Raw genomic sequence first — 115,343 nt, forward strand, 5'->3', positions numbered from 1 at the left:
ATTGCCTGCTACTAACGACCCTTCCAAGAATAAAGTTATTTCCGGCGTTGATACCTTGCTGACGATTTCCAAAAACAGCAAGCATGCGGAAGAAGCTAAGAAGTTTATTGAATTTATGCTGAAACCTGAGAATGTTCAAACTTACATTGACGAGCAAAAAGCGTTCTCAGCTGTTAAAAACGTGAATCAAACCGATGCAAGCGTACAGGATCTGAATGCTTCGTTCGCCAGCGGCAACATTGATGACTTCTCCGATCACTACATTCCTGGTGCTGTTAAAGCCGATACGATTATCCAAAGCTACCTGCAGAAAAAAGATGTCAATGCTTATGTGAAACAATTTGATACCGAGTGGGATAAAGTTGCTAACCGCAAGTAAACGCCGAAGCACATAGAAGAAGGGCGCCGTAAGGCGCTCTCTCCCTATTTATTAAAGGAGGATCATCATGGTTTCAAAAAAAGCGGCGTATTACAGTATGGTCATACCAGCATTGCTCTTATTTTTCGCATTTCATACCTTTCCTGCCTTGCAAGGCATTTATTACGCTTTTACGAATTGGGACGGGTATAGTGAAGCGTACGACTTTGTTGGCTTTAAGAATTTTATTGGCCTCTTTCAAGATAACAATGTGATGAACTCATATTTGTTTACTTTTAAATACGCGATTGTCGTCACCATATTCATTAATGTGATAAGTTTGCTTATTGCATTGGGTTTAAACTCACGGATCAAATACCGTAATTTCTTCCGAGGGGTTTATTTCCTCCCTAATGTGCTTGGGGTACTTATTGTCAGTTATATTTTCAACTATTTATTTTCCAACATTGTTCCGACGTGGGGAGAGAAATTAGGCATCGAGTTCCTGTCTACTAACATTCTCGGCAATGAGCAATGGGCCTGGATCGGTATCGTTATCGTTGCTGTATGGCAAGGGATTGCGTTTAACACGATTCTTTATCTGTCCGGACTTCAAACGATTCCACAAGATATCTATGAAGCATCCAGTTTGGACGGAGCGGGTAAATGGCAGACGTTTTGGAAAATCACATTTCCGATGATTTCTTCCTTCTTCACGATCAATATGGTTTTGGCTATGAAGGGTTCCCTGATGGTATTTGACCAGATTGTCGCATTGACAGGAGGCGGACCTGGTCGCGCGACACAGTCCATTGCCTACTTGATTTATCAAGGCGGCTTCCAAGGCGGAGAGTTTGCGTATCAAGCCGCGAATGCTGTTATTTACTTTATCGTGATTGTCGTCATCTCCGTCGTACAGCTTAAATTTTTGCAGAATCGGGAGATGGATGCGTAATGACAAAACATTCCACGAACTGGATCGTCACGAGTTTGATCGCTCTGGGATCATTGCTGGTTTTGTTCCCTTTATATATGGCAGTTGCTATCGCTCTCAAAAATCCGGAGGAAATGGCGAAATCGGTGTTTTCGCTCCCAACGGGATTGCACTTCGAGAACTTCAAGAATGCCATTGAGGCGACCAACTTTTTCTCGGCTTTAGGGAACAGCTTTGTTATCACAGTATGTTCTGTTGGTTTCATTCTGTTGACCAATTCGCTTGTTTCCTATGCGATTGCGCGGAATATGAACAAGAAGTTTTTTAAAGGCTTGTACTTCTATTTCATTAGTGCGATGTTTATTCCTTTTCAAATTATTATGCTTCCGATTGTAAAGCTGACAACGGATTTGCATATGAACAACATGCCAGGGTTAATTATTCTTTACATTGTGTATGGACTCGCTTTCAACATATTTGTGTATGTTGGCTATATTCGCACCATACCGGTTGAATTGGAAGAAGCTGCAACGGTTGACGGAGCCTCCACCTATGGAACCTTCTGGCGTATTATTTTCCCGCTGCTGGCACCGATTAATGCGACGATTGCCATTTTAAGCTGCTTGTCGACGTGGAATGATTTTATGCTGCCGCTTATTATTCTAGGTAAACCGGAATCGTATACACTTCCTCTCGTGCAGTATGTATTTCAAGGCCAATTCAGTACGGATTTTAACTTGGCATTTGCCTCGTATCTGCTTGCACTCGCCCCGATGGTTATCGTCTATCTGATTGCGCAAAAGTGGATTATTAATGGCATTACGCAAGGTGCTGTGAAGTAAACAAGTGGATAGGAGTGTCAATATGAACAACTTGAATAGAACTTGGTGGAAAGAAAGCGTTGTGTATCAGATCTACCCCCGCAGCTTCCAAGACAGCAACGGTGACGGCATCGGGGATATTCCCGGCATTATTTCGAGATTGGATTACTTAAAGAACCTTGGGGTGGACATCATTTGGCTGTCTCCCGTCTACGAATCTCCCAACGATGATAACGGCTACGACATTAGCAACTACCAAAGCATTATGGATGACTTCGGCACGATTGGCGATTGGGAGCAGCTGCTCTACGGACTGCACAGCCGCGGCATGAAGCTGATCATGGATCTTGTTGTCAATCACAGTTCGGATGAGCATGTATGGTTTGCTGAGTCTCGCAAGTCCTTAGAGAATCCTTATCGGGATTACTACATTTGGAGGGACGGCCAAGGCGGGCAGGAGCCAAACAACTGGTCTTCCTTTTTCAGTGGATCGGCCTGGGAGTTAGATGATGCGACGGGACAGTATTTTCTTCATCTATTTTCCAAGAAGCAGCCAGACTTGAATTGGGAAAATGAAAAAGTGCGCCGTGAGGTGTACGACATGATGACTTGGTGGCTCGACAAAGGAATTGATGGCTTCCGGATGGATGTCATTAACCTGATCAGCAAGGTACAAGGCTTACCGGACGCGGCGGGCGAGGGAACCTACAATTTCGGCGGAGAACACTTCATGAACGGTCCGCGAATTCATGAATTTCTACAGGAAATGAACCGTGAGGTCTTGTCCAAATACGATGTAATGACCGTGGGTGAAACGATAGGCGTGACTCCGGAAGAAGCAATCAAGTACGTTGGCGAGGATCGGAACGAACTGAATATGGTGTTCCAGTTCGAGCTGATGGATATTGATTCCGGGCCTGGTGGAAAGTGGAATGTCCAGCCATGGACACTTCCTGCGTTTAAGCGCATTATGAGCAAGTGGCAGAACGAGATGTATGGCAAAGGCTGGAATAGCTTGTATTTGAACAATCATGACCAACCGCGAATGGTTTCACGTTTTGGGAATGATGGCGAACTTCGCAAGGAATCCGCCAAAATGCTGGCTACGCTGCTTCACACGCTGCAAGGGACACCTTATATTTATCAAGGTGAAGAGCTTGGTATGACGAACGTCAAATTCGATTCGATCGATCACTACCAAGACATCGAGACGCTTAATATGTTCAAGGAATACCGCGAAGCGGGACATAGCGCTCAGGACATTATGGCTTCCATTTACAGCAAGGGAAGAGATAATGCCCGCACCCCAATGCAGTGGGACACTACTTTGCATAGCGGTTTTACAACCGGGTCGCCGTGGCTTACTGTAAATCCGAATTATACGCAGATCAATGCCGAAGAAGCACTGAATGATCCAGATTCCATTTTTCATTACTACCGCCGTTTAATTGAGCTTCGCAAGCAGCATGATGTGATCGTATACGGAAAGTATGACTTGCTTCTGGAACAGGATGAACGCATTTATGCGTATACTCGGACTTTGGGAGAGGAGCGCTTGCTGGTTGTTTTGAATTTCTATGAGACGCCTGTAACCTTCGAGCTTCCGAATACGGTTGCCTGTACATCAAGTGAGCAGCTCATAGGCAACTATGAGATAAATAAAGATTTGGATTTGCAGCGTTTGGAGCTTCGTCCTTATGAAGCTCAGGTATTCAAGCTAAACTAAACGTTGATTATGAGGCCTCTCGGCGCATTTTGAGAGGCCTCTTAGTTGTTATCAAATTTATATGAAAAGCACCGCCATTCGTGATTCACGATTGCGGTGCTTTTTATGATTTCAAAGGGAAGAAAAAACAATTTAGGGAAGAAATGAGGTTGATGGAAATTCAAGCGTTTTGATAATGACTAGCAAGGAGGACACTGCTCGTTTCCTAATTCGCGAGATAGATAAAGGAAGAGTTAGCAAGGATAAGACTGCTATATATGTATACGCTTTTTTGACTATATTTCTACTTGATAGTCATGTAGTAATCAACTAGTATGTGTTATGTAATATGACATATTAAAACTTGAATATTAATTTATTGAAGGGGGAGTTAAGGGGGAGGTTGGGTTTTATATCTAAAACCTAACATATATATTTACTTTTTAGTGTTTACTGAAGATTTCATGATAATCCATAATCAAAATGTCACATTTACTTACACGGGAGGGAACCATGAATAAATCATTGAATAGAAGCTTTTATAGAATTGCAATTTTGTTGCTCCTCAGCATCTCGATGAATGCCCTGCTCTTGCTCAATCCGTTTGGGGTCTCTACGGCCAGCGCTTCATCAGTCACCAGTCCCTCTACACCGACAGTTCAACTGTCCGGTCCAGCCTCCATCAGTGTAAATGAACAAGTGTATGTGAATGTTTCACTGATTGGAGCACCAAATGATTCAACCGTAGGTAAATTTGTGTTTGCCTATAATCAGGAAGCCTTTGAATACATAAAAACGACGTCGTCCAAATCCAGCTTAAACATCGTAAGTGAAAATAGCGCGCCTGGCCAAATCAGCATCGTCGTGACCGATTCTGCGGGAGGACTGACTCAAACGGGTCCAGTACTTGCGTTAGCCTTCAAAGCCAAGACGGCGACAGACCTTAACGGAATCACGGGTTCCGTAGAGCTGGGGCTCTCTGATGGCAGCATCATACAGACGCAGGCTTCCTCCATGCCACTCCAAATATCCAGCATGGTTCAGGGCGATCTTAACGGCAACCATGTTTGGGATGTCGGAGATCTTGCTTTATTAATGAAATACTTCGGTATCGATGCCCAGAATCCGAACTGGGGATTCGTTTCATCCGCAGACTTCAACAATGACGGCATCATCAATATCGCGGATCTTGCGTATCTTGGCAAAAAAATTGTTTACGACAACGGACAGCCGTTTCAACTCATGGAAGCTGATATTATGGGCATTCAGAATGAGATGGCAGCCGGCAAGTTGACGTCGGTGCAACTCGTTCAGATGTATTTGGATCGGATTGCTGCTTATGACAAACAGGGTCCAACGATTAAATCACTGATTACGATTAATTCAAATGCTGCAGCAATTGCCGCAAGTCTGGATCAAGAACGCAAGGATACAGGTCCGCGTGGCCTGCTGCATGGAATCCCAATCATTGTGAAAGACAATTATGACACCGTCGACATGCCTACAAGTGCTGGGTGTACCTGTCTGAAAGATAACCAGACCGTGAGCGATTCTTATATGGTCAAGAAGTTAAAGGATGCCGGAGCCATCATATTGGCCAAAGCCAATTTGAGTGAATTTGCCATCAATACAGACACGAATAGCTCACTAGGCGGCCAAACGAAAAATCCTTACGTATTGACCCAAAATCCAGGTGGTTCCAGCGGTGGAACAGGAGCATCCATCGCTTCTAATTTCGGGGTTGCTGGGCTGGGTACGGATACAGGCGGTTCTATTCGAATTCCTTCCTCCTACAACAGCATCGTTGGGATTAGACCTACAATCGGCTTGACGAGCCGAGATGGCATCATTCCGTTGGCACTTTCCCAGGATGTTGGCGGTCCAATGACGAGGACAGTAGCAGATGCAGCTATCATGCTTGATGCGGTGAGCGGTTACGATCCTAATGACATTGTAACAGCAGGCAGCATTGGCAAAAAGCCGACAAGCTATACGAATTATTTGGTTAAAGACGGGCTTAAAGGCGCGCGTATCGGGCTTGTCACCAATACGTCTGTGATCGGCAGCAATCAAGAAGTGCTTAGCCTGCTGAACAAAGCGGCTGACAGCATGCGGGCTCAAGGCGCGGTTGTCACGAATGTCTATATCCCTAATGCAGACACCATTGTGGGCTATTCGAGCTTAAGCGCCTATGAATTCAAATACAATTTAAATGATTATTTGTCCAACCCGCGCTTGGTCAATCCTAGTTCCGTTCGCTATCATTCACTAACGGATATTGTCAATTCCCAAACGGATTTCTTGTCTTCTCTGAAATCTACATTAACCACGAGAAACAATGTGGCGTCACTGGATACCAATCAAGATTACAAAGATATTTTGTTATTCAGAACGCGTTTGACGCAGCAATCGCTGCTTCGTCTAATGGCCGACAATAATCTCGATGTCCTGCTTTATCCAGCTACTACGACACCGACCAGCGGCGGCAACGCCAACCGTCTAAGCCCGTTCTCCGGCTTCCCAGCAATCAGCGTACCGGCAGGTTACGTAACTAACGGAACACCGATTGCCATTGAGCTTCTTGCTCGACCTTATGAGGAAGGCCAGTTAATCAAAATTGGTTATTCCTATGAGCAAGCAACACATAACCGGGTAGCACCGAAAAGTGTACCAGCGCTGCCTTAATACGAATCCGACTCGATAGACATCATGCGATCCAAATAAATGGATGATAGGGATTCCTAATGAGGGGAGATCCTATCATCCGATTCTTTAAATGAGAAGGGACGAACCTGGCTATGGCGCGTAAAAAACAGGCTCTATTTATGATGGTATTGCTATTCATCCTGCTACTGCCGCAACAAATCATGGCGGCACCCTATTCACCATCGATTTCTTTAGAAGCTTCCAAGAATGTCCTGAACATGGGTAAAGAATTCACAGTTACTGTAAAAGGTAGCAATCTGGAAGATGTCTATGCGTATCAGCTAAATCTGTATTTCAATCCGAATCAATTGAAGTTCAAGCTGGGTAGCGAATCGACGTCTATCGTCGGTTTCAGTACACCCGTTGCATTTTCTGAGGAGGGCGGAACCCATCTTGTGTTTGCCCATACCAAGTCAGGGAAAGCAGCTGGCGACAGTGGAGCGCAAGATCTTGCTACCTTTACCTTCACAACGACAGGTTATGGTTCAGCTAGCGTTGCTTTGAAAGATACTTTGCTTATCGACTCCAAAGAGTCTCAATCTACAACATCTGTCGCATTGGTCAGCACTTCGATTGTTACCACAGGCGATGAAGGAAGCAGCAGCGGAGGAGGCAGAGGAGGAGTGCCATCCAAAGAAGATATCATTGCCGCTGAGGGTGGATCGTTGACTTTACATGGCGCTACAATTGATGTGCCCGCCGGAGCTCTTGATAATGATATTAAGGTGACCGTAGATAAAGTAAGCGATATTTCTATGCTGCCCGTTGACTCATCGCTCAAATTAATAAGTGATGTCTATGAAATTAAAAAAGATAAAGAAGGCGAGTTTAAAAAACTTGTTGTCATTACCTTGCCTTTCGACAAATCGGTAGTGGACTTTACAAAGTCTTTTGTAGGTGTATATTGGTTGAATGAACAAACGCATACATGGGTTCTACTGGATGATCTGCACGTGGACCAAGTTAATGGGACGGCTTCAGGATCTGTTAAGCATTTCACCAAATTTGCGGTTTTGATTTCCGCTAAAAAAGATTCTGATCTTGCTGGAACTTCTTTTGCCGATATCAAGGGACATTGGGCTGAAGCTAGCATCCGTGAGTTAATCAAGTTAGGTGCAATCAACGGATATCCAGACAATTCTTTTAAACCAGACAACCAAATCACGCGAGCTGAATTCGTTGCCGTTATCGTCAAGGCTTTGAATCTGAAAGCGCAGGCTGCCTTGAATTTCGATGACACGTCGGCACATTGGGCAAAAAATGAGATTGCAATTGCCGCTGCACTTGGTGTGGTGAACGGCTATACGGAACAGGCTTTTGGTCCTGACGATGTCATAACAAGAGAGCAAATGGCAGCGATCGTCATTCGTGCCGCTCAGATAGAGCCGGTTAGTAAGAACATTGATGTTACCGATAGCCCGGCGATATCGGATTGGGCACGTACTGCTCTTGCGACCGCTATGGCCAAAGGATTGGTTGATGGTTATGAAGACCATACAGTGAAGCCGCAGGCGAACACATCTCGCGCCGAAGCTGCAACTGTCATTCTAAGAGCGCTGAAATTAACGAAGTAAACGCAGTCTGAAAGAAAGCTGATGACCCAGGGGATCGGTACACAATGAAAAAAAGTTAAAGGACTTATCTAAAAGGTCCTTTAACTTTTTTTGAATTAATTTACTTTAAAATGGTTGACCGATTGTCTCAAGTTCTGGGAAATGCTGCTTAACGAATGGGCGGAACCTGCCATGCCGCTCAGAGAGTCAAGCTGCCTTCCGGTCGTTGCGGCAACTGCTGTTGCCGAAGAAGCCGAGCGATGAGCGATGGTGTTCATCTCCTCGATGGTCACGGACACCTGTATAGAGCTTGCCGCCAACACTTGAGCGGCAGTTGCCGCTCCCTGGATGCTGCGATTGACATCCTCCGCGGAAGAAACAATGTTCGCAAAGGATACTTCCACTTGCCCAATGCTCTCCAGTCCCTTATCTACCTCGCCTAGTCCCTGCTTCATCGTAATGGCTACTTGGTGCGTATCTGTTTGGATCTGCTTGATCATTGCGCCGATATGCTTAACCGCATTAGCTGATTGCTCAGATAGTTTCTTGACTTCTTGAGCGACAACAGCGAAACCTCGTCCGTATTCTCCTGCCCGTGCCGATTCAATCGCTGCATTCAGGGCTAGCAAGTTAGTTTGCTGCGATAAATCTCCAATCAGATTGACAATGTTGCCGATATCGCGGGAATGTTCTTCGAGTTTCCGAATCCCTTTTTCGCCATGGACGACGGCTTCGCTAATGTTATGCATCACATGAACGACGGTTTGTACAGAGGAGTCGCCTTTCCTTGCTTGCAGTGAAGCTTCCGCAGCCATCGACGAAACTTCTACGGTAGAGTCTGCAATCTTTCTGAGGCCATCTATAATTTGATCAATGGCCACGCTGGTTTGTTCAGCGCCTAACATCTGATCACTTGCTCCTGCAGCTACGCTCTCTATGGATTGCTTCACCTCGCCAGCGGCCTCAACATTGCGTTCGCAATGTTCGAGGAGCTGATTGGACGACCCTGCGACGGTATCGGATGTGTCGCGTATTTGCTTAATCGTGTCTCGGAGATTCAGGGTCATACGATTTAGTGAATGAACCAAAAGCCCGATTTCATCGCGGTTTTTGACGTTAATGGCTGAGGAAGAAAGGTCTCCCTCGGCGATTTTTTGCAGGGTGGCGGATACTTGTCTCACTGGCTCGGCAATATTGGCTGAGAGGAGGAGCGCCAGACCAATGGAGAGAATAACCGCAAGAGATACCGCAATTCCGGTGTTGCGAACAGCGCTGTAGTAGAGGCCTTCGCTGCTGTTGGATAAAGTTACAGCACCGTCGAAATTCAGTTTGCCTAGGGCATCGATCTCTTGCTGCATCGATTCATAGGCTTCTTTGGACTTCTTCAGCATCTTGGAAATCTGGTCAGCATAGGCACCAGCACCTTCCACGAAATTGACCCTTGTTGCCATAATGAATGAATCCGAGTATACGTCTTTATAGGCAGACCATTTGGCCTTCAATTGTCCAACATGCATGCGTTCCTCGTCACTTTGCACTTTTTGGCTATAAAGCACCAAATTATCGTCGATTTGCTTGAAAATCGCGCCAGACTGCGGGATGAACTGCTTTTTATTATCCTCATTCGGTTCCATAATCATCGTAGCCTGCAAGGCTAGCATTTGTTGCGCAAGCAAATTAATTTTGTTGATGGTATTGATTCCCTGCAAGGAAGAGTTAGTAATTTCTCCTGTCAGTTTTTGCATGGATGACATATTAATTAGCCCGGTAAAGCCAACGATTGCTGACAAAACGATCGTAATCAGAAAAGAGCCGAGCAATTTTTTGCGCACCGTAAAGGGCTTTGCCTTTGCTATTACACGACCAGCGTTTCCTCTGAATACGGCTTTGCAGAAGCCTAGCCATTCCTTATTGCGTTGTTGAATCCAGTTCCTCCGCTTGGAGAATTTGATGTTGTGCATGCTTGCCCTCCGTTTTGTAGAATATATAATAGAGTTAGTTTAACGTACATTAATTCGGAGAAGGTAAGCGGTGTTCAAAGAATTTGTTAAATTTATCAATAAAAACTATGTCTGATTATAGATTTTATCTATATCAAAATTAATTAATGACATTAATTAGTTGTATTGATTGTACCAACTATAGTATATTTTAATCATCATTCGGAGGTCTTGGGTACCTGTCGGTGGTAAAGGAGGTACATCATGGACACACATACATTCGTTCAAATTTTGAAAAGCGAACTCGTTGTCGCTCTTGGCTGCACAGAGCCGGTGGCAATAGCTCTTGCTGCGGCAAAGGCAAGAACTTATATGCCAGGGCACATTGACAAAATTACGGTGAAAGCCAGCGCTGGAATTATCAAAAATGCACTTGCTGTCGGCATACCTGGAACGAAGCTGACCGGGATCGATTTAGCTGCAGCATTAGGAGCTATTGCCGGGCAAGCGGAGAAACAGCTTGAAGTCCTCGCAGATATTAAATCAGAAGATATATCTATGGCTCAGTATATGGTTGAGCAAGGCCTATCTGTTTTCCAGCTTGCGGACACAACAAAGAAGCTATACATTGAGGTCATTGTCGAATCCGAACAAAGATATGCCAAGGTTGTTATTACAGATAATCATACGAATATTACGCTGATCGAAGTCGACGGGCAAGTTGTGGACACAGGGGGCTGCGCAAATGCCAGCTTCAAGAGTTCCAAAGAGGATCGGAACGAGCTAACGATAGACACTATTGTGGATTTCGTGAATATTGTTAATCTTGAAGACCTCCACTTGGTCAAACAAAGTATTGAACTGAACCGTAAAGCAGGTTTAGACGGTTTGGCGCATGCCTATGGGCTTGAAGTTGGGAAGACGATTAAGGAAAATGTGGCAATAGGAATATTGTCCGACGACCTGACTTCGCATGCCATGGCTCTAGCAGCCGCTGGATCGGATGCCCGTATGGCTGGATCCAGCATGCCAGTCATGGCGAATTCCGGCAGCGGCAATCAGGGCATTGCAGCGACGAACCCTGTTATCGCGGCAGCTGAGAAGCTAGGTTCATCGGAGGAACAACTCATTCGTGCCGTTGCTTTAAGCCATTTGGTCACGATTCATATCAAATCCAAGTTCGGCCGATTATCCGCCTTATGCGGAGTTACGGTATCCGCTACGGGAGCAAGCTGCGGCATTGCCTATTTGCTTGGCGGCGGAAAAAAGGAGATTAAAGCAGCTATTCAGAACATGCTTGGCAATGTGACGGGCATGATGTGTGATGGAGCCAAAGGCGGCTGCGCGATGAAAGTAGCGACCTGCACGAGTGCAGCAGTGCAATCTGCGCTTCTCGCTTCCAAAGGTATGTCCATTTCATCGACGAATGGCTTTATCGAAGAAGATGCCGAGAAGACCATTGATAACTTTTGCCGGATTGGGAATGAAGCAACTTCGGAAATTGACAAGCTTGTTCTCGAAATGATGATGAATAAAAATAGGTAGTATAGAAGACATTCTTGTGCTGAACAAAAAGACCGGAATTCCATGGATATGGGCTTCTGGTCTTTTTTAAGTTCTGGATCGTGGCTTGTCGGGAGTACGCAGAGCATACGGGAAACCGTGCTTTCGCAGCGGAAATGCTGGAACCTGCTCGACTGGGCGCCGATGGATCAATCGGATGATGGCATTGTTACACATCAGAATGTGATGCTGGCGTTCGAACATATTCAGCATGCAGACGCAAGTGATGGCGCTTCTAGCAGGCGTTGCGGAAGGGGAGCGGTATGCAACGCTTAATACCTACTTGACTGACACTCCGGAAGGATTTGTACCGATCGGCGAAGGATAAGGATTTTGCCTCATAGACCGCATGCGAGCGTATTGCTCGGTGCGGTTATTTTTGTCATTGGACGCTCTCAATTCCTCAAAAAAGAGTAAATTTGTTACTGACGATAAATAAATCTATTCCTTACTTTATAGGGACTTCGTAGGTAATAATGAATTAACAAGCAAGGAGGAAGCTGAGTGAGAACGTTTCGATGCTTGATAGCAGACGGGGAAGGTTTGGAAAGAGGGTTTTTTGAGCGCCTTTTTTTCTGGGGCAGGGTTAATTATTGATACGGAGCTGTAAGAATATTATTGTCACCAAATTATACGGGGGAACGGTATCAAACTACACAGGTTCTCAGATCAGCCTTGTTCCCGCAAATTCGCGGTTTTGTGTGTAATTTTTTGTAAAACGAAAAAATTTGAAATACATGCGAAAATAAATGAAAATATGAGTTTTTTGAAGATGCTATACTTTCTTCGATCAGTAATGATGGAGTTTTAGGGGGAGTAAAATAAATGAGTAATGCAAAAGCACATTGGCGCCTCTGGTATGATCGTCCGGCTGAGGAATGGACAGAGGCGCTTCCGGTTGGAAACGGCAAAATCGGCGGCATGATTTACGGAGGCATTCACGAGGAACGAATCGGACTGAACGAAGAAACGGTGTGGTCGGGCAAACCGCATTATGACGCGAGTTCTAGAGTTCTGGAATCGATCAACCAAGTTCGAAGCTTGTTGTTTGAAGGGGATTACCGCACGGCGCATGAGTTGGCGGAGCAATCTATGCAAACACCGCTTAACCCATACTACGGCAATTATCAGCCATTGGGAGATCTCTATATCAAATTTGACTTGCCGCCTGGAGATATAACGAAGTATCACAGAGAATTGGATATCGAACAAGCCGTTTGTAAAACCAGCTTCTATGTTGGCGAAACTTGCTATACGCGGGAAGTTATTTGCAGCAACCCTGATCTCGTTATGGTAATTCGCTTGGAAGCCAGCGGTAAGCCTACTTTGAGCGGTTGTATTCGTATGGATCGTGAATCCGGCGCAAGCGTATATCAGAATGGTGCAAGCGGACTGGCTCTCCGCGGCGAATGTGAGTATGAAGGCGTAAAGTTCGATGCATCTATTGAAGTGCATTCCGAAGGGGGAAATTGCTTTTCAACAAATGATTCCGTCATATTCAGGGAATGCAAGGCAATTACGGTGTATGTTACCGCGAATACGACATACCGTCATAAGGATCCGCAAGGTGCGAACCAATCGCTGCTTCACATGGCGAGAATGAAATCGTGGGAACAATTGAGAGCGGATCATATTAACGACTACCAAATCTTGTTTCAACGCATGGATATCGATTTGGGTGAGGATAGGTATCAAGAGCTTACTACGGATGAACGCCTTTCTCAATTGAAATTTGTGCAGGACGATCTCTACTTAACAGCATTGTATGTTCAGTATGGTCGTTATCTGTTAATTGCTAGTTCTCGGCAAGGGACGATGCCAGCTAATTTGCAAGGCATTTGGAATGATAGTTTTACGCCTCCCTGGTTCTCGGATTACACGATTAACATTAACACGCAAATGAATTATTGGCACGCCGAAACATGCAACTTATCCGAGCTGCACGAACCTTTATTTGACCTCATGGATTCACTCGTTGAACCGGGACGCAAGGCAGCTCAAGAGCGCTACGGCTGCAATGGAGTGGTGCTCAGCACACGGACGAATCCTTGGCTGAACACTTCGCTGCGGGCAACGTCTTCGCTGCTGTGGCAGGAAGGTGCGGCATGGCTCAGCCGGCATTATTGGGATCATTATCTGTTTACAGGGGATAGGGAGTTGCTGGAGAAGAGGGCGTATCCGTTCATGAAGGAAGCAGCCCTGTTTTATCTTGATTTTATGGTCGAGCATCCATATTACGGATGGCTCGTCACCGGTCCGACGACGTCGCCCGAGAATAAATTTTTAGCCGCAGATGGGATGGAAACTGCACTCGATATGAGTCCAACAATGGCGGTTCAAATCATTGACGACTTGTTCGAAAACTGTATCCGGGCAAGCGAGGAGCTTGGGCAGGATCAAGTATTCAGGGAACTACTCATTCAGAAACGTGCACAATTGCCTCCGATGCAGGTTGGGAAATTCGGTCAACTGCAAGAATGGCTTGAGGATCATGAGGAGACAGAACTGGGGCATCGGCATATCTCGCATTTGTTCGGTTTGTTTCCAGGGCACAGTATTAGCCGTAAAACTCCGGATCTGCTAGCTGCCGCCCGAACAACGCTCTACAGAAGACTTAGCCATGGAGGCGGACATACGGGGTGGAGCTGCGCTTGGATCATTAACTTATGGGCGCATTTGGGAGAAGGCGAACTGGCTAATCAGTATATCAAGACGCTGTTTACTCACTCTACGCATAATAACCTTTTTGACAACCATCCGCCTTTTCAAATCGATGGGAATTTCGGAGCGGCTGCAGGCATTGTAGAAATGCTTATGCAGAGCGATGAAGACGAAATCCGGCTGCTGCCGGCGCTGCCTGCTGGCTGGGCGACTGGAAGCATTCGCGGCATTTGCGCCAGGAACGGATTCGAGTTGGAACTCCGCTGGAGTGAAGGTGTTCTGGATAAAGCGATAATCCGTTCCAAGCTGGGGCGGCGCTGCCGTCTAAGGTATAATTTTAAAGCGGGAATTGAAGTTCAAAGTGTGAAAGAGTCAATTTCAACGAGTATCGTTAATGGCACATTGGAGTTTGACACACAACCTGGAGAACAGTATCACCTTATGTTTTAATATGGAGAACCTCTGCCTAAAAAAGGCGGAGGTTCTTTTATATCTAATCGTTATTATCTCTCTTGGACAGCAAAAAATAAGTAAATATGTTACTGACGATGTGTAAATCTATTCCTTATTTCAAGGGGGCTTTTAAGTGATAATGAAGTTACAACCAAGAAATGAAGGGGGTCTTGCAAATTGGCGGCATTATGGAAGAATAGAGTGCTTTACGTTATGCTCTTGCCACTGGTGGCATGGTATATCATTTTCAAGTACGTGCCGATGTATGGCGTTATCATCTCATTTAAGGATTACAATATTATGTCGGGAATCGGCGGCTCGGATTGGGCAAATCCATGGTATAAGTACTTCGAGATGTTTTTCAATTCGCCATATTTCTCTCAACTACTAACCAATACGTTATTGATTAGCTGTTATAAGCTGATCTTCAGCACAATACCGCCCATTATATTAGCCGTTCTTTTAAATGAGAGCCGAGGAGTACACCTGAAAAGGTGGGTCCAAACGTTAAGTTACATGCCTCATTTTCTCTCATGGGTTATCGTTTACGGTATCGCTGTTGCGTTCTTCTCTGAGACTAATGGGCTGGTAAACCGATGGATCAGCGATTTAGGATATGATGCCATCTCATTTATGAGCGCACCAGAGTGGTTCCGTTCGATGCTGGTTGGAACGGATATTTGGAAGGATCTCGGATGGGGAGCGATTATCTATATAGCTGCAATCGCAGGAATTGATCCTTCGCTTTATGAAGCAGCCATGATGGATGGCGCTGGACGACTCCGAAGAATCTGGAGCATAACACTGCCCGGAATTGCTAACGTTATCGTTCTACTCTTGATATTAAGACTAGGATACATCTTAGACGCTGGGTTTGATCAGGTTTTTATTTTCTATAACGTTCGGGTCTATTCTGTAGGTGATATTATTGATACCTGGGTCTATCGCACAGGTCTTGAACAATTGAACTTCAGTTTGGCAGCTGCAGTAGGTTTGTTTAAATCGGTCATTGGCATGGCGCTTGTTCTTGCCGCTAATAAGATTGCTAGGAGATGGGGGGGCGGCATATGGTAATCAATCGCGGAGATCGCATTTCGGGAGCAGCCATCAACTTGATTTTAGTGCTTGTAGGTGTCGTGAGTCTATTCCCGCTGTTGTTCGTTGTATCGATGTCCCTGACACCATACAGTGAAGTTATTAAAAACGGGGGATTTGTGGTCATCCCGAAATCAGTCACATTTGAAGCCTATAAGTATCTCTTTCAAACCAAAGAGTTACCGCAATCGATGCTAGTTTCTCTATTCACGGCTACGGTAGGGACAGCGATAAACTTGATTCTCACGATGCTTGGTGCTTATTCGCTTAGCAGAAGAACGCTTCATGGACGGAAAGTTATCCTTCTTATGATCGTATTTACGATGCTGTTTAATGGTGGTTTAGTGCCAACGTATTTGCTTATTCAATCTTTGGGTATGCTGAATACGGTATGGGCCTTAATCATTCCAAGTGCGGTTGCTACCTACAATCTTTTGATAATGAAAACCTTTTTCGAAGGTCTTCCAGAGGAGTTGTTTGAGTCCGCTCGCATAGATGGAGCAGGTGAATTGACGGTATTGATTCGTATTGTCGTCCCGCTGTCTATCCCTTCTTTGATGACAGTAGGATTGTTCTATGCTGTCGCAAACTGGAACAGCTTTTTCTCGGCCGTTCTTTACATTTCAGACCCCAATTTAAATCCGCTGCAAATTGTTGTTCGCAAACTATTGCTCTTGAGCAACTCTGTAGACAACGCGACAGATGATGTCGTACCGACACCGACCCTGCAAATGGCATCTGTTATCATCGCTAGTTTGCCCGTTTTAGTGGTGTACCCGTTTATCCAAAAGTATTTTACCAAAGGCGTATTGATTGGGGCTATTAAGGGTTGATTTGTGTGTACCGCACTTTCTCCTATCCTAAAGGGACGAGCTGTGCTTTCACTTATAAAAATGATTATGGAAGAAGGGGTAAAAATGAAAAAAAATCTACCAATTGCTTTTCTTCTCACTGCTAGTTTGCTTGCCGCATGTTCAAACAATAATCCCCCAGCGAGCTCTTCACCAACTGGGGAGGCAACGAATAAACCCTCTGCTGCTCCTATGAAGCTGGAAGTCATGCAAGAAGGGACTATCACATCTGCGGATGGTCCTGGTTTTCCCAAAGATGATTTTGTGAAAAACGAGCTAAATAAGAAGTTGAACATCGATTTGACGATGACGCTGGAAGCAACTGATTTTCCTACCAAAATTAGCGCACGTATGGCGGGGGGCAATGCTCCGGATGTTATGCTGCTTCTGAAAGATCAGGTTCAGAAATATGCTCAAAGCGGCGTATTGTTAGATATGGGACCTTATATGGATAAACTGACTGATTATAAGAAATTCGTAGGCGCAGATGAACTGAAGAAAGGGGTCGTGAGCGGCAAGCAAGTTGCTCTGCCTAAGGCGCCTCCACTTTTGACCGGTACGTATTGGATTCGCAAGGACTGGTTGGACAAATTAAAATTGGCCGCACCGACCACGGTAGATGAGCTATATAATGTGGCCAAAGCGTTTACAGAGAACGATCCTGATGGCAATGGTAAGAAGGATACACTCGGCATTTCGGGGACTGGTATGGATACGTTTGCACCTGTGTTTGGAGCCTATGGCGTTAGCCAAAGTACGCAATCGCTTTCGGTAAGTACATTAAGAGATGGCAAGATTGTTAATGGACTTTATGATCCTGCGATGAAGGATGCTTTAACGGCAGTGAAGAAATTCGTTGACGCTGGCGTCGTCGATCCAGAGTTTTTGAGTAATAAAGGAAATACTTCCAAAGATAAGGCATTCCAAGGAAAAGTCGGCATTATTTATGACGGTTGGTCAGGCGTAATTAAAGATGCGGCGGTTAAGATTTGGAAGGACGCTAATCCAAACGCTGATTGGGTTCAGCTTCCGGCTCCAAAGGGACCGAATGGCTTGCAGTTTGCGAGCATTAATGATTTAGGCGCTTCCGGCTACTTGATCGCGCTTCCCAAGTCACTAGAGAAACAACCAGAAAAACTGAATAAAATTATCGAGATGCTTAATTATGTCTCGACGACAGAAGGCAATCGCTTAGTTGAATACGGGCTCAAGGACGTTCACTACAAGGCAGAAGGCGATAAAATTACCATTACGGATCAAGGTAAGAAGGAAAATGGGTATACATTCGTTTATCAATTCACTGGCCGTCCGGAGCTTTCGTACTTACAAACCAAATTCCCGGGACAAGCTTCATACATCGACTTTGAAGCTAAATTGCCGCGGTTGCCTGTCGTGGACAAATTAATCGATTTGCCGAGTAGCTACAATAAGGCTGATGCGGACAGATTCGTACAAGAGGAAGTAACGAAATTCATTTATGGCAAAACGCCGATTGCGGATTATAGTAAATTCATTGCTACTTTAGATGGTACATTTAACTATAAGCTTTATAGCGATGCAGTTACGAAGCAAGCGAAGGATCTTGGGCTTACGAAATAAAAATGAAATCCCCCATTGTGTAGGTTGCGATGGGGGATTTTTATTATTATAAGGAATTTTGTTACTGACGATGCATAAATCTATTCCTTACTTTGCATGCACTTCATAGGTGATAATGGGAGTGTTTCACTCGAACAATGATAACTTCACGACAACAGGAGAACATGTTAAGATAGCCCCAATGGGCTCGTTTCAAATGAGGCTTATGCTTGGGAAGGGGAACCACATGTTTCAACGAGTTCGCAGACTATGGCCAGCCAAATTGCAAAATCGTATTTTCCTTAGCTTCCTACTAGTCATATTCTTTCCTTTCTCAATTATGCAAATTCACAATTACAATCAGATTGAAACGATTATTGGGGCAAAAATCAGTGAGCAGAACGTCACTCAGCTAAACCAAATGAAATTCCAACTTGAAGAGGTGCGACAGACCGCCCTGAATTCGGTCTTACAGATGGAGCGAGATACCAGCATTCGAGAGTTGATGGTACAAGCTCATAACTCACCTGGAGCAGAATCAACCCGTATGGTGGAGGAAAAACTGGACGCAATGAAAAGCACATTTTTACCGAACAGTGTATTTATTCAATATGCGCTGGTCCAAGAGAACGGTGAGGCGTTTACATCTTTGCCCCATGCTGAAAACTACGAAGGCCCACTGCATGCTCAGTTGGCTGGCGAGTTAACGGCTAAACTTCCGTTTGGAAGTCCGCTGTTAAAGTGGGAGTTCGAACAAGCACGCAATGGACTTCAGCCGGAGCCCGCGACCAAAAACGTTCTCTCCTTATATTCGCTTTCGCAGGCTGCCGACGGAGATTGGCTGCGCGCACGAGCGAGCATAGATATCGATGGGTGGTTGCGAAATTCGGCAAACAGCATACAGATCAAGCAAAACTATTATGTATTAGATCAGCAGGGCGCCATCATTTCTCAATCGAACCCAGGGTTCGTCATGAATCCACTTATTAAGTCAAAAATTCTCAATCAGGCGAAAGAATCGCCGAATGATTATATCCTAGATAAGTCTGGAACATTCGTTTACAATGCCATCTTCCTTCCTTCCATTTCAAGTTATGTGGTTAGTCAGTTTCCGCTCGATTTTTTCTTTGGGGATATTCAAGCACTCAAGCAGCGGGTGTTTAGTACTTACCTGCTATTTATCGCTTTTTTCATAGGCATCTCCTTCTTGACGCTAACGACTTTAACTCGTCCGCTCAGACTCTTGGAGGTTCGGATGAAGGAAGCTGCGGAGAAAAGGATGAATATCAAATTGTCCGAGGAACCGCATCGGGGAGAAATTTTGTCTTTCGTTCGCGCATTTAATGGGATGGTTGATGATGTCACAGGCTTGATCGGGCAGCTCAAATTAGAAGAGAGGCAGAAAGAAGCGATTCGGTTTCAGATGCTATTGAACCAGATGAACCCGCACTTTTTGCTCAACACCATCAATATGATCAAATGGAATGCTAGTAATTCCGGCGATGACACGACGGCGGAGATGTGCAAAGCGCTTGCTAAGCTGCTGGAAAGCAGTCTGAACACAGATAAGGATCTGGTTTTTCTGCACGAAGAATTAAAATTGCTGCATTCTTATGTCTATATTCAATCGTTTCGATACGACCACCGTTTTGAGGTGCAATATGAAGTGCAGACTGGTCTGGACTATGCGCTAGTCCCTAAGCTAAGCTTGCAACCGCTTGTTGAGAATGCTATCCAGCATGGGCTTGTATACCGCAAGCAGGGGGGCATTATTAGGGTGAATGTGGCCAGCGAGGGTCATTTACTCATTATCGATGTTCAAGACAATGGTGTAGGTATGCAGAAGCAGCAACCTGAAGTGCACCGAGTGCGTAAAGGGATCGGTTTAAGTAATTTACGTGAGCGTTTATCACTCCTCTACAAGCAGGATGGCAAGCTTCATTTGATCCCGCTAGAGGAGGGGGCGCATGTTCGAATCACAATACCTTTATTGTTGTCGAATCCATATCAGCCCGAACAAAATGTTGATCGATAAGAAAAAAAGGAGGGCATGCTATGTGGAACCTGCTGCTGCTGGAAGATGAACCTTTCGTACGCCGGTCTATTCGCCAAGCCATCAATTGGGAGGCATTAGGTTTCAGGGTGGTGGCAGAAGCTGAGGATGGAAGCGAGGCATGGGAATTCATGCAAGCCCACCAAGTGGATGTGGTGTTGTCCGATATTATGATGCCTATCATGAACGGAATTGAGTTGATCCGAACGGCCAAACATAACGGACATGAGGCAGAGTTCATCATGCTTACCTGCGTGAATGAGTTTGAATATGCGAGACTGGCACTCCAGTATGGAGCTGTAGGGTATCTGCTCAAAGCCTCTATGGATATGGAAGAGTTGAAAGCACTCTTGCTAAAAATAAAACAAAGTTTAATCAAGAAGCGCGATCACCGAACGAAAGCGCCTATGTTTAACTTGTATCAACAAATTTGGAGATCCATACATGGCATAGAGGAGTTGGAGCAAAGGGAAAATGAAGAAGGATCGCCTCCGCTTCCCGCCTATGTGCGCCTATTTGTTGGTTCGGCAAATAGTGTCTCATTAGAGAACGAACAGATTATCGATTTGTTCGACTCGAACTGCGAAGACAAATTACTCGTACATCGATTTGTTAATTGGGGAATTGCGACCGTTTTTGTTTGGTCGGATGAACGCTGTATGCCCACAACATCGGTTCCCGCAGAACTAAGCTCCACGCCCTGGCAGACATCCGATGCGCTAAAAGAGGGATGGGTGTCGCTGCTGCAAGGGATTGGGCGAACCTGGTACGAATTGGATCCCTCCCTTTGGGCTAAGGGCGGATTGCAAGTTGAGAACATAACTTGGAAAAAGGAGTCTCTCATTCTTACGCAATTCGAGGCATCCCATTGGGCGGAATGCGAGAAATCGCTGCGCTCGCTATGGGATTACTTCAAAGAACAACAACTGGCTGTGGTGATGGTAAAGAAAGCCGCTGACCGGCTGGACAAGTCGTTTGCCAGCTTATCCAATCAAGCTCCAGCTGGGAAGGAGGTCTGGGCGGCAGTCGAAAGTCATAGGCAAGCGTTGGAACAACTCATAAATCGAGTTCACTATTATTCCAAGCATAGGATGAAGGAGACCATTACGGATCATCCAGAGGTCAATAAAATCATTGAATATGTGAACAGACATTATGATAAAGAACTGACGCTTAAGGGGATGGCTAAATACGTAAACATGGGCGAGCAGTATTTGAGCGGTTTGTTTAAGAAGAAGACCGGTGAGCAATTTATCCAATATGTACAGCGTATTCGAATCGAGCGGGCTTGCTATTGCTTGGCGGAGACAGATTTGCGTGTAGCGGAAATATGTGAGCAAGTAGGTTTTGTTCATCTTAATTATTTCCTGAAGCAGTTTAAGAAATGGACAGGGTTCACCCCGTCGGAATTCCGTGAAAGTAAAAAAGCTGAACGGAAGAAGCCGTTGGACGAAGGAATATAGAGAGGACACGTGTGTTAAGTGTAAATGCTGAAATTCAAGACCCATCTGCTGCTACTGCGGTTGTTTACGATCCCTTTACTGGAGAAATGAGATTTGTACCATCTGTGTTTACGGTGAAGAATGGTAAAACTGATGTTACTGTCACCCGAAACACGAACAGTATGTATGCCATTGTTCAGAACAAGAAAACCTTTGATGATATGAGTGAACACTGGGCGAAAAAGGATGTAGAAAGCCTGGCTGCCAAAATGATTATCCAGGGCATAACAGATCGCGCATTTACGCCGGATTTGCAAGTCACACGGGCACAGTTCGCAGCACTGCTCGTAAGAGGGCTTGGGCTTGGGCTTGAGCTTGAGCTTGAGCTTGAGGCAGCCACTGAATCTCAAATATTTACAGATGTCGCTGACACGGAGTGGTATGCGCTGGAAGTGGCCACAGCTGCCAAATATGGCTTAGTTCAAGGAGTTGGCGAAAACAAATTCGAGCCTGATCGCCTTATTACCAGGGAACAAATGGTCGTCATGATAATGAATGCCGTAAGACTCGTTAAGGGTACTACGCCAACAGAAGTATCCAACTATATGATGCCATTCTCAGACCATAACCAGTTCTCGGACTATGCCCGTAGTGCAGTGGCGGAAGCAGCTAAGGATGGATTGGTCCATGGAAAGACGGAAGCCACATTTGCTCCTCAAGAAGCAGCGACTCGCGCTGAAGCAGCGGTTCTGATTAAACAAGCTATGCAACATTTGAAGTTGTTAAACTAGTAGAGTTAGTTAGACAGACCCCGATGTTACTTGGCATCGGGGATTTTTATTACATAAGACAGTAACTCTGTTACTGTCGAAAGATAAATCTGTTCCTTATATTGAATGCGCTTTCCAACTATGATTGGAGTGTACGAGCCATTCTTCATTTCCTTTGATATGCATAAGTGTGAAAGCGATTACAATTTTTGGAAATGAAGTTTGATGGATAAATGAGAAAGGAGTTGAGGAGAAGAATCCCGTAAGATGAGTCTTTAAAAATGAAACACGAGTAGGAAAAAATCTAGTAAATGACAGTAGAGGAGTCGATATTTAGTATGAGTATGATAAAAAAAGTAATCTTCCAATGTGTGATGTTTGCTTGCTTATATTTTTCTTTTGCTGCGGTTAGTTTTGCAGCTGATATCATTATTGATAATGGAGACCCCGGTTATACAGAAACAGGTACCTGGAATAGCAGTAGCGCAACAGGATATAACAGTAGTCCAACGAGGTATTCCAATGTAAGCAATAGCATGGTCAGATGGAGCCCTAATATTTCAGTAGCAGGAGACTACAAAGTATTTATTTATAAGGTTACTAATAGCACAGGTGACAATGACGTCGATATTAACGTCACATATAATGGTGGAACCAGTTTAACCGAACAAGATTGGACAACAGGTGCTTCTGGCTGGGTAAATTTAGGTACGTACCCCTTCGCAGCCGGATCGACAGGAAATGTACAAATCACGAAAGAAAATACTTCTTATACCCGTGCCGATGCTGTGAAATTTGTATATGTACCTGTAGTGACTTACGCACCGGTCGGCACTTACTATGTCGATTCCATCAATGGAAATGACGCAAATAGCGGAACGAGTGAAGGATCAGCTTGGAAATCACTTGATAAAGTTAACATTTACACCTATCAACCAGGTACAACGATCTTGCTCAAATCCGGAAGTTATTGGACAGGTCAACTTAAGCCCCTGGGATCAGGCAGCGCCGGAAATCCGATTATTATCAATAAGTATGGGACTGGTAATAAGCCTATTATCGATGGCAATGGCATAACAAATGCAGGCGCGGTTCAACTGTATAATCAACAGTATTGGGAAATTAACAATTTGGAAGTAATGAATGACGCAGCAGCACCTGCTACGAGATTCGGCATTTATATACAGCTTGAAGACTATGGAACTGCAAATCATATTTATGTGAAAGATTGTTATGTTCATAATGTGAAAGGTGACAATTCAAATCCACATAAAGGGGTAGGTATCTTTTACTTTGTTACTAGTGCTGACACTTCCATATTCAACGACATTCTGATTGAAAATAATACCGTCAAGTCCGTTGACAGATCCGGAATTATACTTAGAAACCCAAATGGCACCTATAGCACAGGTTTAGTGATTAGAAACAATTTTGTCGAAGATATCGGTGGAGACGGAATTGTAGCCAAAACGAGCAAGGCGCCACTGGTCGAATACAATATTGCTAAAGACACCTCAGCAAGGGCTAATAATGCTAACGCTGCTATATGGACTTATTATACGGACGATTCGGTTGTTCAATACAATGAATCTTATAACACGGTGCGTCTCCCGAATAACTTGGACGCAAATGGTTTTGACAGCGATTTCAATAATAATCGGAATATCTTTCAATACAATTACAGCCATGATAATGGCGGTGGGTTTATCCTGGTTATCGATCCGGGTACCGCATCTTATAATGATGCTACGATTGTTAGATACAATATCAGTCAAAATGATAAAGAAAAAGTCATTAATTTGCTGGGAGACTTAACGAATACGCAATTTTATAATAATACGTTTTATTTGGACAGTTCCTCGACGGCCAAAATGATTGAAGTCAGAAACTTCTACGGCATTCCCAAGTCAGCAAGCTTTCAAAATAACATCTTCTATAATTTGGGGAGTGGCGGTTTCGATCTCCAAAAAATACAAACATCCTTGTTTGATACTAATATTTTTTATGGCATGGCGGCGCCGGTCCCAACCGTGGATGCGGACATTACGGTTGTAAATGCCATGACATCAGACCCCAAACTGGTTAGCCCAGGTACTGGTGGAACGAATATTAATTTTGGTGATCCTAACAAACTTAGCGGCTATAAGCTGCAATCCACTTCACCAGCTATTAACGCCGGTTTAATCATTGCGAACAATGGAGGCAAAGATTTCTGGGGGACTCCGTTGTACACCGGACAACCTGATATTGGCGCTTATGAATCGAGCAACGCAGCAGACATTATTATCGATAATGGTGATGCGAGTTATTCGGAAAGCGGAAGCAACTGGATGAGCAGTGCTCTAACCGGCTACAAAGGTACAGGAACAAGGTACAATTGGCAGAACTCCGGTGCATATGCCAAATGGACACCTACGATCCCGCAAGCTGGAAATTACAGAGTATTGATCTACAAAGTTGTAGAGGCAACCAGCGATACGAATGCCAAGATCGATGTTGTCTATAACGGAGGGACTTCCACTCAGTATGTCAACTATACGTTGGGCACATCCGGATGGGTAGACCTTGGCGTATTTAATTTCAATGCTGGTTCTAGCGGTTATGTCAAAAATACGAGATCGAATAATTCATCCAGAGCAGATGCTGTGAAATTTGTAAGGCAGTACTAGAGGTTAGGGAGAGGTTGACTAGCAATCAACCTCTCATTTTAATCTACCTAGAAGGGTCATAGGGGAGTGATCACTTTGAATAAGAAACGAATCGTACTAGGTTTCATAATTGTCGTTGTTCTGTTATGTTGCACGGCATTTTTTTTCAGAAATCAAGTCGAAGATGATCAAACGGTAGCAACCGTTAATGGAGAACCGATTCGAGCTTCCGAATTTATGCTCATTATGAACAATAACTATGTGGCTAAAACCTATAACTATTTTTCAAACAAGTATGGTGTGAAAGATTATAAAGACTTCTGGAATACGGTTTATGGCAATGAAAAACCAATCGATTATGCCAAAAGTTTGGCATTAAAGGAATGGATACGAATAAAATCAGAGCAAATTCTGATGAAACAATATGGCGTGGTTAGTGATATGACCTATGCATCATTTTTGAATGAGCTAGAAAAAGAAAATAATAGGAGAAAGACGGCTGTTGCGAATAATCAAGTCATATACGGTCCAGTCGAATATAGCGAATATCAGTATTTTTCTCATGAGTTCACTAATCAGGTGATAGAACTTAAAAAAAATCTTGCGAAAGAAAAGTTTAAGCTAACAGAAAACGAGTTGAAAGCTGCTTATGAGCAGTTAAAAGAAGAGTATTTCAGGGAGTCATATGATATTAAAGTAGAGAAAATTAGTATGAAGAAGAGTGAGCGTTCAGACGAGGTCATGAGGGACTTGCACAAAAATTTACAGAAGGCGGATTCCATTGAAAAGCTAAAGAGCGTTGATAAGGATATTGCGGTTGAAACACAAACTTTAAATGAAACCACAGCCAAAACGGATTACGATGTAAATCCGCAATTACTCACGGAAGCTCAAAAATTAAAAGTCGGTGAGATTAGTGACATTATTGATGAGAACAATAGGTTAACGATTATAAAAACTATAGAAAATAAAGAAAGAGGTATTCAATCGTATGATAAAGTTAAGGAGCAAGTTCAAAGCCGCATCTTAGATGAAAAGTATGAAGATTTGGTTCAACATATCATCAAGGATGCGAAAGTGAAAGTCGTTGATCAGGTTTTTAATCGATTGAGCGTTAAGCAATGAGGGAAGATCTATTCTAATAATTGCACATCAAGGCTGGAAAGCGATTTTCCAATGAAAATATCCATAATAGGCCTCCTGGACTTGACATTAATCGGATCTAAATCCATTCTATAGTCAACAGCAAATGTATAACATTCATATTTATTCAATTAAACTTATATGTTACTTGAATTGCTAACCTAAGGGGAGTTGCCCATGCATCAGCCGCTACAAATCAGGAGTTTTATCGGGACACATGACAAGGATTGGGAAGATCCGTCCTTCTTTCGTCACGATAGCTTGGAGATAACGGTTATTTTGGAAGGCCGAGGCTTGTTCCGCTATAACGATCGCCAGTTTGACATCGAAACGGGACAAGTGGTGCTTATTCCCTCCGACTTTCCACATTCATTTCATGCGGTAACAGCTATTCGTTTCGGTGTTTTGCTGATGGATGGGCTGCCTATGGGAACAAGGGCTTGGTTTGATAAGCTGATTACGGGCAATGTCCCGCGAATCATTTCATTGTCACGCTTGGACGGGGAACAGTACGAGCTGCTCTTTCGCCAGTGGTTGCGGATTTATTCCGGCCCCTTGAAGGAACGGGAAGAAAATTATTTGACGTGGATTCAAGTATTGTCGCTATTTATTTATGAGCATTCGCAGCCGGAGCAGCAAGCTCTTTCCATTACGCATGCAGCCGATTACATTCGGCAAAACTTGCAAAGAGGCATACAGATTTCCGATCTGGCTCAAATAGCAGGTCTTTCGGAAGAAGGATTTCGCAAACAATTCCATAAAGTATACGGAATGACGCCCAAACGGTACCAACAGATGTGCAAGATGACTGAAGCCAAATGGCTGCTAAGCTCGTCGGACAAAGACATGCAGACGATTTCAGAACTTATTGGTTTCTCAGGACTGCATGCTTTTTCCGGATGGTTTAAAAAACTCCAGGGACAATCCCCTACAGATTGGAAAAAATCACAGCGTTTGTATCATCATTAATTTGCTTCAAGCCTGTTTTTGAGTAAATTCTGTTTGTTTTTGGCTAACGACTTCCAGGTTCCCTTCCATTATGCTTTAAGTATGCAGTGACTATTGATAAGGGTAGGGGACATGAAATATGAATGTACAAATTGGACAACGATCTTTGGAAATGGGAGGGTCTTACCTGACCGAGCTAAGGAGCTCCAACGATATTATGAATGATACGGAAGCGTTAAGGGAACGGCTTGCGGAAGACGGATATTTGCTGATCCGCGGTTTACACGATAGAAATCAAGTGCTTTCCGCGAGAACGGAATTTCTGCAAAGTATGCAGGAGATGGGACGGCTTGACCCTGCTTCCCCGCTGGAGCAAGGTGTAATCGGCAGTGAGAATAAGGGTGCAATGTGGGGGAAGAGCGCTGACGAACTGAAGGATTCGTTTCCGCAGTTCCTTAACGTAGTAAACAGCTCCTCCGTCATGGATTTCTTCGAACGTCTTTTAGGGGGGGCTGCCCTGACCTATGATTATAAATGGCCACGGGCTGTCGGCCATGGTGGAAATACTGGGGCACATTATGATATCGTTTACATGGGGAGGGGAACCAAAAACGTATATACGATGTGGACGCCATTTGGGGACACTTCGCTTGAATTGGGAACGTTAGCTTTATGTCTCGGTTCGCAGCATTTCGACAAAATTAAGCAAACCTATGGAGAGATGGACGTAGACCGCGATAACGTGGCAACCGGCTGGTTTTCCGAAGATCCGGTCGAAATCGTCGATACCTTCGGCGGCCAATGGGCGACTACAACCTTCGAGGCTGGAGATGCGATCATATTCGGCATGTATATGATGCACGCTTCATTAAACAATACGACTAACCGTTACCGACTTAGCGCGGATACGCGTTATCAGCTTGCCGCGGAGCCTGCGGACGAAAGATGGATGGGCAGCAAGCCAAAAGGGCATTACGCTTGGGGCAAGACGCCGCTAAAAACAGTTGATCAAGCACGCAAAGAATGGGGCGTGTAACAAATTGGAGGAATGGCGAACATGCAATTGAAAATGATTAAGGCTTTGTGGGGCATGGAAGGATCTTTGGAGGCACAGTTCGAGCGGATACACAAAGCCGGTTACAAAGGCGTAGAATCTCCCTTGCCAGCACCTGAACATGCCAAAAGATTTCAGGAATTGCTGGACGAGTATCAATTGGATTACATTGCAATGGTATTCTCAAATGCAGATAACCATGCGGGTTCTTTTGAGCGAAGTGTAGAACAAGCCGCCCAGTTCAAGCCGATCCTGATCAACTCGCACAGCGCGAAGGACTCGATGCCTTGGAAGGAGCAAGTCGATTATTTCACAAAAGCGATAGCTATCGAACAGCAGATTGGGCTTCCGATTGGACACGAGACACACCGGGGGCGCGCTATGTTTACCCCTTGGGGGACAGCTGAGCTGTTGAAGGAACTGCCCGATTTGCGCGTGACGGCAGATTTCAGCCATTGGTGCTGTGTGTGCGAATCACTCCTTGAGGATCAAGCCGCGAATCTTGCCGTTGTCATGGAACGGGTCATTCATATCCACGGCCGCATCGGTTATGCGCAGGGACCTCAGGTGCCACACCCCGCCGCCCCGGAATACGCTCAAGAGCTTCAAGTCCATGAGGGCTGGTGGCGGCAAATCGCCCAGCAGCATAGGGCTAAAGGTCATTCCCAAATCACCTTTACACCGGAATTCGGCCCGCCGGGCTATATGCATACGCTGCCTTTTACAAACCAACCAGTCGCTGATCTGTGGGATGTTTGTCTGTGGATGGCGAACCATATGAGCAAGAGGCAGGAAGAATGGTTCTCAAATTGAGGGTTTAGCAATGTATTGAAGGGGAAAAGCGCTCTATATCGGGTTGTTGCTCGATATGGAGCGCTTTTTGTCATTCAACAAAAACGGGGCGCCTAGTAGTCAGTTTTCACTGACTTTCTAGACGCCCCGTGGCGTTATTAATGAGCAATAATCCAGCGCTGATTGGCGTCGCCAGTATAATCCCACTGGACAGCCTGCCCGCCGTCAGATGTCGACCATCCCGACATATCCAAGTACTTGCCGCTGCCTCGGTTAATAATGTACGACGAATGACCTCTATCAACACCGGTTGGGACAATCTTCCACTCTTGGTTCAGCCCGCCATTATCCGGCCATTGAATCACATTGGCTCCATTTGATGTAGACGCTCCGCTGACATCCAATAAGTCTGCGCTATTCGCGTTTCTGATGTGATAGTATCCATTTCCCAAACTTTCCAAATACCACAATTGATCATTGGCCTCGGAACCCCAGGTAAAGGACCATTGTATAATATTCGCACCGTCCGCTTGTTTATCCCATCCACTGACTCCTAATATTTTACCGCTATTTATATTTGAAATGTGCTGAGGTAACGGATTAGCATGCGTCGTCTGAGTAAATGCAGCAGGCGCTGCGGATCCAATAAATACAAGTGCTAGAATCGCTATCAACCATTTCCTCATGAGTAACCGTTTCATAAGATAAGTTCACTCCTATCATTTTATTTTGCTAAATTGCCGACCTAACTCGTTCAAAAAATAGATTTAATGTGCTAGAAGACAGTTCATGGCTACTATCGCGCTTTTTGCGTAGGTAGGGTTTGCGATGATGATGTCACCTCCTTTTGTTTAGAAGTAATTAAAACCAGTTTCATAAATTCTCGTGATGGGGTTCTATTCCTATAGTTTGAAGGTACGCGCTCGCATGAATTTCATAGAAATAGATCTTGAAGGGGAATGATATACAAAAAAAGTAAAAAATTACTTTTAAAGTATATATTCTTTTTGATGGAAACGTCAAGGGTGTAGATTTTTTGTGCGCTTGACAGCAAATCGTTCTTCTGATGATGCAAACTGTTGCTAAAGGAATAGATTTGAAGATCATCGTATGGTTTACCACAATAACATGTTAGGTTTGTTTACCTATATCCCCAAATCCATGAACATTTTTGTCATGCGAGCAAGCAATACCCCAAAAATATCAATGAAAAGTGTAATCCCACTAGTGTAAGATAAAATAGAAATTAATACCAAATAAAGGATTTAAAGAGAAATGCGGAAATCCCCGAACCAAAATGTTTCATGATTTTTGTAGTCTGTTTCTAGTCGCCTGTTTATTTTCTTGCGGTCAATTTTCAATTTTAAGTATTGAAATTTAGTATCAAGAAATTGGAGGAAGATGATTATGAAGCATTCAATCGTTGTTCCGGTCAATCAGGATTTTAACATTCTGACTTTATTCACAGAATCCCTTATGAAGAGCATTGGTCCTTCGTCCCAAATTATTTTCATCAACGACGGTTCCGGTCAAAAGGTTCAAGAACTGTTGGAGCGGCTTCAGCGGGAAGCGCCTGCTGAGGTGAAAATCGAAATTATTCGCCATGACTATCCAAGAGGATGTGCGGTTTCAATTAACGAAGCATTGTCCACCGTAGAAGGTGACTACATTCATTTGCTTGATTCCGATATTATTCTTAATCCGAGATGGCAAGAACAGATGGAGGCAACGCTTAACAGCAGTCCTACGATAGGGATGGCTGGCGGGGTGCTGCTCTACCCGCAGACGGGAGGCATCCAGCACTGTGGCATTACTTTTGCGGATACGATTGGACGGCATTTGTTTCTGAATGCGACGCTGGAAGATATTCCCCAGGAAATATTTAATGTGCAGATGGTTGTATTTGCGATGTTCGCGATGAAGCGAGAAGTGTTTGAGAAAGTCGGTTATCTAGACGAGAAATTTTTCAACGGCTATGAAGATTTCGACTATCAGATGAGAGCGAAGGCGGCTGGTTATTCAACCGTTATTAATCCGGAGATTCGCGCTTATCACTGGGAAAGAAGCAGCGGCATTCATCGCAGCTTCAATCGGAAAAACAACTTGGCGAGGTTTTGGAAAAAGTGGGGAAATGATATATATAGCGACATTTGGGACTTTACGTTTTCAAATTTGAAAAGTCGGCTTTCGTCCAACAATTTAAAACACGGATTGTCCTTTACTGGTATTGACTTGGCTGAGGTGCGCAGCGATGCGGAGACGTTCTGGGATCAACTGCGAACATCAGGGTTAGTGTCATTGACGGATGTACACGATTACTCGAGCCGCTTTCAGTCCAATGGCTCGATCTGGCTCCCGCAAGTGCTCGGCAAGGAGCTGATTCATACTTCGTCAAGACTACTGTTTCTCGTTGACAATTTCACTCGGTTACTCGATAACCGGTATTGGATTGAGATTCGGCGCAATGCCTCGTCTGAGGATTTGATCGTTGATCTATATGGAAATGTCGTTATGATCAACCAAATCTATGAAAGCTGCTGGCCAGGAACGAAGGTTCGATAGTCAGGGGGGTGTAAGGATGAAAGAGACCATAGAGCAAATGAATTTTACTAGGAGCTTGGAGTGGCTGGAGCAAGCTTCTGTAATTATTCCCGGCGGCTGCAGCACGCTTGCCAAGAGTCCTGATCGGTTGTTTCCAGGTTATACGGCATTATGCTGCGCGGAAGCACAGGGTTCGCAATTTACGGATTTGGATGGACATGTGTGGCTAGATTGCGAAATGGCCATGGGGACAGTGCCCTGGGGGCATGCCCGAACAGAAGTGAATGACGCCATAATTAGGCAGCTGGCCAAAGGAACGAGCTTCTCGACTGCTTCAGACTTGGAGCTGGAAGCGGCTAAGTTGCTATTGAAGCGATTTGGAGGACGCTACAAGTCATTGAAGTTTGCGAAGGGCGGAGCAGATGTCGTTAGTGCCGCAGTACGTGCAGCCAGAGCCTATAGCGGCAAGTCGAAGGTTATTGCAACGGCTTATCATGGTTGGCATGATTGGTCCTCTTATGGGTATTACGGTCAAGAGGCCGCAGCTCTGGGAATACCTTCTAATATCCGTGACACGACAAGCTGGGTGAATAGCGGCGCAAATGCCATTATGGATTTGTTGGCCTCGGAAGCGGGCGATATGGCCTGTATCGTGTTATGTCCGAATGAGTGGGAGAAGGAAGAACTGAGAAAGGTTGTAACGGACTGCAACCATCGGAAGGTAACTGTCATTTTTGATGAAGTCACTTCAGGCATAAGAATGGGCAAGCAGGCAACGGCAGGTGAATTCGATATTTGGCCTGACATACTTTGCCTGTCCAAAGGAATGGCGAACGGACTGCCTTTGGCTGTCATTATGGGCGGCGATCCGTGGATGTCCTTGCTTGCAGACATCAAGTTCAGTTCTGCCCATGCCAGTGAAACGATTGCCTTCGCGGCACTTATTGCCTGCGAGAGATTGATGGAGCAGGCGCCGGTCTGGCCGAGCTGGCGAGACCATACCTCTTCCATGATGAAGCAGTTGAAAGAACTCATGGGGTCGCTCGAACTGCATGATCTCGAGCTGCAAGGGACATACGCAAGTTTTTGTATACGTCAGCCAAGCAATTCTCATTTTTATCTTGATCCGTTTCGTGAGTTTTTGGTCAAACATCTGGCGGCAGATGGGATTTTTAGCAAAGGTTATTTCGTATTCTCCGATTCCCATACGAAGGATGATCTTGATTTTGTCCAGAAGTCGATTGAGTCAGCATTGCGATTATGGAGCGAGGCTAATGAGTTTCTTGTGAATGATTAAAGGAGGAATGGATGATGAAGGCACTCGTATATACAGCTCCCAAAACTGTAGAGCTGATGGAGATGGATCAGCCGGAAATTCAATCAGCGACACAGGTGAAAGTGAAGATATATGGATCAGGCATTTGCGGTACGGACTTAAACGTAATTAAAGGGAAAATATTTGCCAATGCAGGAACGGTTATCGGACATGAAGGGGTGGGCACGGTGGTTGAGGTAGGCGAGCGGGTCAGGAGCGTTCGCGTAGGCGACCGCGTTATTGTTGATCCGACACAGGCTTGCGGCGTGTGCCACTTTTGCCGAATGAGTCAATTTTGCTACTGTGAGAATTTTGAAGAGCATCAGGTCGGAATGACGATTCATGGCACTTTTGCCGAATATTACGTCGGAGAAGAGAAGTATATGTACAAAATACCGGATACGATGAGCTGGGAAACGGCTATGCTGATCGAACCGCTCGGTTGTGTGCTGAATACGTTTCTTAAAGCAAATATTAAGCCTAGTGATGCGGTGCTAGTTCTAGGCTCCGGAGCAATCGGATCCTTGTGCCAACTTGTCAGTAAGCGTCTAGGCCGTTTGACGGTCGGGACTGAGCCGGACGATTACCGTCGCAGCTTTGCAAGCAAGATAGCCGACCATGTGTTCCATCCTGCGGAGATGTCGGTTGACTCGGTCTTGGCAGTGAACAATCACCGCAAGTTTGATATCGTCGTTGATGCGGTAGGCAATCAATTGCATATGGCGCTTGAATACATCGGTAAAGGCGGACGGATTATCCCAATGGGCTACAACGAGCAATATGAGGTCTCCATTCGCCCAACAGATTTCATTAACAACGGGGTGAACATCATCGGCCAGGTTGCCGTTCATCAAATCGTAGGCATGGCACTCCAATTCGCCCAAAGCATGCCTGAGCTTGAGCGGATGATCACGTCCAGAGTGGCGTTGGAGCACTATGAACAGGCATTCAACGAAACGATGGGTTACCACATGCGTACAGGCGAACCACGTCCCATGAGCTCTGTTAAAACCATTTTAGTATGTTAGGGTGAATGTATGAACTTTGCAAAGTTTCGGCAGCTGCCCGACAACCCTCGGTATTCCATCTGGCTGGAGCCGTTGTGGGCGATTCCTGGCACGATTGTTTTATTTTATGCCCCCTTGTATATGAAGGGGGCAGGCTTGAGCGACATTCAGATCGGTATCCTCAACTCGGTTAATTTGTACTTCTCCTTCATGTTTCAGATGTTTGCGGGAGCTGTTACGAATAAATGGGGCAGAAAACGAACAACACTTCTGTTCGACCTCATCTCTTGGAGTATCCCGATGTTTATTTGGGCATTTTCAAACAATTTTTGGCTGTTTCTCATTGCCTACTTATTGAACGCGAGTTCCAAAATCGTCACCGTTGCGTTCAACTTGCTGATCATAGAGGATGTAGATGAGAAGCAGCGATCTCTTGTATTTGCCATTATGAATATGATTATTATTTCAGCTGGCGTGCTGGCCCCTCTTGCAGGAGGGGTTATTCACAAATATGGGATTATGCCGACGATAAGCGTCGTTTATTTCATCGGCGGCATCAGTATGACCGTGCTGTTTGTCGTACGGAATTACTTGACCAAAGAGACTGAGGCAGGGAAAGTGATGATTCAGACGCATAGCGATACCCATATTGTTCGTGGAGTTATGCAAAGTTTTCGTTTATTTGGCCAATCGCTGCGCAATCGTCAGATGCTGCCGATTATATTAATAACGGTTATTTCCAATATCATCCTGCAGCTGAACTTTTTTCAGGTTATTTATTTGAAAGAGCAGCTTGGCTTTGGTGACAGGATGATCTCGTGGATTCCTTTCATTACGGCTGTAACGACAATACTCGTGTACAGTGCAGTCATGCCTCGATTGAAAGAACGAAATGAAGCGTCGTATGTGAAACTCTCGTTAGCTGTATGTGCGGTAGGGTCGTTGTTGTTTTTATTTATTCCTGTAGGCAGCGTACTCATGCTCATTATCGTCACAACCGTTCTTGCGGCAGGAACTTTTTTGCTCTTAACTTTCAGGGATTCCCTTCTCATGAACAAGCTTGGGCATTATGACAAAGCGGATTTATATTCATCCATCCAAGTCGTCATGTCGATTGTAGCGATTCCTTGGGGGTATATTTCCGGGCTCGTTTATAACTTTAAGCCTTCCTTGCTGTTCATTATCATATTTATCAGCTATGCTAGCTTACTTCTATTGGCTTACCCCATTGGCAAAGTGACCGGCAAGCGTGTAGAACAATCAGTAACGATGGGAGAATAACGATGATTTCAAATTTATTTGCAGAAGAAACAAGAAAGAAACTTGAATGGCTCAATACGCCAGAGCAATATAAGTTTACAGAGGATGGCAGACTGACTGTTGAAGCTCCGTCCAAATCTGATTTTTTTCAAGATCCGGCAGGTAGGCACTTTGCCGATTCTGCGCCGTTCTTGTATTGGCCTGCTGGAGATTCTTTTGAAATGACGACAAGGCTTCGTGTTGATATGCGGCATATCTATGATTCCGGTTGTTTAATGGTTATGCTGAACGAACGAAACTGGGCCAAGTTGTGCTTTGAATTCAATGGTCAACATGCGATCATCGTGTCTGTCGTTACGAAGGATGGCGTATCCGATGATTGCAATTCGGAGCGTGTAGTGGTGGAGAATCCTTACTTGCGCATTATTAAACAAAACGAATGTGTTGCTTTCTCGTATTCGCCAGATGGCGCCAATTGGACGCTCATTCGATACTTTGGCATGCAGAACTCCGAGGAATGCCTGGCGGGAGTAGTGGCGCAATCCCCGCAAGGCGCAGGCTGCTCGGTGGAATTCGAATATTTGGCATTTAAGGAAGCGCATAACGAGAGCCGATTTTAAGCTCTGCCTGAACGGGGGGATATGAAATGTTGAAAGCCGCTATTTTTGATTTTGATGGCTTGCTGCTAGATACAGAAACGCCGTGGTATCACGTCTTCAAAGAGGTGTATGTCTTGTGTGGCTTGGACTTGCCAATGGAGCTATGGGCGCGCCATGTCGGCTCTTCCTTAGATGCCTTTAATCCCTACGAATATTTGAAAGAGCATGTAGATGAGCCGATTGACCTTGTACAGATACAGTCTCATTTGGAAATGAGATATGAGCAGCGTATGGAAAATGCCCAGTTGAGACCAGGGGTATTGAAGCTTCTATATAAGGCGCGTGAGGTCGGTATGAAAATAGCCGTTGCATCAAGCTCGACTCATGACTGGGTGAGCGGTTATTTAAAATCGTTTGGGTTGATGTCGCTCTTCGACGAGGTAGTTACATCGGACGACGTGAAGAGAGTGAAGCCGGATCCCGAGTTGTACAAACTGGCGATGCACAAATTAGGGGTCAGCTCATTTGAAACGATTGCTTTTGAAGATTCCCCGAATGGCTTGAAGGCTGCCAATGCGGCAGGTATCCGATGCATTATCGTACCCAATGAGGTCACCAAAGAATTGGAATTCCCGCCTTATGAGAGACGGTTGAATTCCCTTCTGGAATTTGACCTCGATCAGTTCTTGTTCGAAAGCGGGCTGTCTGATCCGGCTTAAACACATTTCTCCGACGTTGTCGGAGATTGCTGGTATTGCGGTTATAAATGCGATTACAGCCGATCTCAAGCTGGTTAACCCGGGTAGGGGACGCCTTCAAATTTGTAAAGCGATTTTAGCGTCTCTACAGGAGGCTGTCCCCAAAGTTTCAATCTTGAAGCAGCCTTCCCCTATTCTGCAAATAAGAGTCTTTAGGAGCTCCTGATTGCGCGGAAAGTGGTGGTTTTCCATGAATAGAAGTCTTTTGCAACTCTTATCACCGGTAAAACACGCAAAACTCCTCTCACACGAAGCAATAAGAGCCTTTGGGAGCTCCTATTTGTGCAAAAAATGGCAGTTTTCCACGAATAGAAGTCCTTGGAGACTCTTATTAGGAGGAAAATCAGTCACAATCCCAAGATGTGAAAACAGAACAAGTTGAACGTTAAGTTGTAAGCAAAAAAGATCGCCAACCACCTATATCAGGAGGGATGGTGATCTTTTTGATGCCTTAGCTTCCAAAGTAAGCATTTTGATAAACGTAGGGACTTGATGGTTCCTTTTGCGTATCTATCGTTTTGGCTACGATTGTTAATACGTCTTTACCGTCAATATTGCGTTTTTCGATGGTGCCCAGAGCGACAGCGTACATATCGTTTTTCCATTGTTCGGGGCTATCGGTCTCTACCAGAATAGCAAGCGGCACAGAGTCTGCGACACAGCAGCGCATCGAGAATCTGCCCAAAGCGAATTGGTTTTTGTTCATGGTGTCGAGGCGGTAAACATAACCTGCAATTTGCACCTTTTTGCCGATAAATTGATCCTGATACAAGTCCATGGATGTCAGTGATTCAATGTAAAAATCGTCGTTAATTAGAATGAGGGGCTGGTTGATCATTCCCGCAGCCTGCTTGGCATAGGGTTTGGTGTATGCATTGAATGGAAAGGCCTGTCCAGCTGCCAGTTGTAACGCATCATTCGGAGCTTGGTTCTGAATGGCATCGACGTTATTAACGAGAATGCTCGAAGGAGTCAAATTCAGCCCTTTTTTAGCGGCCATTTGACTTCCCAGCACTGCATTGGGAAATGAAAACGCAAGCACAAGCGGAACGATCAAGGCCATATACATCATTATAATGCCTGGTTTCCAGTGATGGTGGCTGTGTGATGAGCAAGTACAAGCGAATGCCGCCGCTTTCTTTTTGGACGAGACATCACGTACCGCCAAATAAAGCTGATGCATAGCCAGCACGTACATGCCGACGGCAAGGCTTTTCACCCAGAGATTCATACTCGGTGCCACATAATAAATCAGTGCATCCGACCGGCTAATCTGGACAATAAAAATAACGAATGCAATTAAGACGGCAGCTCGAATCGTGCGATGCGCAAACACGGACCAAATATGCATAATTCCCTTGCCTCCATTCTATAAGTACGTATACAGTCGATCGAATGCGACCGATCCTAGCAGAACGACAACGGCTGAAATGATCATCACCGTCACGACGGTTTTGAGTCGGAATACTTTGAGCAGCATCAATGTGCTTTTGATATCCAGCATGGCGCCAAATACGAGAAAAGCAAGCACGGAGCCCAAGCTGAAGTCGGGAATGAACGTAGCGCCAACGAATGCATCTGCAGTGGAACAAATGGAAAGCACATAGGCAAGTCCCATCATAAACAAATGCGGAGTCCAATCCCCGTCGCTTAATGTAAGAAGCCATTTTTTGCTGACGATCGTTTGCAGCAAAGCTGTTACGGTAGCGCCTAGGACTAAAAATTTGCCTACATCAAACATTTCAATAGCAGCATGCTCCAACGTTTCATGCCATTTGTTGGTCCAAGCTGCTTTCGGTACCTTAGTGGGAAGTGGACGCTTGATGGTTTTCTTGCTTGAAACGACAGGTTCAAGACTGTTGTTCACCGGACTGCGGAGCGCAGAATCGCGAACTCCCCGAGCCGCCCACAACCCAATAAGAGCTGCTGCAGCGAAAGCCAGTACCATGCGGGAGACCGCCATCTGAGGCTGAGCCCGAAAAGCCACGAAAGTGGACGTAAACACGACTGGATTGATGATGGGTCCAGCCATCATAAACACGAGGCCGATATAAGGCGGCATGCCTTTGCGGATCAACCGGTGCACCACGGGGATGATTCCGCATTCGCAAAGCGGGAAGATGATGCCGAGCAAACAGCCGAAAAGGATGCCGGGAATCGTTTTCTTCGGTATCCATCGCTGTAGTGCCTGATCGCTTATGAATGTTTGCAGCAGGGCGGAAATGACGACGCCAAGCAATATAAAAGGAAACGACTCCAGTAAAATGCCGATAACCATGGTGCGAAAGTCGCTTAGAAAACTCATAAAGCCGCCCTCCTTTAGAAAATGTAACATTCCACGAAAGTGTCTTTCGTTTGTTTGTTGTGTGTTTGGTTTGATGTTACCATTGAAATGTTAGTCCTACAACAACTAATCATTAAGAAATTGTAAATATTATTGAAAAATTTAATGAATTGTAATGTTTATGTAAACTTACATAACAAAATTTAAGGGGTAAAGTCTTATTTTTTTAAAAAAATTAAAATAATCTATGAAAAACCCGAATTATGTCATGAATTATGACATTTAGATCATTGACACACCACCAAACACAACTTATAATTTGAGTATAAAAACAACCAAAAGAAACTAAAAACAATTTAAATTGTTTAAAAAATGTTGTTTTTATGTTTGTTTCTGTGCTAAAACGATGCGGGGGGGATCTTTGATCGAAGGTCGATCAGTGAAACAGCAATTAGCACCCAGAGAATGCAAAATGAACGTAGAGAGAAGAGCGTGTGATGTATCGGAAGGGACAAATTCTAACCAGGAGAGGAAGCGGAACAATGAAAAAATTAACTGGAAGTCTAATCGTTATTGCTACATTGGTATCTTTATTAACGGCATGCGGCCAATCTACAACCAGCAATGAGACAACATCCGGAGTTGCCGCAAGTCCAGCAGGAACTGGGAGTTTGGATACAACCAGTAAGGAATTGACCGTGTATACGGCGCTGGAAGACGATATTATCAAGAACTATCTGACTAGTTACAAAGCGAAGTATCCGGACATCAAACTTAACATTGTCCGAGATTCGACAGGTGTCATCACAGCCAAGCTGCTGGCCGAGAAAGATAATCCGCAAGCAGACGTTGTTTGGGGGGTAGCCGCAACAAGCCTGCTGGTGCTTGATCAGAATAATCAATTGGAGCCATATGCTCCGCAGGGGGTGGAACGTATACTTCCTGAATTTAAAGATAAAAATGTACCCGCGCATTGGGTAGGCATTGATGCTTGGGAAACAGCTTTCATTGTTAACAAAACAGAGATGGATAAACGTAAATTGCCTATTCCTGAATCTTATGCAGATTTAATTAAACCGGAATATAAAGGTCTCATTACGATGCCGAACCCATCTTCCTCAGGAACAGGCTTCCTGACCGTATCCGGACTCATTCAATTGGATGGCAAAGACAAAGCTTGGGACTACATGAACAAACTGCACGATAATATCGGCATGTATGTTCACTCCGGATCGAAACCTGCTAAATTGGCTGGCACCGGCGAGTACCCGATTGGTATTTCTTTCGGATATCGCGGGTTGCAAGAGAAAAAGAACGGTTCCCCGGTTGAAGTCGTATTTCCCAAAGAAGGCTCTGGATGGGACGTAGAAGCCAATGCACTCATCAAGAAGAAAACAATGAAACAAGCGTCACAGCAGTTCCTGGATTGGGCTATTACGGACGAAGCCATGCTGGAATACAACAAAAACTATGCGATCTTGGCTATCAAAACAGACGCTTCCAAACTTCCGGAAGGTTACAAAGTGGACCCGCTTAAACAATTAATCAAAAACGATTTGAATGAAACTGCAAAAAATCGTGAAAGTATTTTGGCTGAATGGGATAAACGTTACAACACGAAGAGCGAGCCAAAAAAATAGTCAAGCGAGTATCCGGAAGCGGCTGATTCCTGGCCCTGTCGCGGTTAGCAGCCGCTTCCTTCTTATTCTAAGTTCAAGGAGGCATCTTATGCCAGAAGCCTATTTATCCATTCAAGGTGTGAACAAAACATTTGATTCCTTTACAGCGCTTAGAGAAATAAATGTCGATATTCAAAAAAATGAGTTCATTTGCTTGCTTGGTCCAAGCGGCTGCGGCAAAACAACATTGCTGCGCATTATCGCGGGTCTTGAGAAACCGACGCGCGGGCGAGTAATGGTTGGAGGCAAGGACATTACGGCTTTGCCGCCATCCAAACGAAACTTCGGGATGGTCTTTCAATCCTACGCCTTATTTCCGAATTTAACCGCTAATCAGAATGTGGCCTACGGACTGCAAGGAAGAAAATTGTCGCAGAAGGAAATCGCCGATAAGGTAAGCGAAGCGCTGTCGCTGGTCGATCTGCTGCACTTGAAAGACCGCTTTCCTGCACAGCTTTCGGGCGGACAGCAGCAGCGGATTGCACTTGCCAGAGCATTCGTCTTATCACCAGATTTCCTTTTGCTTGATGAACCGCTATCGGCGCTGGATGCCAAAGTGAGGGCTAAGCTGCGCGAAGAAATTTGTAATTTGCAAAAGAAGCTGGGTATTACAACGATTATGGTTACCCATGATCAAGAAGAGGCTTTAACCATGGCCGATCGGATTGTTGTTATGAATAATGCTGAAATTATGCAAGTTGGATCTCCCCAGCAAGTGTATGATCAACCGGAGTCGCCATTTGTGGCTGATTTTATAGGGTCCATTAATTTCTTGGCTTATGGGACCCATAAAGGGAATGTTCCTCTTACCCATTTAGCTGTCAGGCCCGAGCACATTCGAATATCTTCTCCAGGTTCAGGCTTTCAAGCTGTCGTCAAGCATATGGAGTTCAGAGGTCCGTTCTATAGATTGCTTTTGCAGCCAATTCGCGAACTGAAGGAGATGATTGGCAATCAACTGCTCTCCGTGGATATATCCTCTGGGCATGCTCACAAACTTAACTTGATCAAGTTTGCCGAAGTTTCCGTTGAGTTTCCGCAAGATAAGGTGATTTCATTTAAGCCGGATGACGTGGTGACTGCGTGATGGAGAAGCAAACTTCTGGCTGGACACCGCCTGTTCACCGAAACTGGGGAGAACTCATCAATCTGCAAAATTTCCTTATCGCCGCGCTTGTTATTACGTTGTCCACAACGACATTAGTGCCGCTCTGCTTATTATTCAGTAAAGCTTTTTTCGACAAGAATGCTGAATTCATCGGGATATATAACTTCATCAAATATTTCACTACGCCTTCCTTGGCTCAATCGTTATGGAATACGATATGGGTTTCTCTGCTCTCGACCGTTATTGCCGTCACGCTGGCCTTCCTGTATGCGTATGGGATTAGCCGGACAACTATTCGCGGCAAAGCCTATTTGCACTATGTTGCGATGCTGCCGCTTTTTGAACCAACGATGATGCATGGCATCGCCCTGACGTATCTTTTTGGCAATCAAGGCATCGTGACAAAGGGATTTTTCGGATTATTGCCAAGCGGTATCAGCATACCGATTTACGGTCCTGTAGGCATCGTCATTTCCGAGGTGATTTATTTGTTTCCGCAAGCATTTCTCATTTTCATTACTGCGTTGTCCATCACAGATCAGCGCTTGTATGAAGCGGCGGAAACATTAGGCGCGAGCAAGACGAAAATGTTTCTCACAGTTACCCTGCCATCGGTCAAATATGGATTAATAAGCGCGATTTTCGTTTGCTTCACGGCCTGTTTTACAGATTTCGGGGCGCCGCAAGCGATCGGAGGCAAATTCAACGTATTGGCGACAGATATTTATAAGCAAGTCATCGGACAGCAAAATATGTCGATGGGCGCTACCGTTGGCATTTTGTTAACGATTCCCGCGATTATCGCCTTTGTGGTGGATCGAATGGTGGAACGAAAACAGCGGTCTATGCTTTCTTCCAAATCGACTCCCTATCGGATTAATGCAGGGAAAACCCGTGATACATTTTATCAACTATTCGGCTGGATCATTTCTATCGCAATTCTCATTCCATTAGTTACGATTGTCTGTGCTTCCTTGATCAAAGTTTGGCCTTATAATTTAAGTTTCAGTTTCAAACATTATGATTTCTCCCATGTAGCAGGTTCCGGACTTGACCCGTTCTGGACTAGTTTACAGGTATCGTTCTTTACAGCAATAATCGGAACATTCATCACCTTCTTATTCGCATATTTGATCGAGAAATCGCGTCATTTGAACGGCCTTAGGCAGATTGGCTATTTCCTGTCGGTACTGCCGCTTGCCCTGCCTGGTATGGTCATAGGTCTGGCCTACATTTTCTTCTTTAACAATCCGAACAATCCCTTGAATTGGATCTACGGAACGATGATCATCCTTGTGCTGGCTAATATTACTCACTTCTATGGCGTGCCTTTCATCACAGCAACGACGGCGCTGAAGAAACTGGATAAAGAATTCGAACTCGTTGCAGAGTCGATGCGCGTACCCTTCTACAAGACATTGCTGAAAGTTACGGTTCCGATGTGTTTGCCGGCAATTATTGAAATTGCCATGTACTTCTTCGTCAACTCGATGGTTACCGTTTCTGCCGTTGTGTTTCTGCGGTCTGCGGATTTGAACTTAGCTGCCGTAGCCTTGGTGAGCATGGAAGATGCAGGCGATGTCGCAGCGGCAGCAGCCATGGCGGTGCTCATTGTGATTACGAACATTATCGTAAGACTGCTGTACACCCTCCTTTCGAAGAATGTAAGAAAGAAAACAGATGCTTGGCAAGTTCGCAAATAGCCTTTGCTTTACTACTCATTTTGAAAGATGCACAAGGGGGTTGCCGTTCGTGTCATTAATCGGCGAAGAGCGTAAAGAGTATATCCTTAATCAGATCAATTCGGAAGGCAAAGTTACGACCAATGAGCTTGTGGAAGTACTCAGAGTATCTGCCGAGACCATACGCAGATATCTGGAGGATCTGGAAGAGGATAACAAGCTGAAGCGGGTCTACGGAGGTGCGGTGAAAATCAACCGTTCCCGGGAAGAGCCCTCGCATATGAACAGGGAAGTGCTGAATGCGGACGAAAAACGCAAAATAGGCAAAGCGGCTGCTGCACTCGTAGAGGATAATGAAGTGATTTTCATCGATGACGGCTCGACGACATTGCAGATGGTCGAACATTTGCTGGATAAGGAATATCTTACGATTTTGACCAACTCCATTCCTGCGCTTTTTGCACTCATTGATTATAAAAACAGAGATCTCTACTCTGGAGAAATAATTTTCATCGGGGGCAAAGTGAGTTCGCTGCAATCCCGAGTTGTTGGCTCATTGGCTGAGTCCATGGTGGAGCATTTTTATGCAGACAAAGCGTTTATCTCCATCGACGGTATGATGATCGACAAAGGGGTCACGTCGTTTGATGAAGAGCGCGGTCAACTAGCGAGGAAGATGATGGAGCACGCCAGAATGAACATTGTGGTTGCCGACCATTCCAAAATAGGTTTGGTGCAATTTTATAAAATGTCGGATTTGCAGGGAATCGATATCATTGTTAGTGGAGTTCCAGCACCGGATGATTGGAAAGCTGAATTAGAGCGTGTTTGTGCTCAGTGGATTGTATCCGAATAACAATATTTTATGAACTGTGAGAGGGATGGTTATGATGGCGAAAAATGTTGAAGGTCAAATTCAAGCCGTTATTTTTGATTGGGCAGGTACGATGGTTGATTTCGGGTGTTTCGCGCCTTTGGAAGTGTTTCTGCGGATTTTTGAGAAGCGGGGCATTGCCATTACCGCTGAAGAAGCGCGTGGGCCGATGGGGTTATTAAAGTGGGATCATATCCAAACGTTGTGCGGCATACCGCGAATCGCGCAGTTATGGAAGGACAAATTCGGGACTCTGCCGACAGATGCTGATGTGGATGACTTGTATGCTGATTTTGAGCCCATGCTTTTTGAAATTTTACCGCAGTACACGGATCCGATTCCTGGTGCTCTGGATTTGGTGAAGGAGCTGCGGGCAAGAGGGCTGAAAATAGGCTCAACAACCGGATATACAAGAGAAATGATGGATATTGTGAGTCGGGAAGCCAAACGGAAAGGATATGAGCCGGATTCCTTGGTGACTCCTTCTGAAGTGAGAGCGGGGAGACCTCATCCTTGGATGTGCTACATAAATGCCATGAATTTAGGCGTCTATCCGTTTAAGGCGATTGTCAAAGTTGGCGATACGATCAGCGATATTCAGGAAGGTGTCAATGCAGGCGCATGGAGTGTCGGTGTCGTGAAAGGCGGAAGCGAACTTGGCCTTACCGAGGAGGAAGTAAAAACGCTGCCAGCTGAAGAACTGAAAGAGAAAATGGCTGTCGTTGAGAAACGTTTCTTTCAAGCCGGAGCTCATTACGTAATCCCGACAATAGGCGATCTTGTGCATGTCATTGATGATATTAACGAGCGTATGACTGGAGGCAACGAATAGATGAACAGGGCGAAGGAGAGTACAACGATGAATATTGAGCTGATTGAAGACAATCCTTATTTACTTCTGACTCCCGGACCGCTTTCCACAAGTAAAAGGGTAAAAGCGGCCATGCTGAAAGACTGGTGTACATGGGATGATGACTATAATCGAATTGTCCAGGATATACGCGCGAGGCTTGTACAATTAGCAACCAAGGAGACTTCGCTATATAGCTCCGTTCTGATGCAAGGCAGCGGGTCATTTTGCGTAGAAGCTGTCGTCGGAAGCGTTATTCCGCAGAATGGCAAGATTCTCGTCATGGCCAATGGCGCCTATGGTCAGCGGATGGCTCATATGGCCAAAATGCTGAACATTCCGCTTGTCCTCTTGGATAACGGAGAGGTTGCTCCTCCGGATTTGAATCAATTGGAAATCATTTTGCAAGAAGATGCGAATATTACGCACGTAGCAGTTGTTCATTGTGAAACGACGACAGGCATGTTAAACCCGATTGAAGCGGTAGGTCGGATAGCTAAAAAATATAAAAAAACTTATATTGTGGATGCGATGAGCTCATTTGGCGGAATTCCGATGGATATGGCGGAACTGCAAATTGATTATCTGATCAGCAGCGCGAACAAGTGCATTCAAGGAGTTCCCGGATTCGGCTTTGTTATCGCCAAGATCGATGAGTTGACAAAGTGTGCAGGCTGGGCCCGCTCGCATTCCCTCGATTTGTTCGATCAATGGGACAAAATGGAGCATTATAACGGCAAATGGCGGTTCACCTCTCCAACTCATGTCGTCCGTGCATTCTATGAAGCTCTGAAAGAGCTGGCAGATGAAGGTGGCGTTATTGCTAGGTACAATCGATACAAAACAAGCCAGCGAGCACTTGTCAAAGGAATGAAAATGCTCGGTTTCGAGACGCTGCTGCCGGAGCAACTGCAATCGCCGATCATCACATCCTTCTTATATCCGGAAAGCGAAGCTTTCCAGTTCCAGACTTTATATGAGAAATTGAAGCGCAGAGGCTTTGTGATCTATCCGGGGAAAATTACGAATGCGAATACGTTTCGGATTGGCAACATCGGAGAAGTACAGGTAGACGATATGATTCGTCTTGTAGATGCGATACAGCAAGAAAAGTTTTGGACATAACCAAGGGGGATGAATGAGCATGATTATTGGCGTACCCAAAGAAATTAAAAACAATGAGAATCGAGTTGGCATTACACCTGCGGGTGTTGCCACTTTTAAACAGTATGGGCATGAGGTTTGGATTGAAGCGGGCGCTGGTTGGGGAAGCGGTTTCGTAAACGAAGATTATATCGCAGCAGGTGCGAAAATAGTCCCCTTTGCAGCGGAAGCTTGGTCGGCTGAGATGGTTCTTAAAGTAAAGGAACCGCTTGAAGACGAGTACGTGTATTTTCGGGAAGGATTAATTCTGTTTACTTATTTGCATCTTGCCGCAGAATCCGAATTGACCCGTGCGTTAACGGAAAAGAAAGTGATAGCCATCGCTTATGAAACGATTCAATTAAGCAATGGATCGCTTCCGCTCCTGACGCCGATGAGTGAAGTCGCCGGCCGGATGTCCATTCAAATCGGTGCCCAATTCCTCGAGAAGTCCAAAGGAGGAAAAGGGATTCTGCTTGGCGGTGTTCCGGGCGTAGCGCCAGCTGAAGTCGTCATTATCGGCGGCGGCGTGGTCGGAACGCAAGCGGCCAAAATGGCCATTGGCTTAGGTGCAAGCGTGACGCTGCTGGATGTTAATGCAGAGCGGCTGCGCCAGCTGGATGACCAATTTCAGGGACGTCTGCGCACGCTAATGTCGCATAGCAGCAATATTGCGGAGGCAGTTAAGAAAGCGGATCTGCTGATCGGCGCCGTCTTGATTCCGGGCAGCCGAGCACCGCGACTTGTGACTGAAGCTGTTGTGAAAACGATGAAACCTGGTTCGGTTATCGTGGATGTAGCTATTGATCAAGGCGGCTCGATTGAAACGATTGACCGGATTACAACGCACAGCAACCCAACATATGTGAAGCACGGCGTTGTGCATTATGCGGTTGCCAACATGCCTGGAGCGGTTGCACAGACATCAACAGTTGCATTAACGAACGTGACGATAGGCTATGGCTTGCAAATTGCCAATAAAGGCTATCGATTAGCGGGATTGCTGCATCCAGACTTGGCAAAAGGTTTTAACACAATTGAAGGCAAAGTCACGTATAAAGCAGTTGCTGAAGCGCAGGGGTATCCCTATGTTGAGATTGATAGCGTATTAAACGATCTGTCCGTTTCCGTATAAAAAGCCTCGCCTGCTGCCAGAAACGAGAGGAGAGGAGATGTGCGATGTTGATGTCTCACTTTGTTATCAAGCTAGGTATTGCTCTATTTCTTGGCATGCTGATTGGAATTGATCGACAGCTGAAGCATAAGCCTGTAGGCATGAAGACGAATATGGTCATTGCCGTTGCAAGCTGTTTGATTACGATGGTCTCCATCGAGTCAGTAAGCAAATTCTCCATTCCCGGCCACACCAATATGGATCCGATGCGGCTCGCTGCACAAATCGTAAGCGGCATCGGATTCTTGGGTGCAGGTGTTATTTTAAGAAAAAGCAATGATGAAATTTCCGGGTTGACGACAGCGTCTATGGTATGGTCGGCCTCTGCGCTAGGCATATCAACGGGGGCTGGGTACTATCTCCAGGCTTTTGTAGCCGTCATCTTTATTATTCTGTCCGTTAATTTGTTCCCCGTCCTGATTAAGTTAATCGGTCCCCGTTCACTCAAACAAAGATACTTGGAAGTGAAAATTGTTTTTCATGAAAGTCAGGATCCAAATCGAATCTTTCAAAAGTTGAAAGAATTAAAGCTGCAGGTGGAGCGCGTCAAAGTGAAAGATGTGGAAGGAAGCTCCAACCAGCTGGAATTGAAATTGCTAACATATGAAAAAGTGCAGGCAACGGATGTCTATGCCTCGCTGAAATCAGTTGAACATGTTTCTTATGTGGAAATTGAAAGCAGATAATTGAAAAAAATCCTCGGTATATTTACAAAATCATCATATTCATCTAACAATCCACAAACATAAAACCAATATAATACAATTAAATATAATTAAAACAACAAAAATAAATTTCTTTTACTTTTGTTGAGAGGGGGTGCCTCTATTAAGTTAATCAGTTACTAGGCAACATTGCTCGGCGCACCGGCTCCGTATGTTACGTAACAAATGAACTTTATAAAAGGAGGACTCCTCGTGTTGAAACACAAGAAATTCGTATCCGTATTAATGGCATGTACCATTGCTTGCTCTGTAATTTACTCATCGGGAGCAGGCTTTATCCCGGTCGTATCGGCCGCCGTCATTGTCGACAAGCCAGTCCCTTCCACGCCTGCGGGCCGCTATGAACAATCCATCAGTGTTGCGCTTACCACCACGACCGCAGGTGCGGACATCTATTACACGCTCGACGGCACATTGCCTGACGAGACCAGCCTCAAGTACAACGGAACGCCGATCGTTCTTACGGAATCGACGAACGTTTCGGTGATTGCCCTGAAAGACGGCGTTTGGAGTACAGCCGGGACTTATGGTTACATCATCAAAACATCCGAACAACCGCTGCTGAAATTTGCAGCTATGTCTGACATCCATATCGGAACGAAAACACCGGAGGATAAACTCAGTACGAAAGCACGGTACACTAGCAACTTTGATGTGATGTCTTCCATTTTCAAGCCGGATGCCATTGTTATCGGAGGCGATTTAATCAATGATAATTTCGATGGCAAGGGGCCGGATCATGCTTTTGTTCGCGAGGTTTTCCAAGAGCAAATGGCACGAAAAGGCTGGGGAAGTATGCCTGTACAGATCGCGATCGGCAACCATGATGCCAGCGTAGCAGAGGTCAAAGCTGGCTATCCGGACGAATGGTTCACGAGCCAGGAGAACGGGTATTACGAAAAGACGATTAAAGACTATTCCTTTTTCTTTTTGAACGGGAACAACTACAATATTGACACGAATCAAAGGAATTGGCTGAAGGGGCGACTAGCAGCGCTGACGAGCGATCCGGCAAACCTTAACAAGCCGATCTTTATTACTTTGCATCATCCGGTTAAAAGTACAGTCATGGACGGCATGCAGTCTACAAATGAGAATCTGTATGCGGATTTAAAGGATTTTCCACAAGTTATTGTTTTATCCGGTCACTCGCATCTGAATATTAACGATGACCGTTCCATTTACCAGAAAGACTTTACAGCGATCAATTTGGGATCCATGTCCTATGTAGAGACAGAGAGCGGGTACGCTGCTGTCACACATGAAGGTCTAATGGCAAATCGTTTTGAATTCCCTGTCAATCAGTCGGAATTCATTGAGGTGTACGAGGATCGCATAGAGATTGAGCGAGTGGAGTATAACGGCGATCCTGGCTCCATTATTAATGGAGGTAAGTGGCAAGGAATAGGTAACGAAGGAGCGGGTACCCCGCCTCCGTACTCCAGCACCGGGGCATTAGCAGGGAAGAAATGGGTTGTGAAGCTGCAAGGCAATTCCAATGCGGAAATTAAAAACAACTTCACGTACACAACAAGCAACCGCAACAAAACGGCGCCTCAATTCCCGGCGAAACCCGAGATCAAAATGCTGCCGGGAGCCAATAACGTACCGGTGCTTTCTTTCCGACAAGCCAAGGACGATCAGTCCATGCACCACTATGAAATCAAGCTGTTGAACCAGCGAACGGCTGAACCAGTGAAATCATTCAATGTGTTGTCAGATTACTACTTTTCACCGATTCCGAATAAAATGAATATTCCGATGGCCGATTTGGATCCGGCAACTTCCTTTGTTGTCAGCGTGACAGCGGTGGATGTTTATGGCAACAAAAGCGCTCCTGTGCAGACCACTTATCGAACCGCAGGAACGGCGCCTGGATTGACTCCGATTGACCCGAATACGATGTGGAATGGGCTTGTGTCCGATATGAAATTCGATGACAATCTCAGTGACATTGCTCCAAGTGTAATCGGCAAAGCTACTCAAAGCGGTGACGTCACTTTTGTCTCAGGTAAATCCGGTCAAGCCGTCAGCATTGCAGCCGGCAATGCGAATTATGTTGATCTAGGCGACAGATCCGACTTGAAATTCGGAAATGGCAACTTCACGATCTCTTTCTGGCATATGGGGGACTTGGCTGGAGATCAGACGGTTCTCGCTAATAAAAACTGGAATTCGGGTGGGAATCCTGGGTGGTATGTTGGCCCTGCGACTACGAACTACATGTCTCTTAATATGGCTGCTGGAGGCAATCGCATTGATTATTCCGCTCAAAATGTGGGGAAAGAGTGGCACTACTTCACGTTGTCCGTAGACAGGACAAACAAGACAGCTTCAACGTATGTGGACGGTGTTGTGAAGGCAACCAAGGACATTTCTATATTAGGTACAGCCAGCCTTGATACTTCTTTTAATATTATTCTAGGTGCCGATGGCAACAAGGGGAATGGCGGAGCAGAAGTTACACTGGACGATCTGAAAATCTGGAAGCGCGCTCTGACTGCCACCGAAGCCAAAGCGTTATCCGATTCCTATAAAGAAGAGACGTCGGAGAATTTATACAATTTCAATCAATTGACAACAAAAATTCAGGAAGCTGAGCAATTCGCTGCGCATATTGTGGGTACAACAGGACTATCACTCCCTGTACAGGTGCAAAATGAGCTGACGGCTCAGATTGCTGGAGCAAAATCTTTGACATCGGGCTCCAATGCGACGGTAATCGATCAGGCCTATCTCGATTTGATTTGGGCATTGAAAGCAGCGCAGGATGCTGTCGTGTACACATTCATACCGAAAACAAGTTTTTCCCTGCAATCTTACAGCTCTTATGCTGAAAATGACAAAGATGAAGCGAAAAACATCCTGGACGGGCAAGAGACGACGATTTGGCATTCCAAATATCAAGCGCCGGCTGCGCCTTTCCCGCATTGGGTCATTATCGATATGAAGAACACGAATAAGATCACTGGTATTCAGAGAAAGAGTCGTACCAATCAATCGTATATGGCATTCCCAAAAACGTTTGAATTGTACGCCTCGGACAATCTGGCCGACTTCGACGATCCTGCATTCCTGGGCAATGCGGCGAACAATGCTGCCGGCACGTTTGGCAAGACATGGACAGGCACGGTTTATAAGGACTATGTTTCTTTGGACAAAACACTGAAGGGCCGGTATGTGAAATTCGTCGTGACCGGAACTTATGATCCAGTCGCAACCTATACCAGTATGAGCGAAATTGATTTTACTGGTGGAAAGGCTTTTAGCGGGGATGCTGCTTTAACTGAATTGAAAGTCAATGGCGCTTCGCTCAGCGGCTTCGCACCGGATAAGTTCGACTATGCGATGTCGGTACCTTATGAGACGACAGTGGCAACCGTGACTTATTCGAAAGCGAATTCTGCTGCAACCGTAGTAGTGAGTGGCGGCGATAATTTGATCGTCGGCGATAATCCAGTCATTGTTACGGTGACGGCGCAAGATGGTACAAGTAATAGTACGTATGCCGTCGTAGTAACCAGACAACCCCAATCTGCATCGTCCAATGCAACGCTGCGGGATCTGCAAGTGAATGGAATGACAGTGAGCGGCTTTGCACCGGACAAGCTGAACTACGCCATGGATGTTCCATATAGCACAACCGTGGCCACTGTGACTTATTCGGTCTATCATGCTGCATCTACAGTCGTTGTCACTGGGGGCAGCAGCTTATATGTCGGCTCCAATGTATTCACCGTTAAGGTGACGGCACAGGATGGCACGTTCAAGGAATATGGCCTTACGGTAAATCGTTCGTCAAGTTCAAATTCAGATTCGGGGTCATCCGGTTCTTCAGGACCATCGACAACGCCGGATAAACCGGAACTGCCGAAAGATGCAGTAACCATCAAGGACGAGGACTTGAAGGACGGTCAGTCAATCGTATCCGTCGATCTACCGGAAGGGAAGAATCGCCTGATTATTGGGGTGGAGCAGGCTGAGCAGCTTGAAGGACGCTCTTTGCAAGTTCAGGCTCCGAACGTAAAACTAACTGTTCCAGGCGATCTGTTGAAATCCGCAAGCAGCTTGCTGCCTTCACCTGACAAGAAGGCTGAGGTTACGGTGAAAATCGAACCGATGACAGCAGCGCAAGCAGAGCGGACGCTGCAGGAAGCAAGCCGCAAGGACAACGGTATCTATAAACTGGGCGGACAGGTGGTCGATCTCTCGATCTTCGCAACCGACGCTGAGGGCAAACAGTTTGTCCTGAATAAGCTTGAGAAGCCTGTCACGATGACGTTCGCGATTCCTTCGGGCATGGATCCGAAACTGGCTGGCATCTACGAGATTAAGAAAGACGGAAGCCTTGTGTATTTAGGCGGAAAGCGTATGAATGGAAATACCGCAATTGAAGTCGGAACTGACCGACTCAGCCAGTACGCGGTGCTTTCTTTGGAGAAGAATTACAACGACGTGACCAACCAGCACTGGGCATATGCGACGATTCGCGAGTTGTCCGCTCAGCATATCGTTAACGGAGCGACGGACACGACCTTTGCGCCTGGCAAAGACATTTCCCGTGCCGAGTTCGCAGCCTTGCTGGCCCGGACGCTAGGTCTTTCATCTGCAGAAACGTCTCCGTTCGGTGATGTGACAGCGAAAGACTGGTATGCGAAGGAAGTGGCTGCCGCCTATAAAGCCGGCATTATTTCTGGCAATGGACAGCAAGCTTTCGAACCGAATCGCAGCATTACCAGAGAAGAGATGGCCGTCATGCTCGTGCGCGCTTATGAGCACCGGACAGGATCGAAACTTGAAGCGTCCACAGCAGCAAGCTCGGATGCATCCAAGATCAGCGATTGGGCCTTGCCTTTCGTGAACAGTGCGCTCAAAGCGAAACTGCTCTCGGGGCGTCAAGAAGGGTTGTTTGTACCTGGTGAGCATACGACTCGTGCGGAAGCAGCGCAAGCTATCTACAATCTACTGAAATAGACATAAAAAGATCGCCAACCACCTATATGATCAGGGAGGTTGGCGATTTTCTTTAACTTCGCACAGATAAAGGAACGTCAGGATACTGTTTCACAAACCGATAAATTCCGAACAAGCCGATTAACGCCATATACCGTCTGGACTTACCAACGAGTTTACCCAAGAGATCACTTTTTTTGCAACAAAATTCCATATTTTTACGTTTGTTTCTTAGGAGGTGTTTAAATGAAGAAATTAATAATAGTAATTTGCGCCTTGCTGGGCTTAGTTGCATGTGGTCAGCCTTCACCATCTGAAGAACAAACAGCAAATCTCTCTCTACCCAAGGATTCAGCCGTAGTTACATCAACCGTTCCTACTTCTGAAAAAGTGCCTTTTACAGCGAGTATATCTGTCCCAAATCAATTAAAATCCAATGAAGAGTTCATTGTTGAAGCTACTCTAAAGAACTTATCTGATCATGATTTTAAGATTTTACATGCGGCAGGTCTTTTTTATTTTTCTATTAAAGACAGCAATGGCAAAGGGGTTAATACATTTGCTATGCATCAAGTAGGAATATATCGTACTTTTCAAGGAAAAGGGACGATTACTGAGCATTATACATATAAACTTGAAAAGGCAGGTTTTTATGAAGTTTCGGCAACTGCAAAATTTATGCTTGGTGAAGGAGACAATGAAAACGACTTAGAACTTGAAACAAATAAGGCAAGATTTGAGGTTATAGCATTGAACTAAAGAAGACGAAGGTTTTTTCTGCAAGACGTAGACAGATGTTTGTTAATAACATAGTATTATGTTATTAACAAACATTTTTAATGGGACAGGAAGGGATGCGGGATGAAAAGAAGCGAGGTTATATGCGCTCAAAAGCAAGCTGCGGCGATGTTGCAGGACATTAGCATAGCGCTGACGGAACATGAAATGGCACAAATTGAAGTTGCCGGATTTGGCCTTGATCAGCTTGAGGTGCAGGGCTTGCAGCTGGTTACCTATGTGAATACGGAACGCTATTGTGCGAAGGAATTAATGTTGTTTCCCAATCAAACATGCCCTGAGCATTTGCATCCGCAGGTACATGGCGAACAAGGTAAAATGGAAACCTTCCGCTGCCGGACCGGAAACGTGTATTTGTATGTAGAAGGAGAGGCGACACCTGTCATTCAAGCGAAAATACCGACAGGCAGCGAAGCTTATTACACGGTGTTCCATGAAGTGGCGCTGTCTCCGGGAGAACAATACACCATTCAACCTGGGGTCAGGCATTGGTTTCAAGCAGGCGACGAGGGAGCCGTCATTTCTGAGTTTTCCAGCACGAGTCGTGATGAGTACGACATATTCACCGATCCGCGTATTCAACGAATACCTGTGATTCTGGAAGATGAATAGGCTTGTATGAGACTGTACGGAAGAGAGTGGACGAGGCGGGAATTGGAAGCCCGTGTAGGCCGGATCGAGCAAATTGCCGGCATGCGGCGTTTCGTGGGCACGGAAGGCAAAGAAACGGGCGTTGAGCAGATTCACGTTCGGACCGGAGCAGGGCTGAGCTACTATGTCACGCCAACGAAGGGGCTGGACATTTCATTGGCGGAATTCCATGGGGTGCCGATCAGCTGGCAATCCTGCAACGGGGACGCGCATCCTAGACATTATGAGCCGGAAGGCAGCGGCTGGCTTCGAACTGCATCAGGGGGATTGCTGATGACTTGTGGGCTCATGCAAGTTGGATCATCTTGCGAAGATCAAGGTGAGAGGCTTGGACTGCATGGTCGGATGCATCACACGCCTGCAAGTCAGGTTTCTGCCGAAAGCAGCTGGCACGAAGATGAAATGGAAATGCGAATAGCGGGTAGCGTGGAAGAGACCTCGATATTCGGAGGACATCTACGCTTAACGAGGCAAATTCGCAGTCGACTGGGAGAGAATTCCCTGCTCATTCAGGATGAGGTACGGAATGTAGGTTTTGAACGTTGTCCTCATATGATTCTTTATCACTTTAATTTCGGCTTCCCTTTGTTAAGCGAAGAGACGACGATACACTTCCATTCGGCATCGGTGCAAGCGCGTGAGCAGCAGACACCGATGGGCGGCTACAGGGCATGGCAAGCCCCGGATAAGGATTATCAAGAGCGTTTGTACTACCACGATACGAGCAGCAAGCCGCTCGTGCAAATCGAAAACCCGAATTTCCCTTTCCATTCTGGAGGGGCGAACGTTCGGGTTTCGCTGCAATGGTCGGCCGATACGCTGCCGAATCTGGTCCAATGGAAAATGGCTGGGGCCGGCACGCACGTGCTGGGTATTGAGCCTGCCAATTGTTATGTCGAAGGCAGACGGGCAGAGCGTGAGCGCGGATCGCTTGTCTTCCTTGAACCAGGGGAAACCGTTAGCTATGAAATTCGGTTAACCCTTGCGTGAGATGTTGGGATCAAAGAGACAACGAAATGTAGGTGATGGATGACACGGCGACGCTGCGTGCTGTTGTACAGGAAGCTTCTGTAGATATCCTGATAGGCTCTTGATTCTAGGCAAGACACAAAGAAATCTCTCCTTAGGTTGGGTGGCATCCCCATTTCACCAAAGAGAGGTTTTTTTTGTTGTTAATGCAGGGACGGCGAGTCTCCATGCCTTGCTGGAAGAGGGAGGGGGAACTACAGGGCGCTATTTGGCTAGAAACAACCCTTTAGGCAAGGGGGAGGGAACTAGGGTCCGCTATTCCGCCATTCCGAGCAGATAATTAGATTATTGAGGTGAAATAAGACCTTGTAGTTCCCCTTGGGCGCCCGAAATTCCGCTTTTCCCCGAAATAAGGGAATGGAGTTCCCTCAATCAAGTGGATCTCAAGTTGAGACGCTCCTAAGTTACTTGCTAGTTGCGAGTTCCGTTTCTGCACATGAGTTTGAATACTGACTTTTCGACTGGAATAAGCAGTATTCGAACTATGCAGGGGCTGTCGGATTCATTAAGGTTAAGGTGTAGACAGCAGCAACTTCGACAGTCAGGGAGGAGTATCAGGCTTATGAGTTTCATTAGGGAGATTACAAGGAACCGTCAGTTGTATGTATTGGCTGTTCCGGGCATTATCTTTTTGGCGATCTTCTCCTACATTCCGATGCTGGGACATTTGATTGCGTTCCAACGCTTTCAACCAGTGAAAGGGTTATGGGGAAGCAAATGGGTGGGCTTCGATAATTTCAAGTTCTTTTTCGGAGGACACGATTGGGTACGAGTCACGTTCAATACGTTGTATCTGAACCTGCTCTTTCTCATCTTCGGTATAGGGATGGCCATCGTTCTGGCCATTATCGTGAATGAAGTCAGGTCGACGCTCATCAAGAAATTGAGCCAGTCCTTTATTTTCCTTCCCTATTTTATTTCTTGGTTGGTAGTCAGTCTGATGATGCTTGCTTTTATGAGCACGGAAGGCTTGGTGAACAGCTTGCTCAAGAGCTTGGGAATGGATACGATTAATTGGTATCAAAGCGTGAATCTATGGCCCTTTCTTTTGACACTGGTGTACATCTGGAAATTTTCGGGCTACTATTCCATTATCTTTTTGGCCGCGATCGTTGGCATTTCGAACGAATACTACGAATCGGCGAAGATCGATGGGGCGACCCGGTTTCAGCAAATCCTGCATATTACGATTCCTTCAATCCGCTCGGTGATCGTTGTGCTGATGCTGCTGGGTGTCGGACGTATTTTCTTCGGGGACTTCGGCATGATCTACGGGATTATCGGGGATAATTCGATTCTGTATCCGACGACAGATGTCATTGATACGTATTCGTTCCGGGCACTGCGCCAGTTGGGCAACTTCGGCATGTCTTCGGCTGTCGTCTTGTATCAATCGATGATGGGTCTCGTCACGATTCTCATTTTTAACCGAATCGCGAAGAAAATTGATTCCGATTCCAGTCTTTTTTAGGAGGAGCTTATGGAAGTTACAGCTACGACAGCAGCACCCGATAAAATAGCCAGAACGCGAATCCAATCGGATACGTCTTGGCGTGAGAAACTGTTTCTAGGTTTCATTTATGTGTTCATTTTAGCCTTCAGCCTTGTTTGCGTGATTCCCTTCTGGATCGTCTTGGCGGATTCTTTCGCTTCCGAGGCCAGTTTCCTCCAGTATGGGTATCAAATCCTTCCCAGCGAGTGGAGTCTGGATGCTTACAAGTACTTGCTGCAAGGAGGTCAGTTCCTCACCAGCTACAAAAATTCTCTCATCGTTACCATCGTGGGAACTGTGCTAGCCGTCATTATGACCGCCATGTTCGCCTATGTACTGGCACATCCGAAGGTGAAATACCGTCATGTCCTTTCTTTCTTAACCTACTTGGCGATGGTTCTCGGCGGCGGATTAGTTGGCTTCTACATCATGGTGACCAATTGGCTTCACTTGAAGGACTCTTTATGGGCGCTCATTCTTCCTTATTTGCTGAATCCGTTCTATGCTTTCATCTTAGTTGCCTTCTATAAATCGCTGCCTTATGAAATCAACGAAGCGGCAACGATTGACGGGGCAGGGGATATTCGTCTTTTCTATAAAATTATTGTACCGATTTCCACACCGGTCATTGCGACGGTTTCGCTTTTTTATGCTATTCAGTATTGGAACGACTGGTATTTATCCTTGCTGTTCATCGACAATTATAAACTGCATCCCTTGCAGTTGATGATCCGGCAATTAATTTCGAATCTTAATGTTTCCGCTTATGTCGGCGGTGGCGCCAGCTATCAAGTATCGGCTCCAACGAGCGCCATTCAATTGGCAACTGTTTGTCTAACAATCGGTCCGATTGTGCTGCTCTATCCTTTTCTGCAAAAGTATTTCGTGAAAGGCATTACGATTGGCGCTGTAAAAGGTTGAGTTCAGGACGGTTTCACCCGAGTTTCTCGGTTTAACATATTTCTACAGGAGGTCGCAACAATGAATAGGACAAAATGGACTGGTACCGCTCTAACGATCGTAATGCTGACAAGTGTGCTTGTGGCCTGTACGAGTAAAAATGCAGAGCCAGCTGCGACAAATGCCCCTAGCAGTACGGCAAATGCCGTGGGCGTGAAGAAGCTGGACCCCGTTACGCTGAAAATTATGGTGCCCGGAGACAGGCCCAAAGATTTCGACGCCGTGATCCAGGAAGCAGAAAAGAGAATGGCCGATTCCATCAATGTGAAATTGGATGTTGTCTTCGTGCCATGGGCCGATTTGGCTCAGAAAACGCAAGTTACGCTTTCATCCGGCGAAAACATCGATTTGATCTTCGATGCGCCGTGGCTGCATCTGACTCAGCAAATCGCCGCCGGCAGCTACGAGCCGCTCGATGATCTGCTCAAGCAGTACGGGCCAAACATCCTCAAGAACCGTCCGCAGCAGATGTGGGATGCCAACAAATTCGATGGGAAAATCATGGGCATCCCCAACGGCAATTCCTTTGTTCAGGGACGTGTTTACTATGTGAGAAAGGATCTTCGCGAACAGCTCGGCATTGCCCCTATCAAAAGCTATGATGACTTGATCAAATTTGCCTATGCCGTGAAAGAGAAAGTGCCAAACATCACGCCGCTGGTGCCTGCTGGTCAAGATGTGAACAAAGGCCTGTCAGAAGGCGCTTTCCGGCATTATTGGGCGGATAATAAAGAGAATATTCAGCCAAGTCCTGCGCTCTCCGAATCTCTCACATTGTTCACTAGAAATAACGACGGGAAAGTGTACAATCTTTTTGATGAGATGGATCCGATGGTTTGGTCATGGGTTCAAAATGCCCGCAAGCTGTATCAGGATAAGATTATTAGCCCGGATGTGCTTGCCATCAAAGATGTCATGGAGCCAGCCAAACAGGGCAAAGCAGCCATCATTACGAGTAACGATTTCGGCGTGAAGGATGATATCCAGAAAGCCTTGAAAAGCGGCAATCCCAAAGCTGAATTTGAAGCGGTTACATTAATGAATTTGAATAAAGGTGCTGTCCTCACGAACTCGCTGCAATATAATTTCATCTCTGTTCCTGTAGTGAGCAAGCACAAGGATCGGGCCATTCAGTTCCTGGACTGGGCTAATCAGAAGGACAATTACGATCTGTTGGTGTACGGGGTGAAGGATAAGAACTGGGAAGCGGTCGGAGATGACCAATATACGTTCAAAGGCGACGGTTACACTTGGTTCCCTTATGTATGGATTTGGAACCCAACAACAGATCGGCAGGATGCCAGTCAAAATGAGGAGACCAAGAAGCTGAACAAGTGGACGGCAGATGCCAGCAATTTCACGATCGACAAGCTGTCTGGGTTTACATTCAACAACGCGCCGGTCAGCAATGAGATTTCCCAATACACCAGTATTGAGGCGAAATACTATTCGGCTTTGTTCAACGGGGTTGTCGATCCCGATGCTTATTGGGCCAAATTTAAAGCCGAAGCGGCGCCATTAGCGAAGAAAATTCAACTCGAAGAGCAGAAGCAAATTGATGCTTTTCTTGCCAAAAAGTAAAAATGAAACCTCAGAATCAATAATGGAACCTCACAGGTCCTCATAAATGTGCTTTAATAAATAGGGACAAGAAACGATGAAGGGGAGTTCAGATGCTGAGATTTCTGCCAGAAAAAACATACCTTCGCAATTTTTTGAATATGGGTCTGCTGTTTACAGTAATCATCCTGTTGTTCTCCTATTTATTAAGGCAGCAATATTCCAAACAGGCTTATGAGGATATCAATCAATTGATGGCAACGAAAACTGACAGTTTGAGTCAAGGCTTCGAGTATCAGTTGGACCACCTGCGTTCTTATGCATTGAATATCTACCAGGACCCCGAGATTACGAATTGGCTGCTGTCCGATCAGAGCGAGCCTTTATCGACGGCAGCAGCGTTTAAATCGGTCTCCAAATATATGAGTTTGCAGTCGTTCATTGCCTCAACGTATCTGGTGAATATGAAGACGGAGCAGGTCATTAATTCCAAAAATGGCGTTCATACGTTTGCTGATTTTGATGATCAGGCGATGCTGGCGCGTGTCCGTAATCAGCCGCCGACAATGCTCCGGTTTTTCGATCATACACTGGCTGATGAATCTTACTTGGCGTTGACGGTGCCATCCAACCGTTCCAAAATCGCCAGCCAGGGGTATGTTGTTATTTTACTCAACAAGAATTTGCTGGAGAAATATTTGCTGCAAAATTTGAATGATGCGACGGCTGGTATTCTGATTTTGGATGGGAATCAGCACGTCATTCTCGGGGGTTCCGACACCTTCGATGCCAAGCAGCTGCTCCAGCCGGATTTGAAAAACCATCAAGTATATTTGAATCATAATGTGTATTTAATTCATGCCCATGCGTTTCAGGTGGAGGATTGGACGCTGTATTCGATCGTGAAATTGAAGGACATCAGCAAAAATATTGACCGGATCGAGCTGGAAATTCTGGGCATGTGCTTGTTTCTGCTTATTCTGCTGTCCGCGCTGACCTTCTGGAACTCGCGGCGCCATTTCAAGCCATTCAGTCAGTTGGCCACCCATATGAAGGAGACGGTCGCTACCGCTTTGCCTTCGGCAGAGAACAAGCGAAATACAGAGTTTTCGATTATTAAATCAGGTTTGGATCATATGGTCAAAACGATGGAAGAGATGAACAGTGTCATTCGCAACCATCATGAAGTGATCAAGAACGAGTTTTTGCGGCAGTGGCTATTGCAAGGGACGTACAATGAGGCTTTTCTCGAAACGGGGAGTACGCGACTGCAAACGCTGCTGAACTCGGATATTTATTTGGCGGTCATGCGGATTAATCGGTTTCAGGCGTTCTCGGATCGTTATTCGTATGCCTCAAGGAAGCTGCTCATTTATGCAATGGGCAATATTGCGGGAGAAGTTTTGGAGAAGCATGGCTTTGTATCCGAAACCGTTGATCTGGGAAGCGATCATGTGGCTGTGATGATTAGCGGCGACTTGCATAGGGTGAACCTTACAGAGGTTGTCTATAAAGCGCGAGAAGAGATCGGCAATTGGCTGCAATTCCATGTTACCGTAGCGTTAAGCGGCCGGACAGCGGTGCATAGCAATATGCGAAGCGTATATGATCGGACGTATGACCTAACTTTGCTGCGATTTTTTAATGAGCAGGATAAAGTGTATGTGGAAGAGGATTTGGGTGATTATTGGTCCGAACAGCAGCCCGATTTTGATGAAAATCTGGTGCAGGAGCTGATTCAATCTGTGCGCAAAGCACAGAAGGAGAAAGTGCGCGAGCAGTTGGATGAACTATTCGCCAAACTGCAGACGTTATCGTATACGGAGTGCCAGTTCCAGTTGAAGCTGCTGCTGTTCTACATTTTCAAAGCGTTCAATAAAGTCATGGCGGACCAAGAGCCCGGCGGGGTCGATTTGCTTCTTCAGCAGTTCGATACCTTACTGGATGTGAAGGAGTGGGTGTACAGCCAATTCGTTACGATTATCGACAGTGTTGCGCTCAAGCATTCCGCTTCCAACCGGAAGGAGGAACTAGCTTCGGAAATGTTTGACTATGTCAAACAGCATTTCCATGACCCGATGCTTACACTAGAAAGCATTGCTGATTATTTAGTGCTGTCCGTCAGCTATGTTCGGTTGGTTTTTAAAGAAACGTATCTTATCACGTTATCTGATTTCATTCATCAGGAGCGGTTGGAGCAAGCCAAAAAGCTGCTCGTATCGACGGATTTGCCGGTGCTTCATATCGCGGAACGATCCGGATTCCAGTCGAAAACGACGTTTTTTACCTCATTCAAAAAGTACACGGGCTTAACGCCTAATCAGTACAGGGAGCAGAATAACGACTAATCTTTCGAATTTACTAAATTACGATGGAGGAGGTTTTTATGATGATGGGAAAAAGCAAGAGATGGATATGTTCGTTGCTAATAGGGGGGCTTGCGCTTAGTAATTTGCCTGTGTATATCGCAGCGGAAGGCGGCCCCTACACGCTGGATAACCTGCTGGCGGCAGATATGGATACACACTTTGACGGAGGGGTGAGCCCCTTTACGCCAGCAAGCGGCACAACCGGAGGATCGCAAAAGATCGTATCGGTCAATGGCAACAATGCCCTTGAGTTTCGCGATGCTTCACTGGGGACGAATTTAAGCAGTTCTTTTTACTATCAGTTGAACAGCGGCAGACTCAAGGACCGGATGAATGAGATCTATAATATGCCGGTAGGCAGTTCTCCAGTCGAGTTCGTCTTTTCCTACAAGCTGATGCGCAGCGCGGCAAGCAATAAGCCAGTAGCCAAAGACATCTATGCTCAGATTCAATTAGCGCCCTATGACAATAATCTGATTCCGCGCTTTCCGGCAGATATGCCAAGTATTTCGGGAACAGCGGCCTATTTGAACACGGTGCCGGATGAGTTGAAAATCGTGAATGACAGCGATCTTGCCAGCTATCGATTCAAGGTATACCCGAACGGCGGGCAGAAAAATATTTCGAGTGTGAAAGTTGCTTTCTCGGTGCGCGTGGATACCGGCGGCACGGACGAAGCGTACCTGATCGACGATTTGGCGATTTCCGAGGTGAAAAGCGAGCAAACGCTGGATACGGAAGCCCCTACAGCCCCATCCCAGTTAACCCTTGCGGGGAAGTCGGATACGAGTGTTAATTTGAACTGGACAGCTTCGACAGACAATGTAGGCGTTACGAGATATGACATTTATCGGGATGGTCTTCTGGTTGATAATGTAAGCGGTGTCAACACGGCGTATGGCGCAATCGGTTTGTCGCCAAACACAACCTATCGCTATTTGGTGAAGGCCAGAGATGCAGCGGGCAACTTGTCAGCAGCCAGCAATGAGGTAGCTGTTACGACAGATCCGTCTGTTGGCGGTTTGCCTGAGCCGCTTGGAGATCGCGATATCGGGAATGTGAAGCCTGCGGGCAGCGCAAGCTACAACCCGGTTACGGGCAGGATCAAAGTGCAGGGCTCCGGCAGCGACATTTTTGGCACCGAGGATGCGTTCCATTATGTGTATCGGCCTTGGACAGGGAACGGGCAGGTTGTGGCGCGCGTCTATGGCATAGAGAACGGCGTAACCTGGACGAAAGCGGGGGTTATGATCCGTGCGAGCATGTCGGAGCAGTCGCCTAATGTGATGACGGCGCTGACGCCTGCCAACGGGGCCTATTTCCAGGACCGGCTTCAAGCGGGCGGAGCCTCTACCTCAACAGCGGGAACACAAGCGAGTCCGCCGTATTGGGTGAAGCTGGTTCGCAAGGACAACGTAATTAGTGCGTATGATTCCAGTGACGGCACCAACTGGACGCTGATCAAGAAAGAGGCGATGAGTCTGCCGGACACGGTGTACTTCGGCCTCGCGGTGACCAGTCACAATACCGGCAGGCTGGCCGCAGCGGAATTCGACCAAGTGAGCATTGGCGAAGTTCCACCGGCGGAAAGCACAAACTCTCCTTTTCCGGGCACGGTTGAAAGTAGAAAACAGTGGCTGTGGGACAAAACAAAAACGATGTCGGAGATGGGGCTGCAGCTGAATATCGTGCAGTATGTTGCCCAAATTGTTGATGGGCAGAATGTAGCTTTAAACCTCCAGAAAATCGATAAGATGTTCCAAGCCTATGATGCCGAGCAGTATAAGACGGTTTCCAAAATGTATGCCTACCTGATGGTTGGCAATCAATTCAGCAGTACGATGGTCGACCATGTCAAAGCGTATTTCGCGCAATATGCGTATGCGAAGCTGCCGCAAACGGAAAATCTCCGCATGAGCAATTATACGGCAGGCTATTTGGTAGGTCAGTCTTTCCCTGATCTTCAGGATTTGAATGGCAAATCCGGAGCCGTACTCAAAAGCGAGAACAGAGCGAATATTGAAGAGATGCTGAGTGCTGGGGTTCGTTATGGATGGGCGGAGTATGAAAGCCCGGAATATACGTTTATGACTTACTTCTGTCTGAATGCGTTATACCAGTATACAGACGAACCTGATTTTAAGCAGAAATTAAAAATGGCGATGGACGTCATGTGGTTCGAATGGGCCAATGACTGGATTGACGGCACCTTCATCTCCACCTCGAACAGGGCCAAAGGCGATTCAGTTTCGGCGAGCGATCTGACATGGAGAGGGGCCGATCATACGGCGCTATCCTGGATGTATTTCGGCGGCAATCGCGCGCAAGAAGGGATCGGCGAAACGGATGCGCTAGTTCCTTCCGCTTACCGCCCTTATCTGGAGTATTTGGGCATGGTTCTCTATCGTGGCATGAGTTATACGCCACCCGAAATGGCGATCCGAATCGGGCAATCCGGCGATAAAAGCTACACCTCGCGCAAGACGAATCTGCAAAATTCGAGCGGTCGGAATTTGAAAACGTACCGTCAGGCGTTTGTTAAGCCAACTTGGGGCCTCGCCACGGAAGTTACCTACAATCGGGTCGATAATTGGATCGAAGATCTTCCCGTTGTCTTACGCTGGCATTCGGCAAAGGCCAATCCCCTTTTCAGGGTGAATGCCGACCAAGGTGACAGTCCAATTGGTAATTATGATCAACCGGCCAATCATCGTATCATGCAGGACGGCAAAGCAGCCGTTGGTGTGTATAAATTGTTGAATAGCCCTACCTCGAATTATTTGAATGCTATGTTTCCCGACACGGGTTCTATTATTACCCGAGAGGAACAGTCTGGATGGGTTTTTAACAATGCCGGCCCGATGTATTTTGCCTTTAAGCTGATCAAACCTTATTCTTGGTACTACCAGACACCTACGGACCCGTCGAATAAAGTGAAGACGACGACGAAGCTGCATCCGACTAGCCAGCTCACGTATAGCTACAATATTCTGCGCAGTCAGGCTGACAAAAACGGGTGGGTGCTTGAAACAGCGGATGCCTCGGAATATGCGAACTTCGCCAGTTTCAAGAACGCGATTCTGACGAATACGACGGTCGACAGCTCGCATATTGATGAGGCTAATCCGCGGCTCATTTATCGAAGCTTGAGCGGGGATTCGCTGGATATTACCTTCGATGAAGCCGCAAACGCTTATAACAACACGCACAAAATTAATGGCAATGCCATCAACTACGGAGCTTTTAAGCTTTTTGATACGCCTTGGCTCCAGCAGGACCAGAATGCGAATCTATTTACGGCTACGCAGGGCGGTGAAGTACTGACTTACGACTTCGCCAACTGGACGATATCGAGACAAAATAATTATGTCGCTGTGCCAAACAGCAGCTTCGAAAATGGAGCAGCAAGTCCTGAGAACTGGACAGATAGAGCTTGGGCTGGATCATCTGTACGAACATGGGATACGGTTACATCAAGGACATACAATCATTCAGTGAAAATCGCAAACACAGCCTCTGGCGATTACGGCGGATGGAGCTTGGCGGACAGCAGCTTGATCGCGGTCAATCCAGCAACTGCTTATACGCTCAAAGCATGGGTAAAGACCGACAATGTCAATGCTGTCGACGGAGCCCACGTTGGCATAACGTATTATAAGAGTGACGGAACTACGGTTACTGGCAGTACGTATTTGTCTACGAATGTGAGAGGAACAAACAATTGGACTCCGATCGAAGCAACGGCGACGGCACCAGCCGATGCGGCGAAAATCAGGCTTGATGTGAGGCTTAAAGGAACAGGAATGGCTTGGTTTGATGATGTTGAGCTGCTGAAACAAGCCGTTCATCCGGTAACTGGCGTCACCTTGAATAAAGGAACGCTGTCTATGGCCTCTGGCATAACGGCGGATTTGATCGCAACGGTTCTGCCTGCGGAAGCAACGAACAAAACCGTGACATGGAGTTCGAACAACCCATCCGTCGCGACAGTTGATGCTTATGGCAAAGTGACGGCAGCAGCGCCTGGAACAGCGGTGATTACCGTGATCACGGCAGACGGCGCCAAGTCGGCTGCTTGTGTGGTGACGGTAACGCTGGAACCGTTGTTTGAGGACAGCTTTGCAGCAGGGATTGGCAAGTGGGATTTATTCGGCAGCACGGATTGGCAAGTGCAGGGCAGTGGAACCGAAGCTCAGCTGGCGGGCACGACAACGGCTACATTTCCCCAGCGTGCAGTGGTAAAGCCATCCTTGCTTCCTTACAGCACCGCTAATTACAATCTCACATTTACGGCAAAAGGGGATCGCTTCCGGACGATGTTCCGGTATGCATCCAGTACTGGTTATTATTTCCTGGAATTTAAAAATACGAAGGTTGTTGAATTGTGGAAATATCCGAATTCATCCGTCAATGAGCAGGTGGGCACGCTGGTAGATATCGGAGCTGTCCTGCCGGGCTTCAACCTAACGGATTGGCATCAATACCAACTGGAAGTGAACGGATCCACCTACAAGCTAATCATTGACGGGATAGAAGCTGCAACGTTTACAGATGCTTCTTTGACGGCAGGGGGGATAGGTTTCTCTTTAAAAAGTGTGGGAGCCCCCGTATCTGTGAATGTGAAGAATGTGGTCGTTAAGCCTATCATCAATTCGCTGCCCGGAGGTAATTGAGGCATGAAACAGCTGATCAGAAGCTTATGCCTGCTGCTCGCTATTGTTCTGCTGCCATGGTTTTCGCTGAATGCCATGGCAGCGGAGCCCTCTCCGCTGTTCACGGACAGCTTCGCGGGAGGATTAGGGAACTGGGATTTGTTCGGCAGTTCAGCTTTTGTCATTGAAGGCAGCGGTTCGCAAGCCCAGCTCAAAGGTACGACAACGGCGACATCTCCTCAGCGTGCGGTCGTCAAAACCACCAAGCTTCCTTACAGTTCCACGGATTACGATATTGGCTTTACGGCCACAGGAGATCGCTTCCGGCTCATGTTCCGGTATTCTTCGGGAACGAGCTACTATTTTCTGGAATTTAAAAATACGAAGTCAGTTGAGCTTTGGAAATATCCCAATTCCTCGGCCAATGTACAGGTTGGGACACCTGTGGATATCGGGGCTGTCATTCCGGGATTTAGTTTGTCAGATTCTCATGCGTATCGGCTCAAAGTCAAAGGGAGCGAGTTTAAGCTCTACCTAGATGAAACGTTAGTTGCGACGTTCACCGACACGACGCTTTCGGCAGGGGGAATCGGTTTTTCTTTGAAAAGCATCGGCCCCGCAGTTGCGATGACGGTGAAGCAGGTTGTGGTTTCACCCAATTATACGCAGGGCACGTTTATTCACACACCGGCGACAGAGGTTTCGTATAATACGGATTTGCCGCTAATGTTCACCCTTGCGGGTACGAGTTCGGCGACTAGCGCTCAGATTCATTATACCTACGGGGACGAGACGCTGGGTCAGATCGTTCCGGCGGCAGGAAGCGGGATCGGCCCATATTCGGGCACGATTCCCGGATCGAATCGTTACAGGCAAATCCGTTATTATTTGACGGCGCAAGATGCCGAAGGCAGGTCCATGCGCTATCCGGAATCCGGGGAGATCGCCGTTCCGATCCAAACGATTGTGCCTTATAGAAATAATTTTGAAGGGGAAACGGTTGGGGCAGTACCTGCGGGTTGGAAAATAGGCGGAAACACCAAGATCATTCAACTGCCGGACGGCAATAAGGTATTTAACTTGAATGGATCGGGTAGTGCCAAGCTGAACCTTCCAATGTACCAAAACGCGGACAATTTTAACGTCAAATTCAAGGTGAAATACGAACGCACAAGCACGGCGCTGCAAAATACTTGGCGCTTTCGCTATCGGGCAGTCGACGATATGAACAACAATGCGCTGGAGTGGGCGACGCATAATTCCAAATATTTCCTCATGCGGAAAACAACGCTTGGCGGCAACTATTATTTGGCCAATTATGTCCAATCCCTGCTGGATGATTGGCACGATTATGAGCTGCGTGTAAGCGGCATCACCCACAAGCTGTTCATTGACGGCGTGGAAACGGCCAGTGGGGATGATTCGGACCCCTTGGCGCTGAAGAAAGGGTATTTTCAGTGGAATGTTGTCGGCGGCATCAACCTGATGATTGATGACTTTGCCATCGAGCCGCTCCCGGTGCCCTATGTCATCGATCTTAGGCCCGCTGGCAATTATGCGGGGATTTATACACAGGCGGAGTCGCCTGGCTTCAAGCTGGCATTGGAAGCGGGCGCAGAGGCGCATGCGTTTCAGCTTGATTATACGGTACGCCAGGCGGATGGCAGCCAAGGTGTTGTCGCCTCGGGAACGAAGACGTACAACTTGGGGGCTTATGCGACCGATACCGAGGTCATCGCTTTCACGCCTAAGCTCAGCGCAATCGGCACTTATGAGGTAACGGCTGCATTTGCGGTTGACGGTGCAGCGCAGCCTGCCAAAACCAAAAAGATGCGAGTAGCTGTCGTAGAGCAGGCAGCTCCGGTGAAGGAGCCTGATCTGGATAATGAAAGCAAGTTCGGCCTGAATACGCACTACGCGCTGAACTGGAATGACGATATCATTGACGGAGCGCGCAAGCTGGGAGCTCGTCACCATCGCTCAGGTATTTCGTGGGACGATGTCGATAAACATGTGCAGGATGGATCAGGCAAAACTATCTATGATTACAGCAGGGTGGAGCCGCAATTAAATAAATTATTTACGTACGGCTTTAATCAAATTACGGTACTTGGCATTGATCGGAATGCCAGCTATCAAGAGGGGACGGCGACGACCACCTCATCTCTCAAAGCCATGGGCGATTTCGTCGCTGCCACGGTTAATAGATACAAAGGGCAAATAAGGCAGTGGGAAATGCCAAACGAGCCAGAAATTTTTTCTAAGCCTTATGTGCCTAGCGAATTTGTTCAGCTGCAAAAGGTCGCCTACTTGAATATGAAGAAGGCCGACCCCAATGCGATGCTGCTGGCGGGCGATCACACATCGAGCGTGCGCAGCGTGCTGCCGAAGGAATTGGAGGCAGGTTCGTTCGACTATGCCGACGCGTATTCCTATCATCCGTACGTTTATAATTCCATGCCCGATGGCAACCTGCCGAATATGATCGCCGGTGTCAAAGATCTGGTCAATGCTTACGGCGGCTGGAAGGACTATTATTTGACCGAGGGCGGCTGGCCGACAGCCAAAGCGGGCTATCCTTCCGTATCTGAAGAGATACAGCGGGACTATATCGTTCGCGCTTTTCTGAACTACATGGTCACCGACCAAGTGAAAGCTTATGAGTATTACAATTACAAAAACGATGGGACAGATGATCGGTATTACGACATTTTCTGGGGAATTACGGACAATGACGGTAGGCCGAAGCTCGCTTATGCTGCCGTCAACCAGTTAATGACAACGCTGGATAAAGCGAAGTATCTGGGAACTTGGGATACTGCTGACCCTGATGTTGCTGTTCAGGTGTTCCTGAATGGAGGAGAGCCGGTTCTTGTTGCCTGGAAAAAAGTCGACCATAAGGACAATCCGGCTGTTAAGCCTCCTACCAGCACGATTACGCTCCCGTTTGGAGCATCTGGGGTGACCGTGAAGGACATTAACGGTGTGGATGTACCGGTTACGACCGTTAACGGCGGCGTGCAGCTTGTCGTTTCGGGATCTCCTGTTTATCTCACAGGGGCATCCACGACATTCGTGTTTCAAACGGTAGCGAAGCTGCTGCAAAACAAACAGCAGGAGGCGGTCGGCAAGCTGCTTGCTGTGAAAACAGCGCAAAATGCGGCGCTGGTAGACGCCGATTTGGCAGAGCTGAACCGCATCGAAACGCAGCTGGAAGCAGCCGAAGGAAGCGGGAGTCAAGCTGCAGGCTTGGAGCAGGGAATCAAAGACATCTACACGTTAATGGTGCAGATGGCCGATCAGTTGAAGAACGGTTCCTTGGAGCGAGCTTCAGGCTATGTGGCGCTGGAGGCTTTGTACAACATGGCGGAAAGTGCTTCGGTGGATCTTGCCTACGCGCTGAACGGTATGAGCGCCAATTCACTGGACTATGCCTCAGCTGTGCAAGCTTTGACAGCTTCGTATCAAGCCAAAATAGGCGCAAACAGCGTCATGCCGATCTCGACAGCGGCTGTGCTTCGCACAAACCGATATGGGAGGCTGGCAGAGGCTGCTCACACAAGAAGCAGCTTCGCGGAAAGCTACGCCTATAACTTACTGGCGCGGGAGTTTGCGCGCGCGGCGTCTGCGATCACCCAGTCGGAGCCGGCCAAATTCATCGGTGTGCTGGCTAATGTGGTACCTACTCAAGTGAACGGAGAAGCGGGATATGCGAGTGGGCTTACGCTTTCACTTGTGAACAATACCGAAGTTCCGCAGCAGATGCAGGTACATGTGCAGGTGCCAGGCGGATGGGAATCCTCCCAAACGGCACCGGCAGCAATGAGTGTTACCATTCCGGCACAGAGCTCGATGGATCTGCCTTATTCGGTGCTGGTGCCCGAGAATACGCTGAAAGGCCGTTATGAGGTTGCCTTTGCTATTTTGTATAACGGCGCCGCTTTTGACACGAAGAAAGTCCAATTGACGGTGGAGGACGGTCTTGATGTTAAGCTTGTTCCCGTGAAGAAAACGATCGAGCAGCTCGATATTTTATCCGTACAATTGACAGGCACTTCGTCCTTTGCCAAGACAGGCAAGGTGATAGTCAAAGGTCCGGACAGTGCTTTGCTGCAGCCAGTGGCCTCGGATGCCTTCCAGGATTTGAAGAAAGGCGATTGTGTACAGTTGGACTTCAGATGGACGTACCATGAGCCGGCAGCCTTTAATGAATACACGGTTGATATGCAAATTGAAGATATCGTCAGAAACAAGATCATTTACACCGATCCGGATCTTCCGATTGAATTCAACCTTGTCCAGAAGGCCAACGGCTTGACGATCGATGGTGACCTAAGCGACTGGCAGGATGCCTTTCCATTCCATCTTCGCAGCAAAGCCCAGCATTCGAGCGGCTATCGCGACCCTGCCAATCTGGAGGCGACCGCTTATGCCAAATGGGCGTCCGATGGCCTCTACTTTGCCGTTTCGGTTCGCGACGATATCCATAAGCAATCTGAAAATGCCGCGAACATGTGGAAAAACGATTCCGTTCAAGTCAGCTTGGACCCGCTGAACAACCGAGAGTCGCCTTATGGGCCGGACGATACGGAATGGGGCTTCGCCCTGGCTGATGATGGGACACGGCTTGTGAATATATTTTATTCAGCGCAGCCTAATCCCAACGGAGATGTGAGCGGGCAGACACCGTTCCGAGCGGTGCGCGATGAGGTGGCAGGCCGAACCTTCTATGAGTTTCAGATTCCAGGCTCCTATGTCAAAGATCTGAAGCCGGAGCTTTTGGGGAAAATAGGACTAAACGTCGCGGTGAACGATGCTGATCTCCAGAATGGGCGGGATGATTTTATTCAGTGGACCCAAGGGACAGCGGATTCGAAGAACACAGCCTTGTATGACTCGTTTGTCTTTATTGACTATTCGCCTCCTGCGGATATTGGGGCGCCCATTTGGCCGTCTGAAGCCAAAGTAATCGCATCAGAACTAGGAAGTGATCGTGTTGCGCTGAACTGGACAGCTGCCCAGGATAATAGAGCGGTAACAGGCTACCGAATCCTGTGGGGTGAAAGTGTGTCAGCTAGCGTCTACGGTTTCGTGCAGAGTGGTGAGGTGAGCAGTGTTATTGGCAGTGTGTATCAGAGTGTATACACCACAGCTGCAACCAAGGTGATTACAGGCTTGTCCGCGAACACGTCATATACTTTCATCGTGCAAGCCCGAGACGCAGCTGGCAATTGGAGCGAGAGTGGCCCTTATGCGACTTTTCTTACCCGGCCGCCTGGGTTAGTGAGTTGGGATGGCTCTTCCAGAAGGGAGGTCAACGTTAAGCTTCCTCAGATGGATAGGAATAGGGAGTCTCAGGTTGGCTGGAGAACAAAGAAGTGGAAGGCAGTTCAAGTAGAATAGAAGAGTGATAGGTGTGAGGCTGAAAGGCGCGCGACTTGGGGATAGAACTTCATTTCCCTTCATCCCCATACCCCAAAAGGCCGTCAGGATCATTAGTCCCTGACGGTTTTTCTTTATGCGCCTGCGCAGGGCCTTTTCTATTGTGTATGCTGTGTTTATTCTCTTCTGTCCATCTACATGAGTATAAGGAAATGGTTTCAAGCAAATAATACCAAAAAAGAAATGAGAAACTTCGTTGGAAAGAAGGGATGATCATTGGTTGTGGCGGAATCCCTTTCGAATAGAATTGAATCGATCATGACGGTCATTGGTCACAATTACGATGTTGTGGTGCGAGAAATAACACTCGGTCATACAGGGCGCAAAGCAGCAATCATTTACATCGCTACAATAGGAGATTCCAATATCATTAACAAAAATGTGCTGCAACCATTGATGCAGATGGAGGCGACAAGCGAAGATTCGCTATCAGAGCGATTCAAAGAAAGAGTAATGGAAAGCACGATTTCGCTTTCAGAAATGATGGAAACCGATTCACAAAAGGTATGTATAAGAAATCTTTTGTCAGGGAATACAGCGTTAATGCTGGAAGATATCCGTACGTACATCATCCTGAGTACTTCAAATATAGAAGGCAGAAGTATCACTGAGCCGACATCGGAATCCGTGGTTCGCGGCTCGCGAGAAGGTTTTATTGAGAAGATATCGACGAATATTTCACTGATTCGGCAGCGGATCAAAGATCCTTCTTTCACGATGCTGCAATATCATGTCGGCAAGCGTTCCGAGCGAGAACTTGTTGTCGCTTTTATTAAGGAGATTGCGAACGATCAAATTGTGGAGGAAGTTTGTCGCAGAATCGAGCTTATTGATATCGATGATGCGGCAGAATCCGGTTTTATTGAACAATTCATTGAAGATAATACCTTCTCCCCGTTCCCTCAAGTCATGAATACAGAGCGGCCGGATCGAGTTGTCAGTGCGTTGATGGAAGGCAAGGTTGCCATTCTCTTGGACGGAACGCCTTTTGTTCTTCTTGTTCCAGTAACATTCCCCATGATGCTTTACTCACCGGAAGATAATAATGAACGCTGGTTGTTTTCAAGTTTAATTCGTATTATGCGATATGCACTCGCTCTAATTTCTCTTTATCTGCCTTCGCTCTATATTGCTTTTATTTCTTTTCATCAAGGGCTAATTCCCACGAAATTGGCAATATCTATCACGTCCAGCAGGGAAGGGGTGCCATTTCCCACTTTTATAGAAGCGATGATGATGGAACTGACGATTGAAATACTTCGCGAAGCCGCTATTCGTCTTCCGAAGCCGATTGGACAAGCTATCGGCATGGTTGGAGGTCTTGTGATCGGGCAATCGGCTGTACAGGCGGGGATCGTTAGTCCCATCATGGTCATTATTGTTGCTGTAACGGCGATTTCATCCTATACAGTTCCTCTTTATTCCGCAGGAATTGCTATCCGCATGCTAAGGTTCTTCATGATGTTTGCCGCCGCAGTGTTGGGTCTCTATGGGATTATTATGGCTACGTTGCTGCTTCTGTCCCATATGATGAAATTAAAAAGCTTCGGCACTAACTATGCAGGTGTATATGTGCATTATCGCCCATCAGATTGGAAGGATTCAATTATCAAATTTCCGCTGAAATGGCTTAAAAACCGTCCGAAGTTGTTAGAGCCCAAAGATGAAGAACGATCGAATTCACGAAACGCAAAGGAAGGGGACTAGAAATGAAGGTAGCGCGGAGTGATCGGATTTCGGTGTCGCAATTAACTGTCTTAAATACATCTATGATTCTCGGACTGTCGATTCTTACATTGCCAAGGGCTACTTCTGAGAAGATAGGTACACCTGATGTATGGATTAGTGTATTGATAGCAGGATTTATATCTATACTGCTGGCAGTTATTTGTACAAAAGTTGGCCAACGGTTTCCCGGCAAAACTTTTTTTGAATTCAATCAACTCATTGTCGGCAAAGCGATCGGTATTGCTTTTAGCCTAGTGTTTTGCATCTACTATATCATGATGGCTGCTTTCGAAGTACGTATGCAAGCTGAAGTTATTCGGCAGTTTTTACTAGATCAGACACCGATTGAAGTGACCATGATCACATTCCTTGCGGTTGCCGCCTATTTAATTGTAGGGCAATTGAATCCGATCGCCCGACTCATGGAGTTTTTATTACCCATTACCTATATAAGTATTTTGGTGGTCATGCTGCTAAGCGCCCAAGACTTCAATATTGATCGTTTGCGTCCTGTTCTTGGCGAAGGGATACGCCCTGTATTTAATGGCCTCCTCTCGACTGCGCTCTCCTACTCGGGTTTTGAATGTATGATGGTCTTTACCGCCTTTGTGAGTGAACCCAGCAAAATGATACGTTCAGCGATTATTGGTGTTGCTTTGATCATCGTCCTCTACACAATTAATGCAATCATCGTGATTGATGTATTCGGTGTTTCAGAATCCAGCACATTAACTTGGCCAACCTTGGAATTAATAAAGAACGTGGAGTCGGCAGGTTTCTTTTTAGAAAACTTCGAAGTTATTTTCATTGCAGTTTGGTTAGTCGAAATTTTCACCACCTATATTATATCCCATTACATCGCAAGCCTGGGAATTAGCCAACTTTTTCGCATCAAGATTAACTATGTGCATGTAGGTTTGTTGGTCGTTATTTACATTATCGCAATCTATCCAAGCGATTTGAACGGCAGCATAAAGCTTGGTGAAAATATTGGCTATTTATCCTTAATAACGGCAGGAGCTATGCCGGTCTTATTATTAATCATTGCTGTTCTCAGAAAAAGGGGACATACACCTTGAAATCATGTAAAATGCAGGTTGCCGTATTACTCGTACTCATTTCATTGCTTGTACTTCCAGGATGTTGGGATAAACGTGAAATCGAACAGTTGGGCATGATTGCCGGTATCTCGTTGGATCAGGCGGAAGATTCAGGAAACAGTCGGATAAAAGTGACCCAGCAATTCGTCAATACGACCATTGGAACGAAAGATCAGGTGGTAAAAGGATATTATAATCTTACTGATGAAGGAACTAATTTGTTTGAGATCATTAGAAAAACGTCAACTAGAACAGATCGGTCGCCCTACTATACACATTTGAAGGTTATCATTCTAAGCGATAAGATCACTTCATCGGCCCAATTGTTAGATTTGATGAACTTTTTTCAACGGGATCATGAGATGAGAAGAAGCGTGCGTGTCTATTTTTCCAAAGGACCTGCAAGTGGGTTTCTGGAAAAAAAGATGGAAAATAATGAAATTCCTGCGTTTAATATTTTTTATAGATCGCGAAATCATTACAAAACTTTAGCAATGGCTCGTCAAATAACCTTGGGAGAGATATCCGTTAATTTGTCTAGCGACAATAGTTTCCTTGTTCAAGAAATTGATCTTACAGACGGATATAAGATGCAAGGAGCAGCAGTCATTTCAGGAAAAAAGAAGCGATTGATCGGATGGTTGGATAAAGACGAGGTTTCAGGAGTCAATTGGATTCTCGGAACTCGCCATGGCAGTCAAGGGGGAGTTCTAAAGGTAGTTGATAATAAAACAAAGAAAGAAATCATTTACGAAGTTAATAATACCAAAACAAATATCAAGCCGAAAGTAGAAGGAGAACGGATTTCTTTTCTCGTTTCCATTGAATCCGAAGGGCGGCTGGGTGAGGATTGGACATCAAATGATGCATTTGAAGAGGGTTATATAAAGAAAGTGGATAAACAAGTGGCAGATGAGGTGAAAGGTCTCGTTGAGCATTCTATTGCCAAAATAAAAGACGCATATAAAGTGGATGTTGCCGGCTTCGGTGAACAATTAAGAATACATAACTATCGTACATGGAAGCAAGTAAAGACAAACTGGGATGAGGCTTTCAGCGAAGCTAACATTGATGTCGAAGTAAAAATACACATTCGAGAGTTCGGTTCGAAAGGAAGGAAAACTCCAAAGATTGGGAAGTAGTCGCTCAGAAAAACGCCAGGTTAACGGCTAATACCGTCAACTGGCGTTCATTATTATGCGAGCGTCAGTAGCTACGTCGATCGTGTGAAATTCTGTATCGATCACTCGTATTCTCGCGGGAACTAGCAATCATTTCATAACGGGTGTACTGAAATTGTCTCAGATATCTGAATGCATCCCCCGTGTTTCCTAGCCCACACTTGATATCATGGTGGGGGCTGTTTCTCTCGATACTGGGTCGGTGACATGCTTTTAATGCGTTTAAAAATCCTGGTAAAGTAGAAATAATCGTTGAAGCCGCATTTTTCGCCGATTTCATGAATGGACAAGGTGGTTTCGACCAGCAGTTTGCATGCGTACTGGATTCTTTGCCGGGAAACGTACTCGACAAAGTTTTCTCCGACTTCCTTCTTGAATAGATGGCATAAATAATTGGGGCTAAGTTGGAATTTCTCTGAGAGAGACGGAATGGTGATCTCTTGGGTGTAGTTGTTGTGGATATAAAGCAGGATATCCTTTATTTTCTTGTGAGAAACGCTCATAGTTCGCGCTTCGACGTCCTCTACAATAAATCCAGAGGTGTGCACAATCAAATAATCGAGCATTGCATCGACATTCCCGAAATGTTCGTAAAGGTGCTGGTAGCCTTCAAACAATTTCCCCCCTGCTTTCATACCGTCGCGGGTAAACAGGTACATGGTGGAAGTGAAGAGGAGGTAGGCATCGTTCATCCGAAATGTTCCGTCATGAAAGTGTACACGAGTAGATTCCATGCAAGCGACAAATTGAATTCGATCCTTGCGCGTTATAGCATCGGCGATTCCTTTCAGATGTTCTACGATTGGTGAATCGGCAATGGCGGAGTAATAAATACCCGGTTTTCCTGTGGAGAATAGACCATAGGCGGCAAGCGAAGCGGATTCGACCGAACCTTCCAATCGGGCTAACTCGGACAGTGAGTGTCCGATGCCTATGCTGTAAGGCGCTGTCCCGTACGCTTCGACAACACTTTGCAGAAACGCCTTTACATGATGTTCGTATACCAAAAAGCCGTACCGCCGCAGGCTCATGCGGAATCCCAAATGCTTGATATTTGGCCATGCGAGTGGGAGCTCCTTACCTTGTACGACAATCGGTATAATGCTGGTTCGAGCGTCGTTCAGGGGCATCCCATTTTCCTCGAGCACTCGCTTCACAGTATCCATTTCTCCGGCACAGATTGCTTCATATAGCTCAGAGACATGATCGTGGGAAGGACGGTTTTTTTTAGCTGCGAGCGCTTTGGACAAGCGCTTCAGCATACTTTGGATCTCCTCAATTTCAAATGGCTTTAAGCAGTAACCGAAAGCGCCGAAATTCAGTGCCTTCTGAGCATAGGTAAACTCCGCATGACCGCTTAAGACTACAAACAGGGTATGCTTTGAAACTGCTTTTCCTTTCTTGATTAGCTCCAGACCGTTCAGTAGCGGCATCTTAATATCGGTTAGCACGAAGTCAGGTTGCAAGCGTTCGATCAACACTAATGCTTCTTGTCCGTTCCTAGCGTCCCCGATCACTGAGAAACCTCTTTCTCCCCAGTCTACGCCTGCTTTAAGTCCCTCAATGATCCATGGTTCATCGTCGACGATGATCGCTGTATACATCTTATCCCCCTTTACTTTGCTTATAGCCCTGCTCGACTTTCTATAAGGATACACCACATCTGTGCATCGGTAAATCGTTGTTCTATGGAGAAAATTACGATTTTTACGTGAATAAACAATGATGGCATTTAAATGTAAGCATTTTCATAATAAAATCCACATGTCACCATAAAATCATCTATACTCTGGAAATTTAAAACTTTCTATAATCTAAATAAGACTTACTAAGCAATTGAAACACCCAGTAATGACAAGGGTATGTACCAGTTTCGTCGAATGTAGATGCAAGGATATCGCGATCGGATATTTAACCTTGGGTCTTGCGTGGATGAATCATACATCAACGGGTGTCTCGGTTAGTGAGCCCAAATTATTATAACAGCTAGATAGTGGCCAGGAGGCGATAACATTTGGATAAGACCATTGTAACAATCCCTAGGATAGTGAAGAGACAGAATACGTGGAAAGCCGCTCTCCAATATAAATATTTCTACATCATGGTTCTGCCGATTGTGATCTGGTACCTGTTGTTCAGCTATGCACCTATGTACGGGATCACACTGGCATTCAAGTCGTTCGATTACAGTAAAGGCATCTTGGGCAGTCCGTGGGTAGGATTCCAGCATTTCAAAGAGCTGTATTACGATCCGGATTTCCGGAATGCTTTCAAAAATACGGTGATCATTAGCTTCGCCAAGTTGCTCATTACGTTCCCGCTTCCTATCCTGCTTGCGATTCTGCTGAACGAATTCTCACGAACAGTGGCCAAGAAGTTTTTCCAAACGGTACTTACCTTTCCGCATTTCATCTCTTGGGTCGTTCTCGCGGGAATCGTTTCCAACGTGGTAAGCAGGGATGGCATCCTCAACCAGTTGGTCGCGCTGTTCGGCGGAGAGCCGTTATCGCCTCTTGTCGAGCAAAGCATGTTCCGGCCGATGTTGTATATTACGCATGTATGGAAAGAAGTCGGTTGGGATTCCATCATCTATCTGGCTGCGCTGGCGGGAATCAATCCCGAATTGTACGAAGCTGCTGAAATCGATGGCGCGAATCGCTTTCAAAGGCTGTTATACGTCGCTTGGCCGGGAATTAAGGGCACGGTTGCGATACTGCTCATTTTGAATGTTGGCCATCTAATGGCACTTGGCTCAAGCTTTGAACAGATCTTTAACCTATACAGCGCGCCAGTGTACGAGGTTGCGGACACGATCGACACTTATGTATACCGTACTTCCTTTACGACGGGCGCCGATTTCGGATATACGACTGCGGTGGGATTCGTGAAATCATTCATCAATTTATTCTTGCTCATGATCGCCAATTCAGTGGTTAAAAGGTTGGGGGAAGAAGGGCTTTATTAACGAACTTGAAAGGAGGGAGAAGCATCAAATGCAAACGGTTCGTTCTCGTGGGAAAATAAGCACTTTCGATATCGGTACTTATATTCTTCTAGCCATACTAGCGGTCATCACATTTTTCCCGTTCTACAACGTCTTGATTATCTCTTTTGCCAAATTCGATGTTATTAGCAAGAGCAAGTTGTATGTGCTTCCACTTTCGGTAGATTTGGCCGCTTATAAGCTTCTATTGTCAGACACCAAGTTTTGGCACTCCTTTCTGGTATCCGTAATCGTGACGGTTACCGGTGTGGCCTTCAGCATGTGTATTTCCGTAGCAGGAGCTTACGCTCTTTCCAAGAAGGGCATGCCGGGGAGAAATGGCATCCTGACGTTTATTATCATTACGATGTTTTTTAACGGTGGCCTCATTCCTTTTTACCTTATCGTCAAAAACTTGGGACTGGTAAATAATATTCTGGTCATGATGATCCCCGCTGGTCTCAACACGATGTATATCATTATCATGAAAAATTACTTCGGAACCTTGCCTGAGAGTCTTGAGGAATCGGCCAAATTGGACGGCGCCAATGATATCTACATTTTGCTCAAAATAATTATTCCGATCTCAATGCCATTCGTGGCGACATTCGCACTCTTTTATGCAGTAGAAAGATGGAATGATTGGTGGTATGCGCTTTTATTCATAAGTGACTCCGCGAAGTTGCCGCTACAGATCTATTTAAGAGAGATCTTAATCACCTCCAGTTCAACGTTAAACAGTATGGCTATGACCCTGGCCGAACAGCAGAAAACGGCAAAAATTTATACGCCGAGCCTGCAGATGGCTGCGATTATCGTCACCTGCGTGCCGATCGTCATGGTGTATCCGTTTCTGCAGAAACACTTTACCAAAGGTTTGATGGTTGGTTCCATCAAAGGATAAGGCAACTTCATATAGATCCTGTCCTAAACAGAAAAAAGGGAGGCTTCAAGAATGAAAAAACAGTTTAAAAGGCTGGGGTTAACATTCGTAAGCATGGTGTTATCAGCAAGTATGATGGCGGCATGCGCCAAAACGGAAAATTCGGGCTCGAACGCGTCTGCTACTCCAAATGGGTCGACGGCACCAGTAGCCGAGGCGAATCCGTATCAAGAGCACATGGATATCTCTGTAGCTTTCTGGGATATCGATGGTATGGCTGCCCAGTTCGATAAGGATCCCATTTTTCAAGATGTGATGAAGAAGTTCAACATTTCCATTAAGCCAGTTAACATCACATGGGATGACTATCAGCAGAAGATTCAAATGTGGGCAGCATCCGGGCAGCTACCCGACATTTTTGCGATAGATGCGATCGGTACAGATTACCAAAGAAAATGGATCTCACAAGGCGTTGTGAAAGCGCTCCCGAGTGAAATGGCGACAAAATATCCGAATCTGAGTAAATATTTTGAAGCCCCAGACATTAAAGCTTTGTCAGTAGGTGGGAAATATTACAACGTTCCGAGAAAAATGTACCCGAGCGTCGATTGGAGTGCGCTGGACCGCTTGGTCGTGTACAGATGGGACTTAGCTCAAAAAGCGGGCATTACCAAGGAACCGGAAACTTGGGAAGAGTTTCAGGCAATGTTGAAGGCCATCGTCGACAAGGACCCGGAAGGGAAGAAAATCACAGGGTTAACTTCGTCGACAACCAAAATGATCGGTGGATTGTTCTGGCTGTACGGCAACCCGGCGGCTACAAGTGACGGTAGCGGCGTAGATTTTAAATGGATAAAAGAGGATGGGAAGTTTGTTCCTGCCGTATTCTCCAAGCAAGCACTTCCGGCGCTTAAAAACATGAAGAACATGTATACAAGCAACCTCATAGATCCCGACATCGCACAGACGAAGCCTGACCTCGCGTATGACAAGTTCATGTCCGGTAAAGCAGGCGCGTTGCTAATGGCCGGATTCACCAATATCGACATTCAACTGTATCAAAAACGCTGGAAAAATACGAATCCGAACGACGATATGATGAAGAACATCAAGGTACTGAAGCCGCTTGTCGGACCAGACGGGCAGCGTAATCACTCCGTATTCAAAACTTACTGGTCGGAAAGCTACTTCAGCGCACAAATTAGCGACAAGAAGCTCGATAGAATCATGCGGCTTTATGATTATATCCTTTCTCCTGAAGGGAAAGATTTGTTGACTTACGGCATTAAGGATAAGGACTATAAAATCGAGAACGGCAAAAAGGTTCCAATCGGAGAAGACAAGGGCAACAAATACCCGGCTTCCGGATTCTTGAAAACTCTTGTCACCTACAATAGCTATGAGACCGTAAAAATTGACAATCCGTCGATCCAGAACATGCAGATCAGACAGGCGGCCGTTGATTATATTGACTGGATTCTGAAGAATACCAAGGTGCCCGATTACAATATTAACCTGACTTACATGTCTACGCCTGCAAAAGATAAATTTACAGTGATGGACCACGATGATCTGTTGAAGGTGATGCTGTCCAAGGACCCCGTCGAGAAAGTCTGGGGAGATATAGTGAACGGCTATAAAGCAAAAGGGCTTGATAAAATGATTGAGGAAATCAACGCTAAAGCCAAGGAATGAGGTAATACAAATACCCGATAATGGTTGAATCAGCCCTCTGTGACAAACACAAAGTTCAGGGGGCTGTTTTAATACAAAAAAATGCAGGGAGATGGATTTGATGAAGAAGTACTTGTATGTGTTGGTTGTGTTTGTTTTTTGTTTCCTGCTTTACACCTCGGCTCATGCGACCGGTAGCACGTACTATGTAGACGCAACAGGAGGAAATGATGCCAACGACGGTCTGTTCACGTCAAGTCCCTGGAGGTCTCTTGACAAAGTAAACTCCACTGTGTTCGGACCTGGCGACAGAATTTTCCTTAAGGCAGGGGAAAGGTGGGCAGGTACGCTGCATCCACAAGGCTCCGGTTCGTCCGCAAGTCCTATTGTGCTGGATATGTATGGAACAGGACCGAAGCCTCTTCTTGAAGGGCAGGGTGCGACGAATGTTGTTATGTTGTACAATCAGGAATACTGGGACATCGGCAACCTGGAAATTACGAACACGACACCAACTCAAGGCACAGCCACCCGCAGCGGTGTTGAAGTGATCGGCCAGGATTTTCTTGCGAGCGCTACCACGGATAATGCCAATCCGGCAGTTCTGCACAACATTCGTTTGCATGATCTGTATATCCACGATATCAATGGGCATCATCCCAAAATCAACGGCGAAGTCAGTGTGGGTATCAAGGTGATTGCCAAACGCTCGGAGGACGGCTCTCCGAGTCGCGTAACGAAATTCGATCAGGTGCTGATTGAGAATAACAAGATCGAGCGTGTAACCCGAGGGGGGATCTTGGTCAAATCGGAATGGGCGAGTCGAGCCCAGCAAGGGGGAAGTGTAGTTGATCCGAACGTTCCGTGGACTCCCATAACCAACGTCATTATCCGTGGTAATCAGGTGCTGCATGTCAGCGGTGATGGCATCGTCACAGTAGTGACGACGGGGGCGTTAGTCGAGCACAACCGCGTTGATGGCTTCAATGAGGCAAAGGTCGATTATAATGCAGGCATTTGGTCGTACAACGCCGATTATACGACTGCTCAATTCAATGAAGTGTCCGGCGGGAAAACGATCAAGGACGGCATGGCGTTTGACTTCGATAATGGCACGAAAGGTCTATTGTTCCAATACAACTATAGCCACGACAACGAAGGAGGCACCGTTCTCATTTGTCAGAATGAAACAAACGGCTCCGTTTCCGACGGGATTTTCCGTTACAACATTAGCCAGAACGACCATTATCAAATGATAACTGTATGCAAATTTGGCAATTACAGCAATATGCAATTTTATAATAACGTGTTTTATGTGGGTCCCGGCATCGCCAACAATATGCTAGTCAATCAGGGTGGCAATGGGCAGGCCAGCTTCAAGAACAACATCTTCTATAACCGTGGAACAGGCGGTTATATGGCGAAGTCAACTTGGACCTATGACAGCAACCTGTTCTTCGGCAATAATTCACCGTCGGCGACAGTCATTCCCGACAGCCATATGGTGAAATTAGATCCACAATTCCTGAATCCGGGAAGTGGGACGGGAATTAATGGATTGGACGGGTATCAGTTACGGAATACGTCTCCGGCGCTGAACAATGGAGCAGTGATAACGGGTAACGGCGGCCGGGATTTCCGGGGAAATCCTCTCTACTATCTTGCCCCGGATAGAGGGGGATTCGAATATCAATCCAACCCCGCTCCCGCACCGACCAATATTGCCATGACCAAAACACCGACATCTGGCAGCTATATCGTTAATCCTGCACGCGCCACCGACGGCGTATTGAACGATTCGAGTCTCTACGCTGGACTGGATCAAGGGTTGCAGTGGATGAAGATGGACCTGGGGGCCGTCTACAATGTAAGCAGCGTGAAACTGTGGCACTTGTTAGGGGGCGGACGTACTTATAAGGACGTTATTGTACAGTTTTCAAACACCGCCGATTTCTCAAACGGGGTTACGACCGTCTTTAATAACGATACCAACAACAGTGCCGGTCAGGGTATCGGGACTGATGCGGAATATGTTGAAACCACTGCAGGTAAGCATGTTTCTTTTAGTCCAGTGCTAGCGAGATACGTTCGTTTCTGGTCCAACGGAAGCACGGTCAACGGATTCAACCATTATGTGGAGGCGGAAGTTTACGGTAACTAGACATTAAGAACCCTTCGAGTGAGGATATTTACCCGAAATGGGAAGGTGTCCTTTTTATTTAGTAACTTGACGATCGATAAGGGCGAAGGGATACCCTTGCTAAATTTACGAATTTAGGAAGGGAGGATCATTCGGACTTCAGTTCCTTTCCCGCTTGTACTGTGCAAGGTGATGCCATATGCATCTCCATAGGAATACTTTATTCGGTTGTTGACATTAGTTACGCCTATATGTTCGGTGGAGGTTGTTTGCTTGGCATTGATCAGCTCCGTCAAATAGGCAAGACGTGCTGGTTCCATGCCATAGCCGTTGTCGGAGATGATGATTTCCAGCATCGCTTCGTCATTCTTTTGAACGGAAATTCGTACGACGCCGCCTTCGGGTAAAGGCTCAAGTCCGTGGGAGATCGCATTTTCCACTATCGGCTGAAGTATCATTTTGGGAACCCGGATCGGGAGGAGGTGCTCGGGACAGTATAACTCATACCCAATTCTGCCGAAGAACCTGAGTTGATGGATTTTAACATAAGAACTCACAACCTTCAGTTCCTCCTCCAGACTGACTTCATCTCCGCCTTTGATGCTATACCGCAACATCCTGCTTAGCGCCGCAGCCATTTCGTATATGTCTTTGTTGCCTTTGGCAAGAGCGAGCCCCTTTAAGGAATCTAGCGTATTGAACAGAAAATGAGGGTTGATCTGACTTCGGAGAAAGGCAAATTCCATCCGCTGCTTCTCGATTTCCGATTGGTATAGCTGGGTGCTAGTCTGTACCAGCCGATCCGTTAGCTCGTGAATGCGTTCCAGCATGGTATTGAACTCGGTTGAAATCACCTCGATTTCCGCATAGCCTTCTAAATTAACCTTCGAGTTCAGCGCGTTCAGGTTTTCGCGTTTCAATCTTTTCATAAAGGCCATCAACTTGGAAAGGGGCTTTAACAGATTCATCATCAGTATGTAGTAAGGGACAGATACAAGAAGTACCGCAATGAAAAATAACGTGTAGCTGGCCGTCCGTAGCTTGTTCAAATCTTTCATGAGGAAGTTGAGCGGGGTTGCCGCAACGATGCTTCCCGAAATCTCCTGCAAGACATGAGCTTGCACGGCGTAGCGATCACCCATCAGATTCTTTATTACCGATCGGTTCTGGACATCCATGGGCGGCGGTGTGCTCATTTGATTGAAAATCTTGTCATCAGGTCTGCTGTTCGTATACACGAGTTGTTTGCTGTCAAATAAATAAAAAGTCGTCCCAGCGAGGGCAAGCTGGGGGTATTTTTCTATTTCTGCTTTTATCGTTTGCACATCAAGCACGATGCAAATATATCCGCTCATATCTCCGTAAGGCAACTGATCACCTGTGGAGAAAATATTCATACCGAACAATAGCCTGTCCCGGTCTCCCGTTTGGCCCGCTTTGCGGAAGCCAGCGTAATGCACGATCCCGTCGCTTCCGAGTTCATTTGAGGCGGCGAATGCATCCTTGAGGTTGCCCTGCAGAGAGACATACTTGTTCTGATTGCTGACGATGATGATATCAATGATATCTTTGTTCGTATTCTTAATAATCCCCAAGAGACTCTCGACTTTCTCGGAGAGTTCGTACACTTTTAAACTGTCTTTTTCGGCCAAAAAGTTTTGAACGGTCACATCGTAGCTTAGATTGGTCATCAGCTTCGATATATTGTCGTAGTTTGAGGCGACCCGCTGCTTCATGATAGAGATGAGTTCTTCATTATTTTGGGTGCTATGATTGATGATGATTTCGCTCGCCATGTTGTATACCTTCACGAAAGTAAACGGTATTATGGCGATAATGATAATTCCGATGATCAAGACTTGGGACTTGATAGACAGCTTTTTAAAATATCTCATCTTTTTCTCCCCATCATATGTTTCGGTTTGTTGCAACCGATTAAGATGAATCCATACTCTTCGTGCGGCAGTATTAAAGCGGTGTCGGCTAGATTCAAGTTAAGTTTAGCATAAGGAAAGGAACTGAAGAAACACAAAAGATGATCTCGGATATGGTTAATACCTGGATTGGATGAAAATAGCACGAACACTAAAGAATATCTACTCTCTTGATGGACATATTTCTCCAATCGAAAGGCGCTTAGTCGACAAGCGCTTATTTTCGTGTTAAAACCCATTGAATATAGCTTAATAAAGCAAAATACTGCATATTATTATTATAAAAACGCAAAAAACCGTTGAAATGATGATTGCTTACCTGTATACTTTAGCTATAACGCACGCAAGAAGCGTTGAATTAACGATTCAATGGAGGGTGAAGCACTCATGAAAATTCATTTTCTCGGAACGGCGGCGGCCGAAGGATTTCCAAATGTATTTTGCCGTTGCGAGGCGTGCCTTGCTTCGCGAAGGCTCGGCGGAAAGAACATACGCACTAGAGCTTCCGTTATCGTCGACGATACCTGGAAGTTCGATTATTCGGCCGACTCGCAAATGCAGGCTCTTCGCGATCAAATCGATATGGGACAGATCGAGCATCTGCTAGTGACCCATACGCATTACGATCATTTTTATCCTAAGGATCTGATAAGCCGGAGCGAAGGCTTCACTCACGTCATCGACCATCCACTGCGCATTTACGGCAACGATCTTGTCATGCATCATGCACGGCAGGCGCTAGGGCAGTATCAAGGCGATCGGTTCGCTTTCCAGCGAATGAAGCCATTTCAGCAGGCAACGATCGGTTCGGCCACCGTTACGCCGCTGCCTGCGGATCACGATCCGATGGAAACGTGCTTGCTCTACTTTGTCGAGAAAGACGGGAAAACCCTTTTTTATGGCAACGATACGGGGTGGTTCCCGGAAGAAACCTGGATGTGGCTAAAGGGCAAAAAAATCGATATGGCAATACTGGATTGCACCCATGGGGAGACCGGAAATAAGCGGAGCCGCGGTCATATGAGCGCGGATACGATTCTGGAGGTCCAACAAGTTTTCGCCCAGGAACGGATTCTTACGGAACCTGACCGTATCTATCTCACGCACTTCACCCATAATTCCAAACTGCTGCATGACGATTGGGAAAGGCTTTTCGAGCCTTACGGCATCCAAATTGCTTATGACGGATTAACTGTCCATATTTAACTTAAGGAGTATATATGAACCTTTCTACACCTGAGGACCGGTCTGGCATAAGTCAGCGGCCGATCACGGTGATCGCGATCGTTACCGCGTTCTCCTTGCTCGGAGATTCCATGCTGTATATCGTTTTGCCTATTTATTGGAGAGAAGCCGGTCTGAACGCCTTATGGGAGGTCGGCTTTCTCCTTTCCATCAACCGCTTCATCCGGTTACCGATGACCCCGCTGATCGGCATGCTTTATAAGAAAATGCCTCTCCGAACAGGCTTGATTTTTGCCATACTGCTGGCGGTCGCAACGACCATCGGTTATGGCGTCTGCAAGGGGTTCATACTATGGACCATTCTTCGCTGCATCTGGGGAATCGCCTGGTCCTTCTTGCGAATGGGCGGTTATTTGACCATTATCCATTATTCGGATGATTCGAATCGGGGCCGTCTCATGGGACGCTACAACGGAATATCCCGGCTGGGCAGCCTAGTTGGTATGTTGTTCGGCGGCATTCTCGTTCCGCTTGCCGGCATGGGCTCCGTTTCCGTCGCATTCGGATCAGTCATGCTGGTCGGACTTCCCTTTGTTGCAATCTGTATTGACGGCAATAGATCGGATGAAGCGGACTTTTCCATGTTGAATAAGGAACGGCGAGACAAACCGAAAGCAATCTGGACAACGGCTATCATCAGTATTATTACAACCGGCTTAATCGTATATCTCATCCAAACCATCCTAAGCGCCACGTTAAGCCTGGTGATCGAAACCAACTACTCGCAGCAGTTGTTGTTGATCGGGTTCGTTGTTACGAGCACGATGCTGTCTGGCGTGCTGCAGGCGGCAAGGTGGGGCTGGGAACCATTTCTCGCCACCTGGATTGGCCTCCGCTCGGACGGTCCGAGAGGGCGGTTGCCTCTGTTCGGACTGGCGCTACTCGGCGCCGCAGCCGGATATGCCATGGTGCCGTGGCAGCTTCCTATTTATTTGTGGTGCATAGTCATTCTATTCATAATGGCGACCAGTACGGCCCTTTCCACTTTAATGGATGCTTTGGCTTCGGATGTGGCCCGCCAGTCGTCTGTCATCGCGGTGATGACCGCGTACTCGGTGGCAACCGACCTGGGTTCCGCTCTCGGCCCGATGCTTATTTACTTGCTAATCGGCCTTCCAGGCGGCTTGAAGTACATCTATTTAGGAAGCGCGTTTCTTCTCCTGCTAATCGCTATATGGCACCGTCCCAGCTCGAAACTTGGGACCACGGCTTTGCGGAATGAACACGAATACTAAGCAGGAAAAAGGGGCGGTCGAGGGGCCGTAGGCAATCATTTCCGAATGTCGTTTTTTTGATGTACTTTTAGCAACAAGCAGGCTAAATGGCGCAATAAGTCGGGAATCCTTGATCTGACAAGGTTTCCCGGACTTGCCTGCGATTCGTTCATTCCTAGGTGAAAGACGGCGCTTCAGCATATTAAGATTTCATCATTTACTCGACGAGGCATTTTTGGTACCCTTAAGGGAAAACATGCTGATAAACGCAAAAACACGGAGGAATGATGAAATGCTTGCACCAGAGAGGCATCGCTTAATATTATTGGAACTGGAATCCAAAGGACAAGTCACTGTTGTAGAATTAAAGTCATTGCTGCAAGTTTCCCTTGATACGGTACGCAGGGATCTTGAACGGTTGGAGCAAGAGGATAAAATCAGGCGTGTACATGGAGGAGCTGTTTCCAAGAGAGAAGACGTAGCGACAAATCAGGCATTCTTTAAGCGTAAAATTAGCCAGAACGAAAGGAAGCAGGAACTGGCTATGTATGCTGTCGAGCTGGTGAAGGAGTATCAAGCTGTTTCTCTCAATGCCGGAACGACGAATATCGAGGTTGCCAAGCGGCTCGCCGCGCGCTTCGAAAAACTCACAGTTATAACAAATTCCCTTCGCATAGCGGATATTTTGGCGCAGAAGAAGGGTTTCACAGTTATTATTCCCGGGGGCTATCTGAATCATGAGGAGTTTTCCTTGTATGGGCGCTCGATTGAAGAGGAAATCATGAATTTCAATATCGACCTTGCTTTCATTAGTATCAATGCGATTTCCCTTGAGAAAGGGCTGACTGATTTCCGCCAGGGCGAGGCAGAGGTCATTAATGCGATGCTAAAGAGTGCCAAGCGGAGAGTTGTCGTAGCGGATTCCAGCAAATTCGAAACGGTATCCTACTTGAACATTAGTGGATTGGATCAGATTGATTCGATTGTAACGGATTCTTTCATGGATAGTGGGCTTCTGGAGACTTACAAAAAACATAATATTTCGATCATAAACGCAAGCTTATCCTAGCTTGCGTTTTTATTATGTTATCTCAAGAATAAAAAACAGCAAATAAATGCATGTTTTTTTTATTGTATGCAAAATATAGCAAAAACGATTGAATTATCGCTTTTTTCACGTATAATTAGAACTATGAACCAATCTTATAATCCAGTAGCTGTACTCCTTGATTGTGCATCCTAAATCAACTTGTTGGGGGAATATGTATGGAACGTAACCGAATTCGATTTGGGTTAATGACCGATATTCATCAGGATTTGATGTATAAAGCAAGCGATCGGCTTCAAGAATTTATAGATCAGTCGAACAAAGAGGATTTAGATTTTATTATCCAGTTGGGAGACTTTTGCTTCCCGGTCCCGGAAAACAAATCATTTCTTGGCATTTGGCAACAGTTTGACGGGCCTAACTATCATGTGCTAGGCAATCATGACATGGATATCTGTGATAAACAGTCGATTATGAGCTATCTTGGCATGAAGCGTAACTATTATTCATTTGACTGCGGCGACTACCATTTTGTTGTTTTGGATGCCAATTTTTTCCGAACGGATGATCATTATGTTGATTATTCGTTCGGAAATTATTTTAAGCACGGTGATGCCGTCGATAATCTTACGGATGAACAGTTAGTGTGGCTGAAGGAGGATTTGTCCCATACAGACAAACCTACGATTTTGTTCAGCCACCAAAGCTTGGAAGAAAAGGATGTTGGGATGAACGTCGGTATTCATAACAGCGGCAAACTTCGTGAGATTTTGCGAGAAGCCAATCAATCAGCTGGTTTCCGAAAAGTGATTGCTTGCATGAATGGCCATAATCATCTTGATGGCGTCAAAGTAATCGATGATATTTATTTCATTCATATGAACAGTATTTCTTATTACTACTTGGGGCCCGAGTTCAATTCCGTTCGGTATTCAAAGGAAATTACGGAAGAGCATCCGATTCTCAGACAATCTGTTCCCTATGAAGAACCCATTTATGCGATCATCACACTGGAGCCCGGGCTCTTGACGATAAAGGGAAAAGAATCAACGTACGTCGGCCCCGATCCGAACGTAATCGGGCACAGTAATGCAAATGCGGGTCATGTGGTATCGGCGAAGATATCAAGTAGGCAGTTGAAGTTTTAAAATAAAAACAATAAACGAAACACGGCGTTTACTCTTAGAATGTGGGGGTAAACGCCGTGTTTTTTATAAGGAAAATGCTGGATGCAAATAATACTACGATCACAGCTTGGAGTTATAATCGTTGATCTGCTCGTTTCTGTAGAAATCGCTCGTTTTTACACACCGAATTATAGAAAAACAATATAGTTGATGTTTAGAAAAGATGGATATAGGAGCTATGATAAGGTCACACCAAAAAACAATCTGCTTGTGCAGCAGACCTGGAGGGTAAATACGAAACGAGGAGTGTTGTACATGGAGAGAGTACCTGAAACTTCAATGGTCAGAGGAGGTTCTACAGCGCATAAACTTCTTGCTTTTTGGATGAAGATCAGACAGACTCATCAGTTGCTGGTTTTAGCTTTGCCTGCTTGCATCTTTGTTCTTGTTTTCAACTACATTCCCTTATACGGACTGATAGTCGCCTTTAAAAATTATAATTACAGGGACGGTATTCTCCACAGTCCATGGAGTGGTTTTAAAAATTTTGAATTTATTTTTACTTCCAGCGATGCTTGGGTCATTACTCGAAACACTTTGCTCTACAACATGGCTTTTATTTTCTCAACATTAATTGTCTCCGTTATTCTTGCCCTGCTTCTAAATCAAGTATCGAAAAAATTCATTAAATTCCATCAAACGGCGTTATTTTTCCCGTATTTTATCTCATTCGTTATTGTGAGCTATGTATGTCTTGCTTTTTTGGATATGAGTCATGGCTTTCTAAACACGATATTATCCTGGTTCGGTAAGGAGCCTGTTCTTTGGTATAACGAGTCCCAATATTGGCCTTACATTTTAATGTTAGTTAATTTATGGAAAAATGCGGGTTATTACGCCATTATCTATTACACGGCTATTATATCCATTGATTCTGAATATTTTGAAGCGGCAGAAATGGATGGCGCAAGCATTTGGCAGCAAATATGGTCAATTACCCTCCCTTTGTTGAAACCTTTAATGATTCTGCTCGTGCTGCTTCAAATAAGCCGTATTTTCTTTGGGAATTTTGATCTGTTTTATAACGTTACAATGAACTCTACCCTGCTTTATCCAACGACAGATATCATTGATACGTTTGTATTTAGAGCTTTGAGGGTCAATGGAGATATTGGCATGGCATCGGCTGCCGGTTTCTATCAATCTTTTGTTGGTCTCATTATAATCTTGCTTACAAATTTCGTCATTCGAAGGGTTAGTAAAGAAAACGCCCTGTTCTAAGGAGGTTCTTCTCAATGATCATCAAATCGCGCATGGGTCTCTTCATTATTCACATTGTATTATTGTTATCGTCGATTGCATGCATCATTCCAATTGTACTTGTTCTCACTGCGTCATTTACGAATGAAAATACGATACTTACTAAAGGATATTCCTTATTTCCGAGTTCTATCACATGGGAAGCGTATCAATTCATTTTTAAGAATCCTGAACAGATTATCAATTCCTATGTGGTTACGATCTTTGTAACAGTAACTGGAACTTTGCTAAGCATCATGATCACAGCTATGGTGGCTTATGTGATAGGTAGAAAAGATTTCTTTTTAGCGAATAAAATTTCATTTTTTATCTTTTTTACACTTTTGTTCAGCGGCGGTTTGGTGCCATGGTATATTCTCATCTCGCGAATTTTGCATTTGAAGGATTCACCGTTCGCACTCATATTGCCATATGTCGTAACCCCTTTTCTAGTCTTGTTGATGAAAGGATTCATGTCGACGATCCCATTTGCATTAATTGAATCGGCGAAAATGGATGGTGCAAGCGAATATCGTGTATTTTTCTCCATTATTATTCCAGTTAGCAAATCAGGATTAGCAACGATAGCCTTGTTCTCAGTATTAATCTATTGGAACGATTATTGGTTAAGTTTATTGTTTATTGATACAGGCAAATACGTCAGTTTGCAACTACTGCTTTATCGGATCATGTCTAACATTGATTTTTTAAATAGCGCGCTTTCAATAGGAAATACCTCTACTATCCTTTTGCCGAGTCAGTCGGCTAGATTTGCACTGGCGGTAGTTGCCGCTGGTCCCATGTTATTCATTTTTCCTTTCTTTCAACGATTTTTTGTCAAAGGAATTACAGTCGGATCCATTAAAGGTTAGACGCTTAACGTTGGTTTGATACCGTAAGGATTCAAATAATACCAAATTGCATGATCCAGGGGAGGACGAACACATGAAAATGAAGAGCAAGAGAAAAGTAGCTGGAAGCGCATTTTCGATTGTATGCGCAGTATCCTTATTTAGCGGATGCAGCAGTGGAAAAACGGAAGGGCCTACTGCTGTGGTTTCGCCGGCTGCGAGTTCGAAAATCGGGGCAGAAGCGTCTAGTCCTGCTAAGCTTGCTCCTGTGAATCTAATCATCTACAGAGTCGGCACGCCGCAGCCAGATGAAAAAGCTGTTGTTGATGCCATGAACAAAATTACCAAAGAAAAAATCAACACGACAATCACATTGAACACCATTGACTGGGGCAACTACGACGACAAAATGAAAGTGATTATTTCAGCGGGCGAGGATTGGGATTTAACGTACACAGCTTCATGGACAAATAATTTTTATAACAATGTTGCGAAGGGTGCTTTCCTGCCGTTAGACGATCTTCTGGGTAAATATGGTACGCATATCAAGGAAACGATTCCTGCGGCATTTTTTGATGGGGCGCGTGTGGATGGCAAGCTATATGGCATTACTAGTTATCAGATCATGGCTACAATGAAAGGATATTCAATCAAAAAAGATTTAGCCGATAAGTATAAGCTGGATAAAACAGCGATCAAATCGTTCCGGGATTTGGAGCCATTTCTGGAAAAGCTGAAGCGAAATGAGCCTGGTATTGTACCTACGATGAGCGGTGTGTCGATTTCCACAGAGTTTCTTTCGAGAATGGATACTGGACTCGTTTATGACGCCGTTACGGGAGATACGACCAATCCGCTTGTGATTAATGTAAAAAATAATGATTTTAAGATTAAGAACTTGTATGAACTTCCGGAAACGATGGAACATGTTAAATTGAATCGCGAGTGGTATAACAAAGAATACATTCGCAAAGACGCAGCTACCATTAAAGATTATAAAGCTGAACAAAAGACAGGCAAGTATGGCATGTTCTTAGCCGGAGCAGTAAAGCCCGGCAATGAAGGCGATACAAAAGGATGGGCAGGATTTGATGTAACCGATGTTCAACTAAGTCCATCCTACGTTTCCAATACGAGTTTAATTTCATCGCTGACCGCGATTAACCAAAACTCCAAAAATCCTGAACGCGCGATGATGTATCTGGATCTATTGTTCACGGATAAAGAATTATATCAGTTATTATGTGTAGGCATGGAAGGCAAGCATTACAAGAAAGTGGATGACAGAACCATTGAATCCTTGCCAAATGGCGGATATAATCCAGGTACGGACTGGGAATTCGGCAGCCAGTTTCATATGTTCCTTCGTCCAGGGCAGCCTAAAGATGTATGGGACCAAACGATTAAGGTGAACAAAGAAGCGATTACCTCCCCATTAATCGGCTTTGTTTTAAATCGTGAACCGATTAAAACCGAGATGGCCCAAATCGATGCAATTGTTAAACAGTACAACGGCGTAACGAATTCGCTGCTAAGTTCTGGATCTGCCGACCCGGAGAAAATCATAGCCGAAGTTAACGATAAACTTAAGAAAGCAGGACTGGATAAAGTCATCGCAGAAGCCCAAAAACAACTGGATGAATGGCGCAAGGCAAACAAAAAATAAGAGTTAGATGATCGCTCATTGCTTATACAAGCCAGTGAGCGGTTGCTTTTCCATAAAGCGGACTATTCTATTCAACTTAATTGGTTTGCTAGATGATAGCATGTACAAGGATTATTGGGAGGTTAGCGCTCGTGAGCCAGATAAAACTGCCTCGTTCTATGTTTATTCGTATGTTTACTTCATTTACGCTTGTATTTATCTGTATCTTACTGGCGCTTTCCTATATCTTATACGTTAATTTTCAAAAGATTGGCGTGAACTTCGTTTCTGGCGCTAATTCGAATGCGTTGTCACAAATCAGCTACAGTGCTACCTATTTGAACGAAGCATCGAGAACGTTCGCCATTTCTTTGTTGACCAATAATCGCGTACAATCGGTTATGTATGGTGTGAACAATGATTATGCAGATATTCAGGAGGCTTTGGAAGATGTATCCAAGTTGAAAAACGCGAATCAATTCGTTCATTCCGTCTATGTTTTTAATGGAACGAGCAACCATTTTTATTCGACTTGGCTTCAATCCAGCAATATCAAGGATTCTTTTTTTGATGATGGCGTAGTTTCTATTATTGATCAGAAAAAGCAGGCAACAAGAGGGAAGTTTTACCCTGTATTCAGAAAAATCCCTGTCTATATTTCGGCCGATGGGAAAGATATTGACAGCAATCAGAAAATGAGTGTCCTGACTTATATTTTCTATGAATATGAGGATAGAGCAGATCGCGTAAAGGGCGCCATTATTGTCAACGTGAAAGTGGATTACTTGAAAGCATTAATTCAATCTCTTTCCTCAAGCGGAAAGAATCAAGGAAGTACATGGATACTAGATGAGAACGAACAACTGATTCTTGACAACATGGAGCAATTATCGGCGGAGGAGAAAGCGGCTGTTCTCAAACCCATCGAAGAAAGCGGCAAGGGCAAGGAAGCTTTTTTTACAACAATAATTCAAGGAAAGAAACATTTGATCACCTATGTAACATCCGATGCTTTGAATTGGAAGTTCATTCATATTGTTCCTTATTCGATTATTTTTCATGATATGGAGCGGCTTGGCTGGATTACGCTTGCTTTTTGTTTAGGGATTTTGATTCCAGGGATATTCATTGTATTTTATGTATCCAAACGCTTGTATTCTCCTATTCGCGGTTTGGTGGGTAAAGTTTCGGAACTGCATCGTTCTCCGTCTTTGGTTGGAAATGAGGATGATATTGGCTATTTAAGCGATATCATTTCAAAAACTATTCAGCAGAACGAATTATTAATGAGTGACAATAAGATTGCGTTGTATTCTCAAAAAAAGGAATTTATGCGAAGACTGGTCGGCAATTCTTTGGATGATAACCCCGCTGACCTTCAATCCCGTTTGGATCAGTTTAACATCGATTTGCTAGCAGATAAGCGCCATTTTGCCGTTATTTTAATGATTGACCGTTATGAGCAATTTATGAGAACTTACAGCGCCGCAGATCAACAACTCTTTCGTTATGCGATCGGGAATGCAGCAGAAGAAATAGCGTCGCGCTCCACGCATAATTGTGCTGTTGATTTGGGAGATGAAGTTGTCTTCATTCTGGAAGCTTCCGACGAATCCTATGAGAAACAGCTTCGAGATATTAGTCTCATCATTGCGGAACTTCAAAACTGGATCCAAAGCAATCTAAAACTTTCGGTGACAGGCGTAATCGGGTATTCGGTTAAACAACTCCAGGATATATCTATTTCTTATCAAGAAGCCGTTCAGTTTACTAAGTACAGGTTCATTTTCGGACAAGGATCGATCATCTCATCGGATAAGCTAAAGCACATGAAAACGGATGACTTCCGGCCGCCGCTCCAGCTGGAAAAAACATTTGACGAACTTCTTGTATATGGAAAATATGAGGAAGCGATTCAAGCCTATGAACAGATTGTCGCCTATTTGAATCATTATTCCTACGATATTGTCATTAGCTACTTATATTATTTAACATTTATTATTTATAAGCGGATCAAAGAAATTGAAGTAAACGGACCAACCACGTTCAACATTCAATATAGTACTTTCGTTCGTATGATTAGTAGAATGGAAACTATTGGAGAAATCAACGCTGAGTTCCATGTGCTTATTCGTCAAATAGCCGAAAGTATGGTGGATTCCAAGGTAAACCGAAATCAGCAGATTGTAAGTAAAGTCATTGGAATCATAGAATCCAACTATATGGATAAATCATTATGTCAGGATAGTATTGCTTTACTCTTGAACCTATCCAAGTATCACTTGGGAAAAATATTTCGAAATGTTCACGGCAAAGCCATTGCTGAATGGTTAATGGATTATCGATTGAGTATTGCAGCAGAACTTATTACAAAGCCAAATACGAACGTGGCCGAGATTTTGGATTTAATTGGTTGGGAGAATCAAAATTATTTTTATAAGATGTTTAAGACGAAGTATGGGGTTACTACGTCTGAATACAAATTGCGGAATACGACAAGTGAAAACAAGGTGTATGATAACGGATATGGATCATAAATTGAAGAAGGCCGCCGACGACAGCGAATTGGCGGTATGTGCTTCCGCCAACAAGCATGCCGATCAGGCTTCCCAGACGGCGAGTGGAATTCCCTAATATTTCGATCACAAACGCAAGCTTATCCTGGCTTGCGTTTTTATTATGTTTTCTCAGTGTAAAAAACAGCATATAACAGCATATTATTGTTAATAATACGTAAATTATCGCAAAAAGTATTGCTTGTTTGCTTTATATCGTTTTATAATTGGAAATATCAAAGCCACCTAGAAATGAGGAGTCATGATGAGTTATCAGGAACGTATAAAGGCAGTTATTTTCGATTGGGCCGGAACCGTGATTGATTATGGTTGCTTCGCGCCGATGCATGCATTTATTCAAACTTTTGAAGAAGCGGGGGTACCGATCACGATTCGGGAAGCAAGAATGCCAATGGGCCTTCTGAAATGGGATCATATTCAAGCTATTTTGCAGATGGAAAGGGTGAATAGCGTTTGGACAGCGGCGTTTGGCAAGCAAGCGGTCAAGGAAGATATTGATCGTCTCTATGTTCGATTCGAAGCCATTTTGATGGAGTCGTTGAAACAGTATACGGATCCGATTCCCGGAGCTTTAGAAACGGTGAGAAAGCTTCGCGATGCGGGGATTGCCATCGGATCGACGACCGGCTATACCTCAGGCATGATGGAAGTTATCGTACCGGAAGCAAAGCGGAAGGGGTATTCGCCAGATTTCATGGTAGCCTCTGATCAAGTAAAGGCAGGACGGCCTTATCCCTATATGATATTGCAGAACTTAGTGGAGCTTGGCATTTATCCTCCGAAATCTGTTATCAAGGTTGGGGATACCGTATCCGACATTCAAGAAGGCAGGAATGCTGGCGTTTGGACGGTCGCAGTTATACAAGGAAGCAGCGAGCTTGGCTTAACACAAGCTGAAGTCGAGAGTATGCATACGGATGAACTCGCTGAAAGAATGAATCAAACGCGACTAACGTTTGAGCAAGCAGGGGCAGACTATATCATTGGTTCAATCACTCAGCTTCCGGCTGTCATTGAGGAACTTGAACGCAGCGGCTTGGAGAGGGGAATGAAATGAACCAATTTTATAATCCAGTAGCTGTTTCGTTAGGAGCAGAATCGGCGGAAGCATTTGCTGAGTTGTTTAACAAACGTTATGCAGATGTCAAGAGAGTATTGTTGCTTACAAGAGGAGCGGGTGTGGAACAGAGTGATTGTTTACAGCCTGTCTTGAACGCAATCTCCAAGAAGGAAACTTTATTGATTGAAGTGACCTTGAACAATCCCAATGTGGTAGATATCTTCAAGCTGAAACAGCAGATTGAGCCTTTTCAGTATGAACTTATTGTGGCCATTGGCGGAGGCAGCGTCATGGATGCAGCCAAAGTCTTGTCGGCTTTGCAGCACATGACGCTGCAAACAGCAGCCGAAGTTCGAGAAGCGATTACAAGTGAGCGTTACCGTGAGGAGCCGCACTTAGCGCCGTGGATCGGGATACCGACAACATCGGGGACAGGGTCAGAGGTCACCTGCTGGGCAACCGTATGGGACGAAGAATACGGCTGCAAATATTCCGTTTCTGATGAGAAACTTTACGCAAGCGCAGCTTTGATTCTTCCAGAGTTGACGGTTACGATGCCGCTGCGTTTAAGCGTTGCTACCGCGCTCGATGCAATGTGCCATGCAACGGAAGCGTATTGGTCCGTTCATACCAACGCAATTACCCGCGTTTACTCGCTGCAAGCGATTGAGCGAATTCGGCTAACGCTCCCCTTGTTAATCGAACAGCCGGATAATGCGGCCTGGAGAGCGCAGTTGTCCTTGGCAAGTCTGCTGGCCGGATTGGCTTTCAGCAATACGAGAACGACTGCCTGCCATTCCATATCTTACCCGCTTACAATGCTCTATGGCATCGATCATGGCATCGCTGCCAGCATCACGTTAACTGCGGTTTTGAGACACAATCTGGATGCATTAATAGAACCGGATAAGCTGCTTCGTGCATTTGGAGCAGCGAACGTGGACGAAGTGGACAATCTCATTCGGAGTATGTATAGCCTATACGGGTTGTCGAGCAGCCTTAGCTCATATGGCGTTACAGTCGAAGGCATCCGCGAGCTTGTGTCTCACTCGTATACGAAGGGGAGAATGGATAATAATCCAGTTGAAATATCCCCTGAAGATCTTGAACGGATGCTAGTTTCGTTATTATAGTCATATAAAATTATAATTAATAGGGAGGCATTTTAATTATGAAAAAGAAGATGTTAACGCTCATGATTTCTTTAGCTTTGGTTGCTGTAACAGCAGGTTGCGGTATGAAAGCCGGAGAAGCGCAGAATGGCACGCAAGCGGTAAAGACCAAAGATACCATCACTATCGCTTGGTACCCCAATGAATCCGGTGCAGATATGAAAACCTCACGGGACGAAATAGGCAAAGTGGTTGCAGCCGCAACAGGGAAAAAGGTAGAACACAAAACGACGACTGACTACACGATCGCTATTGAAGCTATTGCCAGCGGCAGTGCGGATATTGTTTATATGGGAGCGCAAGGTTATGTCGAAGCGAATGCCAAGAATAAGAAGGTCCAACCGCTAGTCGTTCAGAGCGGGGAGTCCGGAACGCTGGATGATGCTGTTTATAATAGCTGGTTAAACGTGCGCAAAGGCGATGGCGATGCCTATAAAGTCGGCACCATGTACTCCATTGAAAATATTGCCGGCAAGAAGTTTTCGTTCGTATCCAATTCCTCTACTTCCGGCTTTAAAGTTCCTTCTGGCAGAATCCTGACCTTCTTTAACAAAAAAGAAAAGTATAAGAATTTGACCGCGGATGATTTAATTCTAGGCGGCAAGGATAAATTTTTTAGCGATGTACTTTTTGGAGGAACACACCAAGGTTCCGCTGTTAATTTGTTGACGGGTAAGGCTGACGTAGCTGCTTTCTGCGATACTTGCGTGGCTAACTATATCGAGCTCAGCTCAGGGACGGCAAACATGCCTGGTGCGGTATACAAAGTAAAGCAAGGGGCGGCAGAACCGTTCAATACACTGGTTGGCAAAGAATTCGAGCTCATTTCCGTTACGCCGGTACTGAATCAACCATTTGTTATTAACACAGGTACGGTAAGCGCAGAGGACACGAAGAAATTAAAGGATGCATTTACAGCTGATGCGGTAACGAAGAACCCTCTGATCTTCCTGCCTAAAGACTCGAAGGATCCAGGCATGTTCAAGCAAAAGACCGGCAAAGAAAAGTTCCTTACCGTGGATGATGCGTTTTTCAATCCAATCAGAACGCTCTACAACTAAGTGGTATGACAACGCGTGAAACCGATTAAGGAGCAGCCATGACAATGCTATTGGAATTCAAGCAGGTATCCAAGCAATATGGTACGGATACAAAAGCGCTAACTGATGTTAATTTCGCTGTGAGAGAAGGCGAGTTTGTGTCGATTATCGGTCCCTCAGGGGCCGGTAAGTCCACATTGCTTCGCTGTATTAACCGTATGATTGATGCAAGCAGTGGAGAAATTCGCTTTCATGGCGTCGATATTTTGGCAAGTAAGAAGAGCGAGTTGAAACGGCTGAGAACCCAGATGGGGATGGTATTCCAGCATTATAATTTAGTGGATAGACTGTCTGTCATCGAAAATGTGCTGCACGGGCGTCTTGGTTACAAGTCGACACTGGAAGGGGTTTTTGGGCTTTACTCCAAGGAGGAGAAGCATCAAGCCTTGACCATTTTGAGAACACTCGGACTAGAAGAGCAGGTCTATAAGCGGTGTGATCAACTGAGCGGTGGGCAGAAGCAGAGGGTTGGGATTGCCAGAGCGCTTGTGCAGAATCCCAAAATGCTGCTTTGCGATGAACCGATTGCTTCCCTAGATCCCAATGCCTCCAAGGTAATCATGGATCATCTGCGTAATATTTCTACCACGATGGGCATCACGGTTATCGTTAACCTGCATCAAGTGGATACAGCACTGAAATACTCAGACCGGATACTCGGTGTGAACAAGGGAACGATCGTTTACAACGGTCATCCGAGCGGGATCCATCGCCAGCAGCTAGCCAGAATTTATGGTTCAGAGATTCATGAGCATCAAGAGGAATTGGAAGACCTGAAAGACCTGAAAGAACTGAAAGACCTGGAGGGCAGTTATGCAACATAATTTCTTTGCCAGAAAGCGATTGAAAACGTTGTTATACTGCGCTTTCTTGCTTGCCATAACACTAATCGCCATACTCATAACGAATTATAACGTCTTTAAAGGCTTCACTTCTATACCCAAAGCGGCCGAATGGGCATTCAACAATTTTTATCCGAACGAAAAGTCGTTGAAACGGCTTCCCGTTATTATGAGTAGTCTCTCCGAGACGGTACTTGTATCTATTGCGGCAACCGCTGTGGCAGCCTTGTTTGCCTTGATATTCGCTATTGCAGGCTCCCATACGACGGGAGCAGGTGGCGTGTTCAGTTTTGTAAGTCGATCGATCGCGACAGTGTTTCGCAACATTGATGTTTCCGCATGGTCGATGATATTGCTCATTTCTTTCGGTCAAAATGTCCTGACTGGATACTTCGCGCTATTCTTTGGCTCCTTCGGCTTCTTGACCCGCGCCTTCACAGAGTCGATTGACGAAGTAAGCGGCAGCTCTGTTGAAGCATTAAGATCAACGGGAGCGGGCTATTTTTCCATCATTTCTCAATCTGTGATTCCAGCCTGTATTCCACAGTTGATCAGTTGGATCTTGTTCATGATGGAAACGAACATCCGTCAGGCCACATTAATAGGCATTCTGACTGGCACGGGGATTGGCTTTCTTTTCAGCTTGTATTACAAAAGTCTTAATTTCAGCGCTGCATCCTTAATCGTCCTTGTTCTCGTCCTTGCTATCTTTGTCATAGAAACGGTATCTACCTATATCAGGAAGGTGATCTTGTAAAATGGACATGACCATAGGTGAGCTGAAAATGAAGAAGCCGTTCAACAAACAAAAGATGGTGATCCGGTTGACGTTGGTGTCAATCGTAATATTAACGCTGCTTGCATTCGTAACTTTTGACTATAAGGACATTCGGTTTCTAGATGCTGTCATATTGACAGCCCATACGCTTAAAACCATGTTCTTTCAGCCGCTCTTACATCACATAACCTTTGTAGAGGCGGTTAAATATTTATGTATCACCTTAGGATTGGCATTTCTGACGACGTTATTCGGCGCTGTCATTGCCTTGGTGCTCGGCTTAATGGCCGCCACCAATCTATCCAATCCTACACTTTCCATTGCAGTTAAAGGTGTAGTTGCTTTTATTAGAGCGGTTCCAACTGTTTTGTGGGTATTGATCTTTGCGGTTGCTGCGGGATTGGGAAGCGTGGCTGCAGTCATCGGCATGACGTTCCATTCTGTCAGTTATCTTGTGAAAACATATTCGGAATCTTTCGAGGAGTTAGATAAAGGGGTCATTGAAGCGTTAAAGGCAAGCGGCGCTAATTGGGTTCAAATCGTATTCCAAGCCGTTCTGCCGTCGTCGATCACGTATTTGATTTCATGGACGTTTATGCGATTTGAGATCAATTTCTCCGTAGCGCTGGCCATGGGAGCAGCCGCTGGCGCAGGAGGAATTGGGTTTGATATGTTTATGGCCAGCTCCTATTATTATGATGTGAGGGAAATCGGAGCTATTACCTATCTCATTTTGACGTTTGCCATCCTGCTGGAACTAATAGCTGGAAGGATTAAGAAGAAATTAAGGGTTCAAAAGTAAAGATGTGCATACTCGTCATCAGATAAAACCGTCAGGGAATTCCCTGACGGTTTTTCTATCGATGTAACTTTGTTGCATAAAGAATAATATTCGCTCTATTCAAACCGAGATGAGGTAGTGTACCATGAAGCTACACATTTTTCTTCTTTGGGATTGGAGGCTGACATCGTGTTTAACAGTATTTGGATGAAAAGACGAAGTGTTATTTTAACCTGGCTATTTTCTTACGTTGCCATTTTGTTTCTGCCGATTTTAATTGGTGTTTTTGTATATCGTGAATCAAACGCGGCTCTGGAGGATGAAATTCATAGGGCTAATGACGCCTTGTTGAAACAAGTACGTGAAATCATGGACAATGAATTCGAAAGTGTTTTAAGACTGAATACAGAGATTACCTGGAATACCAAAGTCCAAGATCTCATGTATGCGAATAAACTGGGGCGGGATGACTACCAGTATTCCCTGTATCAAGTGGCAATGGATTTTAAAATGTATAAAACCTTCTATCCACAAATTACTGGCTTCTATGTCTATTACACACCGGGTGATACCGGAATCATGCCTGGGTTAGTACGAAGCGGCAAGGATGTGTATGAGGAAGTCCATAACAACCCTGATTTCAGCTATGACGACTGGCTTTCCATGATAACTTCGAGAAAAGAGCCGGCTTTTGTTCCGATGGTATACAGAGGGGTGAATGGCAGCACCCATAGGTCCATTGCCCATATTAGTTATTTTACATCGAACCTTGACACGAAGCCTGAGGGAGCGGCCGTGATTCTTGTCGACGGCTCGAAGTTATTAGCTGCTCTTCAGAATGTTCAATTGTTCAATGGGGGCGAAGTGCTGGTATTGAATAAAGAGAACCAGATTCTTCTATCCTCTTCGGAAACAAATCAGCATCCGGTATTAACGAATCGGGTTCTCTCTGAAGATCAAGGCTTTTTCCATGAAACTTACAATGGACAAGACTCCGTGTTTTATTATATTGCTTCCCAAAAAACCAATCTTAAATTTGTGACTATAATGCCTAGCGCGGTAGTATGGCAAAAAGCAATTAATGTGAGGTGGATTACTTATATTAGCATTATTTTGAGTATTCTCGGGGGGAGTTTGTTAACCTTCTTCTTCTTGAAAAAAAACTACAACCCGATTAAACAATTAATTCATACCTTCACAGATGAGTCGGCGGGTCGACTACATGACGGAAGTAACGAATTTCAAATTATTCAGCACATGATCTCCAATACCGTAAATGAAAAGGAGCAAGTCAAGATTCGTCTCAAGCAGCAAAATTATTTACTGCGATCTAATTTTATGACCAGGTTATTAAAAGGCAGGTTAGACAACCAAATCCCGATAGAGGATGCGCTGCCTGCTTTCGATATGCATTTTGACAGTGAACAGTATGCCGTTCTTTTACTTTATCTAGAAACAAATAATCAGTTTTTTTCAAGCATCAAAGGGAAAAACGAAAATGAAAAGGCCAAGCTGCTTCAGTTTATCGTTGCCAATGTGGTTGAGGAGATTATGAACGCGAGGCATATTGGTTATATGACGGAGATTGATGACATGCTTGCCTGTATCATCAATTTCCGTGAAACGGGGCAGGCAGGCAGCTTGACCGAACTTCGTCAGATGGCCAGCGAAGCGCAGCAATTTTTGAAAAATAAATTTCAAATCGAACTTACGGTTTCGATCAGCAATATTCACACATCCATTGTCGATCTTTCGATTGCCTACAAAGAGTCCGTTGATGCGATGGAATATAAGCTTATTATGGGCAGAAAAGAAATTATTTCTTTTCATGAAATTCAAAATGAAGCGCTGGGCGAAATCCCTCAAGGTTATTATTACCCGCTGCAGGTGGAACAGCAGCTCATTAATTTTTTGAAAATTGGCGAATATGACAGGGCAAAGGAAACGTTGGATAACATCGTGGACAGGAATTTGAAGATCAATCAGATTTCGTTGCCCTTGGCTCGCTGCTTGATGTTTGATTTGGTAAGTACGATGCTGAAGGCGCTTCATGAAATTGGCGATACACAGGAGGAATCGTCTGGCGGTAGTTTGAAAGAGATCGAGAAGCTGACAGCATGCGAAACCATGCAGGATATGCATGAACAGCTCACAGAGATGCTGAAAGAAGTATGCAGCAACAACTTGGCCAAAAGAAAATCAACGCTAATTCAAATCAGACATCAGGATCTGCAGACACTAACGCAAAACATTGTACGTTTTATTGAAGAAAATTATCAGGACGCGGATATGAATATTTCCATGATCGGTCTGCGATTTGATATGAAATCAACCTATTTATCCAAATTATTTAGAGAGCAAACAGGAGAAGGGCTTCTCGATTACATGAATAAAGTTCGTATTGTGAAAGCAAAGGAATTGATTGAAAGTCAGAACATCACCTTGAATGACATATCAAGTCTTGTCGGGTTCAGCGATGTCAACGCATTGATCCGGATATTTAAAAAATATGAGGGGGTTACGCCCGGCAAATATAAAGAAATGTATTTAAAATAACGGAAGAAGGCTGCTGGAAAGCGGTCTTTTTTCCGTTTTGTCCGGGTAAATGAAAAATTTAATATGCGATTGTACAAAATGAAGATCGATTTTATGTTTTTTTTGATGCCGTTGGAGGATTTTAAGATATCCAAATCGGGTTTACAAAAGCATAATAAAGAGGCGAAAGGGAATTGCTCGAAATCGTACACATTATAGGGAGGTAAAGACAGATGAAGAAGAAAGTAAAACTTATATCAAGCACATTATCCATTATTATGCTCAGCTCACTCGCAGTCGCATGCAGTGACAAAACGGATAAACAGTCAACTCCGTCACCGTCATCCACGCCAAGCGCACAAACAGCAACTACGTATCCAATGAAAACAGATAAGACGCTCTCGTTTTGGACAGCGGACTTTAACCCCATCTTACAGATTAAGTCTAGTGTGAAAGATATTCCTTTTTATCAAGATTGGCAGAAGAAGACAGGGGTTGCGATTAATTTCATAAACCCAGTTATGGGCCAAGAAAAAGAACAGCTAAATGTCACGCTAGCTTCTGGGGATCTGCCGGATATGATCGAATATAACTGGAAGACAAACTTTCCTGGCGGCCCTGAAAAAGCGATCAAAGATGGCGTTGTTATGAAACTCAATGATGTCATTGATAAGTACGCTCCTAACTTGAAGAAGTATTTAAAAGAGCATCCTGAGGTCGATAAAATGGTGAAAACAGACAGCGGAAATTACTTTGCCTTTCCGTTCGTTCGCGGAGATGAATCTCTAATGGTTTTCCAAGGGCCTATGCTGAGACAAGACTATTTAACTGAATTGGGCCTGCAAATGCCGACTACGATGGACGAGTGGTATTCGGTATTGAAAGCGTTCAAAGAGAAAAAAGGGATGGAGGCTCCTCTGACATTCCGGGGTTTAAATGATTTAAATAATGGAGCTTTCATAGGAGCCTACGGGATTAACCGTTCCTTCTATGTGGATAACGGCCAAGTGAAGTTCGGGCCGGCACAGCCTGCTTACAAGGATTTTCTTGCTACGATGCGTAAATGGTATGCCGAAGGACTGCTCGATAAAAATATCGCTACTGTCGATATTAAAGCGCAAGACGCCAATATGACATCCGGTAAATCCGGTGCCTCTATCGGCGCAGCTGGAAGCGGGATGGGGAAATGGGTAGGCGCTGTCAAAGGCAAAGATCCCAAATATGACCTCGTTGCAGCTCCTTATCCCGTTCTGAACAAGGGCGATAAACCAAAATTCGGTCAAAAGAGCTTTGCATTTGGCTCGGAGCCTAGCGGAATGATTGCGATTACGGGAACAAGCAAAAATGTAGAGCTTGCCGCTAAATTCCTCGACTATGGCTATAGTGAAGAAGGGCATAACTTCTTTAACTTTGGCACCGAGGGAGTTAGCTACAAAATGGATAATGGATATCCGAAATATACGGATTTGATTATGAATAACCCTGAGAAGCTCTCCCTTGCGCAAGCGATGGGCCTCTACATCAGAGGAAATACAAGCGGACCATTCGTTCAGGATATCCGATATCTCGAGCAGTATTATACGATGAAGCAGCAAAAAGACGCCATCGTTGTTTGGCAAAATACAGATGCTTCGAAGTACATGCTTCCTCCGGTTACGGCTACACCGCAAGAAAGCACGGAATTGGCTAAAATTATGAACGAAGTGAATGCTTTGGTGGATGAAACATCGCTCAAAATTATTCTTGGAGCTTCACCGGTCCAAGAATTCGACAAGTACTTGTCAAAGCTGCAAACATTGAATATTAACAGAGCGATTGAGATCCAAAAAGCCGCTTTGGATCGATACAATAAGCGATGAATGAGTTGTGACAAACAGATCTTACAATTTGAAAGAAGGAAACCTTATGACTACTAAGAAAGATCTATTCGTGAAGGATTTTCTTCTGAATAAATCCTTATATCTTATGATGCTTCCAGTCCTTATTTACTATGCTATCTTTCATTATGCGCCCATGTATGGAGCCATTATTGCTTTCAAAGACTACTCTCCAATGAAAGGAATCATGGAGAGCGATTGGGTGGGCTTGCAGAACTTTAAGGATTTTATGAACGGTTTTTACTTTTGGCGTATTCTCAAGAATACACTTGTCCTTAGTTTATATTCCATTCTGTTTGAGTTCCCGGCTCCGATCTTGTTAGCTTTATTCATGAATGAGTTGAAAAACAAATTGTTCGGCAGGTTTGTACAATCCATTTCTTACATGCCTCATTTTATTTCAATGGTCGTCATTTGTGGAATCCTTACAGATTTCACCAATAGTGGTGGCGTGATTAATTCTATCATTGCTAATTTTGGCGGTGACGGGCAGGCATTGCTGCAAAAGCCTGAGTATTTCCGGCCTATTTATGTTCTCTCTGAAATTTGGCAAAAAATTGGATGGGAATCCATTATCTATATGGCCGCTTTAATGGGAATCGATCAAGAGCAATACGAAGCTGCCAAGATCGATGGGGCTGGCCGGTTGAAGCAGATGCTATACATTACTTTGCCAGGGATAGCTCCTACGATCGCCATTATGTTCATTTTGAGGATGGGCAATTTACTTAATGTCGGGTTTGAGAAAATTATTTTGCTTTATAATCCGGTTACTTACAGCACAGCTGATGTGATTTCGTCTTTCGTCTATCGCAAAGGTTTATTGGAATTTAACTGGGGATTCAGCGCTTCTGTAGGACTATTCAACTCCGTGATTAACTTGATTTTATTAGTAACAGCTAACCAGATTAGCCGTAAAATCAGTAAAAATGGATTGTGGTAAGGAGGAGGGACGACATGAATAGAATGAGTCGGTCCGAGAAGGTATTTGATGCGGTTAATATAATGATTATGCTTGTACTCGTTGTTGTTACCCTATATCCCTTAGTTTATGTAGGGTTGGCTTCGATTAGCGACGCAAGCTCACTTTTGGCCCATAAGGGCTTGCTTCTAAAGCCGTACGGATTTCATATCGAGGCCTACAAGCAAGTATTAAGCAATCATAGTATTCTAACGGGTTACAGCAACACGTTAATTATTATTATCTTGGGGGTATTTGTAAATTTGCTCCTGACTTCACTTGGCGCTTATGTTTTGTCGCGAAAGAACGTGTTATGGAATCGCGTGTTCATTTTTATTATTTTGTTTACGATGTTCTTTCAGGGCGGCTTGATTCCTCTCTATTTGATGGTGAAAGGAGTAGGACTCTACAATTCATTATTAGCGCTTGTACTTCCATTTGCTGTAAATACCTTTAATTTGATTATTATGAGAACTTCCTTCTCGGCTATTCCAGATAGTTTGGAAGAATCGGCAAAAATCGACGGGGCCAATCATTTTGTCATCCTGTTTCGGATCATTATGCCATTATCAATGCCTGTCATAGCCGTTATGATCATGTTTTATGCCGTAGAGAAATGGAACGGATGGTTTTATGCCTCGATTTTCCTGAAGGACAGGGATTTATTCCCGCTACAGCTTATATTACGCGAAATATTGCTTGCCAATTCGACCGAAAGCATGACAAGCGGATCCGATCAGGGCTTTCAGCTTGCCGAAACGATCAAGTATGCAACGATTATGGTGGCGACTTTGCCCATCCTGTTCTTCTATCCGATTGTCTCCAAATATTTCGTTAAGGGAGTCATGGTCGGAGCTTTAAAAGGATAAGAACAAGCCGTTCGTAGAATTTATGTAAAATGGAGGTAATCACTTTAATGAACAGTTTAGTAGAAACAATGGTCGATGCTGCCTGGCTTGATGTAACGAAGAAGATGGAGCGGATTAGCGGACGAATCGGAGATTCATTTCCGCATGTATCGGTGAATGGACGTTACGATGATAACGAGCTTGATTGGTGGACCAATGGCTTCTGGCCTGGCATTCTGTGGATGGTGTATGAAGAGACAAGGAATCCGGCGTATAGACAAATTGCTGAATCTTGTGAAAATAAATTGGATAGGCCTCTTCACGATTTCGAGCCTCTTCATCACGATGTAGGATTCATGTGGAGCTTATCTTCTGTAGCATCCTATAAGTTAACGGGCAATGCGTTGTCGAAACGGAGGGCGCTTACGGCTGCTAGTCATCTGGCGGGTCGTTTTAACAGCAAGGGGAATTTTATTAGGGCATGGAACGGGACAGGAAAAGAAGGCTGGGCGATTATTGACTGTTTAATGAATCTTCCTTTGTTGTTTTGGGCAAGTGAAACCACGGGTGATCCGCGATTTATGCATATTGCGCAGGCGCATGCCGATACCGTGCTGCGAGAGTTTCTGCTGGAAGACGGTTCTGTCCATCATGTTGTCGTATTTGATCCTCATACGGGTTTGCGCGTAGGCGCATTAGGCGGTCAAGGCTACTCGGCATTTTCTGCATGGTCGCGTGGGGCAGCATGGGCGGTTTACGGGTTGACGCTTGCCTATGGCTATACCCAGAATCAACGCTATCTCGATAAGGCGATAGAAGTATCCCGATATGTGTTGAAGAATCTTCCAGCAGATAGTGTGCCTCCCTGGGATTTCAAGGCGTCTGAGGATCAAATTTGGGCAAAAGACAGCTCGGCAGCTGCCTGTTTGGCTAGCGGCTTGCTGGAAATCGCCAAATATTCACAAGGCGAAATCGCTGAATACTGCCACCGATCAGCATGTGACATCATGCAATCACTCTATTCAAATTATTTCGCTCATGATTCCGCTGAGGAAGGTTTGCTCAAGAAAGCCACGGTAAGTTATCCCGATAACCGACATATTGAAGTTCCTGTTATTTACGGCGATTATTTCTTCATTGAAGCTCTCTTGAAACTGAAAGGGCGTCAAACGTTATTCTGGTAAGATCAAGAAGGGAGATGGACCTATGAGTATACAAAAATGGCTGAAGGAGCCGATTTCGACGGCAGAGCTATTAGGCAATTTACGTTCCCGCTTAGAGAGGATGGACGTAAAGAGCGCTTATATCGCCAGTCATATGCCTGAGCTTGTGGAGGAGACGCTAGCCAAGGCAGAGCTTGCTTATCAAGGAATGATCATGCTTCCCGGCACCGGCGGTATAAGAGAATTCGTTGGCAATCCGCCTCGCTGGCTGGAGCGCAGACACAATGACAACGAGTATTTGTGGCAGCTTAACCGTATGACCGAATGGCAGGATTTATTGCAAGCTTATTCCTTAACGAAAAATGAGAAATATGGCCGCAAAGTGATTGAAGAAATGCTGAACTGGATTGAAACCATAGAAATCACCGAAGAAATGATCGATCTTCCGCTTAGCTATTATTCGGAATGTCATCCGCTTCGCGCGCTGGAGATGGGCATACGCAGCTACAAAACTTGGCCGCTTGTATTGGAGCATCTGGGACATTCCGAGCTATTTACGGAGGAAGTGCTGGAGCAGTATGTCGCTGCCGTCTACAAGCAAATCAACATTTTACGCAAAGTATCGCCGCAGCTATGGCCCAAAGCGGATCATAACCATTATTTGATGGAATGCTTGGGGATTTTGACTACAGCGCTTTATTTTCCCGAGCTCAAGGAATCGGAGGAATGGAGAAACTTTGCGATCGATGGCATCGAGAGGTGCTGCTTCGCCCAGCTGACGGAGGATGGCGGACAGATTGAAGGTTGTCCATCCTATCATAATGGCTGCATGTTCTGGTTTGGCCTTGCCGTTGTGCTCGCCAAGCGCTTTGGCTTCGAGTTCTCGGAGTCATATATGGAACGTTATAAGAAAAATCTGGATTACTCGATCTATTCGCTAAGGCCGACAGGGAAATGTGTGCCTGTGGGTGATTCACATGCTAACAATCTTGCGATCATGGGCGGCGTATACGGTTATTTTGCTTTGGGGGATATGACTTGGCTGGGCCTTGCTGCTAACTTGATGGATATGAGCGAGGTTATGGAGGAGGCAAGCAGACATGTATGGCGTGCGCTAGATGTGCAAAGATTCGTCAGCGATTTGTGTGCCTTGAAGGAAACGCGATATACGTGCGATAAGCAAACCACATTTTGGAATCGCACGCTTCATCAAGCGATTATTCGCAGCGGTTGGGATCGCGAGGCCTTAAGCTTTTTGTTTACTTGCCGCAGCCCGGTCCAAAACTTGCACGCCCATATCGATCTTATGAGCTTTGATTTCACTGCGCTAGGTAAAGATATGGTTTGCGATCCCGGTCTTTTTTGCTTCAGGAATGATGAAGACCGCAAGCAGTTCAAGAGCTCGAACTTTCATTCCACGCTGCTCATTGATGACCGTGATCACTTTGAGTATAGGAGCACCTGGGAATATGGCCCGCAAAAAAAGGGAGAGATCTACAATGTGGAAAATAGAGGCTTCTATCAACTAGCAAGCGCTTGCCATCTAAATTATGAACCGATTGTCCATCATCGTCATATTTCCCTCGTGGGTGACAAGTTCGTTGTAATTGCCGATCGGGTTGAGGGTTTGGAGCAGCATAGCGTGCAGCGCTATTTTCATCTTGATTTTACAGATGTGCAAGAAGCAGCAGGCGGCGTAATCGCAGCAAGCGATATCGCGAATCTGGCCATCTTTACTAGTGAGCAGGGGCAGTTGGAATTTCTGCCTGGAAGACTATCGGACATCAATGATGTTGCAAGGCCTTCCACTAGAGTTAAATTTCAGGGCAGCTATAACGGCACGAAGAATTTGTTAACGGTGCTTGTTCCCTATAGAGGGGAAACGCAGCCCGTTGTTCAGATTAAGGAGGTGAGGGACGGCGTTTTCGAATTCGGTTATGGGGAGCGTTATCTGGTCAACGTTAAGGATAATGATATGATCATTAGTTCCTCTTGATAAAGTCAGGCATGCAATGGTCAGATAAGTAAATTTCACAACCTCGCTGGATGGTGTTATTGTCGAAATGACCCATCCAACGGTTGTGAGTGGTCTCATCGTTGAATGGTGAATATTCGAATTATAAGGAGGCAGTATGATGAGAAATGTAAAGGCCGTACAGAAAAAGAAGGGTTCTTGTTTACTTATTGCTTTATTGGTTTTTTCACAAGTGTTGTTAACTTTGTTCATTGTCCCCAAATCTGTAAGCGCTTCCTCTGGCGTGAGCAACATGTCAGATGCGTCTTTCTTCGGGGTTTGGGATCAAGCTGGGCAACGCTGGACGACACCGAGCAAACTGAACTACGATGGTTTTCCAGGCTTAAGTACCGTGCAATCCAAGGTAAAATCTGGAAATTATGATCAGGCCAAAACCGATTTGCTGGACTATTATAAAAATCGAACAACCCGAACGATTCCGACTGATTTCGTCTCAAATCCAACGATGGTGCCTCTTTTGATGGATCAAATTGCAACGCCGCTTAAAGAATTCTATTTAAATACTTTTACCGTTAAGCCTAGATCCACAATATACAGCATGGATATGCTTTCAACGGTACAAGGTGCCATCGGATCTGATCTTAGCTTCATGCTGATGGGACGTTACAAAGGAATGAATCGAGCGAATATTTACAGTCGTGAGCAGGATTGCTCGCTGACGCCGATCCCGCAATGCCGTCCCACAATGGAGATTCAATATACGGATGGAATGGGGGCCCATACAGCAAACCTGACGCCCACGAAGGACACCTATATACGCGGTAATGATACAGCTATCCACGCCAGCGAGACACAGCTTCAGGTACAGGAGTCCGGCGCTCCCTATGATTCGAATACGCGTAAAGCTTATCTCAATTTTGATTTATCGTCGATTAAGGGAACGGTTACGGCGGCAACGCTGAAGCTATCCGGATATTCCGAATTAAATGAAAATACAGATGTGATGATCTATAAATCTGGCGACACGGCTTGGGATGAGAATACGCTCACTTATGCAAACCATAATGGCAAAACATTTTCCTGGCAAGGTGTGTCCTCGGGTACGGATTGGGCTGGTCCTGCACCAACTATTGCAGATATCGAATATCATTATCAGATTACCCGATTTTACTGGCTTAGTCCTCTTTTGGCGGAATACATCAATACGGGGAATGAAAGCTATGCAGCGAAATATATCGACTACATGATCGATTTTATCGTTGATGGCGATGCCTCTACGAGTGTGTCTGGCGCAGGGTCATTTCCGAGAAATTTTGATGCTGGCATTCGGGCCTCCAGTTGGGTGAAAGCTTACCATGTGCTAAGAGAGAGTTCCTCCATGAATGCAGAGTCCAATACGGATATATTGAAAACGTTCTGGAAAAAAGGCGATTACTTAAATAGTCCTGGTGGATTTAGTCCCGATGGAAACCACGGAACGGTTGAAACAGAGGGGTTATATACCCTTGGCATTTATTTCCCTGAGTTTACCGATTCCACCACCTGGCTATCGACAGCTTATTCCCGATTTGACTTTTTAATGTCGACACTGATTTATAAAGATGGCTCGTACATGGAGTCCAGCGATTCCTATACGACGGTAACAACCGCTCCAATGATTGCAATCAAACAACTCGGTATGATGAATAATGTGCCGTTCCAAGGATCATTTGACAGTAATTTGAACCATTTAGGCAAATATCTGGCTGATATTGCGTTTCCAGGCGGCTACGCTGTCAATTTCGGAGACAGCCAGTACACCGATCTCAAAGGTACGATCAAACAAATAGGTGAGATTACTGACGATGAAGCTTTGCGTTATGTAGGAACGTCGGGAGTGGAAGGCAGCAAGCCTTCTTATACGTCAGTTCTATATCCGGACAGCAAAAGTGCCATGATGCGCAGCGGATGGTCGCCTAATGACCGCTATTTGTTTACGAATGTGAAACAAGCGGCGCCCCACAGGCATCCTGATGATAACGCTATTACTTATTATGCGTATGGCAGACCATTATTGGTTGATCCAGGAGCGTATTCCTACAGCAATGATCCGATTTCCAACTGGCTGCGATTCTCAACCGAAGCGCACAATACGATTGAAATCAATGATACGCCTCAAAATCTGGCGGAAGGTTGGTTTCAAGATTGGACGGATAATAGCAAGTTCAACTTTGTTACGGGCGTTACCCAAAATGTGCCTGGATTTAAGCATTCACGTGAAACGCTTTTCCTGAAATCATCCTTCTCGATTGTTTCAGACGTTGTGGAAGCGCCTTCTGGAACAAATAAGTACCAACAAACATGGCACTTTTTGCCTACAGCCAATCCGGCGTTAGATGCGTCTGCCAAAAAAGTGAGCACCGTTTTTGGCGACACTTACGGTGATATCCAAGTCGTGCCTGCCGATCCCGAGCAATTTACAGCTACGCTCGATCATGGTTATTATTCCAATGCTTTTTATTCGGTGTCCGATGCCACATATGCTTCCTATACGAAGAATGTGTCCGGAAACACGACATTTGACACAGTCTTGTATCCGACCGCTAGCGGCGAGAATCGCGATATCAAAGTCAGTCGTCTTCCCCTATCGGTTCCGACTACTGTAGCCAGTTCGCTGAAGATCGACAACATCGGAGATGCTGGAACTTCGGGTTATTATTATGTGTCTCACGAAGAAAATCCGCAGTTCAGACGCAACTTTGATACCTTCTCATTTGACGGGAAGCTGGCCTATATCGAAAAGACGAGCAGCGGTACGGTTAAATCAGCTATCCTGAAATCGGGAACGACGCTGGGGCAAAGCGGGTCAAATCTTATTGCATCTAAAATGCCGGTGAATGACATTGCCGCCTACTGGAATGGCACGACCCTGGAGATTACCGGATCGAATCTGGTCGCCGCCAATGATCCTAACGCTGTTTCGGCCGTTGCGATACGAGCTTCCGGCGCTACTACGGTGAAATTGAATGGCAACCCGATTTCCAATTTTTCCGTTTCCGGTGGTTATATTTATGCGGTAGGTGTACCCTCATTGTCTTCTTCCTCCGGTTATCAAAATAGCATCGATTTAGGGGCAGGACATTCAGGGGTCCAATCCATCGAATTCGACCTGCTGCCGACAGCTAACCAAATTGGAGGCATAGTCGGTTATACGGGACAATCATCCGCCACGAACAGCGAGTTTGGTTTGCCAATGATTCTCCGATTGAATGCCGACGGTTACTTCGATGTCCGGAATGGCCATACTTATGGGCAAAATGTCAGACTGGACTATAAAGCAAATGAGCTTTATCATGTCACATTACTTGCCGATTTGGACACAAAAACATATAACGTCTATATCGCTCCCCGGGGCAAGCCGGAAGTTCAGATTGCGGACCACTTCGCGTTTCAAACAGGAGCACCTGTCATATCAGATATTGGAAAATTGGTGATGAATAGTCCAGTTAACGATCAGTATCGGATAAACAACCATACGGTAGGCAAACCGGCTTTCTTTGAAGTAGATGTGAGCGCAGATGCGTACGTATGGGCAGGAAATCCAACGACAAACTATGGAACCGGTAAGAAATTGGAGGTAAGGAACTCAACTAGTTCGAGTGTTTATCGCC

At 45.4% G+C, this 115,343-nt stretch carries 78 protein-coding genes (2 of these 78 cut by a window edge); 72 read left to right on the forward strand and 6 right to left on the reverse strand.

What is annotated here, in order from left to right:
* From HQN90_RS13365 to HQN90_RS13390, 6 genes are all read left to right on the forward strand, one after another.
* Positions 1–379, forward strand: partial view of an ABC transporter substrate-binding protein gene (locus HQN90_RS13365; RefSeq protein ID WP_246362317.1) — the final stretch only. The gene continues 890 nt to the left of window position 1, outside the view; only the last 379 of its 1,269 coding nucleotides appear in the window; its start codon lies off the left edge, out of view; it ends in the stop codon at positions 377–379.
* Positions 380–446: 67 nt separating this feature from the next.
* A complete protein-coding gene (locus HQN90_RS13370; RefSeq protein ID WP_173219001.1) occupies positions 447–1,313 on the forward strand; it encodes a carbohydrate ABC transporter permease in 867 nt (288 codons plus the stop codon).
* Positions 1,313–2,134 carry a carbohydrate ABC transporter permease gene (locus tag HQN90_RS13375; protein ID WP_173219003.1) on the forward strand — a complete coding sequence of 274 codons (822 nt, stop codon included), beginning with the start codon at positions 1,313–1,315 and terminating at the stop codon, positions 2,132–2,134. The genes HQN90_RS13370 and HQN90_RS13375 overlap by 1 nt, the downstream gene beginning before the upstream one ends.
* 22 nt (positions 2,135–2,156) lie before the next feature.
* Positions 2,157–3,839: a glycoside hydrolase family 13 protein gene (locus tag HQN90_RS13380; protein WP_275942577.1), complete on the forward strand. Its 1,683-nt coding sequence runs from the start codon at positions 2,157–2,159 to the stop codon at positions 3,837–3,839.
* Positions 3,840–4,331: 492 nt separating this feature from the next.
* On the forward strand, positions 4,332–6,503 hold the full coding sequence (locus HQN90_RS13385) for an amidase family protein (protein WP_246362318.1): 2,172 nt from the start codon (positions 4,332–4,334) through the stop codon (positions 6,501–6,503).
* Positions 6,504–6,616: 113 nt separating this feature from the next.
* Positions 6,617–8,098, forward strand: a complete 1,482-nt coding sequence (locus HQN90_RS13390; protein WP_173219007.1) for an S-layer homology domain-containing protein — start codon at positions 6,617–6,619, stop codon at positions 8,096–8,098.
* Positions 8,099–8,193: 95 nt separating this feature from the next.
* Here the strand turns inward: HQN90_RS13390 and HQN90_RS13395 are convergent, their stop codons facing one another.
* On the reverse strand, positions 8,194–10,038 hold the full coding sequence (locus HQN90_RS13395) for a methyl-accepting chemotaxis protein (RefSeq protein ID WP_173219010.1): 1,845 nt from the start codon (positions 10,036–10,038) through the stop codon (positions 8,194–8,196).
* A gap of 243 nt (positions 10,039–10,281) precedes the next feature.
* Here HQN90_RS13395 and HQN90_RS13400 point away from each other — a divergent pair, with 243 nt between their 5' ends.
* From HQN90_RS13400 to HQN90_RS13465, 14 genes are all read left to right on the forward strand, one after another.
* A complete protein-coding gene (locus tag HQN90_RS13400; protein WP_173219012.1) occupies positions 10,282–11,562 on the forward strand; it encodes an L-cysteine desulfidase family protein in 1,281 nt (426 codons plus the stop codon).
* A gap of 42 nt (positions 11,563–11,604) precedes the next feature.
* On the forward strand, positions 11,605–11,856 hold the full coding sequence (locus HQN90_RS13405; RefSeq protein ID WP_173219015.1) for a hypothetical protein: 252 nt from the start codon (positions 11,605–11,607) through the stop codon (positions 11,854–11,856).
* 549 nt (positions 11,857–12,405) lie between these two features.
* Complete coding sequence (locus HQN90_RS13410; protein ID WP_173219018.1) at positions 12,406–14,691, forward strand: glycoside hydrolase family 95 protein; 2,286 nt, start codon at positions 12,406–12,408, stop codon at positions 14,689–14,691.
* A gap of 216 nt (positions 14,692–14,907) precedes the next feature.
* Positions 14,908–15,768 carry an ABC transporter permease gene (locus HQN90_RS13415; protein WP_173219345.1) on the forward strand — a complete coding sequence of 287 codons (861 nt, stop codon included), beginning with the start codon at positions 14,908–14,910 and terminating at the stop codon, positions 15,766–15,768.
* A complete protein-coding gene (locus tag HQN90_RS13420; RefSeq protein ID WP_173219020.1) occupies positions 15,762–16,622 on the forward strand; it encodes a carbohydrate ABC transporter permease in 861 nt (286 codons plus the stop codon). Before HQN90_RS13415 ends, HQN90_RS13420 begins: the two co-directional genes overlap by 7 nt.
* A gap of 84 nt (positions 16,623–16,706) precedes the next feature.
* Positions 16,707–18,239 (forward strand): extracellular solute-binding protein, encoded by a 1,533-nt coding sequence (locus HQN90_RS13425; RefSeq protein WP_173219023.1) that lies wholly within the window; start codon positions 16,707–16,709, stop codon positions 18,237–18,239.
* A gap of 226 nt (positions 18,240–18,465) precedes the next feature.
* On the forward strand, positions 18,466–20,253 hold the full coding sequence (locus tag HQN90_RS13430) for a sensor histidine kinase (RefSeq protein ID WP_173219026.1): 1,788 nt from the start codon (positions 18,466–18,468) through the stop codon (positions 20,251–20,253).
* A gap of 20 nt (positions 20,254–20,273) precedes the next feature.
* Positions 20,274–21,734 carry a response regulator transcription factor gene (locus tag HQN90_RS13435; RefSeq protein ID WP_173219029.1) on the forward strand — a complete coding sequence of 487 codons (1,461 nt, stop codon included), beginning with the start codon at positions 20,274–20,276 and terminating at the stop codon, positions 21,732–21,734.
* Positions 21,735–21,745: 11 nt separating this feature from the next.
* Positions 21,746–22,504, forward strand: a complete 759-nt coding sequence (locus HQN90_RS13440) for an S-layer homology domain-containing protein (protein ID WP_173219032.1) — start codon at positions 21,746–21,748, stop codon at positions 22,502–22,504.
* 317 nt (positions 22,505–22,821) lie between these two features.
* Positions 22,822–25,152: a golvesin C-terminal-like domain-containing protein gene (locus HQN90_RS13445; protein WP_173219035.1), complete on the forward strand. Its 2,331-nt coding sequence runs from the start codon at positions 22,822–22,824 to the stop codon at positions 25,150–25,152.
* A 75-nt stretch (positions 25,153–25,227) separates the two neighbouring features.
* On the forward strand, positions 25,228–26,256 hold the full coding sequence (locus HQN90_RS13450) for a peptidyl-prolyl cis-trans isomerase (RefSeq protein ID WP_173219038.1): 1,029 nt from the start codon (positions 25,228–25,230) through the stop codon (positions 26,254–26,256).
* A 195-nt stretch (positions 26,257–26,451) separates the two neighbouring features.
* On the forward strand, positions 26,452–27,243 hold the full coding sequence (locus HQN90_RS13455; protein WP_173219041.1) for a helix-turn-helix domain-containing protein: 792 nt from the start codon (positions 26,452–26,454) through the stop codon (positions 27,241–27,243).
* Between the two features lie 118 nt (positions 27,244–27,361).
* Complete coding sequence (locus tag HQN90_RS13460) at positions 27,362–28,258, forward strand: phytanoyl-CoA dioxygenase family protein (RefSeq protein WP_173219044.1); 897 nt, start codon at positions 27,362–27,364, stop codon at positions 28,256–28,258.
* Positions 28,259–28,279: 21 nt separating this feature from the next.
* Positions 28,280–29,089: a sugar phosphate isomerase/epimerase family protein gene (locus HQN90_RS13465; protein ID WP_173219047.1), complete on the forward strand. Its 810-nt coding sequence runs from the start codon at positions 28,280–28,282 to the stop codon at positions 29,087–29,089.
* 137 nt (positions 29,090–29,226) lie between these two features.
* Here HQN90_RS13465 and HQN90_RS13470 read toward each other — a convergent pair whose 3' ends face one another.
* Positions 29,227–29,769 carry an RICIN domain-containing protein gene (locus HQN90_RS13470; RefSeq protein WP_173219050.1) on the reverse strand — a complete coding sequence of 181 codons (543 nt, stop codon included), beginning with the start codon at positions 29,767–29,769 and terminating at the stop codon, positions 29,227–29,229.
* Between the two features lie 706 nt (positions 29,770–30,475).
* Here HQN90_RS13470 and HQN90_RS13475 point away from each other — a divergent pair.
* Genes HQN90_RS13475 through HQN90_RS13500 form a run of 6 tightly spaced genes read left to right on the forward strand, consistent with a single transcriptional unit; the run spans position 30,476 to position 36,509 of the window.
* Entirely contained in the window at positions 30,476–31,630 is a 1,155-nt protein-coding gene (locus HQN90_RS13475) for a glycosyltransferase family 2 protein (protein ID WP_173219053.1), read from the forward strand.
* A gap of 16 nt (positions 31,631–31,646) precedes the next feature.
* Positions 31,647–32,906 (forward strand): aminotransferase class III-fold pyridoxal phosphate-dependent enzyme, encoded by a 1,260-nt coding sequence (locus tag HQN90_RS13480; RefSeq protein WP_173219056.1) that lies wholly within the window; start codon positions 31,647–31,649, stop codon positions 32,904–32,906.
* Positions 32,907–32,920: 14 nt separating this feature from the next.
* Entirely contained in the window at positions 32,921–33,952 is a 1,032-nt protein-coding gene (locus tag HQN90_RS13485; protein ID WP_173219348.1) for a zinc-dependent alcohol dehydrogenase, read from the forward strand.
* Between the two features lie 9 nt (positions 33,953–33,961).
* Complete coding sequence (locus tag HQN90_RS13490) at positions 33,962–35,212, forward strand: MFS transporter (RefSeq protein ID WP_173219059.1); 1,251 nt, start codon at positions 33,962–33,964, stop codon at positions 35,210–35,212.
* A gap of 2 nt (positions 35,213–35,214) precedes the next feature.
* Positions 35,215–35,811, forward strand: coding sequence for a DUF1349 domain-containing protein (locus HQN90_RS13495; protein ID WP_173219062.1), 597 nt, complete (start codon positions 35,215–35,217; stop codon positions 35,809–35,811).
* Positions 35,812–35,837: 26 nt separating this feature from the next.
* On the forward strand, positions 35,838–36,509 hold the full coding sequence (locus HQN90_RS13500) for an HAD family hydrolase (RefSeq protein WP_173219065.1): 672 nt from the start codon (positions 35,838–35,840) through the stop codon (positions 36,507–36,509).
* A gap of 490 nt (positions 36,510–36,999) precedes the next feature.
* Here the strand turns inward: HQN90_RS13500 and HQN90_RS13505 are convergent, their stop codons facing one another.
* On the reverse strand, positions 37,000–37,899 hold the full coding sequence (locus tag HQN90_RS13505; protein WP_173219068.1) for a TIGR03943 family putative permease subunit: 900 nt from the start codon (positions 37,897–37,899) through the stop codon (positions 37,000–37,002).
* Between the two features lie 18 nt (positions 37,900–37,917).
* Complete coding sequence (locus HQN90_RS13510) at positions 37,918–38,853, reverse strand: permease (RefSeq protein ID WP_173219071.1); 936 nt, start codon at positions 38,851–38,853, stop codon at positions 37,918–37,920.
* 521 nt (positions 38,854–39,374) lie between these two features.
* Between HQN90_RS13510 and HQN90_RS13515 the strand changes: the two genes are divergently transcribed.
* From HQN90_RS13515 to HQN90_RS13615, 21 genes are all read left to right on the forward strand, one after another.
* A complete protein-coding gene (locus HQN90_RS13515) occupies positions 39,375–40,472 on the forward strand; it encodes a putative 2-aminoethylphosphonate ABC transporter substrate-binding protein (RefSeq protein ID WP_173219074.1) in 1,098 nt (365 codons plus the stop codon).
* Between the two features lie 88 nt (positions 40,473–40,560).
* Complete coding sequence (locus HQN90_RS13520) at positions 40,561–41,598, forward strand: putative 2-aminoethylphosphonate ABC transporter ATP-binding protein (protein WP_173219077.1); 1,038 nt, start codon at positions 40,561–40,563, stop codon at positions 41,596–41,598.
* Entirely contained in the window at positions 41,598–43,322 is a 1,725-nt protein-coding gene (locus HQN90_RS13525; RefSeq protein ID WP_173219080.1) for a putative 2-aminoethylphosphonate ABC transporter permease subunit, read from the forward strand. The genes HQN90_RS13520 and HQN90_RS13525 overlap by 1 nt, the downstream gene beginning before the upstream one ends.
* A gap of 49 nt (positions 43,323–43,371) precedes the next feature.
* Positions 43,372–44,157: a DeoR family transcriptional regulator gene (locus tag HQN90_RS13530; RefSeq protein ID WP_173219083.1), complete on the forward strand. Its 786-nt coding sequence runs from the start codon at positions 43,372–43,374 to the stop codon at positions 44,155–44,157.
* A 34-nt stretch (positions 44,158–44,191) separates the two neighbouring features.
* Positions 44,192–45,007 carry a phosphonoacetaldehyde hydrolase gene (gene phnX, locus HQN90_RS13535; protein WP_173219350.1) on the forward strand — a complete coding sequence of 272 codons (816 nt, stop codon included), beginning with the start codon at positions 44,192–44,194 and terminating at the stop codon, positions 45,005–45,007.
* Between the two features lie 27 nt (positions 45,008–45,034).
* On the forward strand, positions 45,035–46,150 hold the full coding sequence (phnW, locus tag HQN90_RS13540; RefSeq protein ID WP_216855312.1) for a 2-aminoethylphosphonate--pyruvate transaminase: 1,116 nt from the start codon (positions 45,035–45,037) through the stop codon (positions 46,148–46,150).
* Positions 46,151–46,169: 19 nt separating this feature from the next.
* Positions 46,170–47,303 carry an alanine dehydrogenase gene (ald, locus tag HQN90_RS13545; protein ID WP_173219353.1) on the forward strand — a complete coding sequence of 378 codons (1,134 nt, stop codon included), beginning with the start codon at positions 46,170–46,172 and terminating at the stop codon, positions 47,301–47,303.
* A 50-nt stretch (positions 47,304–47,353) separates the two neighbouring features.
* A complete protein-coding gene (locus HQN90_RS13550; RefSeq protein WP_173219356.1) occupies positions 47,354–48,028 on the forward strand; it encodes an MgtC/SapB family protein in 675 nt (224 codons plus the stop codon).
* A gap of 231 nt (positions 48,029–48,259) precedes the next feature.
* Complete coding sequence (locus tag HQN90_RS13555) at positions 48,260–53,041, forward strand: S-layer homology domain-containing protein (RefSeq protein WP_173219089.1); 4,782 nt, start codon at positions 48,260–48,262, stop codon at positions 53,039–53,041.
* 225 nt (positions 53,042–53,266) lie between these two features.
* Positions 53,267–53,779, forward strand: coding sequence for a putative periplasmic lipoprotein (locus HQN90_RS13560; protein ID WP_173219092.1), 513 nt, complete (start codon positions 53,267–53,269; stop codon positions 53,777–53,779).
* Between the two features lie 102 nt (positions 53,780–53,881).
* The gene (locus HQN90_RS13565; protein ID WP_173219095.1) at positions 53,882–54,430 is read left to right on the forward strand and encodes a D-lyxose/D-mannose family sugar isomerase; all 549 of its coding nucleotides are present in this window, start codon (positions 53,882–53,884) and stop codon (positions 54,428–54,430) included.
* Positions 54,431–54,436: 6 nt separating this feature from the next.
* On the forward strand, positions 54,437–55,459 hold the full coding sequence (locus HQN90_RS13570; RefSeq protein WP_173219098.1) for an aldose 1-epimerase family protein: 1,023 nt from the start codon (positions 54,437–54,439) through the stop codon (positions 55,457–55,459).
* A gap of 601 nt (positions 55,460–56,060) precedes the next feature.
* The gene (locus HQN90_RS13575) at positions 56,061–56,969 is read left to right on the forward strand and encodes an ABC transporter permease (RefSeq protein WP_173219101.1); all 909 of its coding nucleotides are present in this window, start codon (positions 56,061–56,063) and stop codon (positions 56,967–56,969) included.
* A 9-nt stretch (positions 56,970–56,978) separates the two neighbouring features.
* Entirely contained in the window at positions 56,979–57,911 is a 933-nt protein-coding gene (locus HQN90_RS13580) for a carbohydrate ABC transporter permease (protein ID WP_246362322.1), read from the forward strand.
* A 60-nt stretch (positions 57,912–57,971) separates the two neighbouring features.
* Positions 57,972–59,531 (forward strand): DUF3502 domain-containing protein, encoded by a 1,560-nt coding sequence (locus tag HQN90_RS13585; protein ID WP_173219104.1) that lies wholly within the window; start codon positions 57,972–57,974, stop codon positions 59,529–59,531.
* A 92-nt stretch (positions 59,532–59,623) separates the two neighbouring features.
* Entirely contained in the window at positions 59,624–61,858 is a 2,235-nt protein-coding gene (locus HQN90_RS13590; RefSeq protein WP_173219107.1) for a helix-turn-helix domain-containing protein, read from the forward strand.
* Between the two features lie 38 nt (positions 61,859–61,896).
* Complete coding sequence (locus HQN90_RS38305; RefSeq protein WP_216855311.1) at positions 61,897–66,552, forward strand: Ig-like domain-containing protein; 4,656 nt, start codon at positions 61,897–61,899, stop codon at positions 66,550–66,552.
* Positions 66,553–66,555: 3 nt separating this feature from the next.
* Entirely contained in the window at positions 66,556–71,934 is a 5,379-nt protein-coding gene (locus HQN90_RS13600) for a sugar-binding protein (protein ID WP_173219110.1), read from the forward strand.
* Between the two features lie 261 nt (positions 71,935–72,195).
* Positions 72,196–73,680 (forward strand): spore germination protein, encoded by a 1,485-nt coding sequence (locus HQN90_RS13605; RefSeq protein ID WP_338042317.1) that lies wholly within the window; start codon positions 72,196–72,198, stop codon positions 73,678–73,680.
* A 2-nt stretch (positions 73,681–73,682) separates the two neighbouring features.
* A complete protein-coding gene (locus tag HQN90_RS13610; RefSeq protein ID WP_173219113.1) occupies positions 73,683–74,780 on the forward strand; it encodes a GerAB/ArcD/ProY family transporter in 1,098 nt (365 codons plus the stop codon).
* Positions 74,777–75,943: a Ger(x)C family spore germination protein gene (locus HQN90_RS13615; RefSeq protein ID WP_173219115.1), complete on the forward strand. Its 1,167-nt coding sequence runs from the start codon at positions 74,777–74,779 to the stop codon at positions 75,941–75,943. Before HQN90_RS13610 ends, HQN90_RS13615 begins: the two co-directional genes overlap by 4 nt.
* Positions 75,944–76,149: 206 nt before the next feature.
* On the opposite strand, the gene HQN90_RS13620 is transcribed toward HQN90_RS13615, so the two are convergent.
* Positions 76,150–77,586, reverse strand: coding sequence for a response regulator transcription factor (locus HQN90_RS13620; protein WP_173219118.1), 1,437 nt, complete (start codon positions 77,584–77,586; stop codon positions 76,150–76,152).
* A gap of 410 nt (positions 77,587–77,996) precedes the next feature.
* On the opposite strand from HQN90_RS13620, the gene HQN90_RS13625 reads away from it, so the two are divergent.
* From HQN90_RS13625 to HQN90_RS13640, 4 genes are all read left to right on the forward strand, one after another.
* A complete protein-coding gene (locus HQN90_RS13625; protein WP_246362324.1) occupies positions 77,997–78,947 on the forward strand; it encodes an ABC transporter permease in 951 nt (316 codons plus the stop codon).
* 28 nt (positions 78,948–78,975) lie between these two features.
* A complete protein-coding gene (locus tag HQN90_RS13630) occupies positions 78,976–79,869 on the forward strand; it encodes a carbohydrate ABC transporter permease (RefSeq protein ID WP_173219121.1) in 894 nt (297 codons plus the stop codon).
* Positions 79,870–79,920: 51 nt separating this feature from the next.
* A complete protein-coding gene (locus tag HQN90_RS13635) occupies positions 79,921–81,543 on the forward strand; it encodes an extracellular solute-binding protein (RefSeq protein ID WP_173219124.1) in 1,623 nt (540 codons plus the stop codon).
* A gap of 100 nt (positions 81,544–81,643) precedes the next feature.
* On the forward strand, positions 81,644–83,683 hold the full coding sequence (locus tag HQN90_RS13640; protein WP_173219127.1) for a right-handed parallel beta-helix repeat-containing protein: 2,040 nt from the start codon (positions 81,644–81,646) through the stop codon (positions 83,681–83,683).
* A 113-nt stretch (positions 83,684–83,796) separates the two neighbouring features.
* Here HQN90_RS13640 and HQN90_RS13645 read toward each other — a convergent pair whose 3' ends face one another.
* Positions 83,797–85,557, reverse strand: coding sequence for a sensor histidine kinase (locus tag HQN90_RS13645; RefSeq protein ID WP_173219130.1), 1,761 nt, complete (start codon positions 85,555–85,557; stop codon positions 83,797–83,799).
* Positions 85,558–85,983: 426 nt separating this feature from the next.
* Between HQN90_RS13645 and HQN90_RS13650 the strand changes: the two genes are divergently transcribed.
* The 21 genes from HQN90_RS13650 to HQN90_RS13750 form a co-directional block, all read left to right on the forward strand.
* Positions 85,984–86,802 (forward strand): MBL fold metallo-hydrolase, encoded by an 819-nt coding sequence (locus HQN90_RS13650; RefSeq protein ID WP_173219133.1) that lies wholly within the window; start codon positions 85,984–85,986, stop codon positions 86,800–86,802.
* 14 nt (positions 86,803–86,816) lie between these two features.
* Positions 86,817–88,076: an MFS transporter gene (locus HQN90_RS13655; protein ID WP_173219136.1), complete on the forward strand. Its 1,260-nt coding sequence runs from the start codon at positions 86,817–86,819 to the stop codon at positions 88,074–88,076.
* Between the two features lie 271 nt (positions 88,077–88,347).
* Positions 88,348–89,124: a DeoR/GlpR family DNA-binding transcription regulator gene (locus HQN90_RS13660; protein WP_173219139.1), complete on the forward strand. Its 777-nt coding sequence runs from the start codon at positions 88,348–88,350 to the stop codon at positions 89,122–89,124.
* A 197-nt stretch (positions 89,125–89,321) separates the two neighbouring features.
* On the forward strand, positions 89,322–90,251 hold the full coding sequence (locus tag HQN90_RS13665) for a metallophosphoesterase family protein (RefSeq protein WP_173219142.1): 930 nt from the start codon (positions 89,322–89,324) through the stop codon (positions 90,249–90,251).
* A gap of 189 nt (positions 90,252–90,440) precedes the next feature.
* The gene (locus HQN90_RS13670) at positions 90,441–91,511 is read left to right on the forward strand and encodes an ABC transporter permease (RefSeq protein ID WP_246362326.1); all 1,071 of its coding nucleotides are present in this window, start codon (positions 90,441–90,443) and stop codon (positions 91,509–91,511) included.
* A 14-nt stretch (positions 91,512–91,525) separates the two neighbouring features.
* Positions 91,526–92,401, forward strand: coding sequence for a carbohydrate ABC transporter permease (locus tag HQN90_RS13675; RefSeq protein WP_173219146.1), 876 nt, complete (start codon positions 91,526–91,528; stop codon positions 92,399–92,401).
* A gap of 73 nt (positions 92,402–92,474) precedes the next feature.
* Complete coding sequence (locus HQN90_RS13680) at positions 92,475–94,046, forward strand: ABC transporter substrate-binding protein (RefSeq protein ID WP_173219149.1); 1,572 nt, start codon at positions 92,475–92,477, stop codon at positions 94,044–94,046.
* Positions 94,047–94,177: 131 nt separating this feature from the next.
* A complete protein-coding gene (locus tag HQN90_RS39590) occupies positions 94,178–96,562 on the forward strand; it encodes a helix-turn-helix domain-containing protein (RefSeq protein WP_173219152.1) in 2,385 nt (794 codons plus the stop codon).
* Positions 96,563–96,845: 283 nt separating this feature from the next.
* Positions 96,846–97,658 carry a phosphonoacetaldehyde hydrolase gene (gene phnX / locus HQN90_RS13690; protein WP_173219375.1) on the forward strand — a complete coding sequence of 271 codons (813 nt, stop codon included), beginning with the start codon at positions 96,846–96,848 and terminating at the stop codon, positions 97,656–97,658.
* Complete coding sequence (locus tag HQN90_RS13695; RefSeq protein ID WP_173219155.1) at positions 97,655–98,794, forward strand: phosphonoacetaldehyde reductase; 1,140 nt, start codon at positions 97,655–97,657, stop codon at positions 98,792–98,794. Before phnX (HQN90_RS13690) ends, HQN90_RS13695 begins: the two co-directional genes overlap by 4 nt.
* 38 nt (positions 98,795–98,832) lie before the next feature.
* Positions 98,833–99,894, forward strand: coding sequence for a phosphate/phosphite/phosphonate ABC transporter substrate-binding protein (locus HQN90_RS13700; RefSeq protein ID WP_173219158.1), 1,062 nt, complete (start codon positions 98,833–98,835; stop codon positions 99,892–99,894).
* Between the two features lie 38 nt (positions 99,895–99,932).
* Entirely contained in the window at positions 99,933–100,757 is an 825-nt protein-coding gene (phnC, locus tag HQN90_RS13705; RefSeq protein ID WP_173219160.1) for a phosphonate ABC transporter ATP-binding protein, read from the forward strand.
* Positions 100,747–101,532, forward strand: a complete 786-nt coding sequence (locus tag HQN90_RS13710) for a PhnE/PtxC family ABC transporter permease (RefSeq protein WP_173219163.1) — start codon at positions 100,747–100,749, stop codon at positions 101,530–101,532. The genes phnC and HQN90_RS13710 overlap by 11 nt, the downstream gene beginning before the upstream one ends.
* Before the next feature lies 1 nt (position 101,533).
* Positions 101,534–102,355, forward strand: coding sequence for a PhnE/PtxC family ABC transporter permease (locus HQN90_RS13715; RefSeq protein WP_173219167.1), 822 nt, complete (start codon positions 101,534–101,536; stop codon positions 102,353–102,355).
* Positions 102,356–102,523: 168 nt separating this feature from the next.
* Positions 102,524–104,890: a helix-turn-helix domain-containing protein gene (locus HQN90_RS39595; RefSeq protein WP_173219170.1), complete on the forward strand. Its 2,367-nt coding sequence runs from the start codon at positions 102,524–102,526 to the stop codon at positions 104,888–104,890.
* A 212-nt stretch (positions 104,891–105,102) separates the two neighbouring features.
* Positions 105,103–106,728: a type 2 periplasmic-binding domain-containing protein gene (locus HQN90_RS13725; RefSeq protein ID WP_173219173.1), complete on the forward strand. Its 1,626-nt coding sequence runs from the start codon at positions 105,103–105,105 to the stop codon at positions 106,726–106,728.
* 46 nt (positions 106,729–106,774) lie between these two features.
* Positions 106,775–107,689 carry an ABC transporter permease gene (locus HQN90_RS13730; protein ID WP_173219176.1) on the forward strand — a complete coding sequence of 305 codons (915 nt, stop codon included), beginning with the start codon at positions 106,775–106,777 and terminating at the stop codon, positions 107,687–107,689.
* A gap of 14 nt (positions 107,690–107,703) precedes the next feature.
* The gene (locus tag HQN90_RS13735; RefSeq protein ID WP_173219178.1) at positions 107,704–108,576 is read left to right on the forward strand and encodes a carbohydrate ABC transporter permease; all 873 of its coding nucleotides are present in this window, start codon (positions 107,704–107,706) and stop codon (positions 108,574–108,576) included.
* A gap of 47 nt (positions 108,577–108,623) precedes the next feature.
* Complete coding sequence (locus tag HQN90_RS13740; RefSeq protein ID WP_173219181.1) at positions 108,624–109,739, forward strand: glycoside hydrolase family 88 protein; 1,116 nt, start codon at positions 108,624–108,626, stop codon at positions 109,737–109,739.
* Positions 109,740–109,761: 22 nt separating this feature from the next.
* Positions 109,762–111,714, forward strand: a complete 1,953-nt coding sequence (locus HQN90_RS13745) for an alginate lyase family protein (RefSeq protein ID WP_173219184.1) — start codon at positions 109,762–109,764, stop codon at positions 111,712–111,714.
* Positions 111,715–111,850: 136 nt separating this feature from the next.
* Positions 111,851–115,343, forward strand: the 5' portion of a protein-coding gene (locus HQN90_RS13750) for a CBM96 family carbohydrate-binding protein (RefSeq protein WP_173219187.1). The gene runs 533 nt beyond the window's last position; only the first 3,493 of its 4,026 coding nucleotides appear in the window; it begins with the start codon at positions 111,851–111,853; its stop codon lies beyond the right edge, outside the window.

The organism is Paenibacillus alba (genome assembly GCF_013204855.1).
Lineage (GTDB): Bacteria > Bacillota > Bacilli > Paenibacillales > NBRC-103111 > Paenibacillus_E > Paenibacillus_E alba.

Excerpts from the sequence above, each read along its gene's own strand:
- HQN90_RS13395 (WP_173219010.1), bottom strand. The coding sequence starts at position 10,038 with ATGCACAACATCAAATTCTCCAAGCGGAGGAACTGGATTCAACAACGC.
- HQN90_RS13735 (WP_173219178.1), top strand. The coding sequence starts at position 107,704 with ATGAATAGAATGAGTCGGTCCGAGAAGGTATTTGATGCGGTTAATATA.
- HQN90_RS13400 (WP_173219012.1), top strand. The coding sequence starts at position 10,282 with ATGGACACACATACATTCGTTCAAATTTTGAAAAGCGAACTCGTTGTC.
- HQN90_RS13385 (WP_246362318.1), top strand. The coding sequence starts at position 4,332 with ATGAATAAATCATTGAATAGAAGCTTTTATAGAATTGCAATTTTGTTG.
- HQN90_RS13475 (WP_173219053.1), top strand. The coding sequence starts at position 30,476 with ATGAAGCATTCAATCGTTGTTCCGGTCAATCAGGATTTTAACATTCTG.
- HQN90_RS13745 (WP_173219184.1), top strand. The coding sequence starts at position 109,762 with ATGAGTATACAAAAATGGCTGAAGGAGCCGATTTCGACGGCAGAGCTA.
- HQN90_RS13485 (WP_173219348.1), top strand. The coding sequence starts at position 32,921 with ATGAAGGCACTCGTATATACAGCTCCCAAAACTGTAGAGCTGATGGAG.
- ald (WP_173219353.1), top strand. The coding sequence starts at position 46,170 with ATGATTATTGGCGTACCCAAAGAAATTAAAAACAATGAGAATCGAGTT.
- HQN90_RS13525 (WP_173219080.1), top strand. The coding sequence starts at position 41,598 with ATGGAGAAGCAAACTTCTGGCTGGACACCGCCTGTTCACCGAAACTGG.
- phnC (WP_173219160.1), top strand. The coding sequence starts at position 99,933 with ATGACAATGCTATTGGAATTCAAGCAGGTATCCAAGCAATATGGTACG.
- phnX (WP_173219375.1), top strand. The coding sequence starts at position 96,846 with ATGAGTTATCAGGAACGTATAAAGGCAGTTATTTTCGATTGGGCCGGA.
- phnW (WP_216855312.1), top strand. The coding sequence starts at position 45,035 with ATGAATATTGAGCTGATTGAAGACAATCCTTATTTACTTCTGACTCCC.
- HQN90_RS13675 (WP_173219146.1), top strand. The coding sequence starts at position 91,526 with ATGATCATCAAATCGCGCATGGGTCTCTTCATTATTCACATTGTATTA.
- HQN90_RS13505 (WP_173219068.1), bottom strand. The coding sequence starts at position 37,899 with ATGCATATTTGGTCCGTGTTTGCGCATCGCACGATTCGAGCTGCCGTC.
- HQN90_RS13655 (WP_173219136.1), top strand. The coding sequence starts at position 86,817 with ATGAACCTTTCTACACCTGAGGACCGGTCTGGCATAAGTCAGCGGCCG.
- HQN90_RS13660 (WP_173219139.1), top strand. The coding sequence starts at position 88,348 with ATGCTTGCACCAGAGAGGCATCGCTTAATATTATTGGAACTGGAATCC.
- HQN90_RS13380 (WP_275942577.1), top strand. The coding sequence starts at position 2,157 with ATGAACAACTTGAATAGAACTTGGTGGAAAGAAAGCGTTGTGTATCAG.
- HQN90_RS13420 (WP_173219020.1), top strand. The coding sequence starts at position 15,762 with ATGGTAATCAATCGCGGAGATCGCATTTCGGGAGCAGCCATCAACTTG.
- HQN90_RS13640 (WP_173219127.1), top strand. The coding sequence starts at position 81,644 with ATGAAGAAGTACTTGTATGTGTTGGTTGTGTTTGTTTTTTGTTTCCTG.
- HQN90_RS13460 (WP_173219044.1), top strand. The coding sequence starts at position 27,362 with ATGAATGTACAAATTGGACAACGATCTTTGGAAATGGGAGGGTCTTAC.
- HQN90_RS13670 (WP_246362326.1), top strand. The coding sequence starts at position 90,441 with ATGTTTAGAAAAGATGGATATAGGAGCTATGATAAGGTCACACCAAAA.
- HQN90_RS13710 (WP_173219163.1), top strand. The coding sequence starts at position 100,747 with ATGCAACATAATTTCTTTGCCAGAAAGCGATTGAAAACGTTGTTATAC.
- HQN90_RS13480 (WP_173219056.1), top strand. The coding sequence starts at position 31,647 with ATGAAAGAGACCATAGAGCAAATGAATTTTACTAGGAGCTTGGAGTGG.
- HQN90_RS13725 (WP_173219173.1), top strand. The coding sequence starts at position 105,103 with ATGAAGAAGAAAGTAAAACTTATATCAAGCACATTATCCATTATTATG.
- HQN90_RS13510 (WP_173219071.1), bottom strand. The coding sequence starts at position 38,853 with ATGAGTTTTCTAAGCGACTTTCGCACCATGGTTATCGGCATTTTACTG.
- HQN90_RS13405 (WP_173219015.1), top strand. The coding sequence starts at position 11,605 with ATGGATATGGGCTTCTGGTCTTTTTTAAGTTCTGGATCGTGGCTTGTC.
- HQN90_RS13580 (WP_246362322.1), top strand. The coding sequence starts at position 56,979 with ATGGAAGTTACAGCTACGACAGCAGCACCCGATAAAATAGCCAGAACG.
- HQN90_RS13585 (WP_173219104.1), top strand. The coding sequence starts at position 57,972 with ATGAATAGGACAAAATGGACTGGTACCGCTCTAACGATCGTAATGCTG.
- HQN90_RS13730 (WP_173219176.1), top strand. The coding sequence starts at position 106,775 with ATGACTACTAAGAAAGATCTATTCGTGAAGGATTTTCTTCTGAATAAA.
- HQN90_RS13695 (WP_173219155.1), top strand. The coding sequence starts at position 97,655 with ATGAACCAATTTTATAATCCAGTAGCTGTTTCGTTAGGAGCAGAATCG.
- HQN90_RS13455 (WP_173219041.1), top strand. The coding sequence starts at position 26,452 with ATGCATCAGCCGCTACAAATCAGGAGTTTTATCGGGACACATGACAAG.
- HQN90_RS13590 (WP_173219107.1), top strand. The coding sequence starts at position 59,624 with ATGCTGAGATTTCTGCCAGAAAAAACATACCTTCGCAATTTTTTGAAT.
- HQN90_RS13740 (WP_173219181.1), top strand. The coding sequence starts at position 108,624 with ATGAACAGTTTAGTAGAAACAATGGTCGATGCTGCCTGGCTTGATGTA.
- HQN90_RS13575 (WP_173219101.1), top strand. The coding sequence starts at position 56,061 with ATGAGTTTCATTAGGGAGATTACAAGGAACCGTCAGTTGTATGTATTG.
- HQN90_RS13700 (WP_173219158.1), top strand. The coding sequence starts at position 98,833 with ATGAAAAAGAAGATGTTAACGCTCATGATTTCTTTAGCTTTGGTTGCT.
- HQN90_RS13490 (WP_173219059.1), top strand. The coding sequence starts at position 33,962 with ATGAACTTTGCAAAGTTTCGGCAGCTGCCCGACAACCCTCGGTATTCC.
- HQN90_RS13600 (WP_173219110.1), top strand. The coding sequence starts at position 66,556 with ATGAAACAGCTGATCAGAAGCTTATGCCTGCTGCTCGCTATTGTTCTG.
- HQN90_RS13630 (WP_173219121.1), top strand. The coding sequence starts at position 78,976 with ATGCAAACGGTTCGTTCTCGTGGGAAAATAAGCACTTTCGATATCGGT.
- HQN90_RS13645 (WP_173219130.1), bottom strand. The coding sequence starts at position 85,557 with ATGAGATATTTTAAAAAGCTGTCTATCAAGTCCCAAGTCTTGATCATC.
- HQN90_RS13565 (WP_173219095.1), top strand. The coding sequence starts at position 53,882 with ATGAAAAGAAGCGAGGTTATATGCGCTCAAAAGCAAGCTGCGGCGATG.
- HQN90_RS13375 (WP_173219003.1), top strand. The coding sequence starts at position 1,313 with ATGACAAAACATTCCACGAACTGGATCGTCACGAGTTTGATCGCTCTG.
- HQN90_RS13515 (WP_173219074.1), top strand. The coding sequence starts at position 39,375 with ATGAAAAAATTAACTGGAAGTCTAATCGTTATTGCTACATTGGTATCT.
- HQN90_RS13370 (WP_173219001.1), top strand. The coding sequence starts at position 447 with ATGGTTTCAAAAAAAGCGGCGTATTACAGTATGGTCATACCAGCATTG.
- HQN90_RS13495 (WP_173219062.1), top strand. The coding sequence starts at position 35,215 with ATGATTTCAAATTTATTTGCAGAAGAAACAAGAAAGAAACTTGAATGG.
- HQN90_RS13715 (WP_173219167.1), top strand. The coding sequence starts at position 101,534 with ATGGACATGACCATAGGTGAGCTGAAAATGAAGAAGCCGTTCAACAAA.
- HQN90_RS13415 (WP_173219345.1), top strand. The coding sequence starts at position 14,908 with ATGCTCTTGCCACTGGTGGCATGGTATATCATTTTCAAGTACGTGCCG.
- HQN90_RS13425 (WP_173219023.1), top strand. The coding sequence starts at position 16,707 with ATGAAAAAAAATCTACCAATTGCTTTTCTTCTCACTGCTAGTTTGCTT.
- HQN90_RS13470 (WP_173219050.1), bottom strand. The coding sequence starts at position 29,769 with ATGAAACGGTTACTCATGAGGAAATGGTTGATAGCGATTCTAGCACTT.
- HQN90_RS13550 (WP_173219356.1), top strand. The coding sequence starts at position 47,354 with ATGTCTCACTTTGTTATCAAGCTAGGTATTGCTCTATTTCTTGGCATG.
- HQN90_RS13435 (WP_173219029.1), top strand. The coding sequence starts at position 20,274 with ATGTGGAACCTGCTGCTGCTGGAAGATGAACCTTTCGTACGCCGGTCT.
- HQN90_RS13430 (WP_173219026.1), top strand. The coding sequence starts at position 18,466 with ATGTTTCAACGAGTTCGCAGACTATGGCCAGCCAAATTGCAAAATCGT.
- phnX (WP_173219350.1), top strand. The coding sequence starts at position 44,192 with ATGGCGAAAAATGTTGAAGGTCAAATTCAAGCCGTTATTTTTGATTGG.
- HQN90_RS13445 (WP_173219035.1), top strand. The coding sequence starts at position 22,822 with ATGAGTATGATAAAAAAAGTAATCTTCCAATGTGTGATGTTTGCTTGC.
- HQN90_RS13560 (WP_173219092.1), top strand. The coding sequence starts at position 53,267 with ATGAAGAAATTAATAATAGTAATTTGCGCCTTGCTGGGCTTAGTTGCA.
- HQN90_RS13570 (WP_173219098.1), top strand. The coding sequence starts at position 54,437 with ATGAGACTGTACGGAAGAGAGTGGACGAGGCGGGAATTGGAAGCCCGT.
- HQN90_RS13390 (WP_173219007.1), top strand. The coding sequence starts at position 6,617 with ATGGCGCGTAAAAAACAGGCTCTATTTATGATGGTATTGCTATTCATC.
- HQN90_RS13620 (WP_173219118.1), bottom strand. The coding sequence starts at position 77,586 with ATGTATACAGCGATCATCGTCGACGATGAACCATGGATCATTGAGGGA.
- HQN90_RS13465 (WP_173219047.1), top strand. The coding sequence starts at position 28,280 with ATGCAATTGAAAATGATTAAGGCTTTGTGGGGCATGGAAGGATCTTTG.
- HQN90_RS13520 (WP_173219077.1), top strand. The coding sequence starts at position 40,561 with ATGCCAGAAGCCTATTTATCCATTCAAGGTGTGAACAAAACATTTGAT.
- HQN90_RS13635 (WP_173219124.1), top strand. The coding sequence starts at position 79,921 with ATGAAAAAACAGTTTAAAAGGCTGGGGTTAACATTCGTAAGCATGGTG.
- HQN90_RS13410 (WP_173219018.1), top strand. The coding sequence starts at position 12,406 with ATGAGTAATGCAAAAGCACATTGGCGCCTCTGGTATGATCGTCCGGCT.
- HQN90_RS13500 (WP_173219065.1), top strand. The coding sequence starts at position 35,838 with ATGTTGAAAGCCGCTATTTTTGATTTTGATGGCTTGCTGCTAGATACA.
- HQN90_RS13610 (WP_173219113.1), top strand. The coding sequence starts at position 73,683 with ATGAAGGTAGCGCGGAGTGATCGGATTTCGGTGTCGCAATTAACTGTC.
- HQN90_RS13650 (WP_173219133.1), top strand. The coding sequence starts at position 85,984 with ATGAAAATTCATTTTCTCGGAACGGCGGCGGCCGAAGGATTTCCAAAT.
- HQN90_RS38305 (WP_216855311.1), top strand. The coding sequence starts at position 61,897 with ATGATGATGGGAAAAAGCAAGAGATGGATATGTTCGTTGCTAATAGGG.
- HQN90_RS13665 (WP_173219142.1), top strand. The coding sequence starts at position 89,322 with ATGGAACGTAACCGAATTCGATTTGGGTTAATGACCGATATTCATCAG.
- HQN90_RS13680 (WP_173219149.1), top strand. The coding sequence starts at position 92,475 with ATGAAAATGAAGAGCAAGAGAAAAGTAGCTGGAAGCGCATTTTCGATT.